A 111,637-nucleotide genomic window follows, 5' to 3' on the forward strand; every position below is an offset into this window, starting at 1 on the left:
TGGCGGTCGCCCTGATAAAATGACGGTTCCAAAAAGGGGGTCATGAAATGGTTCTTGAATTGATGCTTGGCAAAATCGGTTTTCTTGTTGTCTTTGCCAGACACCTATCCCAACGCGCAGGCGAGGCAACGCGATTGGACTTTTAACCTAACCGAATAGGGTTATTCCGATCGGCGCAAGCTTACGTTAGGAGCTTGCAAGCGCTTCAGACGACGTCCGCGAGCCATTTCAGCGTCGCGCTAAAGCCGAGGCTGCGATGGCCGGCGACCAGCACGGTGCCGTAGACCTCGGCCCCCTCCTCGGTGAATGTCCCGGAGAATCCACTGGTCGCTTGAGTGCCGGCGAACAGCGGCCTGACCAGCGGATCGGCAAACGGCGAATGCTGGTTGGTGGCAAGCTCGCCCTTCCAGGTGCCATCGCCCGATGAGTAGGACCCGCGCGACCAGAAGTAAGGTCCGCCACCAAGCAACGTCCCATCGCGCAAGATCAGCACGCCGCTGTCGCGGCCCTTCACGCCGTCGAGCATGCGGATGTGGATGGAATAGAGCCCGTTCTTCATGGATGCACCCGCCGTCCCCCGGCGACGATAGCGCGGCGCATCGGGAGCGTCGAGACGTCGGGAGGGGCGAGACATCGGAGAGGCGAACTATGGGCCCGCCGTCCGTCGTGGTGCGCTCACCCTCTTTGTTCCAGCTTCGCCCGCATTTCGTTCTCGGAGAACGCATCGGAATCGGCGAAATCGGCGCGGACCAGATCTTAACAAATCATTTGCATGCAAACGAGAAACCACCGCCGCAAACGGGCGTTCGCGTCATGTCGGCTGACATTGATGGCGGCGCCCCCACAGCGACGATGTGATGATGCAAGCCATCCCACCGACTCGTCTTGGCACAGGCCGCGCACTGGGGCGCGAGCACACACGACCTGTTCTGCATCCGAGTCCATTTCGTTCTCGAAGAACGAATCGGAGGTGAGTCAATCGCTGGGAAGCGTTTCCTAACGAGCGATGAAGCGATGCGTCGACGGGCATCGTCATCGCCTCAAGCGGGTAAGCGCGGGCCGTACGCGTTCAAGCCGCCAGGCGCCTCGTACCGCTCTTCTCCGAAAAGCATTCCAGGATCTGGATGCGGATTTCCTCCGCGGCGGGGCCCTCGACCTTCCTGAGCTGGTTCCAGAGCCGGATCACTTCGCGCTGCTTTTCAACGGTCATGAATCATCTCCTCGATCGGATGACTCACTAGAACAGAATAAGAACAAAAAGTCCAGCCCGCACGCAAAATTTCCTGTGCATGTCGCGTTGAACCTTTTCGGCGCGCCCAAGACCCATCGAAGCTGGGGATTTCAGCGCCCAGTCATATGGCAGCGCCGCGATGGACGATCATATTCCGTCACCGCGGCGCGGTTGCTTTTTGGATTTTCAACCTTAAGTTAGACAAACGGCTGGCGGCCAGGCGCTGAAATCCCAACGCCGTCAGCGAGAGAGCCCCGTGCGCAAGCGCGGGGTTTTTTCATTGCGCAGGAGCGAGGTGATGATCGACGAGGCGTCGGAACGAAATCCCCGCCCCCGCATTGTCAGACCGAAATCAGTGGTGCTGGCGGTTGCGCGACGCGACCGCCGGCTTGGAAGAACCCCGTAGCCCCCGCGCGGGGTTTTTCTTTGAGCGGGCGCAGAGCTTGCAAGCTTCCACGCTGAACTTTTTCGGCGCTGGCGCGTCTTACCAATGAAGCTTCCCCCAGGCTTCACCCCCACCCGAAAACCCCGCTTTCCCCCAGGCGGGGTTTTCCCCTTTTTGAAGACATTGCGTCTTTGAAGATCCCACGCGGCCCATCTGCGCACCGCCGCCGCGCAGACGCAACGGGAAGGATCAAACGGCGTCCTTGGCCACCTTCAGCGGCGAGGCCTTGACCGACTTGCTCGCCGGCTTGGCCGCAAACTGCATCGGCTCCTTGGTGAAGGGATTGACGCCCATGCGGGCTTCGGTCGCCGGCTTGTTGACGACCGACATCTTCACGAAACCGGGAATAACGAACTCACCGGACTCGTTGAGCTCCTTGTAGCCGACCGTCGCCATGAACTCGATGACCGACTTCACGTCGTTCTTCGCAAGCTGCGTGCCCTCGGCAATCGCATCGATCAATTGAGTCTTGGTCATCTTCGGCATGTCTGGAATTCCTCTGAATGGGGTGCGCGCGAGCTGCGATGTAGCTTTGCCCGGAAGCGGTAAAACTACGCGCGCCGCGTCTGTTCGCGCCTGGCGGCGACGAAGCAGCCGGGCTTAGAGCCCATTGAGGCTGAAAACGCAAGCAGCAGTTCGGCTCGAGTTCCGTCATCAGGCGGACCGCTTCGGCTTCCTCGGCAGCTTCAGAGAGGATGGCGTACTTGCGATGCGTTGGCGCGGTTGAAATCGCCGACAAGAGCCCCGCGCGTACATGACGCCGAGTTTTCCACGACCGGCCGTCACCTCAACGTGAAACTTGCATCTTGATGCGTGTTGTTCAGACTCTGGTAACCCAACGCATCCACTCTCAATCTAGTCTTGTTGCGTTGGAGTACCCGAAAAGTGCTGAATTTTGACGAACTGCGTGAACTCGCAGCCGATGTCCGCGTGTTTGTCGATGTCGCCGAAGACAAGGCCGAGGCGCTCAAGTCGGTGATCAGGGCCTACGACGTGGTGCTGGCGATCTTCCCGTCCGGAGACGGCATGGGCCTTCACGTCATCAAGGGCAAGGAGATCCTGGACGGCATAGCAAAGTCGCGCACGCATGCGAGCTACAGCCATACGGCGATCGCGGTGCCCGACCTCGAGCATGCCGAAGTGTTGAAGTACCTGACGGCGCCGACTGAGCAGCGGATTGCGGCCTAGGCGGCAAGCGCCGCCACAGCGAGCGATCGTCCGTGCAGCGGTCGCTACTCAGTGCCCCCACACAGCGATCGCAAAACCGATCGCGAGAATACCGATGCCGACGATCGCGCCCCCGACTTCGGCGGCATTGTCCGCGCCGAACAGTTTGGCGATGGCGGTCCCGACCAGGCTGAGGACCAGGTCGAAGACAAAGCCGAACAGAGCGTCAAGCATGGCGGCTCATCCGGCCTTGTCGTGGCGCACGTCGTGCACCACGTCACCGATGGTGCTGCCGACGACCAGATATCGTTTGAACCATGTCACGGCGATATGCCCTCGTTTCCAGGCATTCGTCGCCTCGAACAGCATCCCGGTTCATCAGGTCGGCAGTCCCGCTGTCTCGATGCTGCAGGCCTAGGGTTCGCCGATCCTGCCCGGCCAGGATCCATCGCCCGGGTCCTTGCGCGCGAAGTGGCATCCGGCTGCAACCAGGCCCAGCGACATGTTCACACCCAGCAGGATTTGCAGGACCAGCCTCATGTCCTCGCTGACATATCTGACGTCGTGACGGAGGACATAGCGGACGGGATGCGCGGCGTCGGGCTCGCCGGGAGAGATCGCCATGAGCGCCAGCAACGCGACCGTCCCGCAAAGCGCGGCAGCCCACGTAATCCGTTCAAGCCGTCGTAGCCAGCGCTTCATGCCAATCTCGCCGGGGCCGCCCCCGCTTCCACCGCCCACTGCGTTTTTAGTCGCGCCGGCTCAGCAAGGGTTCAGGAGGCGCGTTCAGGAGGCGCCTTCAGCGGACCCCTCGCCGCCTGAAGCCTGTCGACGCGCGCACCGGTCGGTGAGTGCTCGGTCGCGCAACAACCGCGTGCAATCTCACCGTGATTTCAAGCCTCTGCCGCCTTGTTCACCGAAGATCAAGCTTCTCACTCTATTCTAGACCGCCGCTTGGGGATCATCAGCGGGGGTGCTCGATGAGCGAGGGAGAACTACGCAAGGACAGGCGGGTCGCTTTCGAACGGCCCCTCGAAGCGCGCGTCATGGCGATCGACGGCACATGGCAGCGCGCCTGCAAGATCCACGACGTCTCCGAGATGGGGGCGAAGCTGGTGATCGACGGCGCGGTGACGGACATCGGCCAGAGGGAGTTTTTCCTGGTGCTGTCGCCCATCGGCCTCGCCTACCGGCATTGCGAGCTCGCCTGGATCAATGGCGAGTTCGTCGGCGTTCAGTTCATCAATCGCGGCAGGGCAGCAAAGCGCGCGCGTCGCGGCGAAACGCTGGTGAAGTAACCAGGCCGATTGCGCCGCTCCTCGGCGCGAGCGCCCGAGAAGCACACGCTCGGCCAGCTCGCAGGCTACGTGCTCCGGAAATCACGATGGCCGGGTGCTGTTACCGCACTGTCATTATCCAATGCTAGCGCTGCGCGTCGTTGCAAAAGGAACCTGCCGATGCGCCTTATGCTTCCCGCCGTCGCCGCCGCCGTGCTCGCGACCTCCGCCCCGGCTTTGGCCGTCGACCAGACCGTGCCTGGATCGGGCAACGCTGCTGCGGGCGAGCTCGCCGCCCGTTCGCCGCTGGTGAAATCGGCGCTGGCGCGCATCGAGCAGGTCATCGCCACCATCGGCAACGCCAAGCTGAAGGCCGCCACCCATGACGCCCTGTTCAACCCTGACACCTGCGTCACCCATCGCGCCAACCTCACCGCCGCGGACAAGGACAAGATCGTCGCCGAGCTCATCAAGCAAGGCCTGATCAACGAAGCCGACGGCAAGGCCTTCCCGGGCGGCGCGGTGACGGGCGTGTTTCCGCCGCTGCGCGACGACGGCACCGCCTGCCCGCATCTGCCGATGGCCTGGGGGGCCGCGCCCGGCAGCGCATTCACCGGCCACCACTCCTATCCCGGCGGGCTGCCGGTGCATGAATCCTTCAACCTGTCGAGCGCCATCAGCTTCAGCGAGAACTACCGCCTCAACGTCGGCCTGACGGGCGAGGATGGCCTGCCGCGGGTGGCGCCGCTACCGCCGAACGGTTCGCGCGAGGCGGTCGACCATTCCGATCTCGTCATCGACCACGACGCCATCGTCGCAGCCCCGATGTGGCACGACTGGGCCAAGCCGATCGTGTTCCAGTGGAATGCCGACGGCAGCGAGTTCGCCGAGTTCAACTTCGGCGGCAACGGCGAGACCGACGCTGACGGCGCCAAGGGCGACAGCCGCACCGGCGGCCATCACATTCTCGGCGTCGCCGAATCCATGGCGCGCGACCTGCCCGCGCCGTTCATCGTGATCCAGGCCTCGGCCCACAGCGCGCCGACGCTCGGCCACGAATACATGGTGGTGAACTGGCTGCGCGCCGCGGCCATCATCGCCCATGTCGACCCGATCGCGCGCGGCTATCTGGTGAAGGATGCGAGCGGCCATCTCCGCCTGCCGCCGGCGCGCACCACCGACACCTTCGACTTCCTCGCCGCCAAGCTCGGCAACCTCTCGGCCGAGACCGTGATCCACAATCTGTCGGATGCGGATTACATCTTCGCAGGCCCCGCGGTGACGGCGGCGGTGGCGATCCTGAGCAAGCTCGCGCCCGACTACGGCTTCGACCCCGCGGATGCGGCGAAGTTCAACAACGGCTTCCGCAACCCGGCGCTGTCCTATCTCAGCGCCGAGCGGATCCTGATCCGCTACAACCATGATGGCCTTGCCGGCGTGCGGCACGACCTCGATGCGCTGAAGAAGGCGAAGGCGATCTGAGGCAATTCGAAGGATGGGTTAAGCCCTCGCGAAACCCATCTCAGGCTTCAATTCGTCGTGGCCTTGCCGCCGCGCATGGACACGAGCTTGTCGTCACGAAATCGGAGAATGAGCCAGGCGGTCTCATCGAAACCGTGTGCGAGCTTTCCCGCGTGAGAATACACCATCTGGGCAGCGTCCGACGCCGACGGCGGTCCCAGCGCCGTGACGACCTCCTGACGCGACATGCCCAGATGCAGCTTGCCGTCGAAGACGACGGGCCAAAACTTTTCCGGGATGATCGCGCAATCGGCCGAGGCCCCGGCGTCTGTCTCGCTGAGCTCCTCAACGATCTCCGTCACGCGATGGTCGGCGCCGCCCATCTCGCTGGACACGACCCATAGTCGCTGCTGCCCGCGCCGATAGCACAGCCAATGGATGCTGCCTCCGGCGTCGCCCTGGTGCTGGATGGTCCCCTCGCCCAAGGCCTCTTGAACAGCGCCGAGCCGCGTCTCCTCGAAGCGGCCGGCGAATGCGCCCAGCGAAAAGCGCCTCGCCAATCTCTTCGCGACCGTCGGCGGCACGCGCTCGAGCGCCTGTTCGTCGAATGGCGGCGGCGGTGTCTGCGCGAAGCTGTCGTGCGCAGCGATCGCGAAAAGCAGAAGCAGCAGCAAGAGCGTCTTTGTCCGAGCCATGCAGCTTAGTCGCGTTGGCCCGACAAGGGTTCAGACGGCTTTCGCCGTTGCAGCGTCGTTCTGTAGCCGACGTCCGCGCGGCATCGGTGCTGCGCTCCCTCTCCCGCCTGCGGGAGAGGGTTGGGGAGAGGGTGTCTCCACGTCGGGACAGCCCCCAAGAGGAAAGAGCCCTCACCCGCCGCGCACGGGACGATGCTTCGCATCGCCCGGGGCGTGCAATAGCCGAGGCTACGCCTCGGCGTCTTTCGGAAGGACGGCCGCCGAAGGCGGCCTATGCTCTCCCGCAAGCGGGAGAGGCGGAGCAAGCCGCAAACAGTCCTCGTGCCCCGTCGACCAGCGCGACCGGCGAGAGCGACCAAAAGCCTGCGCCGCTGGACGGCACCTGCCGAATATCTCAAGATAGTTTTGGTATCGGTGCGCCAGATCGTCCGGGATCCAGCGCGAGTGACGTGCACCGCAAAAAAACGAGAAACGGCAGGGAAGAACGATGCAGCGAAAAGGACATGTGGCGCTAGACGGTGCCATGGCTTGCCTGGCTTTCGTCGCGGCCACCACGATCATTGCGATCTCGCCGGCAAGCGCCGATGATTCAGCCAACATCCCACCTGCGCTCAAATGCGCCGACTTGACCGGATGGACGGTGCCGGGATCGACGGCATCTGTCACCAAGGCCGAAGAGGTGCCGGAGGCGCCGCCGGGCACCGTGCAGCCATCGCCGCCGGCGCCGGCCACCGTCTCCGTGGCGCTGCCGCCGAACTGCCGCGTGGATGGCGTGATCGATCAACGCGTCGGCGTCGATGGCAAACCTTACGCGATCGGCTTTGCCGTCGCCCTGCCCGATCGCTGGAACGGCCGGTTCTTGTTTCAGGGCGGCGGCGGTTTGAACGGCACGATCCGGCCGCCGCTGGGTTACCAGGCCGCCGGCGAGGTGCCGGCGCTGGCGCGCGGCTTTGCTGTGGTCTCGACCGACAGCGGTCATCAGGGCGCGGTGTTCGATGCCTCGTTCCTGAGGGATCAGGAAGCCGCGCTCAACTTCGCCACTGCATCCGTCGGCAAGGTGACCATCGCGGCCAAGGCGATCGTCACGCATTACTATGGCCAGGGCGCAAAACATTCCTATTTCACGGGGTGCTCGACCGGGGGCCGCGAAGCCATGCTGGCCTCGGCGCGCTACCCGGATCAATTCGACGGCATCGTCGCCGGCGCGCCTGCGATGCGCACCGGCAACTCCAATATCGGTCTCGCCTGGGTCAACGCGGCCTTCAGCCGGATCGCGCCGAAAGATGCGTCCGGCAAGCCGGAGCCCGCCAAAGCTTTTTCCGCTGATGAGCGAAAGCTGATCACGAATGCGATCCTCGATGCCTGCGACGCCAAGGACGGCGTCAAGGATGGCCTGATCTTCGACCGCAAAGCCTGTCAATTCGACCCTGAGGTCCTCACCTGCAAGGGCGACATCAAGGATGGCAAGTCGGAGTCCTGCCTGGCGCCGCAGCAGGTCGATGCCCTCAGGAAAGCTTTTGCCGGACCGAAGAATTCACGCGGTACGCAGGTCTATCCGCCGTTCCCGTGGGACGGCGGCGTGGCCGCCGAAGGCGTTGCCATTCCAGGCATCCTGACCACGGGCGCGCGCAGTCCGGTCGGACCGCCTGTCTGGGAAAGCATCGACGTCGATCAACTCGAAGACCGGGTCAACGCGAGCGGGATGGATCGCCTCGCCAACACCGCCTACTGGACCAACCTGTCGAGCTTCTTCGGCCATGGCGGCAAGCTGCTGTTTTACCACGGCGTGAGCGATCCCTGGTTCTCGGCAAACGACACCGTGAACTACTACGAGCGCATGGCGGCGGAGTCCGGCGGCATGGAGACGGTGCGGGAAAAATCGAGCCGGGCCTTCCTGGTGCCCGGCATGGGTCACTGCTCGAGCGGCGCAACGCTCGATCGTTTCGACCTCCTCACCGCTATTGTGAACTGGGTAGAAGACGGCAAGGCGCCCGATGCGGTGGTCGCGACGGGACCAGCCTTCCTCGGCCGCAGCCGGCCGCTCTGCGCCTATCCGCAACATGCGCAGTACAAGGGCCAAGGCGATCCGGAGAGCGCGGCGAGTTTTGAATGCAGGTAGGGGGACGGTGCGCGGTCAGATGTGAGCCATAGCACGCGATGCCTAGCATTGGCGCACGTGGGGGCGGATCATCTGGAATCTAAATCTTAAGTTGTGATACAAAGCCCCTTTTGCGGAGGGCATAGTAGTGATCCCTGTCAACTATTGGTTTTCTGGGCCGGCCCTGTCTGCGGGTGTGGCCTTCATCACCAGCCTCATCACCTTAGGTTTGGCTTGGTACTCGGCCGCTTCGAACGCGCATGGCGTTGCTCTGAAGGCCGAGGCCGAGAAGCGAAACGCAGTTATCCAGCGCCTAGTCGGATATTACATCAGCAGCCATGATGGAATTTCGCCGGAAATCATGGCGGGTATCGCTTTGCCTCCAACCGATTGGCTGGACCAGCAACTTGCCAATCTTCATCAGAATTGGCGCATGAAAGACTACAACGCTAAGCCTTAAATGTTGAAGCAATTGAGTGCACTGTCACCGTAATTCAAGCCCTTCAACTCGCAGGCCGAGCGATGACCAACATTCTACTGACCGGCGCTGGCTTTTCCCGCAATTGGGGCGGAATGCTCGCGAAGGACGTTTTCTCCCACCTCCTGGGCGACCAGAGCCTCGACGACAACACCCGTGGCTTGCTTCTACGGTCCCACAGCTCAGGTGGTTCATTCGAAGATGTCCTTGCGGCCCTTCAAGGTGCGACAGACCCGGTTGGAAAGGCTCAATATACGGCACTTGTCGGTGCTCTCGTCGGGCTGTTCAACGGCATGGGCCAATCCTTCATTCAGCGAAATGAGCTTGAATTTAAGACACCTGCCGACACCCGTTATTGGCTAAGGGGCTTTCTCCAGCGCTTCCAGTACATCTTCACGACCAATCAGGACACCCTGCTGGAATCGCTCTACTTCCCGCTTGTCGGCCCGACGCCGTATGGGCGGGCCCACATTCCCGGAATGACGTTCAGCAACCCGTCGGCCTTCCAAGGCCATGTCTACGACCGCATTGCGCAGATGGAGCCTAACCCTTCGGATTTCACACTGAACGGCAATGTGCAGTTTTACATCAAGCTTCACGGCTCCTGTAACTGGGTGGAGAGTTCAAGCGGAGAACGCATCCTCATCATAGGCGGCCAGAAGACCGTGGCCATCGGCCGATTTCCCATCCTGACCTTTTACCACGACCAGTTCCGGCAGCTTGCGACCCGACCAGACGCAAAACTCATGGTGATCGGCTACAGCTTTGGCGACGAGCATATCAACGAGGTCATCCTCGACGCCGCGCTCAATCACAAGCTGGAGGTGTTTATCGTCGATCCCAGCGGGCTACAAATCCTAGACAAACGAGATCCACGAGCCTTGATTCCTCCCCCGCCCGGCCAGCTCGTGGATTTGATACCGAAGATAAGGGGCTATTCAGACCGGCCGCTCTCATCGACCTTCGGCGACGATGTATTTGAACAGTCGAAGCTGACGAAATTTCTAGGCTAAAACACCGATAGACTAGGCACGTCATATGTCGATCTTATCGAAGCTGCGCACACTCTCTCGTCAACAGGGCAGCATGGAGGATTTTGCCGAATTCAATAAGCAGATCCGAAGCGAGGAAAACGACAGGGGAGCGGCGCTGCTCGCAGTGACTAACGCCGATATGGCTCTTACCCAAGTCATTTACAACGTACTGAGGCCGGACGACGTAGCAAAGGACAGACTGGAGCAGGAAGGTGGTCCTCTACAGTCTTTCGGTCAAAGAATCACTATGGGCCGCGTACTTGGCATCTACGGCTCAGACACGCAGCACAATCTCGATTTGCTCCGCCATATCCGGAACGCTTTTGCTCACGCGCATATCCCGATAACCTTCCAAACAAAAGAAGTCGTAGACGCCATCAGCCTGTTTAAGAATCTTCCGCTGTTCCCGCCCTACATACTTGACTCTCAATTGAAGGAGGCCCCGGAAGACCCTCGCGCTCGTTTTCATCACCACTGCGAGTGGGCCACGCACAATCTAAATGTTTGGGGATTTCGCATGCAGCTAGAAATGAAAGACGACAAGCAGCTAGGATTTGTCACGTATCGCCAGTCAGTACCTATGCCCTAGCTAAAGTTCCATGCCGCCCGCGGCTGCATTGAGCAGAACGGCACGCAGCAACTGGCCGATTGCGACGTATTCCAGAGACAGTTAAGTCATGACTGATAAATGGCCACCTTACGAAGTCGCCGATCAGGCTGTGGTTCACGCTCTAGGCGTTATGAATATCAATTATGTCCGCTTCGAGCGGACGCATGTTTGGATGCTGGCGGCAACAGGAAATCTCTCCGAGCAACAAGCAATAGTCTTTTCGGCGCGCACAAATCCCTCTGAGCGTGCAAACTTTATCGACATGTTTTTTGCGCGACGCGAGTGGCCAGAGGCTGCCGGATTAGCCATCAGGCACTACATCGCGGCCATGCGGATCATCACAGGAAACCGCAATAGCCTCATTCACGGAAACATAGTGACCAGTTTTGGCAGCGAGCCTGCTATCTTCTCGCTCAACCGCCAGGGTACAATGACAATGTTCAGGTCGTCTCTCGCGGATATCAGACGGGTCGCTGATGATGCGGAGATTTATTTCCAGTTTGGCTTATCGCTAGCCAATTACATAGCCACGGAAATTCATGCCGCGGCCCGTCAGGCGGGAATGTTGGTCGTCAGCAATTGCCCGGCCCTGCCTGCACTTCCGCTGCCTATACGACCGACCAGCTAAAGGTTACGGTGACAGTGCACTGTACGCATACGACGAAGACCGCCTGATTGACGGATGCGCGCGGGCACGGCGGGGTCTATGATGGCGTTGGGTGAAGGTCAGGCGGCTTGCTGATCGGTTGGCTTATCGGCTTGGCGCAGGAGCTTCCATTCCCAGGGCAGCAGTTCGTGCAGCCGCGATGTGGGAAGATCGGCGATCCGGGCGAGGACGTCGGCGAGCCAGGCCTTGGGATCGACGTCATTGAGACGACAGGTCGTGATCATCGTCAGCATGATGGCGGCACGGTCGGCACCACGCTGGCTGCCGGCGAAGGTCCAGTTGCGCCTTCCCAATGCGATACCTCTCAATGCGCGCTCAGCACAATTGTTGGTCAGGCAGATCCTGCCATCGTCGAGGAAGCGGGCGAAGCCCTCCCAACGCCTGAGCATGTAGTTGATCGGCTTCAGGACCTCGGAAGAGTGCGAGAGGGTTTCGCGCTCGCGCAGCAACCAGGCATGCATGTCTTCAAGAAGCGGCTTGCTTCTCTCCTGGCGCACGGCACGCCGCTCGTCGGCATTTCGGCCGTTGATGGCGCGCTCGATCTCGAACAGGGCGTCGAGACGCTTGACCACCTCCAGCGCGATCGGAGAGACCGGTTTGCCCTTCTTGCCTTCCCGAGCATTCTTCTCGATGTCAGCCAACTCGAAGAAGCCCCGCCGCGCATGGGCCAGGCAAAATGCCGGCGCGATCGGTAGAACCTTCCTCTGCGGGTCGAACAGGGGCTCAAAGCCGCTGTAGCAGTCCGCCTGTAGGATACCGGTGAAGGTGGCCAGATGCTTCTGGGGGTGTGCGCCGCGACGGTCGCCCGAAGCGTAGTAAACCGCCGCCGGCGGCGCAGGCCCGGCGAACGGCCGGTCATCCCGCACATACGTCCAGATCCGGCCGGTCGTGCACTTGCCCTTCGCCAGGATGCGGATGGTGGTGTCGTCCCCATGAAGGCGCTCGGCCGCGAGCACATGGTGCTCGATCAGCTGGAACAGCGGCATGACGGCGAAGGTCCCGTGGCCGACCTGGTCGGCCAACGTCGACAGCGGTAAATCGATCCTCTCGGCCTTAAATCGCACGCTCTGGCGGTTGAGCGGGATATGCATGCCGAACTTGTCGAACAGGATCGTCGCCAGCAGTTGTGGGCCTATGAAGCCGCGCGGCGTGGCATGGAACGGCGCAGGCGGCTGGCTGATCTTCTCGCAATCGCGGCAGGTGAACTTTTCGCGCACCGTCTCGATGACCTTGAAGCGACGCGGGATCTCCTCCAGCGTCTTGGTCACATCCTCGCCGACCTTCGCCAGCCGCGATCCGCCGCAGCAGGCACAGGTCGTGGGAGCCTCAATGACGACGCGTTCGCATTCTATGTCGTCCGGCCATGGCTTGCGCACCGGCCGCTTGCGCGTGAAGGGGCGGACGTTCTGCGTCTTCGCCGCTGCGGCCTGCGCGGCAAGCTCATCCTCGCTCGCCGTGGTGGCGAGTTCTTCGAGCTCCAATTCCAACTGCTCGATCAGGCGCGCCGTGCGCTCGGAGCGCTGCCCGTGCAGTTCGCGTTTGAGCTTCTCGATCCGTAGCTCGAGATGCGCGATCAGCGCCGCGTTATCCGACAGCTCCGCCTGTGCGCTGGCAGCCATCGCTTCGGCTCGTAGCCGTGCCTCACGCTCGGCTTGCAGCGCGGCCAGCGCACTGACAAGGTCCGACGGGAGGTCGTCCGGCTTCGATATCATGGAGCCATTGAATCAGATCGAGCGGCAGATTCAAACCCAAAACCGTTATCCGACCCGCGTCGGACGCTGGGTTTCTTGCGGGGTGCGCCAATCGATTCCGGACAACAGATAGCTCAATTGCGCCGACGAGATCGTCACTGCTTCGCCTGCAACCGATGGCCAGATGAACCTTCCTCGCTCGAGTCTTTTGGTAAAAAGGCATGCTCCCTGGCCATCGTGCCAGATCAGCTTCACAAGATCGCTGCGGCGACCGCGGAAGACAAACAAATGACCGCTAAGCGGGTCCTTGCGCAGCACCTCCTGCACTTGGAGAGCCAACGACGGAAAGCCTCGGCGCATGTCCGTGTAGCCGGTCGCGAGCCACACTCGCGCGCCAGTCGGAACCGGGATCATCGGCGGACCAAAGCATCGAGAACGCGACGTAGCGCGTCTCCGTCCACATCGCCATCGACCCGGATGCGGTGCCCACTACCAAGGTCGATCTCGATGATGCCCTGGCTCTTCCGCCGACGCGCCGGCGCCAATGGCACTTCGGCAACCTCCCGCGGCGGCATAGACGGCCCGGTCTCGACAGGCACGAACGGCGCTACACTCGCTTCACCATGCTTGCAAAGCTCCTTACGCCACCTGAACAGCTGGCTCACATGAAGCCCGGCCACGCGAGCCACCTCGGAAACATTGGCACCGGTCTCGAGCGACGCTGCAACAAGCCGTTCCTTCTCATCCTGCGACCACCGGCGCCGCCGCTCGACCGATGTGATCACCTCCGCCCTCGAAATCGTCATAGCGCTTCTCCTAGGATTACCCCTAGGACCTGCAGCGTTCGCCTCCGTCAAACAAGGCGGCCTTCCTCGTAGGCGTACAGTGCACTCAGCTGTCACTGAAATTATCGTGTCCCACTTCAGGGGTGCAGTCCAGTGCACTAAACTCATGCTGGCTCACTGCTTCGATTCTGAGTTGTAATTTCGGCTCTTGAGGTATAGGCGCGCACACGGGATGTCGGACGCTTACTCAAATCAACAAACTCACAAGCACTACATGAACTTCAACAGACGTGACGCCCAGGGGGCTAATTCGCTCCCACCCCAGACCAGACCGAGGCTGACAATAACTGCCACCACCGGCCGCGCATAGATGGCGAAAGCCAAAGGCCTGCGGACGGCATTGATGGCCGGAATGCCCTCTGCGGTCACACTAGGCGGCCAGAATTTGACGGTCAGTTTGGGGGGTGGGCTCACGACATAGTCCTCCATTTAAATTCTTGGAGAACCGTCGAATCAGCAGAGGTATGGAGGCATAGATTCGGGATCGGCGCAACGCACTGCGCCCGACCTGTGCACGTCTGATGAGATCGGTGGATGATACAACCCATGACACAGCTCTCCATTTGAATTCTTGAGAGCCGCCGAAGGGGTAGAAACTTGTCGGATGTTTCGCGAATCAACGCAAGAGCAAAGTATCCCTGCTTAAATCATTGATGTTCCCTGTGATTTTCTCTCGAACCCAAGGCGGAATCTTCTTTAGCGATTTCAGACCCATAGGCGGGCGGTCAGAGGAAAATAGTCTACTTGGATAACTTTTGAGGAACCCTCCCCAGCCACTCCGCCCGTCTCGGCGCCATCCCTTCGAACATCCATAGCAATTACCAATTGCGGTGACAGCTCGTAGAATGGGTTGATGATACGGACTAGTGTCTGCTCCGCCCGGCTTCTTGCCGTGCTTGGCGAGGTACCTCGCGTCGATCCTGATCTCGTCGGCCATAAGCCGCGGATTACAGTGATAGTGCACCAAATTCATTCATGACGGCCGCCTATTACGGCTCCGGCCAGTGCTAGGCTGGAGCAACAATTTAGTGCACTTTCACTGCAATTCTTTGGCAGTTTCCGGTGAGGATTTGGTAGCAGCATCAGCTGCCACTGTGATTTTGGCTCTCTGACTGACCTGCAGGAGGTTCAGAATTGTACCCGCTTCGCGGGAGAACGCTTTGGCGAACGGATACGCCTCCGTTGCTGCTGCAATCGCCTCGTCCCATCGCTTCAGCGCGAACAACGCTTCGGCGCGAACGAGCTTCGCGTCTGCATTGCCGGGGCCACGTGCAAGCGCCGCATTGGCGTCGGAAAGAGCAGGCTCGAACTCTGCGCGATTGAAACTGGCCCGAGCCCTGACCGCAAGCGCCTCTGGGAAGTCCGGCGTTTGGCTCAAAATGCCGTCGGCAAAGCTTGCGGCGTCTACAGGGCGCCCGAGTATGTTCAGCGCGTCACCCTTCAGCTTTATGGCGAGCGGTTGCCGGGGATGTATAACGAGAACCTGATCGCACACGACTGGTAAACGGGCCCATCGGTGCATTTCGGCGAGAAGTTCCAGACGAACAATCTGCCCCGTGAGATCATGGGGAGCCTCGGCGAGACATTGGTCAGCTTCCTGTATGGCACCACTCGTATTACCTCGCCGCAAATATACATTCGCGAGAGCCGCTCGCGCCTTGTGGTGGTCAGGCTGGTACTTGAGCGCCGTTCTGAAATCTTCAGCGCTATCTGAAAATCCTCCCCAGTTGGCGCGGCCGCGCATGTACCATCCTTCCGCGTCGGTCGGATGGGCAGCGACATAACGGTCAATCACCTCGAGCGCCTTGAGGTTCTCTCCCTTGCGGAGCCGGCCCTCGCAAATAACTGGCAACGCGCGAGTGTCACCTGAGTCGTCCTTCAGCATTAGATTCGCTAGGGCGACCGCCTCGTCAATCCGACCAAGTTCGACGAGCGCTCGTGCCTTTGCCAGTTTCTGTTCCGAAGTGACCGCTTCGGCTCCAGCGGCTGCAAGCAACACTTTTCGAGTTCGCTCGATGTTGGTTCGGACCTCGGGGACAGAACCTCGCGAAACGAGCCGGGCCAAATCGTCCTCAAAATCGACGAAGCCTCCGATCGTTGGCGGCTCCATGTTGCGCATGTAAGATACGAATGCGTCATCGGGGTCTTCCGCATATCCTCCATTTTCGTCGAGTGCGTCCTTCTCACCGAGAAGGCTGAGCCGCATGGCCGCTCGGACCCGCGATAGGGCCGCGGGTATCTGATCGAGGGCTGGGCACGGCTCCCGCTTCTCCAGATCGAACGCAGGAACACACTGTTTGGCAAGGCTGACCACAGCGTTGCAAGCAGCGACGACCGGACCATCAAGGAAAAGCTCATTCGTAAAGACCGCCTCGGTCGCAATGCGCATGTCTCGTTCCGCACGCTCGCGCCGAAACCGCGGCGTCCTGCGGATTATTTCCATACGGACGACATCCGGGGCAATCTCCTGGAGTTGGACCAGTTCCTTGCGATCAAGGAGTGAAACGTCCAAGCCAGCAAGATATTCGTCCAGTCCGGTCGGGCTAAGCACATTCGTGTCGACATGCTCGTACGCCGCACGGATCGCCTTATTGAGACTTCGGTATGCCGCCCTGAGTTGGATGTAGACTTCCCTGTTTAGCTCGTGCTTCCTTTCGGCGAAAAGACCGAAATCCTTCATGAGCTGTTGCTTCTGGAGGTCAAGCAGCGCTTTTGTTCGCTCAAGCTCCCGATCAAATGTAGCCTTGATCCTGGCTTCGATGAAGAAGCGAAATAGGGCGTAGAACCCCGCAATGAGAAGGGTGCCAGCAAGGAGCACCTTGCTCACATCCAGCGGGCCCGCGGACTCTCTGATGAGAATGTCGATCAATTTGTCATCGGCCATCTGATCCCGCACTTTCCGGCAGAAGCTTCTGCCGTCTAGGATCGCTAGAAAAACTCAATTGAGCCTTGAGGCCGCAACACCGTCAAGTTGTTTTGATACAATCAAACACGAATTGCCTTTTTGCTCTTCCCTGAGTCTGACCATTCGGCACCGCCCCCTGCCCCTCCCCCCACTTTCCTGCTATCTCTCCCCCGCCGTTCCGGCCCAAAGCAAAACCCTCCGACCCAAAGGGAGCAACAACCATGCGTTATCTCCACACCATGCTGCGCGTGCGCAATCTCGATGTCGCGCTGAAGTTTTACCAGGATGCGCTGGGGCTGAAGGAGGTGCGGCGGATCGACAACGACAAGGGGCGGTTCACGCTGGTGTTCCTGTGCTCGTCGGACGATCTCGAGGCGCTGAAGCAGCAGCCGCAGACGCGCGGCGCGCCGCTGGTCGAGCTCACTTACAACTGGGACGAGGAGAAGTATGGCGAGGACCGCTTCTTCGGCCATCTCGCCTATGAGGTCGACGACATCTACGAAACCTGCGCGAAGCTGCAGAAGGCCGGCGTCACCATCAACCGGCCGCCGCGCGACGGCAACATGGCCTTCGTCCGCTCGCCCGATCTGCACTCGATCGAAATCCTGCAGAAGGGCGAGCCGAAGGCACCGGCCGAGCCGTGGGCCTCGATGCCGAATACCGGTCATTGGTAAGACCTGACAGCAGGAACCAGCGCCGCTTCGGAGCGTTCACTCCCAGGACAAATGCTGATGGAGGAGAACGCGATGGGACGCGGAATTTTGCTGTGGCTGCTGGGTGTGCCGATCCCGGTGATCATTCTGTTGTGGCTGTTCTTCGGCCGCTGATTCCTGAGCAAACGCATTTTGCGTTTGTCTCAAGCGCAAACGCGCTTAGCGTTTGTCGCTCCGGAGCAAACGCATCTTGCGTTTGTCTCCTGCGCAAACGCATCTCGCGTTTGTCGCGGATCGGCTATCCGGCAATGAAGCTCCGCTCCTCCGGGCGGAGCTTTTTGCATGAGAGGCGCGCGGCAAACAACGTCGCTGCGTGCGGCGAATTCGGCTATCACCCGCGATAAATAAACTCGCGGGAGAGGCCTCATGCCGGACACACAGCTGACGATCTGGGGCCGCGCCAATTCGGTCAACGTGCAGAAGGTGCTGTGGTGCCTGACGGAGCTCGCGCTGCCCTATCAGCGCATCGATGCCGGCATGGCCTATGGCAAGACCCGCGAGCCCGGCTATCTCGCCATGAACCCCAATGCGCGGGTGCCGACGCTGGTCGAGGGCGACTTCGCGCTGTGGGAGTCCAATTCGATCATGCGCTATCTCTGCATGGCGCATGGGCGCGGCACGCCAATCTATCCGGAGGCGCCGCGACAACGCGCCGGCGTCGACCGCTGGCTCGACTGGACGCTGTCGATGGTGCAGCCGGTCGACCGCCCGGTGTTCTGGGGCATCGTGCGCACGCCGCCCGCCGAGCGCGACATGGTCAAGGCGCAGAAGGATGCCGATGCCGCCGCCGAGGTCTGGGCGATCGCCGATCACCACCTCGCCTCGCGGCCGTTCATGGAGGGCGATGCGTTCACGCTCGCCGACATCGCGATCGGTTGTTATGCGCGGCGCTGGCTCGGGGTCGAGGGCATCACCCGCCCGGCGCAGCCGCACCTGACGCGCTGGCTCGCCGCGCTCGGCAAGCGGGCGGGATTTGCCGAGCATGTGGCCCCGCCGATGTCGTGAGCCGCCGGCGCGGCTTAAGGCACGGTGAGCGCAAGCCAAATTGCCGTCGGCGCGCAAAAATGCCCGCGCCGGGTTTCTACTGTGCATGGGGTTGTTTTCGCGTTTTGGCTCGAAGGGGGCCTGGTGCCAGCCCTCAGCGCCCGACCGCGGTGTCGACGCGGGCCGTCCCGCTGATCTTGACGCAGGTCCCCCCGACCATGGTGAAGCCCAGGCCATAGGCGGCGCAGGCATTGGCCTTGGCCGTCCCGCCGGCGCCCTTCAGCGGCAGGGTCTTGGCCGAGGGATCGGTGGGCGGCAGGCGCAGGGGCTCGGCCGCGGCGGCGGTAGTGATCGCGAGCGAGACGAGGATGAGAAGGGCACGCATGCGGCCCTTGTAGCGTGGCGGGCGACCGGGCGCCATCCGGGGCGGGTTTAGAGGAACCTGATGCCCGCCGACTTGCCGCGGCGCCAGACCACCTGGCAGCTCCGCCCGGTCCGCGCGTCCCGCGCAAAGGCCATCCGGATCACGCCCGGAAGCTGGCTCGCATCCTCGTCCAGCGTGATCCTGGCGCCCGAGGCCGAGATGTCCTGGACCAGGCAATGCCGCGCCGCGAATCCGCCGTCGAGCGTGATCCAGGCGTGCTGCGACAGCAGCTTGCGGGCTGCGCGCTTCTTGGGCTGAGGCATCGGCGAAAAGATCTCCCGCCCCAGCGCTAGCCCAGGGAACCCTAAAAAACCGTTGAAATCGCCGCCCGAACCAGCCCGGGGCCGGCTATCCACCGCCGGCCAAAGACCCTGCCGGAACGGCTTGCCCGGGAGCGCAAAGGCCACTATACGTTCGCCCGCTGCAAGCCGCCGGGCCCGACTCGGGCGGCCAGCGGGCCTGTCGCCAGGTGCGACGTGGCCTTGCGTTTGCTCCCTTCGTCTATCGGTTAGGACGCCACCCTTTCACGGTGGAGAGAGCGGTTCGATTCCGCTAGGGAGCGCCACAGCAAGCCGCAATCCCCCTCACCTTGCCGCCGCGAACGCGCCCTGCACCTTGGCGCAGGCGAGCCCGACCGCGTAGACGTGGATCCCCTCGATCACGCAATGGTCCGGCTTCAGGGCCAGCAGCCCGATCGCATTCTCGGTGTCGAGCTCCACCGCGGAACGGACGATGAGGCAGGGATAATCGGCCGCCAGCTTCTCGTAGCTATACGGACGAAAGTCGTTCTTCAGCACGTGCGTGTAGGTGTTGTGGTCCAGCAGCGGCACCGTGAAGGCCCTGGCATAGCCGGTGGAGAACCGCTCCCGCATCGGCTGGTCGCCCCACAGCTGCAGCGTCATGTCCCAGCCGTGGTTCATGTCGTCCTCCGGCGCGCGCGTGAACATGCCGGAGACGTTGGCGCAGGCGGGTCCAGCCATCACCACGGCCTTCGAGAGCCTGGCCCCGATCGCATTCAGGGCAGACGATTGCAGCGCCGCAGCGCGGGCGTCGATCAGCGTGCTCGCGCCCATGGCAACACACAGGCCGCCGGCCACGAGGCTCAGTGCGGCCGCCGGGATGGCCGGGACGAGACGCTTGATCTGCACCACGACCAGGACGAGCACGCCGCCGGTCAGGACCCAGGGCGCCATCATGTAATGCAGAGCAAAATGCTTCGAAGTCGCCACCAGATGGGCGGCAAAGATCAGCACGGCAGCGCTGAGCGACAGCTTGACCGGCTCCCGCCATGTCCGGTTTCTGATCCACGACGCCAGCGCCACCAATGCGGCCGCAACGTAGACGCCAAGCACGAGCGGCGCCGATACAGCGATCTCGCGCATGTTGGACCAGAAGGTCTTGAAGTCGATGAATCCGGGCTCGCCTTCGCCGTAATAGCCCTTGTGGGTGGCGATCTGCACGAGCCACCCGAAACCGCGCGTGATCGTTCCCGGATTGAAGATCAGGCTGAAGGCAACGAAACCGATCGCCCCGGTGAGCAGGGCGGCGGCGAACGCGCGCCGGTTCCTGAGCAGGCACACGGCGAACAGCGCCTGCGGCAGATAGAGATATTTGGTCGAGAACCCGAGCGCGAAGATCAATCCGGACGCAACACCGAGACCTGTCTCCGGCGCATGCTCGTCGAGCGTCGCCTTGACCACGATCGCCATGCCGAACAGGGCAATGGCGACCATGAGGCTCTCCGGCGCGAGCACCGTCTGGTAGTGGAACGCATCGGGATGGACGAACGCGCCGGCCTGGAACAGCATCGCGGCGATCGCGCTTCGCGTGGTGCGGCCGACGATGACACCGCCCGCCAGCAACGCGCCGGTGAGAGCCAGCGCTTCGCCCGTCCGCGCCGCATAGGTGATCGCATCGTAGTGCTTGAGCCCGAACGCGACGATATCGTCGGCGCGGGCGAGCAAGGCCCAGCCTCTGACGACCAGTTCGACGAGAAGCGTCGTGGTCGTTCCCGGATGATCGAACTTCAACGAGCCATATCCGGCGGCGGCCACGAGCCCGTTCATGGTGTACGCCGACTCCGGATCGACCTGGACACCCCACACCGCCTGCCAGGCCGAATAGAGCAACGTCGCCGCCAGATACAATGACGGGACGACGAGGATCAGAGGAGTTCTGATCCTCCCGCTCATGCGTGCATCGGGAAAGCTGCAATCCCCTGACATCGTCGCGGCCTAGATCGCCTTGATCTTGAGGAAGGCGAAAGCCACCATCTTCAGCAACATCCAGCCATGTCGAAACCTCGAGATCTGGGTCTCGCCATAGGTGCGTGCGGCGTAGCGGATCGGCAGATCGACCGATTTCAGATTGAGCTTCGATGCGCCAAAGATCAGGTCGAAATCGCCGAACGGATCGAAATCGCCGAAATAGGCCTTGCCGGCCTTCAGGCGCTGATAGTCGCTGCGGCGCAAAACCTTGGTGCCGCACAGCGTGTCGGTATAGCGCTGATTGAGCAGCCAGGAGAACAGATAGGAAAAGATCTTGTTGGCGATCAGATTGAGAAACCGCATCGCGCCGTCATCCATGGGATAGACCAGGCGCGATCCGTTGATGAACTCGCCCTTGCCCGACAGCAGCGCCTCGGCGAATTTCGGAATCTGCTCCGGCGGCATGGTCAGGTCGGCATCGAGGATCATCAGCACGTCGCCGCGCGCGGCGTCGAAGGCGGTGAAGACGGCGTCGGCCTTGCCCTTGCCGGGCTGACGCATCACCTTGATGTCCTTGGATGGATACGCCCGCTTCACCCGCTCCATCTCCTCGAAAGTGCCGTCCTGACTGTGGCCTTCGACGAAGATGATCTCGATATCGCTGCAAAAGTCGGGAATGCGTTGGACCGCAGGCTCGATGTTGCCACGCTCGTTGCGCGCCGGAACGACGACGGTAGCCGAGGCGAATTCTTCCCTCGCCTTGCGGCTGGAGCGCGCCACCATATAGTGCCGCAAGGCCAACTGGCGGATCCCCGGCAGCACGCTGACGAAACGATTGAGGAAGCGCCCAAGCCCGAATATCCGGACTGGCGAGAGCACCCGCTGCTCCGACTTCACCGGATCGAAATCCGCAAGCCTGGCAAGGTCGCGCAAATCGGGCGGCGACAGCACGTTCTGCTCGGGTTGCGGCATCCGCAGGCCGACGAACTCGGCGAATTTGAGCACCGGGTACCAGAGATGCGAGAAGTAACCGATCACCAGCCGCGTGTCCCGGGTGCAGAGCGGATGCAGCTGGGCGATGAATTTCTGGCAATCCTCCAGCGAGCCGATCGTGTCGAGGACGAGGATGTAGTCGAACGGGCCCTGCAGCGCATCGAGCGTCGCGGGGTCCTCGGCATCGCCTTCGACGAAGGTGAGATCAGGGTGGCGCTGCCGCGCGATTGCAATTTGCTTGCGGCAAAAATCCAGTCCAACCCCATGTGATGGCGCGAGGCTCGCGAGCGTATCGCCGACGCCGCAGCCGATGTCGAGGACGCGACTCCCTGCCGGAATCAGAAACCGAAGATAGCGCTCATCCTCCTGGTGGAAAAAGCTGTTCTTCTCGCGCCATGCGACGCGGTCGGTGGCAAGGCGGTCGGCTTGGTCGAGAATGCCAGCTTTCCGCGAAGACAGGCAGCCGGACGTCACGGTCATGTCCATGGCAAGACGTGGGCCTGCTTGAGCCCGCCCGAACTGAAACCAACTGCAAAACCAAACGCTGCTGCGAAACACGCAGCAATCACGAAAATAGCCATCAATATGGTCCCCCCAGACCTCTCGGTACACAAGCGCAACTGGGGGGCGAGATCAACAGGAAGATGCCCGTCGAGGGATGACGCGAGAGGCAGGTATCGGGCTCATAAGATCCGCCATCCGGGCATGAACCTTCCCGCCCCTTGCCTCCGACCAAGGTCTGGAGGGATTTTATCGCCCGCCGGGATGCCCCACGGATTGAAGGACCTGGTTAGGCCCATGGAACAGCGCAAATCGACCTTGGATGGCCAGCCCGGCGCCGGCACCCCGACGACCACGCCGCCGGCGTGGATGCATCCTTCGGCGTCCTATTCGCCGGACCGACGCGCCAAAATGCTGGAGCACATGGCGCGCGCCAGATCGGTGCCGCAACACCAGCCGACTGCCTCACCGGTGCCGCCGCGAAAGAGCGGCCTGGACATCCTCGGTGATCTCTTCGGCTACATCGTCCTGTTCGGCGCGATCGCCGTTCTGTGCATGTCGCGCATCCCTCTCTATCTCGGCGCGTTTCTGTTCCTGACCGACGACGAGCGCATCGAAAGCGCCTTCGCGGCGGTCGGCGTCCAGTTCAAGCCGAATGCGGTTGGACCCGAGCTCATCAAAGGCTTCGCGTCATGGTTCGGATGGATCGCCCTGCTCGCATCTTTGCGAGCTCCCGCCCCTGTCTGGCTCGCGCCGTTCCTGCCACCGTCGCAGTCTTGGGGCTTCATCGCCGGCATCGCGCTTGCGCTCGCCGCCGTCGAAGCGCTCGGATCGCTGGCGATGCGATGTGCAACGCTGTGGTTCGGATGGGATCTCCGGCTCGATAACCTGACCTTTACGACGATCAAATTCCTGATCGCGATCGGCGCGCTCGTACTGGTGATCTTGTTCGGTAGCGTCTGACGGCCACCTTAGTTCTGAACTGCCGAAGCAGTCGCAATGACGTGGTTGTGAACGTGTGCGCCTAATAATCGGGACGTTTTGCCGCCGCGCCCGGCACACAGCCGACCCGCCCGTTTACCGGAAATTTACCCCTGCTCCTGAGCTCTGGTATCATTTGCTTAGAATTTGATTGCTACCGTGGAATTACGGAAACAATCCGAAACATCATTTTGGCGCCCATGTCCGTCGCAGAGTTCCTCAGGCAGCGTGCAGTGGACGTAACGGTGAACGGCAGCTATTCGCTGCATCGCTGGTACGATTGCGAGGGCAAGCTGCGAAACTTCGCCTGCCGCACCAAGCGGGTATCGCCTTTCCGTATGATCGTGGACGTGCCGGTCGTCGGCAAGATCGGCGAGCGCGTGACCTCCTACTTCCAGGATTTCGGCGAATTCCAGTGCACCATCAGCGCAACGCTCAAGTCGGGCTTCCTGATGGAGCTCGAGATGACGCGGTCGCGTCGCGCCTGGATGTCGGAAAAGCTGACCTGGCTCGAGAAGAAGCAGAGGGACGAGAGCATCCAGGAGCTGCGGCGCGACGCGCGTTTCGTTCCGCAGGCCTCCCACACCGTTCTGACGCTCGCCGACGGCAGCAGCCATTCCTGCTTCATCATCGACGTCTCAACCGCCGGCGTCGCGATCTCCTGCGAATACGACCCGCCGATAGGCACTCCGCTTGCAGTCGGCGCCTGCGTCGGGCGCGTCATCCGCAAGTTCGACAATGGCTTTGCGGTGAAGTTCGCCGAGAAGCAGCAACGCGACGACCTCGTCCGTCTGCTGGTGCGCCAGAGCGTGCCGCAGCCAGCTTGACGTCGCCCGGCTCGGCCTCCTGCGGCTGCCCTATCCCGGCCCCAATGCAGGATCAGCCTTCGACGGTCCGGCGTGCTGGACGTCATTTTGCAGGCTTGCGATCGGGGGACCGGATGGCAGTCGACAAGATCACAGTTGACAAGATCACTTGGGACCGGGTCGGACGGGTGACCGCGCCCGGACGCTACATGTACACATTCGGCTGGTTGACGATTACGGCCGGTGATCTGGATATCTGGAAACAATACCCGCAAGCCGCGTTCACGCTGCTCGCACACGGCTCCGAGCCGGACGGGACCATCGCCGGGGAATTCCATCTCGGCGCCTTCGATGTTGCGCCCGACGCCTCATCGCCGATCACCACGCATTGAGCGTCGGAAACGACGGCCTGACCGCCTATGCGCCAAGCGCAGAGGAAAACGGGAACGCATGGCATGCGCATTGCTTAATGATTGTCATGATGCAGATCCCAGCCGTCGACCAGGCCTTCCTGCTGTTCCTTCTCGTCTCCTGCCTTGGCACGTGCCTCGTACGCGCCCTCTGGGAGTTGGAGCAGATCCGAGCTCGCCGAATTGCGTCACCGCCGCGCCAACGCGCAACCAAGCGGGACTAGGTACGCGCGTTGCCCGGGCGCGGCCGCGCGCCTCTGGACTCGCTGTCCGCGGACGTGCATCGTGAAGAAACTGACGCACCAACTTGATCTGACTTAGCAATTCCGGTCCAAGAACAAACGCGGGACTGTTACCATCGACAGCAGGACGGTCGTGTCATGCAATTGACCGCGCTGGTGTTCTACACGTAGCGGTCCTGATGAACGCCAGCTGTCGAGCTTGTTAAGCGACGGGACAGCCAGCGCATGACAGATGGTCGCACTGGTGCAAGTGGATCAGCCGGCCAAGGGAACCTATTTTCGACGCCGATGTACCTGATTGAATCGTTACCCACCGTCATCGGAACAGCCGCCATCGCACCGGCGCTGCTAATGCTGTGGCTTGTGATTGCCGCGGAGGAACGCCCTGGACCGCCGGCCCAGGTGTGGACGGCGTTCGTGCTCGGCGCAGCCAGTATTTCGCTTCTCGGCCTCGCCCGGGCCCCCTTCGCCAAGATGGTTGCCGCGCCCGACAATCCCTGGGCGGCGCTCGCCATGCATTCGGTCTTCGGCGTCGCGCTGCCCGAGGAGGCCGTAAAGGTGATCGCGATCGTGCTTGTCTCCTCGACCAAGCGGCGGACCTTCGCCAATCCCATGGATACCGTGGTCTATGGCGCCGCCGTCGGCCTTGGCTTCGCGGCCTACGAAAACCTCGCTTATCTGGTCCAGCACGCCGAGATGTGGCGATCGCTGGCGGCGCTGCGCAGCGTTCTCACCGTGCCGTTCCACGGCGCCCTCGGCATCATCGCCGGCGCTTATTTGACGATCGCGCGTGCCGGCACGGCGCTGGGCGCAAACCGCCATCACCGCGATTGGGCCCGCCTCTCCAGCCGCCTGCTGATCTTCGCCGGCCCGCTGGCACTGCATTCGGCCTTCGACTTCCCGCTGCTCACGCTTCAGCGCATGCCGGACCTCGATCCGACCTTGCGAATGTGGCTCGGCGGCGCGAGCCTGCTGATCGGCTTCAGCTCGATTGCCTTCGCGATGCGCCTCGTGCGCCGCGTCGCGCGCCATCACGCGCCCCGCACCGATATCGCGCGGGAACGCCTCAGTCAGCTGCGCCGGATGTGGGCGCTGTGGCTGGCCGGCGGCGGCGTTGGCTTCCTCGGCCTCGCCTTCGTGCTGACCTCGATCCACCACTGGCTCATCAACCCCGAGCGCAATTTGACGCTGGCGCTGATCCCGATCGGCTTCGTCTCGATCCTGCTGGGGCTTGCGCTGTTGGTCGTCACCACTGCGATTTACGTGCTCGGCCGCAACCGCATCCGCACGACCGGCGACGGTTTTTCGTCTGCGCACGGTGGTGGTTGATCCACCGCATGGCAAGCCTGGCGGGTGCGTACTAGATTGAGCACACATCTTTCGATCTGGAGCTTGCCGATGACATCGCCTGAGGAATTTTCACGGTTGCAATCCGCGATGAGCAAGGCGGTAAAGGCTCATTGGAAGGCCTTTCTGTTCGAAGGCATTTTGCTCGCCGTCCTCGGCATCGCTGCGCTGATCCTGCCGCCGCTCGCGAGCCTTGCCATCACGATCTTCCTCGGATGGATGTTCCTGATCAGCGGCATCGGCGGCTTGATCGTGACCTATTGGGCGCGCGCCATGCCGGGCTTCTGGTGGTCGTTGATCTCCGCAGCGCTCGCCGTACTCGCGGGCATGCTGCTGCTGGCGCGCCCGATGCAGGCCGTGCTGACGCTGACCATCGTGCTCGGCGCCTATTTCCTCGCCGAAGGCGTCACCACCATCATGTACGCGCTGGAGCACCGCCGCGAGCTGAGCGGGCGCTGGTCTTGGCTGCTGATCTCGGGCCCCGTCGACATCGCGATCGCATTCATGGTGATCACGGGATTGCCGAGCTCGGCGGAGTGGGCCATCGGCGTGCTCGTCGGCATCAATCTTTTGTTCGGCGGCTCCACCCTGATCGGCATGGCGTTGGCGGCGCGCAAAAGCAACAGTTGAGGGACGTCGCGCACGCGCGCGCCGATTGGGGGGTGACAACCCGCCGCTGGCGCGCTATATGACGGCCCATGATCACCGTCGCCACCAGCTATTTTTGGTACTTTAGCTACGACAGCTTGCTGGCGGCAGGAGGATCGCGCTCAATCTAAGATATTGAAGCAAAAGTCCGAACAGCCGCCAGACCTGGCGGCTTTTTTATTGGCCGGCAGGTTCTCGAAACAGACAGGAGCCCGCCGTGCTGAGCACGACCGACGATCTTCGTATCCGCGAACTGAAAGAGCTGAGCACGCCTGAAGACGTGATGCGGGAAGTCCCGCGCACGCTCACGGCGACCCGTGTGGTGATGGCTGCGCGCAACGCCATCCACGCCATCCTCAACGGCCAGGACGACCGGCTGCTGGTCGTCGTCGGCCCTTGCTCGGTGCATGATCCCAAGGCCGCGCTCGACTACGCCGAGCGCCTCGCGCGCTTGCGCGAAGACCTTGCCGACCAGCTCGAGATCGTGATGCGGGTCTATTTCGAGAAACCGCGGACGACAGTCGGTTGGAAAGGCCTGATCAACGACCCGGATCTCGACGGCAGCTTCGACATCAACAAGGGCCTGCGGCTTGCGCGCAACGTGCTGTCGGCCATCAACAATCTCGGCCTGCCCGCCGGCGCAGAATTCCTGGACATGACGACGCCGCAATACATCGCCGATCTCGTCTCCTGGGCTGCGATCGGCGCGCGCACGACCGAGAGCCAGATCCATCGCGAGCTGGCCTCCGGACTCTCCTGCCCCGTCGGCTTCAAGAACGGCACCGACGGCAACGTGCGGATCGCCGCGGACGCGGTGAAGTCGGCCTCGCATCCGCATCACTTCATGGCGGTGACGAAGCTCGGCCGTTCCGCGATCGCCTCGACCGCGGGCAACGAGGACTGCCACATCATCCTGCGCGGCGGAGCCAAGCCCAACTACGACGCGGCAAGCGTCGCGGCGGCCTGCAACGATCTGGCGAAGTCCGGTGTCGCGCCGCTGGTGATGGTGGATGCGAGCCACGCCAATTCGAACAAGAAGCCGGAGAACCAGCCCCTGGTGATGGCCGATATCGCCGGCCAGATCTCGGGCGGCGAGAAGCGCATCATGGGCGTGATGATCGAGAGCAATCTCGTCGCCGGCCGCCAGGACGTAGTGCCCGGCAAGCCGCTAACTTACGGCCAGAGCATCACTGACGGGTGCATTGATTGGGCCACCACAGCCACCGTGCTCGAGCAACTCGCTGATGCGGTCGAGATCCGCCGCAACACTGCGCGCGCCGGACTGCACGAGCGCTCCGCGTAATCAGGGCCAAGAGCGGGCGGGACGATGCTGTTCGCGCCCTGCCCGCTCTTGCTATTAGCAGCCGCGGCAGATGCTCTTGATCTTCTTGTCGAGCGCAAGGTTTTCCTTGCTCAGGGGATCGTTGGGATCGCTGCTGATATTCTTTTCGTTCGGAACGTCGCCGGCCCGGGGCTGGCGGTGGCCGACGGGTGCCTGCGGCAGCGATCCCGAGCTTGCTCCACCTGACGTCGCCCCCTTGGTGGCGGGTTGGGCAATCGCCGCACCGCCAAGCAAGACCACGAGCGATGCTGCCAGCATGATCTTCTTCATATCCGTTTCTCCATTCCTCGAACCGCCGTCCCCCCTGACTGCTCACGTCTCGGGCGGATAAAGATGAACATCGCCGCAATAGTCGACGATACGATAGCGCGTTTCCGTCACCGCATCACCCGCATCGCCTGCGGTATTTTGCGCAGCCAACACATAATTAGGTCCGACTGGCGACTTGCCGACGCCCCCGGGAATGTCGATGACGTAGTCCGGTTGGCACAGCCCTGACACCCGTCCGCGCAACTGCCGCATCAAGTCCTGCCCGATCGCGAGCGTCGTCCGCAGATGCGCGGTGCCCGGGGCTAGATCGCCGTGATGCAGGTAATAGGGCTTGATCCGGCATTCGACGAAAGCACGCATCAAATCCGACAAAGCGGCGATGTTGTCATTGACGCCGCGCAAAAGCACGGACTGGCTCACCATGGGAATCCCGGCATCGATCAGCCGCGCGCAGGCGGCGCGGGCCGTATCCGTCAGCTCGCGTGCATGGTTGGCATGCAGCGCGACCCAGGTGGTCGCGCCCTCGACCTTAAGCGCTGCGACCATCTCATCGCTGATACGCGCAGGGTCGGCCACCGGCACGCGGGTGTGAAGACGGATGATCTTGACGTGATCGATGCCGGCCAGATCGGCCATGATCTCGCTCATGCGGCGCGGCGACAACATCAAGGGATCGCCGCCGGTCAGGATGACTTCCCAGATCTCGCTATGCGTTCGGATGTAATCGATCGCAGCACGATAGGCGCTATCCGGAAGCGCGTTCTCCTTGCCGGGGCCCACCATCTCCCGGCGGAAGCAGAAGCGGCAATAGACGGCACAGACATGGACGAGCTTGAACAGCACGCGATCGGGATAACGATGCACGATGCCCGATACGGGCGAATGCGGGTGATCGCCGATCGGGTCGGCGTTCTCGCCCGGCTGCATCTGAAGCTCTGCGGCGGTCGGAACGAATTGCCGCGCGATCGGGTCATCGGCATCGGCGGGGTCGATCAGCTCGACCAGCGCCGGCGTGATCGCAACCGCATAACGCGCGGCGACGCGTTCGAGCGCGGGCAGCGCCGCGGCAGGCGCGAGGTCCGCAGCCACGAGCTCGGCCGGCTGGCGCAATGTCTGTGCAAGATTGGTCTTCGTCATCTCTCATCCGCAGGCGGTGTCCACACCACCTGATCAATCCGTGTTGCACCGCTTGCCAGCATCACCAGCCGGTCGAACCCGAGCGCGACACCGCTGGCTTCCGGCATTGCAGAGACCGCGGCCAGAAAATCCTCGTCAATCGGATAGGCCTCGCCGTACCGACGCTGCTTCTCTGCCATCGACGCCGTGAAGCGCTTGCGCTGCTCTTCAGCGTCGGTCAATTCGCCAAACCCGTTGGCGAGCTCGACACCGCAGGCGTAGACCTCGAATCGCTCTGCGACCCGTGGATCGTCCGTGTTCACCCGCGCCAGCGCCGCCTCTGGAGATGGGTATTCGAACAGAATGGTCAAACGCCCCTGCCCCAGCTGCGGCTCGACATGTTCGACCAGGACCTTGCTGAAGATGTCCGACCAGGTGTCGTCCTCGGCGACCCGGATCTTTCCAGCGGACGCCTCGGCGAGCGCGGACCGGTTACCCCCGTTACCCGAGATTGTCGACAGCAGGTCGATTCCAGCGAAGCGTTCGAACGCCCCCGCGACGGTCAGCAGCTCCGGCTCGGCGAAGGGGTCGGCGGTCCGCCCCCGGAAGGCGAAGGTCCCGATTCCGGTCGCCTGCGCGGCCGTGGCGATGACCACGACCGTATCGGCCATGATGGCATCATAGGGTGCCCCCGCCCGGTACCATTCCAGCATGGTGAATTCGGGCAGATGCAGGTCGCCGCGCTCGCGGTCGCGGAACACCCGGGCGAATTCGAAAATCCGCTCCTCACCGGCCGCCAGCAGCTTCTTGCAGGCAAATTCGGGTGAAGTCCGCAAATACCGGCTGGCCCGGCGGCCATCGGGCCGTATGATCTCGGTCCGGGGGGCATGCAGATGGGTCTCATTGCCCGGGGAGACCTGGAGGACGGAGGTTTCGACCTCCACAAAGCCCTGCTCGACGAAAAAGCTCCTGATCGCCCCGGTAATGGCCGCCCTGGCCTGAAGAAACGGCCGCCGGTCGAGGTGCCGAGAAGGGGTCCAGAACGGCGAAATCGGCTTGTCCCCAGCCATTAACCGACCGCCCTTCGAGCCAGCAAAATGCTGGCATTCAACGACAAAATGCGTATGTTGCGGCCCGAAACGGGCGCCGAGGTCTGATTTGAGGCCCCAAGTCCCCCATCGATTTGACCACGTCCTGGCCCGAGCCGGGCCAAGCAAGCAGGAAATATAGCTTTGAGAGTCATCGCCAGTTCTATTCGCAAGGGCAACGTCATCGAGCAAGACGGCAAGCTTTATGTCGTCGTGAGCGCCGAGAACATCCATCCCGGTAAGGGCACGCCGGTCAGCCAGATCGAAATGCGCCGAATCTCGGACGGGGTAAAGATCTCCGAGCGCTACAAGACCACCGACCAGGTCGAAAAGGCCACGATCGAAGAGCGCAACTACACCTTCCTGTACGAAGACGGCGACGGCTTCCACTTCATGAATCCGGAGACCTACGACCAAGTCCAGGTCTCAAAGGACGTCGTCGGCGACGCGGCCGCCTATCTCCAACCGGACATGACCGTCAAGCTGTCGACCCACGACGTCAACGTGGTCTCGCTCGCGCTGCCGCAGCGCGTGACGCTGGAAGTGGTTGAGACCGAGCCGGTGACCAAGGGCCAGACCGCCTCGTCGTCGTACAAGCCGGCGGTGCTGTCCAACGGCGTCCGCACCACCGTGCCGCCGCACATCTCGGTCGGCACCCGCATCGTGGTGATGACCGAAGACGGCTCCTATTCCGAACGCGCCAAGGACTAGGCCAAGGACTAAGCCAAGCGATCGAGGATCAGGGCAAGTGCCGCCGGGGGGCGAGACAGTGGTTGGGAAGAGTTTCCGCTTCGTCTCACACCTTCTGGCGTCGCTCGCACTCCTCACCGCCACGCCGGTCGCTGCGGATGAGATCCGCAGCCCGTCCCTCACAGCCCTGCACGTCGATTGGCGCGCAGCGCTGGACCAACTCCGCTCCGAGATCAACGGCCGCCCGCAGATCGCCGGTGATTTCATCTTCGTGCCGCGGCGCTTTGTGCCGCGCTTCGATCCGCGTGGAATGCCCGCGCTGGTGCAGCTCAACGCGGTCTCCTCGCAATTCTTCACCGGCATTGCCCGTAGCTCGGTTCCCGTGCTGCTGCCGTTCGATGCTGCGGCCTATCTCGAGGCGCAACGCAACGGGGCTCCGGCCACAACAGCGCTTTCGCGCTACCAGGCCGATTTCAATCCCGTCGACATGTTCGACGCTGGCCCCGCCGGCTACAGCGCAACATTCTCATTCGAGCCAGGCGCTGGCGACGGCATGCCGCCACGTGTCTTCACGAGGCCGGTCGAGATTCAGATCACAGGATCGGCGCTCGTCTACGACATCGCCGATCCTGCCGGTGGCAAGGGCGAGCCGGTCAAGCCGCTCGCGTCCATCTATCCGGATCTGCGCAAGTTCATCCGCGAAGGCTATGTGCGCTACGCCTTCACGCGGTTTGGCGTCGCCTATGTGGTGTCGATCCAGTGCCTGGACAGCGTCGCAAAACCACGGCGGCTCGCATGCAAGGAGGCCTATCCGGTCGCCGAGCGCTTCCTGAAGGCGCTGCGCGTCGCAGGCGGCCAGCGCATGCGGCCACTGATGGACGTTGCATCAAATGTGATGGATCGCCCCACTGCCCGTTCGGCGGATTTCGGCTACCGGCCCAGCGGCGACATCATTCCGAACACCGGCTATCGCAAACAGGGTGGCCATCCCGATGCGATGGCCTATGCGCAGATCCGCTTCCCGCTGGAGAAGGCGCCGGCCTTCGTGCATTCGCAGTCCTACGCCAAGCGCGACAAGGACGACGGCCCGACCGCCTATCCCTGGCGTGACAATTTCTGCGAGTCCCGCAGCTTCGAAGTCTGGCAGTGCGGCGGCGGCTTCGGCCACCAGGGCGAGGACATTCGCGCGGCCGACTGCCCCTCGCCTGGCGATGCCCGAGAGCCTTGCGATCCCAAGCAACGCGGCGTCGTTGCCGTCCGCGACGCCATGGTGATCCGGGGCTCCAAGGATCAGGCGGCGACGCTCGAAGTCAACAGCCGCACCGAGCACATCCGCTTTCGCTACATGCACATGAACCCGCAGGCGTTGAACGCCGACGGAGTGCTCAATGGCCGCATCGTCACCGAGGGCGAGAAGATCGGCGTGATCTCGAACTATCTCGATCATCCCGCAGGAACGTCGATGCACCTGCACTTTGACGTCCAGGTGTTCACCCGCGACGGCTGGATCTGGGTCAGCCCCTACGTCACGCTGGTCTCGGCCTATGAGCGCCTGATTCGTGCCCGCGGGCGCGAGATCGGCACGGAGATCGCCGGCACTCCGCAACCGGTCGCGCACGCGCTGCCCGACGATGTCATCAAGCCCGATCTGCGCGAGGGATCGGGCAGCGAAGAAAACTGAGCGGCCCGCTAATCCAGATACGTCGTGAGCTGCGCGCCTTCGTCCGCCACGAATACGGCGATGAGTTCGGCCGGCTCCGTGGTGCTGGCATTTGCGGAGACCAGATGCGTCGCGCCCGGCGGCTCGAAGAAGGACTGGCCAACACCGAACGTCTCGACCGGACCGCCGCCGAGCTGGGAGCGGATCTCGCCCTTGGTGATGTAGGCGGTCACTGACCCCGCATGCCGGTGCGGCCGCGAAAACCCGCCAGGGCCGTAGAAGACGCGCACGATGGTGACCCGCTTGCCCGGCACGTTCGGCAGCGCGTAGGAGCCGATCGGCTCGACCTTGTCGAGCGGCGAGCTCTCGGCAGCGGTAGCACAGAGCGGCGCGAGCGCGCCTGATACGGTGTCCATTGCGACCGGCAACCCCCTGCCGATCGCGAATGCGCATGCGAGCCCGCCGACGATGGCCAAAACCGTCGATCGCGATGGGCGCGGCGCGGTCGCCAAACTCAAAGCCGTCATGATCATCTCCCCTCGTTTCAATCAGGATGTCGCGGTGTTGGCAGCGACCTGCCGCTTCGGCGGCGTCCAGCGAAAGGCCGCGCCAAAGCGGTTCCAGACGTTGATCGAGGCAATGGCCGACGTCAGGTACATCAGGTCGGTCTCGGAGAATTCGCGCTGCACTTCGGCATAGACCTCGTCGCCGAAGCGGTCGGGCAGCAAGGTCAGCGCCTCGGCCCACGCCAGTGCCGCACGTTCGCGCGCCGAGTAGATTGGTGCCTCGCGCCAGACCGCAACGAGATGCAGCTTGTCGGCGGGCACCCCGAGCCGCTCCGAGAGAAGCACATGATGCTGTACGCAGAAGGCGCATCCATTGATCTGCGAGGCACGCAACTTGACCAGCTCGAGCAGTTGCTTGTCGAGCCCGGCCTTGGCCGCGACCTGGCCGAGCGCCAGCACCAGATCATACGCATCGGGCGCGATCCGCTTGAAATCCTCGTATTCGCTGCGCGCGTGTGACATTGCGGTTCACCTCGTGATATTGTAAGACTGCTTACATCTTATAAGAGCTCTTACATTATGCGCAAGCCGGCTAGCATCACGAAATCGAAACCGGAGCAGACCGCATCCCGGCGGGAGGCCGCAGTGCACGTGCCCGCCCCCGGCGAGGGCAAGCGCGGCGAGCAGGGCTATCTCGGCTACCTGTTGCGCCAGGCCCACGCCGCCGTCCGGCTGAAGATGGAACGCACCTTGGCCGATCTCGGTGTGACCTCGCCGCAATTCGCCGTGTTGACCATGCTGAACGCCTATCCGGGCCTGTCAGGAGCCGACGTCGCCCGCCTCACCTTCCTGACGCCACAGACCGTCGGCGTGATCATCCGCAACCTCGCGCGCGACGGTGCGATCATGATGACGCCGCATCCCGTTCACGGCCGTATCCAGCAATGGACGCTGACGTCGCGCGGAGCGACGCTGCTGAAGGCGTGCAGGGAACGCGTGATTGGATTGGAGAAGCGTCTGGCCAATGGCCTCGATGCCAAGGCGGAGGCAAGCATTCGCCGCTGGCTCGCCAATGTCGCGACCGAGCTGCAGGAGGACTAGGCTAGTCGCAGCCTCCTCCGTCGCCGCCACCATCGCACCCACCGGCATCGAAGAAGTCGCCGCCCGTCGCGCCGTCACCTTGAATGCCGCGGCCAAAATTCTCAGCGATGATCATCAGGATCACCACGAACAACCCCGCGCCAAAGGGCCAGGGATTGGCGTGGATGATGTCGAACAGCTCGCGCATGGACGCATTCTGCGCAGGCAGAAGCGAACCGAGCGTAAAGCGGCGTAGTCAAAAAATGGATATCCGGCCTCGCGCAGATCTGCGCCTATCCGCCCTTCAACACTTTCTTAACCTCGCCGTCCGGCCAGTCTTGGCCGGCGGCGATGACGCGGACGCGGCTCTGGTCGGCGCCATTGACAAGCACATGCGAACTCACGCGGTCGCCGCTGGGTGACAGGTGCAGCTCGGTTTCAGGTTTCCAGCTCAGCGTCGCCGCAAGATCGCCGGGAAAAATCTGCCAGCACGATCCGTCGTCGAGTTCGACGACATGGCTTTCCGCATGCGCGCGTATCTTCATTCCACCCCAAAATCCCGTTGAAAAGCGGGCCCCGGCGATTGGCCAGGGCCCTGCTCCGTCAATCATTGTCGTGATGAATCACGGTCTTGCTGCGATTGCCGAACGCGTCTTCCTTCTTGATCACAGTCGTGCGGTCAGCGGGCTCACGCTCCTTGATCACGGTGGTATGGTCGCGATCGCGATCGCGATACTCATGAGACTCACCAACCGTCACGCCGGCGCCGACCGGACCGACGTGAACGCCGACCTCATCCGCAAAAGCCGGAGCCGCAATAGCCGTGACCATGGCGGCCGCAAACAGATATTTCCGCATCTTGTCCTCCTCAGTGTTGTGCGAAGAGAATGCAGACGTGCGACACTTTGTTCCGCACCGAACATGCGGCATGCAAAGGCGCCCGTGTTCCGGGAACCATCCCCATGCCTGCGTGAATCCGGCTACAATGCTCCTATGAAACAAGCTGATTCCCCGGACAATCGCATCGCCCGCCGCGCCCTGCTTCAATTTTCGCTTGGCGCAGCTGTGCTGCTGACCTCACCGGCGCAAGTGCTTGCGTCGCCGCCTGGCTTCGATGAATGGCGCGAAGGTTTTCGTGTCCGCGCGATGGCCAAGGGCATTTCGGCGGGGACGTGGCAACGCGCGATGGCGCGGGTCGAACCCGACATGAGCGTGTTCAAGCAGATGCGCAGCCAGCCCGAATTCCACGAACAGGTCTGGCAATACATCAACCGGCGTGTCTCCGACTGGCGCATCATCAACGGCAAGATCGCGCTGAAGAACAATGAAGCGTTGTTCGCGCGCATCGAACGGGATTTCGGCGTCGAGCGCGGCACGCTGCTGGCGCTGTGGGGCGTGGAGTCCGCTTACGGCGATCCGCTGGTGCAGCAGAACCACATGACGCCGGTGTTTCCCTCGCTCGCCGCGCTTGCCTGGAACGAGCCGCGGCGAAAAGCCTATTGGGAGGCCGAGCTCATCAACGCCTTGCGCATCGTCGACAAGGGCTGGAGCACTCCCGAGGAGATGCGCGGCTCATGGGCCGGCGCGATGGGGAATTCGCAATGGATGCCCGAGGTCTGGCTCAATGTCGGCATCGACTATGACGGCGACGGCAAGGTCTCGCCGTTCGGCAAGCCCGACGATGCGCTCGGGTCGACGGCGAAATATCTCGTCAATCGCGGCAAGTGGCGCCGTGGCGAGCATTGGGGCTATGAGGTGCGCGCATCCGGCGAGATCAGCGGCAGCCGCACCTATGCGGCATGGCAGGCGGCCGGTGTCACCCGCGCCAATGGCCAGCCGTTCCCACAGCCAAATGCATCTGCGCAGATGTGGACGCCGGTTGCGGGCGGGCCGACGTTCCTGCTGGGACCAAACTTCTATGCGGTGAAGAGCTACAATCCGTCGATGAACTATGCGCTCGCAATCTGCCATCTCGGCGACCGTTGCCTCGGCGCGCCGCCCTTCATCCAACCCTTCCCCGGCTCCGAGCGCATCTTGACGCTCGCCGAGGTGCAGGAGATGCAGACGCGGCTGACCAAGGCCGGTTTCGATACCGGCGGCACCGACGGCCGCGTCGGCAACGACACGATGAAGGCCATCAAGGATTTTCAGCAACGCGCCGGCATCGCACCCGCCGATGGTTACGGCGGGCTGAAGGTGCTGGCAAAGTTGCGGCAGGGATCTTAAGCAGCCTCAGTGCCGATACTGCGGCTCTTCCGCATCGAGCTGACGCCGGATCGCGGCGAGGTGCAGTCGCGCGGATTCGGAATCGCCCTCGCGCATTTGCTTGTAGGTCGCGGCCGCGATCGCGGGATCGACGGGTAGCACCTTGCGCCCGGTCGACATCGCCAGCACCTGCACTTCGGCCGCGCGTTCGAGGTAGTAGAGATCGTCCCAAGCTTCTGCGATGGTCGGCGCCAGCACCATCACGCCGTGATGCTTCATGAAGACGATGTCGGCATCGCCGACCGCTGATGCGATACGCGCGCCTTCGCTGACATCGAGGGCGAGGCCGTTGTAGTCGCGGTCCACCGCCGTCCGGCCGTAGAACTTCAGCGCGGTCTGGCCGGCCCAGATCAGCGGATCGCCCTCGGTCATCGACAACGCCGTGGCATAGGGCATGTGGGTGTGGAAGGCGACCTTGGCCCGAGGCAGGCGCTTGTGCATCTCGGCGTGGATGTAGAATGCGGTCGCTTCGGGCTCGCCGTCACCGTCGAGCACATGGCCGTGGAAATCGCAGATCAGGAGCTTTGACGCGGTCAGCTCGCGAAAGGCGTAGCCGTAGGGGTTGACCAGGAAGAGATCGTCATGGCCGGGCACGACGGCCGAGAAGTGATTGCAGATGCCCTCCTCAAAACCATTGCGCGCGGCCATGCGAAAACAGGCGGCAAGATCCTCGCGCGCGCTACGGATCGCATCGGTGGCGAGGTCCGGCCGGTTCGAGCGAACGGCTGCAGGTGAGGAGGCGTGAAGGCTGTGCGCCATGGCGAAGTAGACCTCTTTCAGGCAGGAGACGGCAGCGTTTTACAGGGCCGACGCCCGTGCGTCAGCCCCTGCAGCCGCCACCCTGCCCTGCACGTCTCACGCCCGCCGCGGCACCGCGCCCGCGTTCATTCCGCCGTCAATCACAAGCTCGCTGCCGGTGACGTAGCGCGAGGCATCTGACGCCAGATACAGTACGCCAGAAGCAATCTCCGCGGCCTGGCCGGCGCGGCCGAGCGGTGTCGCCACCTTGGCGCGCTCCTCCGGATCGATCGGCGCGTTCTGGCCGGCACCAGTCGCCCCGGTCGGGATCTTCCCCCAGATCGGCGTGTCGATGATGCCGGGATGGACCGAGTTGACGCGAATGCCGTCGCCGGCGGCCGCGCACTCCATCGCAATCGATTTTGCAAACAGGCGCACGCCGCCCTTGGTCGCCGAATAGGCCGACAGGCCCGGCGCACCTCGCAGCCCCGCCAGCGAGGACATCATGATGATCGAGCCGCCGCCATGCCTGCGCATCAGCGGCAAGCAATGCTTCACCGAGAGAAACACGCCGTCGAGATTGATCGCGTTCTGCTTGCGCCAGTCGGCGAGAGTCATGTCGGTGATCGACGGCACGGCAATGCCGATGCCGGCGTTGGAGACCATGATATCGAGCCGGCCATAGCGCTTGGCGATCTCAGCTGCGATCTCGATCCAGCGATCCTCGCTGGTGACGTCCTGTTCCAAGAAGATCGCCTTGCCGCCGGCCCTTATCACTCGCGTGGCAAGTTCGGGGCCGCGCAACTCATCGATGTCGGTGATGACGACAGTCGCGCCTTCGCGCGCAAACAGCTCGACAATGGCCTCGCCAATACCTGAGGCGCCGCCCGTCACCAGCGCGACCTTACCCTCAACCTGCCCTGCCATGCTCACTCCCATTTTGTTGCTTGAACTTTTTTGTTCGAGGCCGTTACCTAATCACGGATGGTCCCTGGTCCGGAAGTGCGACGTCGATGACGCGGAATTGCACGCGCTCGGCACCCTGGTAGCGATCGACCGACAACGATCCTGCGACATGCAGTTGCTGGCCGCGATTGGCCAGAAGCGCATGACCCAGCTTTTGCCCGACCGAGCGGAACGCGATGCCGTTGACGATCGCGCCGTCGCCAGATTTGAAGCGCAGCCTCAAGTGCGCCTGCCCTACCTCCTCGGCAAAGACGAGCTGATGCGCCGGCAGCGCCAGCACAGGCTCTGGATTACCACTACCAAACGGTCCGGCCCGATTGAGCGTGGTGGCAAGCTCCGTTGTCACCGCGCGCGCCGAGACCGCCCCATCAACATAGAGCTCGTTGACGTGGCGCGCTTCGGCAATGTCCTGCGCCAGCGCGTTTTCGAGATAGGCGCGGAATTCGGCGAGCTTCTCTTTGCGGAGCGTCACGCCCGCGGCCATCGCGTGGCCGCCGCCTTTCAGCAGAATGCCGTCAGCCACGGCCTGCCGCACCACTTTGCCAAGATCGACGCCGGCAATCGAGCGGCCCGAGCCGGTGCCGATGCCGCCGGGCTCCAGCGCGATCGCAAAGGCGGGCCGCGAGAACTTCTCCTTTAGCCGCGAGGCAACGAGACCGACCACACCAGGATGCCAGCCTTCGGACGCCGTGACGATGACGCCGAGCTTGTCCTCCAGCCCGATCGAGGCCAGCGCCTCGGCCTCGGCCTGCGCTTCGGCGGCCTGCTCGATGACGCGGCGCTCGCTGTTGAGGCGGTCGAGTTCGGCCGCGATCCGCGCGGCCTCGACACTGTCGCCTTCGAGCAGCAACCGGACACCGAGATCTGCGCGGCCGATGCGGCCGCCGGCATTGATGCGCGGGCCCAGCATGAAGCCGAGATGCCAGGCTTCGGGCGGGCCGTTGAGTCGTGCCACATCCATCAACGCGGTATGGCCGACATGGTCGCGCCGGCGCATCGCGATCAGCCCTTTCGCGACGAAGGCGCGATTCAACCCGATCAACGGAGCGACGTCGGCGACGGTGCCGAGTGCAACGTGATGCAGCATGCCGAGCAAATCGGGCTCAGGCATCTCCGCCTTCCAGAAGCCGCGCTGGCGCAGCTCTCTGTTGACCGCAACCAGCGTGACGAGCACGAGACCGACGGCGGCGAGATGACCAAGGCCGGAGAGATCGTCGAGCCGGTTCGGATTGACCAGGGCATCGACCTCCGGCAGCTCCGTGCCGGTCTGATGATGGTCGATCACCACCACGGACATACCCAGCCGCTTCGCTTCAGCGAGCGGCTCGATGCTGGTCGTGCCGCAATCCACCGTGACGAGCAGCGTGGCGCCCTTGGCCGCGAGGCCTCGCACGGCTTCGACGTTGGGGCCGTAGCCCTCGAAGATGCGGTCGGGAATATGGATCAGAGGATCGAGCCCGCAATGGCGCAGGTGCCAGGCCAGCAGCGCTGCGGAGGTCGCGCCGTCGACGTCGTAATCGCCGAAGATCGCGACGGTCTCGCCCTTCGCGGCCGCGTCGGCGATGCGCTTCGCGGCCGTTTCCATCTCCGTCACCGTGAACGGATCCGGCATGAGTTTTCGAATGGTCGGATCGAGGAAATCAGGGACGGCATCGATCTCGACGCCGCGGCCGGCCAGCACCCGCGCCAGCAGTTCCGGCAGTTGGTGCTGCTGCACGATGGCAAGCGCCTTGGCCGCACCTCTTGCATCCAGCCGGTCGCGCCAAAGCTTGTCGGTGAGCGAGCGCGCCACACCCAGGAACGCCTGGGGCATCTCGACGGGCAAGGCGGTGGCGGGCGGCGTCATGATTCGTGGTTCAAATGGTCCGGGCACAAGCAGCGGCGCGTGGCCGCTTCCGATCGCTGGATTCATTGGGAATCCTGGCGAATTGCAATGTCAGCGGCCCACAAAGCGGTGGATTGCTGAAATGCTGAGCGAGTTGACTACCATTTGAGCAGTCGCGCGGACAGCAAATTAAGTGAGCGTTAGCAGGAATCTTCGAAAACGAGTCTTATTCGATCTGCAATTTTTTGTTCCGGGTCATTGCAGGTCAGACGTCATTGCCAAGGGAAGTCCCCCGATGTCTGCTGCGCTGGGTTTGAAATCCAAGCCTGTTACCACTGAGCCCGCCAACGACGATTCCGACATCTCCGCGCTGATCAACCGCCTGACCGCGGAGGTCAACCAGATCGCGGTCGACAAGACCAAGTCGATCCAGCAGATCACCAACCAGATGAAGATGCTGGCGCTGAACGCGCTGATCGAGAGCTCGCGGGCCGGCGCGCAAGGCGCGGGCTTTGCGGTGGTGGCGCAGGAGGTGCGCGGCGTCGGCCAGCAGGTCGAGACCATCGCACGCGAGCTCGAGACCCAGCTGACCAAGCGCACCGGCGATCTGGTCGCCTCGATCGAGCGCATGAGCCAGCGCTCGCGCGGCGAGCGCATGATGGATTTGTCCCTGAACGCGATCGAGCTGATCGACCGCAACCTCTATGAGCGCACCTGCGACGTACGCTGGTGGGCGACGGACTCGGCCGTGGTCGATTGCGCCGCCTCTCCCGCCCCGGCCGCGGTCGCCCATGCCTCGCAGCGGCTCGGCGTCATCCTCGGCGCCTACACCGTTTACCTCGACCTCTGGCTCTGCGACCTCGACGGCAACGTTATCGCCAATGGCCGCGCGGATCGTTTTCGGGTCGTCGGCCAGAACGTCGCCCACACCAAATGGTTTCGCGAGGCGAAGACCCTGCGCTCCGGTGACGATTATGTCGCCGGCGACGTCGAGAACCAGCCGCTGCTCGGCAACGCGCAGGTCGCAACCTACTGCGCCAGCGTCCGCGCCGGCGGGGAGGCCCACGGCGCGCCGATCGGCGTGCTCGCCATCCATTTCGACTGGGAACCGCAGGCCCGCGCGATCGTGCAGGGCGTGCGCGTCGGCGACACCGACAAGGCCCGCGTGCTGCTGGTCGACTCGCATTTCCGTGTGATCGCCGCCTCCGACGGCCAGGGCATTTTGAGCGAGCGCATACCGCTTTCGCTCGATGGCCAGCGCTCCGGCTTTTACAACGACCGGACAGGCGCGATGATCGCCTTCCATGCCACACCGGGCTACGAGACCTATCGCGGGCTCGGCTGGTACGGCGTGATCGTCTGCGGCGCGTAGGGCCGGAACCGGCCGGCCCGGCTCTTCACCCCAAACCGTGAAAACAACCCCATGCACAGTGGAAACCCCGCGATGTCTCGGGTTTCGGGAATGCAGAATATGTGTTGACCCGTCGGGCAAAACACCGGCAAGCTGTGATGGTCGCGAGGTCCGCGATCCGGCATCGTCGCGCGGCACGATGAACCCGATCGCGCTCCGGACAATTACGTAGGTCGCGGCGAGTTTGCGCCCGATCAAAGCCGGCACGGCCGTCTCTGCCAATTATTCCCGAAAATCGCGGGAGGTCGGCTCATGCTGGTCAGGGTCAATACGGCGCACCGCCATCCGATCGACGGCCATTTGGCTGCCGTTGCCGGGGATCGAGCGTTCTGCAGCGCATTCAGATATCGCAGAGGCACCGAGATTTTCGGCGAGGGCGAGGACGCGGAATACGTTTATCAGATCAATTCCGGCGCCGTGCGTACCTACAAGCTGCTCCCGGACGGAAGGCGCCAAATCAACGCGTTTCACTTGCCCGGCGACATGTTCGGTTTCGAGAACAACGAAACGCACCGCTTTACCGCTGAAGCCATCGTCGAGACCGATGTGCGCATCATGACGCGAAGCAACCTTCTGGGGGCGATGCCCAACCAGGCCACAGGGCCACAACACCTGATCGGCTTCGTCACCCAAAATCTTCAGCACGCCGAGAATCACATGTTGCTCCTGGGACGGAAGACATCCCTGGAGAAGGTGGCTGCATTCCTGCTCGAAATGGACGACCGGCTGGCACATCCGACGGTCATGGACCTGCCGATGACGCGCCGCGACATTGCGGATTACCTCGGACTCACCCTCGAAACCGTTTCACGCGCCCTGTCGATCTTGCGGGACGACCAGGTCTTGCGATTTGACGGAACGACGCAGCGGCGGCTCGAGGTGCTCGATCGAGACCGGCTTTCAAAGCTCGACGCCTGATTTTGCAGCGGAACTCGCCTTGGCTGGGACCGGGGCGAGAACGGCCTAGACCCCTGCGAGGCCAACGGGAGGAATGGTCATGCTCACTAAGACGCTCACATTGCACTCCCTTACCTATCTGGTGGGGATTACCAGCTCGGTCGCGGTCCACCAGAATGCCCTCTGGAGCCTGGGAACAGACCCGGCGGACGCCAGTCAGATTGTTGTTCGCGCAGCCAAGAGCGACAGACTGCCCGTCAAGCTGACGAGATCCCACGCGCGCGACACCGCGCCAGTGCGGGTGCCGACTAGAATCAAACCCGGGATCGGGGATGCCTGTCAGCAGCCGGTCGATGTCCGTGGGCGCTGCTTTGCTTCGGTCGCTTTGAGCAGCCAGGATGCGTAACCCCCTTGCCGCTCGCGATCCCAAGGGATTCGGAAAGTGTGAAGCGGTTTTCCCTTGCGACAAACGCGGACGCGTTTGCGAGGAGATCATGCTCAAACAAAGAGCTGAAGCGCGATGACGATTGAAGCCAATCTCATCTCGCTTCAGGCCCCGCCGATGCTCTCCTCGGCCGCGTGCCAAGTTACCCCTCCCAGCGTCTGCGACGGGCGCTCCCCGAACATCGCCAGGTAATATTGCGCGAACCGGCCGAGCTCATAAAAGCCCTGCCCCATCGCAACGGCTGCCACGGTGACCGAGCCGGGCGCGCTATCGCGCAGAATGGAATGAACCGCGCAGAGCCGCTTGTGGCGGAGGAAGCTGACCGGACCCAGGCCAAACACCTCCTGAAAGGCGCGATGCAGGGTACGCCGCGATACGCCGAGCGCCGCGCAGATCTCCGACACATGCACCGGACGATTGCCTGCTGCGTCGAGATGCTCTTCGACCCGACGGATGAGCCGCCTTGCCGACGGCAGCCAACCCTCGTCGTCGGGCGGCAGCGACGACATGACATTCGCCGCCATGCATTCGACGATCGATCGCTTCCAGAAATCGGCCGTGGACGGCGTCAGGCCTCCGTTGTGCGTGCGCAAATGCGACATGATCCGGACCAGGCGGCGCGATGCGATCGCGCCGGTCTCGAGATCCGCCCGGAAATGGCCGCGGCTGCGCCAGGTATCAGGATCGCTCAGCCGCGCTTCACCGCCGAACAGAGAGGCGACCTCATCGAGATCGAACCGCATGGCGGCATAAGCGGAGGCACCATGAAAAACCCCGTCATGCTCCAGCAGCGGCGGGATCACAAGCACGTCGTTGAGCTGCATGTCGAACGACCAATGGGCCACGCGATCCTCCGCCGACAGCAGCATTCCGATGATCAACTTGTCGTCGCTGGAGACACGCTGGGTGCGCATGCCGACGTTGAATGCGCCGATGCTGAGCGAGAAGTCGCCGATCCCGACATGGGACAACGTCCCGCGCAAGCGCCCGCGACCGAGCTGCATGACGTCGACATGAGAACCGTGAACGGCCTGATGAAGACCTTCGAAACCGTCCAGTCTCTTCGAATCAACCAGAAGGAATTGCCCCATAACCGTACCCTGTTACTGAAGCGCGACAATTCTGCGGCAATCAGCAGCGAAATACCACTACAACGCGAAGTGGGCGCAGCAACCCGACTTCGCGTTTTGAGGCAAACATTGTTGAAATCCGGCAGGCAAATTTTACTACAACGTGCTGTATTCTCGGGGATTTGGAGCGTGGGTCACTAAGTCTCACCGACGGCCCTACGGACTGGCACAAACTGCACATCACAGCCGTCCAATCTTCGGTTACCGTTTGCAACCTCAGCGATATCGAACGAAGGCGCTCTGTGGATAGCAGAGTGCACACGGCAGGCGTTTGCCGTGCCGGAATGCGTGCGCGCAAAGGAAAGAATTGTTGACGCAATGACGCGTCGTCGTCTGCCCGAGCGCCAAAAAGAGGGACCAGACAATGCGTCCGATCTGCCTGATAACGTGCCGTCGCCTGCCAATGTCTGCGCCTTAGCGTCGGGGGAATTCGCGTATCGGAGTCCCACCCATGCTACGGGCTGATCTGGATCACTGCGAGTGGTTGCCGGACGATACGAAGACCGGCGAGATGGTCTTCATTCCCGGCGGGACGTTTCGCATGGGGTCCGACCATCATTATCCCGAGGAGGCGCCGAGCCATCGCGTCTGCGTCGACGGCTTTTGGATCGACCGTACGCCTGTGACCGTCGAGCAGTTCAAGCAATTCGTCGACGCAACAGGCCATATCACTGAAGCGGAGATCGTTCCTGACGCGAAGGACTATCCCGGCGCGTTGAAGGAGATGCTCTACGCGGGATCGCTGGTGTTCTCGCCGCTACCTGATATCAGCGATCTCACCGACTGGAGCCAGTGGTGGTCGTTCATGCGCGGCGCCAATTGGCGCCATCCCTACGGCCCCGGCAGCAACCTCAAAGGCCTCGACGACCATCCCGTCGTCCACGTCTCCTATAGCGATGCGGCGGCCTATGCGCGCTGGGCCAGCAAGGACCTGCCGACCGAAGCCGAATGGGAGTTCGCTGCGCGCGGCGGCCTCGAGGGGGAAGAGTTTGCCTGGGGCGACGCGCTGATGCCCGGCGGCAAGCACATGGCCAACATCTGGCAGGGCAACTTCCCTGTCCAGAATCTCGGCGAGGATGGGTACGAGCGTACCTCGCCGGTCATGGCCTTCCCGCCGAACGGCTACGGTCTCTACGACATGATCGGCAATGTCTGGGAGTGGACTTCGGACTGGTGGTCTGACCGGCACTCACCCGATGCCGCGAAGCCCTGCTGCATTCCGCTAAATCCTCGCGGCGGCCGCGAAAATTCAAGCTACGACCCTCGCCTCCCCGACATCAGGATTCCCCGCAAGGTTCTGAAGGGCGGCTCGCATCTTTGCGCGCCGAACTATTGCCGCCGCTATCGCCCCGCCGCGCGCCACGCCGAACCGGTCGACACCTCGACCAGCCATGTCGGCTTCCGCTGTGTTGTACGCGTGCGTTTGCTCCGCACGCAGCAAGAACGCCCTGCTGAAACATAGGGAGTTCATCGTTCAAAAATACTGACGGAGGGGTCAGCGCAGCTCCGATGACCGGAGAAACGACAAAGCGGCAATTCAGCATCGGCTTCCAGACATCGATCATCACGGTGTTCGTGGGCGTGGTGCTGCTTGTGGGCCTGACACTCGTTTATCTCAGCTTCGCACGGGTGACGTCGATCACGCGGACGGCGGCCTCAAGCTTCATCGAAAAGGTGGCGCAACTGGGCGCCGACCATGTCGACGAGCAGTTCAAGAACGTGCGCGACAATCTTGAAATCCTCGCCGGCCTGCAGGCGATCCAGAAGCCCGACATCGCCGACAATGCGCGGCTCTATGGCCTGATGGCGGCGATGCTGCGCAACAACAAGCAGCTGTTCAATCTTTATGCCGGCTATGAGGACGGCTCCTTCATCGAGATGGACGTGATCGATCGCGCCAGGCCGGCGTTCAGGGCGGGCCTGAAGGTGGATCGGGACGCGGCGTTCCGGCTGGTCGTGATCTCGCGCACGGCGGGCGCCGCACCGGTCACGCAATATCTCTCCGAGACTCTCATCCCGATTGCGGAAGTTCCCGGCCCGACCGACTACGACCCCCGGCAGCGGCCCTGGTACGTCGAGGCGTTCAGAAACGACAAGACGCTGCTGACGGGGCCTTACGTTTTCTACGCCACGGGCGAGCCCGGCTACACACTGCGGACGCCGCTGACGGAGGGCCGCCGCGGCGTCGTCGCCGGCGACGTCCTGCTGAACCGGTTCGAGGAGATGCTGGGCCAGCAAAGGCTCGGCCAATCCGGCCAGGCCTTCCTGTTCAACAATGCCGAGCGCATTGTCGGCCATCCCGAGATGAGCCGCCTGATGGCGGAGCTCCCCGGGAGTCAGGACGAGCTGCCGAAAATCAGCACGCTGAAACTGCCGGCGCTGGTGCCGATCATCCGCTCCTGGCGCGAGGGCGGGCCGGCGCAGCAGTTCTTCGACGACGAGGCCGGCCGGACCTACATCGCGGCGGTCCACCGCCTCGACACGGCCGGGTCCGCCGATATCAGGCTCGCAATCGTTGCGCCGCTGGACGAATTCTACGCTAGAATCCTCAGGGAGCGGCGCACGCTGTTCGCCCTGGCGCTGGCGTTCGTCGGTGCCACGCTGCCGTTCGCGTTTTGGCTGGGATCGCGGATGGCCGAGCCGCTGCGCAAGCTGGTCGAGGAGACCGACGCGATCCAGCGCTTCGACATCGCCGAACGGCCGCGCATCCATTCCGCCATCGCCGAGATCGAGGAGCTCGGCCGCTCCGTGTTCACGATGCGCAGCGTGGTCAGCAGCTTTGCGAGCTTCATCCCGCGGCCGATCGTGCGACAGCTGATCGAGACCGGCGCCTCGCCGCACCTTGGCGGCTCCAGGCGCGAGGTCACGGTGCTGTTCACGGATGTTGCCGGCTTCACCGCCAAGACCGAGCGGGCCGATCCGTCGCAGGTGATGGTTTACACCTCGCGCTATTTCGCTGTTCTCTCGGACGAGATCATGCGGCACCGGGGCACGATCGACAAATATATCGGCGATGCCGTGATGGCGCTCTGGAACGCGCCGGCGGATGATCCCGACCACGTCGTCAACGCCTGCCGCGCCATTCTGGCGTGTCTGGCAGCAAACGAGGTCCTCAACACGGAGTTTCGGCACGAGGGCTGGCCGCCCTACGAGACACGTTACGGCCTGCATGTCGGAGACGCCGTGGTCGGCAATGTCGGCTCCAGCGACCGGATGAACTACACTGCGCTCGGCGCCACCGTGAACCTGGCGTCGCGGCTGGAGGGCCTCAACAAGAACTACGGCACGCGCGTGCTCGTGAGTGCCGCCGTGCGTGCGCCTGCGGGCCATGCCTTCCTGTTCCGCAGCGTCGACAGCATCACGCCCAAGGGCTTCGCGGAGCCGATCGAGGTCAGCGAGTTGCGCGGCGAGCTGGCGCTGGCGAGCGAAGCCGAGATCGCCATGTGCCAGCGCTGGGATGAGGTCTTTGCGGCAATCGCCCAGGACGGTGCGGCGGAGAGCACCCTCGTCCGGCTTTCCGGCTTCCTGCACGATTACCCCAGGGACAGCGTCGCGCAATTTCATGCGAGGCGGTTTCGCAACGCCGCCCAGGAGACGAGCGCGGAGGCGTGATCTGAGGGTCTACCTGGCAGCGGTCGAAGAGGTGCCGTCGGTAAACACCACGGGCGTGCCCTTGGCGACGCTGGCAGCGACCCGTTCGGCATCCCAATTGGTCAGGCGCACGCAGCCATGCGATTGGCCCTTGGAGATGTTTTGCGGCGACGGCGTGCCGTGGATGCCATAGCCGTCGGCGGACAGATTGATCCACACCGTGCCGACCGGATTGTTCGGCCCGGGCCTGATCTTGAAGGGCTTTCGGGAATGAACACCTCTAAAATGGTAGGCGGGATTGTAGCGATAGGTCGGGTTTGGATCGATCTCGGTGACCTTCAGCGTGCCCGACGGCGACGGCTTCTCCTCGCTGCCGACACTCGCCGGGTAGAAGCCGATCAGCGCGTTCGACGTGTCGAACAGCTTTACGGTTTGCCTGACCTTATCGATCTCGACCCTGTCGGCCTTGGCAGGCGCGGCGTCCCCGCTCGTGTCGACCACGGCGATGGTCTCGCCGGCGCGGTCGAAATGGCGCCCCGGATTGAGCGTCGCGAGCAGCTGCTCGCTCATGTGAAACTTCTCGGCCAGCTCTTCGCGCGGGCTGGTGTAGCCGAGCCTCGGAATATTTTTCATGTCTTCCATCCTGGACGGAAGCTTGTGCAGGAACGGGCCTGCGACGTCGTTCTCGGTGATGGTGTAGGCGGCGGTCAGCGGCCGGTCGTCTGCCATCAAGGCCTTCCAGACGTCATCCGTCACCTCATCCGTATCAGGCAATTGCCGCGCTTCGGCATAGGCGCGCAGCGCCTTCCTGGCGTTCTCTCCGAATTTGCCGTCGATCTCGCCGGGAGAGAAGTGCGCCCGGTCCAGCAGGACCTGAAGACGCACCCCGGCCGGGGTCGGCTTCTCGTTCGACAGGGTCTTCCTGGAAGGCTCGGCGGAAGCGATGGCGGCCGCGTCCATCCCCGCGGCCAGCACCGGTGTTGCCACCAGGGCGAAGAATGGAACGGCGAGAGCAATCTTCATTGCTGGCATGTTCCAGCTCCGACGTGGATAGGTTCGTCGGATTGGCAACGCGGCTCGACGGCGGAAGTTTCCGGTTTTTCCTGCCGGTCAGGCGTCGCGCCGTCCAGCCATCTCCGCCGCGAGCAGCACCGCGGCACGGCTGGCACCTGACGATGCGATGCCCTGCCCCGCAATGTCGTAGGCTGTGCCGTGCGCAGGCGTGCAGATCGGAAACGGAAAGCCGCCGAGCAGGGTGACGCCGCGATCGAAGCCCATCAGCTTCATCGCGATCTGGCCCTGGTCGTGATACATCGTCAGCACCGCGTCGAAGGCGCCGGCCTTGGCGCGCAGGAACACGGTGTCGGCGGGAAACGGGCCCTCCACGGCAATGCCGGCGCGCTTGCCGGCTTCCACCACCGGCGCGATGACATCGATCTCCTCACGGCCGAAATTGCCGCCGTCGCCGGCGTGCGGATTGAGGCCGGCCATCGCGATGCGCGGCCGCGTGAAGCCGGCATTGCGCATGCAGGCATCGGTCAGCCTCAAGGCGCGCTGGATGCGCTCGCCGGACAGTTTTGCGGCGACGTCCTTGAGCGGAATGTGCGAGGTGACACGCGCGTTCCAGAGCTCGCCCAGCACGTTGAATTCGCTGGCCGGCGTTCTCAGCCCGACCACTTCCGCGGAGAAGGCGATCTCGTCGTCATAGTCCGAGCGCGCCAATCGCATCGCCGCCTTGTTGAAGGGCGTGAAGCAGACGGCATCGACGCGGCCATCCCGGCCAAACTCCAGCGCCCGCTTGTAGTTCGCCAGCGCAAATTGCCCGCCGGCAAGGCTCGCTACGCCACGCTCGCCCCTGATCGGATCGAGGTGCCCGAGATCGAGGAACAGCGTAGCGCCTGGCAGCTCGTCGAAATCCGCGCCCTGCTCCACCGCCGTCAGTTCCGGCGCGACGCCCGCGACCTTCGCACCCTCATCGAAGACCCTGATGTCGCCGATGACCAGGAGCCGGCACCGTGCGCGGATATCATCCTGCACCACGAGCTTTGCCGTCAGCTCCGGGCTGATGCCGGCAGGATCTCCCATCGCCAGCGCAATCAGCGGCTTGCCGGTCATATGATCACCTCTTCCTGGCTCGTCGTTTCTTGGCTGGTGGGCTTGCGGACAATGCGCGCGAACAGCTGCAATGCCAGCGGCAGCAGCAGCAAGGCGATGCCGGCCAGCACCAGGCACGTCACCAGCTTGTTGGCGAAGAAGATCCCGAGCGATCCCTTCGACATCAGCATCGATTGCCGAAACGCATCCTCGGCCTTGTCGCCAATGACAATGGCGAGCACCAGCGGCGCCAGCGGATAGAACAGCTTCTTGAAGAGATAGCCGACGACGCCGAAGCCCAGCATCATGACGACGTCGAGATAGGAGTTCGAGACCGAATAGGCGCCGACGACGCAGATGATCACGATCAACGGCGCGATGACCACGAAGGGAATCCGCATCAGGGCGGCGAAAACAGGGACGGTCAGCAGCACCAGCGCGACCGCGACGATGTTGCCGACATACATCGAGGCGATCAGGCCCCAGACGAAGTCTTTCTGGTCCACGAACAGCATCGGGCCGGGATTGAGACCCCAGATCATCAGCCCGCCCATCATGACGGCCGCAGTCGCCGAGCCGGGAATGCCGAGCGAGAGCATCGGCAACAGCGCGCTGGTGCCGGCGGCGTGATCGGCCGTCTCCGGCGAAATGATGCCTTCGACCTCGCCGGTGCCGAAGTAGCGGCCGCGGCGCGAGAAGCGGCGTGCGATGCCGTAGCTCATGAAGGAGGCCGCGGTCGGGCCGCCCGGCGTGATCCCCATCCAGCAGCCGATCGCAGCGCTCCGCAACAGGGCTACACTGTGGCGCGGCAGGCGGCCGACCGCGCGGAACACCTCCAGCCAGTCGATCTTCGAGGACACGGCACGGGCATGAAATTCCTCCTCGACCGCGACCAGCAGCTCGCCGATGCCGAACAGGCCCATCACCGCGACGACGAAGTTGACGCCCTTGACCAGCTCGTCGATGCCCATGGTGAGACGGACACTGCCGGAGACGGTGTCGATGCCGATGGCGGCGATCGCAAAGCCGATCGCGAGCGCCACCACCGTCTTCATCGGCGCCGCGCCGCCCATGCCGACAAAGCTCGCAAAGGCCAGGAAATAGACGGCAAAATATTCCGGCGGACCAAACGCGAGCGCGACCTGCGCCACCCATGACGCCAGGAACGTGATCAGGATGACGCCAACGAGTGCTCCGAACGCCGCAGAGCCGAAGGCGGTCGCGAGCGCCGTGGTCGGCCGTCCGTCGCGCGCCATCGGATAGCCGTCGAAGGTCGTCGCAACCGAGGACGGCTCGCCGGGGATATTGAACAGGATCGAGGTCACCGAGCCCCCGAACAACGCGCCCCAATACATGCTGGAGAGCAGGATGATCGCCGAGACCGGCTGCATGCCGAAGGTCAGCGGCAGCAGCAGCGATACCCCGTTCGGCGCGCCGAGCCCCGGCAGCACACCGACGAGAATGCCGAGCAGCACGCCTATCGCCATCAAGGCCAGATGCGGCATGGTAACCGCGATGGTGAAACCGTGGAGGAGCTCCGAGAGATTGTCCATCGCTCTTCCCTCAGAACCCGAGCGCCGCGGCGAGTGCGCCATGCGGCAGCGATACCTGGAACATGCGCTCGAACACGACATAGAGCGCGAGCGCCGTGGCTGCCGCCGTCGCCGCCGAACGCAGAACGGATTGATGCCGCGGGATCGCGAGCACCGCGAAGACATAGGCTGCCGAGGCGATGTACATCCCGAGCAGCGGAATCGCCGCAACGTAGATCGCGGCCGGCACGAACAGGCCCGCCAACCGGCGCAGCTCAAGGGACGTGATGGCGATGGGAACACTGGCGATCGAGACGGTGGGGATGACTCCGCGCGCGAGATTGTAGAGGCTTCCGGCGACAATGATGATGCCGGTCAGGAACGGAAACGTGCCGGCATCGACACCCTCGCTCGACCAGCCGATGCCGTTGTCCAGGCTCTGGACCACCACCGCGACACCAAAACTGCCGGTGAGGATGGCGGTCGCAAGCTCGAGGGCGCGGCGAGAGATCATCGAAGGCTCCCGTCGAGCTGCGGATCCGACATTCGGTGTCGTCCCGGCCCCCCGTGCGCAACTTGCGCGCTAGGCCGGGACGACAACGGAATTTGAGCCGAACCCCACCTCACTTGACCAGCCAGCCCTGCTCGCTCGCCACCTGCTTCACGTGCTCGAGATCCTGCTTGATGAAGTTGTCGAACTCGGTGCCGGTCAGGAACGTGTCCACCTGGGAGGTCTTCTCGATGTAGTCCTTCCACTCGGGCGTCGCCTGCACCTTCTTCATGAGGTCGACATAATAGGCGGCCTGCTCCGGCGTGACCTTGCCCGGCAGCCAGACCGTGCGCGGCTGCTCGTATTGCTTGATGTCGAGGCCCTGCTCGACGCAGGTCGGCACGTCGCTCCAGCCTTCGGTGGCTGTGATCTTCGGGCCTGCAGGCAGGCGCTTCGGGCTGAAGACGCAGAGCGGACGCTGCGTGCCGCCACGCCACTGTCCCAGGCTCTCACTGGGATTGTTGACGTGGGAATCAAGGTGCCCGCCGGCAAGCTGCACCGCAGCCTCGGCGCCGCTCTTGAACGGGATGTAGGTCAGCTTCACGTGGCCGACCTTCTCGATCATGCGGGTCAGCACCTCGTCGGTGTCCTTGGACTGCGCGCCGCCCATCTTGAATTCGCCTGATGCAGCGGCTTTCAGATAGTCGCCCGCGGTCTTGTAGGGCGCGTCCTGCTTGACCCAGAGCAGGAACTCGTCCTGCGCCATCGCCGCGATGGGCGTGAGGTCGGTGTAGTTGAAGGCGACCTTGGAGACGAGCGGCTGCTGCCAGGCGTTCGAGGTGCCGAAGATCACCTTGTAGGGATCGCCGGCGGAGGCCTTGCCGTAGACATAGCCTTCCGCGCCGCTGCCGCCGCCCTTGTTGACGACGACGATCGGCTGCTCCGTCAGCTTGTACTTGGTGATGATGTTCTGCACCGCGCGGGCGAGATTGTCGGTGCCGCCGCCGGGGCCGGCGGTCGCCACAAACTCGATCGGCTTCTGCGGCTGCCAGGCCGCGAATGCGCTCGCGCTGCCTGCGAGCACGGCTGCACCGACGGACAACAAGAAGAGAGACGTCCTACGCATGATTTCCTCCAACTGATTTTTTCTGTTTTGTTAGATCAGCCGTCCAGGCGTCGCTCAGGCGACGCGTTCTTTGCGCTCCCCTGCGGCCGAGACGATGGCGCCTTGCTGCTCGAGCGCTTCGATTTGCTTTTCGTCGAACCCGTGCTCGGCCAGCACCTCGCGCGTATGCTCGCCATAAACAGGCGCGCCTGATGCGACGTTGCCCGGTGTCTCCGAGAATTTGACCGGCAGCCCGATGGTCTTGACCGGGCCGAGCGTGGAGTGCTCGACCTCGACGACCATCTGACGCGCCAGCGTCTGCGGATCGCTCAGCGCCTCCAGCATGTCATGTACGGGGCCGCAGGGCACGCCCTTCTCGTCGAGCGCCGCAAGCCAATGCGCGCGCGTCTGGGTACGGAAGCGCTCGCTCAGGACCGCTTCGAGCTCCTTCAGATTGGCCATGCGATCGGCGCCAGTGACGAAGCGCGGATCGGCGGCGAGCTCGCTTGCGCCGAGCGCTTCCAGCATCAGCAGCCAGTGCTTCTTGTTGGCACCGCCGACCACCAGCCAGCCGTCAGAGGCCTCGAACGCCTGATACGGCGCGTTGAGCGGATGGGCCGAGCCCATGGCACGCGGCGCCGTGCCTGCGGCAAGTGCAATGGTCGCTTGCCAATAGGTCTGCACCAGCGCCGCCTCGTAGAGCGAGGTCTCGACCCATTGCCCCTCCCCGGTCTTCAGCCGGTGCGTATAGGCCGCCAGGATCCCCATGCTCGCAAGCAGGCCGGCGGTGATGTCCGATAGTGGCGGGCCGCATTTCACCGGCGGGCCGTCCGGGCGTTCGCCGGTAAAGCTCATGATGCCGCTCATGGCCTGCGCGACGAGGTCAAATCCCCTGCGGTTCTTGTAGGGGCCGGTGCGGCCGAAACCCGACAGCGAGCAATAGATCAGTGCGGGGAACTTGTTGTGCAGTTCTTCATATCCAAAACCCAGGCGCTCCATCGCGCCCGGCGCAAAATTCTCGACCAGCACGTCGGCGTCGGCGATCAGCCGCCGCAGCACTTCCTTGCCGCCGTCGGTCTTCAGGTCCAGCACGATGCCGCGCTTGTTGCGGTTCATCATCAGGAACGAGGCAGCTTCGTCGCCGATCTTGGGCGGCACCGAGTGGCGGGTGTCATCGCCAGCAGGCCATTTCTCGATCTTGATGACGTCGGCGCCCATGTCGGCGAGCATCAGGGTGCAGGTCGGCCCCGCCATGACATGGGTGAGATCGATGACCTTGAGGCCGGCGAGCGGACCTGCACGGCGTGAGGCGGATTGCGATGGATCGCTTGGCATCGTGGCGTCCTATTGACCGCGCCACTGCGGGGCGCGCTTGCTGAGGAAAGCATCGAGCCCTTCGCGAAAATCCTGGCTCGTGTAGCACATCAGGATGAGGTCTTCGCCCTCGTCCCGCGTCAGCCGCTTTTGCAGGCGAGCGACCGCCTGCTTGGTCGCGTTCAGCGTCAGCGGCGCATGGCTGGCAACGAGGCGCGCGACCTCGTCGGCGCGTTTGTCGAGCGCGGCGAGATCGTCGACGACCTCGCCGAGCAGCCCGACCGCTGCAGCCTCCGCGGCATCGACGAGCCGCGCGGTAAAGATCAGATCCTTGACCCGCGCAGCGCCGATCAGCGCGGTGAGACGGCTGACATTGGACATGGAGAGGCAATTGCCGAGCGTCCGGGCAATGGGGAAGCCGATCCTGGTGCTGCGGGTGCCGATGCGCAGGTCGCAGGCCGCGGCGATGCCTGCCCCGCCGCCAGTGCAGAAGCCGTTGATCGCGGCGATGGTCGGCACCCGACATTGCTCGAGCATGGTGAGCACCCGGTCGATGCGGTTCTCGTAGTCGATCGAGTCCTGCGGCGTCTTGAACTCGCGGAACTGGTTGATGTCGGTGCCCGAGGCGAAGGCCTTGTCGCCGGCGCCGCGCAGCACCAGCACCTTGATGGAGCGGTCGTCATTGGCCTGCTCGCAAACCGCCGCGAGCCGCTCATACATGGCGAAGGTGAAGGCGTTGCGCGCCTGCGGTCGGTTGAAGGTGATGCGGCCGATGCCGTCCCTGCATTCAAAAACGAGGTCGTCCGCCGCCACGGCCTGGTCCATTTCCTCAGGTCCCTTCTGTTTTTTACATTTTTGAATGCAAAACTTGGAATTTTCAAGATATAAATACCTAACTTTCGTCTATCTGATCATTTTTGCATTCAAAAATAGAGATGTCCCATGCTGCATGAGGAGGTCGTCGGCCGCATCCGCGACATTCTGCTCGACGGCGAGATCCCGCCGGGCGCGCGGATTCCCGAGCGCGAGCTGTGCGAGCGGCTCGAGATCTCGCGCACGCCGCTGCGCGAAGCGCTCAAGGTGCTGGCCGCCGAAGGGCTGGTGCAGTTGCTGCCGCATCGCGGCTCGCGCGCGGCAAAGCTGACCGACAAGGACATGCGCGACCTCTTCGAAGTCTGCCAGGGGCTCGAGGCGCTGGCGGGCGAGCTCGCCTGCGAGCGCATCACCGACGCTGATATCGCGGAGATCGCCGCGGCCCATGCGGCGATGGTGCAGCATTATCGCGAGGGCGATCTGATCCAGTACTATCGCGGCAATCGCACCATCCACGAGGGCATCGTCTACGCCGCGGGCAATCCCGTGCTATCGGGGCTCTACGCATCCGTGACCGCGCGCATCCGCCGCGCCCGCTACGTCACGCCGATGACGCCGCAGCGCTGGGCCCTCGCCGTCAGCGAGCACGAAGCCATCCTGAACGCACTCCAGCGCCGCGACGGCGCCGGCCTGTCGCACATCCTGCGCGCGCATCTGCGCCACAAGCGCGAGGAGGTCCTGCAGGCGGGATTTGCGGAGACGGAAACGAGCGAGGTTGCGCTGAAGATCGCGTGAGGCTGCTTGCCTCGGCTGCTAGGCGGGGTTGCCGAACAGATCGCGTGTGATCGACCGCAGCCAGCGGTGAGAGGGATCGCGATGATAGCGCTCATGCCAATATTGCGCGATCTCGATCCGCGGTAGCGCAACCGGGGTCTTGAACACCGTCATCCCGAGCGGATCGGCGATGATGGCGGCAAGGTTGGCGGGCAAGGTCGCAACCCCGTCGGTTTGCGAAGCAACGATTGCCCCGGCGATGAAGCTCGGCACCTGCAACAGAATATTTGTCCGCGCGATGGCGCGCGCCAGCACGCGCTGCGTCTCGAGATGGGCCGCATGCCCGGTCTCGGACGCGGTGATCAGAATATGCTTCTCGTCGAGGAAGCCGCGGCGCGTACGCGCCGCTGACGGCCTTGGATGGCCGCGCCGGACGACGCTTGCATAGCCGTCCGAATAGAGCCGCTGGGAGCGAAGATGCCCGGCCGCGCGCGGCAGGGCGCCGAGTGCGAGGTCCGCCTCCCCCGACTCCAGCTTGAGCGCAAAGTGCCTGGAGTCGAGCGGTATCGCGCGCACCTGAGTACGCGGTGCGAGTTCAGCGAGGCGCGCGACCAGGGGCGGCAGGAACCGCACCATGCCGACGTCGGTCAAAAGCAGGCTGAACGTCTTCTCGGATTGACGCGGATCGAATGGGAGCCGCTCCTGCCACAGCGTCTCGGCCATGTCGAGCAGGGCCCGGACTTGCGAGGCCATCTCGACGGCCCGTGCCGTCGGCTGCACGCCACTGCCGCGCCGCACGAACAGCGGATCGTCGAAACGCAGCCGCAACCGCGCCAGCAACTTGCTGATCGCCGGCTGCGTCGTCTCGAGGCTCACAGCCGCGCGCGTGATGCTGCCCTCGCGGATCAGCGCATCGAGCACGCGCAGATCGCGAAAGTCGATCCCGGAAGATTCCATTTTTGGCATGCAAAACATTCCGTTGTAGCCATGGATCGAACTTCGCGCTTTGCTATCCTGTCGTCAATCGAACGGCCGAACGGCCACGCCGACACGGAGGACGCCATGACCAAATTCGTGATCGAGTCTCACTTCCGCCTGCAGGAATGGGTGGCCGAGGAGAAGGGCTATTTCCGCGACGAGGGGCTCGACTACGAGTTCCGCGAGCTGATCCGCTCGAGCGAGGGCCAGCACCACAACAAGGTCAACGAGGGCGCCTTCCAGAGCATCGAGAAGGGCCGCAAGGCGGACGTCAGCTGCGCCTGCCACTGGACCGTCAACGTCGCTGCCTCGAACGGTCACGCCAAGCTCTACGCCGACGTCTATTCGGTCGCACCATCGGGCATCTTCGTTCCCTGGGATTCGAAGATCCGCACACCCGCCGATCTCGCCGGCGTACCGATCTCGGTCGGCTTCCAGTCAGGCAGCCATTATTCGACGATCCAGGCGCTCGAGCCGTATCTGGCGCCCGGCCAGATCAACCTGACCTTCGAGGACGGCATGCTGTTTCGCCGGATGGAGCTGCTGTTCGACGGCAAGAGCGCGGCGGCCTCGCTGTTCAACGGCCCCTATTATTTCGCCGAGCAACTCGGCTATCGCAAGATCATCGACACGACCTTCATGATCGCATCCATGATCAACGGCGATCCGGCGCCCGAGGACGTCAAGCGCTATTTCCGCGCGCTGAGGAAGGCCCAGCGCGACATCGACCTGCGTCCCGAGCTGTTCACGCACTACTACAAGAACGAATTCCCGGACCGCTTTCATGCCGCCATGGACACCAGGCGTTGGGGACCGGGCGAGCGCATCGTGTTCGAACCCTATTCGCGCGAGGTCTACGAGCAATCGTTCGACTGGATCGAGAAGCACGGCATCTTCAAGAACGGTACGATGGGCGATGGCGCTTACGACAAGGCGACGGTGGCGTTCGGCAGGATTTGAGCCAGGGTCGAGGCATCCACTTCGCACAGCCCCAGGCCTCTCTCCGCGATTTCGGAGAGAGGCCGCAGGGTTTGCGGTGTCACATCGTCTTCACGGTCGCCCCGATCAACGGCAATCGTCGTCGTCGCGATCGCATGCACGGTCATGATCGTCTGCGTCACGACCAAGTCCGGTCTCCGGCGTGAACGACACGCCGCGGAGCGCTTCGGCGAAGCGTGCCGTGCGCACCGTGGTGAACGTCTCGTTCGCCGGGAGTGCCGTCGCGATAAGCTTGTCCTTGATCATGACAAGCTTGTTCGGATCAGCGCCCTGATCGCCGCCACCACTCACCGTGGAGGTGATCGCCCAGATCGATGCCGTGCCGTCAGGATTGACGCGTCCAATGATGTTACGCAGACCATCGGTTGCCGGCGACCATGGCAGGCCGGTTGCAGCATTGTTGCCGGTCGGGTAGTCCCGCACGGTATAGGGAACGCCGAGACCAAGCCCGGCCTGCAGCGTGTAGCTCAGCTTCCAGGTCTTCGCCGTGTCGTCGAACACCCATTTCTGCAAGCCGGCACCGGTCTGGGCTGCGGCGGCGGTGTAGCTGTTGGTCGCGGCGCTGTAAGTATTGGTGCCGTCGCCCTCGTCAGCCACATAAAGCGTCTTGGCATCAGCAAACCAGATTCCGAACGGGAACGACGTCGCGGTCTTGGCGAGGTTGGTCGGGAAGCCCTTGAGAACGCACATGTTGTATGGCGTAACACCGAGCGTCTGAAGCTTCGAGGCATCGTAGAAGATCGGCGTCGTCGGCAGCTTTGCGGATGCGCTCGGCAGGCCGACACCATTGGGGCACGCCAAAGGCTTGCCACTGGCGTCGAAGCCGGAGGTGTCGATGAAGTACACGGTGTTGATGCCGTTGCCGCCGCTGCCTTTGGTCACGTAGATCACGTCGTTGAACACGGTAAGGCCGCGGAAGTTGGTGTCCTTGCCGATCTTGTCGGCCTTCAGACCCAACTCGGTGAGATTGAAGCTGCCGACCGGCGTCGGCAGGCCGGGATCAGGCTGGTCGACGAGCGGCACCTTCGCAAGCGTCATGATCTGCGCGCCGGCACCGATGATCACGCCATTCGGCTGGGGATTGCTGCCGTTCCCGGCATTGCCGGTGGTATAAAATACGTTGGCGCCAGGCCGGTCGTTCAGAACAGCGGCGCGCCCGTTGTTGCCGCTATAGGCGTTGGTCTTGGTGAATCGAAAGCGGCCATGCTCGTCGACGGTCGCGATCACGCGCGAGAACACGGACTTTACCGGGTTAGACGGATCGACGACGGCTGGCGTGTTGGAGTTGGAGACATCGATTGCGTCGATCGGAGCGAGGTAGCCCATGAACGACACGCTGTGGCGATCGATCGAGAGGTTTAAGCCGATCTCGGACTTCGACGGAAAGCTCGTCACCATCTGGTCCCTGTTCGAGAAGACGCCGTGCTGACCGCTGTTCGGCACCTCGAGTGACTGGACGCGACGGCCGTTCAGACGCAGTTCGTCGAGCATGATCCTGGCCGTTATGCCGAAAGAGGCATCGACCAGATCGTTGCTGAACACCATCGGATAGGTGCCGTCCGTCGTCGCCGCGACGCAATTGGGCGCTACGCAGTTCGGCGGCAACTGGGTGACGCCGGCCGTGACGTTCGAAGCCTTGTTGTCATAGACCGCCCGGCTCAGGAGCAGGTGGCCCGGGCGGAAATGAAAATCATCCTGATCGGCGCGCGCAGGCACATTGGCCAGCGCAGTCGATGTGAGCAAGGCAGACACAAACACAGTCCGCGGGAGTCCCGCGAGCGCACGCAGTCCTTTGACAGCCATTGGCGTTTTCCCAATTTGTGATTTTCGCAAGACGGGCAGCCCGGCCACGTCGCGGCTCGGTGCGCGCGCAGTCTGCGAGCGGACTGTTACAGGAATGCGAATGGGATGCGACGCGCCTCAGCTTCCGCACAAGGCGTGCGAACGCTCAATGGATGACGAAGGGGACGTCGGTGAAACGCAGTGTCGGCCTAGCACCCGAGCTTGTCGGCGATCCCGCAAAAATCCTTGGCGACGATGTCCCAGACGCCAGTGGCCTCGAAATCGACCTTCTGGTGCGGCCCGTATTCGGTCGGCCGCGCGACGAACGCGGTCTTGAGGCCGTATTTCTGCGCAGCGGCGAGATCGCCATTGTGCGCGGCCACCATCATCACCTCTTCCGGCTTGAGGCAGAGCAGCTTAGCGGCGCCGAGATAGGTTTCGGGGTCGGGCTTATAGTGCTCGAACAACTCGGCCGACATGATGAGGTCCCAGGGCAGGCCAGCGAACTTCGCCATGTTGGTGAGCAGTGCGACGTTGCCGTTCGAGAGCGGCGCAATCACGAACTTGGTCTTCAGCCGCGTCAGGCCGGCAACACTGTCGGGCCAGGGATTGAGGCGGTGCCAGCCCTTGGTGAGATGATCGAGATCCGCATCGGTGAGACCCTTGATGGCGAACTTCTCGACCAGCTTTTCCAGCGAGCGCCGGTGCAGCTCGTCCAGCATGACATAGCCGCGCTCGGGATGCTCACGCACGTCCTGCATCGAGGCGACATACATGCCGCGCCAGCCGTCGACGAGCGCGGTCCAGTCGGCGCCGATGCCGCGCTGTTTGCTCCACCACATGAAGTCGGTGATCAGGCTGGTGCGCCAGTCGACGACCGTGCCGAACACGTCGAAGATCAGGGCTTTGACGGCGGAGAGATCGGACATGGGGCGCTTCCTCGTGTTTTTATTGTTGTCATTCCGGGGCTCGCGAAGCGAGAGCCCGGAATCCATTTCTCCTCGGCATTTGCTGTCCGATGGATTCCGGGTTCGCGCTACGCGCGCCCCGGAATGACATGTTAGTCCAGATGGAACTTCGCGAGCTCGCGGTGCTCGGCCTTGATGTAGCGCACGGTGCCGGTGACGGAGCGCATCACCACCGTCTCGGTCTCGATCACGCCGTCCTTGCGGAATTTGACGCCGGACAGCAGCGAGCCCGTGGTGACGCCGGTGGCGGCGAACAGGCAGTCGCCGCGCGCCATGTCCTCGATGCCGTAGATCATCTTGGGATCGTTGACGCCCATCTTGGCGGCGCGCTCGATCTTCTCACCGGAATCGAGGATCAAGCGACACTGCATCTGGCCGCCGATGCAGCGCAGCGCCACGGCGGCGAGGACGCCTTCGGGCGCACCGCCGGTGCCGAGATACATGTCGACGCCGGTGTTGTCAGGATCAGCGGTGTGGATCACGCCGGCGACGTCGCCGTCGGTGATGAGGCGGACGGCAGCGCCGGTCGAGCGCACGCTCTCGATGATGCTGGCATGGCGGGGACGGTCGAGCACCAGCACGGTGATGCCCTCGGGCTTGACGCCCTTGGCCTTGGCAAGTCGGCGGACATTTTCGGCCGGCGAAGCGTCGAGCTCGACGACACCCTTGTCGTAGCCGGGACCGATCGCGAGCTTCTGCATGTAAACGTCGGGGGCGTGCAGCAGCGTGCCGCCGTCGGCCATCGCCATGGTGGCGATCGAGCCCGGCATGTTCTTGGCGCACAGCGTGGTGCCTTCGAGCGGGTCGACCGCGATATCGACCTCGGGGCCGGCGTTCACGCCAACCTTCTCGCCGATGAAGAGCATCGGAGCTTCGTCGCGCTCGCCCTCGCCGATCACGATGGTGCCCTGGATCGGCAGCTTGTTGAGCTCGCGACGCATCGCGTCGACGGCGGCCTGGTCGGCGGCCTTCTCCTGCCCGTGCCCGCGCAGCCGCGCTGACGACACCGCCGCCCGCTCCGTCACACGCACGATCTCCAGCGTGAGAATGCGCTCGAGCAATGCTTGCGGCGGCACTGAAATATGGGTCGACATCGGCTAACTCCTTCGAAACCGTTTTGGACAGGACGCCCTGCCCGCATCAACTCGTAGCACCTACAGTTCGTTCGAACCGTCTTGTCGTTTGAGCATGGTCTTTCCGGAACACGGCTGCACACTTTGCACTGGCGCGGCCCTCCGGGTCCGGATCATGCCCTAGTTCTTCTCAATCCTGATGACCTGCGGCCGACCGCTGATCACCTTGTCCTTCTGCACGGCCGCGAGCGCGCGGCGCACGGCGTCTTCATGCGTGGCATAGGTGATCAGGATGACGGGCACCGGGACCGCCTTGCCGTTATCAGGCGCAGCACCGCCATTGGAATGGCGCTGCACGATCGACTCGATCGAGATCTTCTGCTCGGCGAGCCGGGTCGCGATCGCAGCCGCAGTGCCCGGAAAATCGCGCGCCAGCAGGCGGATGTAGTAGCCGCCTTCGTGCCGCTCCATCGGCGCCTTCCTGGTGTCGCGAAGCTGCGCGATCGGCCGTCCGAACGGATTGGCGCGAATGCCGCGCGCCACGTCGGCGATGTCGGCAACGACGGCGGATGCGGTTGCAGCACCGCCCGCGCCGGGGCCGACCAGCGTGATCGGCGGAATGCCCTCGCCATCGATCGTGACCGCATTGGTGACCCCCATCACCTGTGCGATCGAGGACGACTTCGGAACCATGGTCGGATGCACGCGCTGCTCGATGCCCTTGGCGGTGCGAACGGCAACGCCGAGCAGCTTGACGCGATAACCAAGATCGGCGGCCGCGCGCAGATCTTCCGGCGCGATGGAGGAGATGCCTTCGACATACACCGCGCTTTGAGCAACTTTCGTGCCGAAAGCGAGGCTGGCGAGGATCGCGAGCTTCTGCGCGGTGTCGTGACCGTCGACGTCGAAGGACGGGTTGGCCTCGGCATAGCCCAGCCGCTGCGCATCCTTCAGGCACTCGGCAAACGACAGGCCCTCCTGCTCCATCCGGGTCAGGATGTAATTGCAGGTGCCATTGAGGATGCCGTAGACGCGGTTGATGCCGGTTCCGGCAAGACCTTCGCGTAACGTCTTGATGACAGGGATGGCAGCGCCCACGGCTGCCTCGAAATTCAGCGCACCGCCATGCTTCTCGGCCGATTTGGCGAGCTTCAGGCCGTGCCTGGCGAGCAGTGCCTTGTTGGCGGTGACCACAGACTTGCCGGCGTTGAGCGCGGCTTCAACCGCCGAGAGCGCGGGATCGCCGGCGCCGCCCATCAGCTCGACGAAGCAGTCGACCTCGGGATGCGTTGCGAGCGCAAGCGGATCCTTGACCCACTCGACGCCGCGCAGGTCGATACCGCGCTTCTTGGCCTTCGATCGTGCCGTGACGGCGACGACACGGATGCCACGGCCGCTGCGGCCCGCGAGCACGCGCGCCTGCGTTTCAATCAAACGGACAACTTCGGCACCCACGGTGCCGAGCCCCGCTATGCCCACTTTCAGGGGTGCAACCATGATGCTTCAGTGAACCTGCAGAAGAGAATTAGCGCCTGTTAGCGAGCGGAACGACGTTGTGCAACGTTTCGAGGCCGCTTTCAAGGAAGCGGCGCACGCCGCGCGCGGCCTGCCTGATCCGTTGCTCGTTTTCCACCATGGCGATGCGGACATATCCTTCACCATGCTCGCCGAAGCCGACGCCGGGCGAGACCGCGACGCCTGACTTTTCCACCATCAAAGTCGCGAACTGCATGCTGCCGACGCTGCGGAACGCCTCCGGCAGCGGCACCCAGGCGAACATCGAGGCCTCCGGCGGCGGAATCTCCCACCCGGCGCGGCCGAACGATTCCACCAGAGCGTCGCGGCGCTTGCGATAGGTGTCGCGCATCTCCTTGATGCAATCGTCAGGGCCGTTCAGCGCCGCGGTCGCGGCGACCTGCACGGGCGTGAAGGCGCCGTAATCGAGGTAGGATTTGACGCGGGCAAGCGCCGCGATGACGCGGTCATTGCCGACCGCAAAGCCCATGCGCCAGCCGGCCATCGAATACGTCTTCGACATCGAGGTGAACTCGACGGTGACGTCGATCGCGCCGGGCACCTGCAGCACCGAGGGCGGCGGATTGCTCTCGTCGAAATAGACCTCGGCATAAGCAAGATCGGACAGGATCAGGATCTCGTGCTTCTTCGCAAACGCGACGAGGTCCTTGTAGAAATCGAGGCTCGCGACATAGGCGGTCGGGTTCGAGGGATAGCAGACCACGAGCGCGAGCGGCTTCGGAATCGAATGCACGATCGCGCGCTCCACCGCCTCGAAGAATTGCGGCGTCGGCTCCGAGGGCACCGAGCGGATCACGCCGCCCGCCATCAAAAAGCCGAAGGCGTGAATCGGATAGCTCGGGTTCGGGCAGAGGATGACGTCGCCGGGCGCGGTGATCGCCTGCGCCACGTTGGCAAAGCCTTCCTTGGAGCCCAGCGTCGCCACCACCTGGGTGTCGGGGTTGAGCTTCACGCCGAAGCGGCGCTCGTAATAGGCAGCCTGGGCCCGGCGCAGGCCGGGAATGCCGCGGGAGGCCGAATAGCGGTCGGTGCGCGGCTTGCCCAACGTCTCCTTGAGCTTCTCCAGCACATGCGGCGGGGCCGGCAGGTCCGGATTGCCCATGCCGAGATCGATGATATCGGCGCCGGCATTCCGCGCGGCCGCCTTGGCCCGGTTGACCTGCTCGAACACGTAAGGCGGTAGGCGGCGGATGCGGTAAAAATCTTCCATGGGTCCAGACATCGGCTCTTGGGGCTCCGGGCAACCGGTCAGGATAGAATCGAGGGGCCACGACCGCCCCTTCGAGGAGATATCGTCCGACCCACGAAAATCACTCAAAATCAAATACTTGGAGCAATTTTCGGCGACAAGGACTGAACTCCTTCGCCCTGACTCTCGGCTGAATTGCAGTCTTTTTAGCACGGAGTGACGGGGGCGCCAGCGATTACGCGGCCTTATTTGGCATCCTTGGCCGCAACGGCCTGGCGGTCGCGCGCGGCCGCAAGCTCGGCCTCGATCTTGGCGCGTTGATCCGGTGGAATGATTGCCTGATCGCGATCAGGCGGCAAATCGTGCACCGGCAAATAGCCGGCAGGGTCCTTCGGGTGAGCGGGCGTGTCGGCTGCCGACATATCCGCGAGCTGGCTCGAACAGCCGCCCAGCATGAAAGCTGCGATCAGCAGCGCACAGCACACGAGCCGCGACTTTTGCAGGTCCCACAACGCAGACACTTGGGAATTCCCCACCTTGTCCCAACGCAAGGCTGCCGGCAATCTAACCAACAACCTGCCCAAGCTCAAACCATTGCTGCCCACAAATGGTACGAGCGAGAAATCATCGAAGGCCCACAGCACAAGACGTGCCCTGCGATTGTGACAAAAGCAAGAAGCGTTGTCGCAGTGCAGCACATCTTCGCGCCTGTTTCGCGCGAAACCATCGAGCTTCGCGGTGACGAATACAGAATGAATCGTTACTGTCGCCCTTATGAGTATTGCCACGACCGATACGCCCAAGCCCGGCTCAACGTCAGGGACAAAGACTGACACGAAGTTCGATGCGGAAGCCTTCGCGATGAATGTCGCGCGGGCGATGGAGAGCGGCGGCAAGGCACTTGCCGCGTATCTCAAGCCGCGCGAAACCGGCGAGGTGCAGGACCGCCCGCCGGCCGAGCTCACCGAGGTCGTCAAGACCTTCACATCGGTCGCCGAATACTGGCTGTCGGACCAGTCGCGTGCATCCGACCTCCAGACCAAGCTCGCCAAGGACTACCTCGATCTCTGGGGCGCGGCGGCGCGGCGGATGGCCGGCCAGGAGGCGCAGCCCGCGATCGCGCCCTCGCCGCGCGACAAGCGCTTCGCAGATCCGGAATGGAAGTCGAACCAGTTCTTCGACTTCGTGATGCAGCTCTATCTGCTCACCAGCAAATGGGCGCAGGAGCTGGTGAACGACGCCGAGCTTGATCCGGCGACCCGCCGCAAGGCCGAGTTCTATGTCCAGCAGGTCACCAACGCGATCTCGCCGTCGAACTTCGTGCTGACCAATCCGGAGGTGCTGCGCGAGACGGTTGCGAGCAGCGGCGAGAACCTGGCGCGCGGCCTGACCATGCTGGCGGAGGACATCGCCGCCGGCAAGGGCATGCTGAAGATCCGCCAGTCCAACCCGGACAACCTCGTCGTCGGCGTCAACATGGCGACGACGCCGGGCAAGGTGATCTACCAGAACGAGATGATGCAGCTGATCCAGTATTCTCCGACCACGGAGAAGGTGCTGCGCACGCCCCTGCTGATCGTGCCGCCCTGGATCAACAAGTTCTACATCCTCGATCTCAAGCCGGAGAAATCCTACATCAAGTGGTGCGTCGATCAGGGCATCACCGTGTTCGTGATCTCGTGGGTCAATCCCGACAAGAAGCTCGGCGCCAAGAGCTGGGAAGACTACATGAAGGAAGGCCCGCTCACGGCCATGGACGTGATCGAGAAGGTCACCGGGGAGATGAAGGTGCATACGGCCGGCTATTGCGTCGGCGGCACCATGCTCGCGACCACGCTGGCCTGGCTTGCCGAGAAGCGGCGCCAGCGCGTGACCTCGGCGACGTTCTTCGCGGCCCAGGTCGACTTCACCCATGCCGGCGATCTGCTCGTGTTCGTGGACGAAGACCAGATCGCCGCGCTGGAGCAGGACATGAAGGCCTCGGGCGTGCTCGAAGGCTCCAAGATGGCGATGGCCTTCAACATGCTGCGCTCCAATGACCTGATCTGGTCCTACGTGGTCAGCAACTATCTGAAGGGCCAGCAGCCGAGCGCGTTCGACCTGTTGCACTGGAATTCCGACGCAACGCGGATGACGCAGGCCAACCATTCCTATTATCTGCGCAACTGCTATCTGGAGAACCGGTTGTCGACCGGCACCATGGTGCTCGACAACACCCTGCTCGATCTCTCCAAGGTCAAGGTGCCGGTCTACAACCTCGCCACGCGCGAGGACCACATCGCGCCGGCGGAATCGGTGCTGTACGGGTCGCAATTCTTCGGCGGGCCCGTGAAATACGTGCTGTCGGGCTCGGGCCACATCGCCGGCGTCGTCAATCCGCCCGCCTCCGGCAAGTATCAGTACTGGACCAACGACAACATCAAGAACGTCAGCGTCGCCGAATGGATGAAGGGCGCGGTGGAGCACAAGGGCTCGTGGTGGCCGGACTGGCGCGAATGGCTCGGCGGGCTCGATCCGGAGGAAGTTCCGGCGCGCAGCGTCGGAAGCGAAGCGCTGCCGCCGATCGAGGACGCGCCCGGCAGCTATGTCAGGGTTCGTGCGTAGCGCTAGCCTGCGCGTTTTCGTATAAGCTCATGGCATCCTAACTCATGGCATCGATTTTGGAGGGGACCGGGTTATGACGCGTGAATTGTTCTGGCTGACCTGTACGGTGATCCTGACCGGGATCCTCTGGATTCCCTACACCATCAACCGCTGCCAGGTTCGCGGGCTCAGCGGCGCCATGGCGAACCCCGCCCGCGGCGACAAGCCTCAGGCCGAATGGGCGAACCGTTTGATGTTCGCGCACGACAACGCGGTCGAGAACCTCGTGCTGTTCGCGCCGCTGGTGCTGATCCTGAACGCGATCGACTATTCCTCGAAATGGACGGTGCTCGCCTGCGTCGTCTATTTCTGGGCGCGGGTCGCGCATCTGATCGTCTACGCGCTCGGCATCCCGGTGTTCCGCACCCTCGCCTTCACCGTCGGCTTCCTGGCACAGGCCGTGCTGGCGCTGGCGATCTTCAAGGTTTTTTGATTTTCTTGTCCCGGCCGCGCCACGCGCGAGCCGGGACCCGGAAGGCCACGAAGCAGGAAGCATGGGCCCCGGCTCTGCAGCGCACCGCCAAGTGGCGCTGCGCTGCGTCCGGGGCACGACCGTGCCCTACTCCTCCGGCAAGCCCAGCATCAGCCGCATGTTCTGCACGGCCGCACCCGAGGCGCCCTTGCCGAGATTGTCCAGGCGGGCGACCAGCACCGCCTGGTGGTACTTGTCGCTGGCGAAGACGTAGAGCTCGAGCATGTTGGTCTCGTTGAGCGCCTCCGGCTCGAGCCGGCCGCCCTTGGTCGCCTCGTTCTGGAGCGGCATCGCCTTGACGTATTTCGAACCGGCATAGCGCTTGGCGAGCGCGGCCTGAAGGTCGGCACCGCCAGGCTTGCCCGGCAGCGTGTCGAGCTGCAGCGGGATCGAGACCAGCATGCCCTGCCGGTAATTGCCGACCGAGGGGATGAAGATCGGCCGCCGCGTCAGGTTCGAATAGAGCTGGAGCTCCGGCAGATGCTTGTGCTCGAAGCCGAGGCCGTAGAGCTCGAACGACGGCGCGCTGCCGTCCTCGAAACTCGCGATCATCGACTTGCCGCCGCCGGAATAACCGCTCACCGCGTTGACGCTGATGGGATAGTCTGATGGCAACAGGCCGGCATCGACGATCGGCCGCAGCAGCGCGATGCCGCCGGTCGGATAGCAGCCTGGATTGGAGACCTTCTTCGCGGCCTTGATCTTGCCGGCCTGCTCCGGCGCCAGCTCCGGAAAACCGTAAGCCCAATCCGGGGCGACCCGGTAGGCGGTCGAGGCGTCCAGCACCTTCGGCCCCGAGGCGCCCATGCTGTCGATCAGAGCCACCGTTTCCCTGGCGGCATCGTCAGGCAGGCAGAGGATGACGAGATCCACCTCCTCCATCAGCGCCTTCTTGGCGGCGGGATCCTTGCGCTTGTCGTCGGCGATCGTCTTGACCACCACATCGTTCTGGAGCTTCAGCCGCTCATTGATGCCGAGCCCGGTGGTGCCGGAGCCACCGTCGACGAAGACGGTGGCGGGCTTGTTCGCTGCGCCTGATGTCGGCGCTTTCGTTGTCTCCGTGAGGCTCATGGTGCGGTCCTTTCGAGCATTTTGGTTTCGTTCGCGAAAGCCTCGGGCCTTGCGTCCTGCATCAGTTGCGCGATCTCTCTCGCGTCGGCCTGGGCTTGCGCGCCGAGCGCATTGGCGATCGCCACAAAGTCGGCATCCGATTTGTGCTGGTTGAGCTTGAAGCTGCCTTCGACCTCCTCAACCGTCATGACCAGACCCACGATCCCCTTCTTCATGGCCTCGAGCCGACCTGCCGTCATCTTGCCCGACGTCCACGGCTTCTTCGGCAACAGCCAGTTCTCGAACTTTTCGCTGAGCGTATCGATTTGGACCGAGAGCTCACCATCCGACAGCAACCGCACTGGCCCGCTCAGATGCACCGACTGGTAGAGCCAGGTCGGCACCTGATCCGGCGAGACGTACCAGTCAGGGGAGACATAGGCATCCGGGCCGTTGATCGCGAGCAGCCACGACGTTGCGCCGTCCGCAAGGTTTACCAGCGGATTGTGACGGGCGACATGAAAGGCCGCCTGCGGCGTGCCGTCGGCCGCATAGGTCAGATAGAACGGCAGCGGCGAGGCGATCGGCTTGTGGCCATCGAAGGCGCACATCGTGCCGAAACCACGCTCGTCTGCGAATTTCAGGCTTGCGGCGCGATCCGGCTTGAAAAAGGGTGGCGTGTACATCGTGGTCTCCTGCTGGGCCTCCTTGGGGGCCGCCGGATCAGATCGCGCTGACAGGAGAGAGAATGCCGCGGATCGGGTCCAGCGGCAAAGACGATGATCTCAAACGCGATCGACCGCCCAAACCGCTAAGCTGCGGCGGCGGCGACGGGCGAACAGGATGGTCGCGGCGTTGATCATGGCGCGCGGCTATAAGGCGAGATGCAGTTCCCGTCAAGGTTCACGGCGTCAGATGAGGCGCCAGATCCATTCCAGGATCCTGGCGATGACGTCGCCGAACAGGAGCAGCGCCGCGGCCCAGACCAGCGCCGAGACGAAATTGGCCGCCTGGAAACTCCAGTACGGCATTTCGAAAATGCCGGCCGCGAGCGGCACGGAGGCGCGCAAGGGACCGAAGAAGCGGCCGATGAAGATGCTGGGAACGCCCCAGCTGCGCACGAAGGCCTCGCCCCTGGGCAGGATTTCCGGATAGCGCGAGAGCGGCCACATCTGCGCGACGTGCTCCTTGTAGCGGTAGCCGAACCAGTAGGAGACCCAGTCGCCGAGGGCAGCCCCAATCGCACCGGCGATCCAGATCGGATAGAAGCTGATGCCGCTCGCCCCGATCAGCGCGCCGATGGCGACCAGCGCGCCCCAGGCCGGGATCAGGAGGGAGATGAAAGCCAGCGATTCCCCGAATGCGAGCAGGAACACGATCGGGGCAGCCCAGGCCTGATGAAGGCGCACGAAATCGGCCAGTGCGTGCGCAAACTGCTCCATTCCAAATTAGCCTTCCCGCCCCGCCTCGAGGTCCTGCCAGATAGAAAAGACTGGTAAGCCAAGGGCTTGTGTGACATCAAGTCACAAAGCCAGGCTTGAAGCGACCGAGGCGTCAAATTGCCGGGACTTGGCTGGCTTGCGGCGTAAAATTGCCGGCATTAACTCCCACCCACAGCGCCCGGCCTGCCCTACGGTGACCTTTGGTAGCCAGAAGTGGCATAGTCAGGTCAACCGATTCGCCGCCTTGCGCGGCCCTCAAAACGCATCAAGATATATGTCCAAGCAGTTGAAAACGAAAGCCAAAGACGATTTGTTCGAGGGTCAGGAGCCGAAGGGGCGCGCAAGCGCCGCGAAGGCTGCTCCGCGCGCCAGCGGCGGCGAGGCCGATTACACGGCCGCCGACATCGAGGTGCTCGAGGGCCTGGAGCCGGTGCGGCGCCGGCCCGGCATGTATATCGGCGGCACCGATGAAAAGGCACTGCATCATTTGTTCGCCGAAGTGATCGACAACTCGATGGACGAGGCGCTGGCGGGACACGCGACCTTCATCGGCGTCGAACTCTCCGCAGACGGGTTCCTCACCGTCACCGATAACGGCCGCGGCATTCCTGTCGATCCGCATCCGAAGTTCCCGAAAAAGTCGGCGCTCGAAGTCATCATGTGCACGCTGCATTCGGGCGGCAAGTTCGACAGCAAGGTCTACGAGACCTCGGGCGGACTGCACGGCGTCGGCATCTCCGTGGTCAACGCCCTCTCCTCGCGTCTCGAGGTCGAGGTCGCGCGCAGCCAGAAGCTCTACCGTATGAGCTTCGAGCGCGGCCACCCCAAGGGCAAGCTCGAGGACCTCGGCAAGGTCAACAACCGCCGCGGCACGCGCGTTCGCTTCAAGCCGGACACCGACATCTTCGGCGCCAAGGCCGCATTCAAGCCGCAGCGCCTGTTCAAGATGACGCGCTCGAAGGCCTATCTGTTCGGCGGCGTCGAGATCCGCTGGAACTGCGCGCCCGAATTGCTCAAAGGCGTCGAGGACGTGCCGGCGGAGGCAACCTTCCATTTCCCCGGCGGGCTCAAGGATTATCTCGCCGCGGCGATCCACGCCGACACGCTGGTGCATCCCGACATCTTCTCCGGCAAGTCCGGACGCAACGGCGCGCATGGTGCCTGCGAATGGGCGGTGGCGTGGACCGCGGATGCCGACGGTTTCCTGTCGTCCTACACCAACACCGTGCCGACGCCCGATGGCGGCACGCATGAATCGGGCCTGCGCAGCGCGCTGCTGCGCGGCCTGAAGGATCACGCCGAGCGCGTCGGCCAGGGCAAGCGCGCCTCGTCCATCACCTCCGAAGACGTGATGGTGGGCGCCGCCGTGATGCTCTCGGTGTTCGTGCGCGAGCCTGAATTCCAGGGCCAGACCAAGGACCGGCTCGCCACGGCGGAGGCGCAACGCATCGTCGAGCAGGCGATGAAGGATCCGTTCGACCATTGGCTGTCGGGCAATCCGAACATGGCCAACCGGCTGCTCGATTTCGTCATCGACCGCGCCGAGGAGCGGCTGCGTCGCCGTCAGGAGAAAGAGACGGCGCGCAAGACGGCCGGCAAGAAGCTGCGCTTGCCGGGCAAGCTCGCCGACTGCACCGATGCCGGCACCGATGGCTCCGAGCTCTTCATCGTCGAGGGTGACTCGGCCGGCGGCAGCGCCAAGCAGGCGCGCGACCGCAAGACCCAGGCTGTGCTGCCGCTGCGCGGCAAGATCCTCAACGTGGCGTCCGCCGGCAAGGACAAGCTGACCGCGAACGCCCAGCTCACCGATCTCGTGCAGGCGATCGGCTGCGGCCAGCTCCTGCACTATCGCGAAGAGGATCTGCGCTATCAGCGCATCATCATCATGACCGACGCCGATGTCGACGGCGCGCACATCGCCTCGCTCCTGATCACCTTCTTCTACCGGCAGATGCCGAAGCTGATCGACGAAGGCCACCTCTTCCTCGCGGTGCCGCCGCTCTACAAGCTGACCCACGGCACCAAGTCGGTCTACGCGCGCGACGACAAGCACAAGGACGAATTGATCAAGAGCACGTTTAACGCCAACGCCAAGGTCGAGGTGAACCGCTTCAAAGGCCTCGGCGAGATGATGCCGGCGCAGCTCAAGGAAACCACCATGGACCCGAGCAAACGGACGCTGCTCAAGGTTGTCCTGCTGCCCGACGACCGCGACACCACGGCAGATTCGGTCGAGCGGCTGATGGGCACCAAGGCCGAAGCGCGCTTTGCCTTCATCTCAGACAAGGCCGAGTTCGCCAGCGACGAGCTGCTGGACGTCTGACCCTGCCATTCCCGCCAAAAAGCCCGGGCCGAGCCCGGGCTTTTTTCATGTCGCGGCCACGGCGCAGCATCTGCCGAGGCAATTCATCCTCAGTGAGCCACCCGAAAGTGCGACTCGGCCAACGACTCACGGGGTCCGATCGGCGCCGCGGCCGAGGCAGGATCGCATCCCTTCCGGACAAAGGCGAATTCCTAACGAAAACTTACCGCGGACCACGATTCCAAAACACGTCTCAAGCATCTGAAATTGCTCATGTTTTATCAATTCCGATGACAGCATCATGGAACCCGGACGGCGGGCGTTTTCCCGCGACTGTGCCTGCCCTGCAACAGCATTTCGGCGAGAACCGTCTATAGTCCGGTCATCAGATCACGGACTTCAGTGCGCTCGCGCCTGCTACGAACCTAAGGTTGGGGATTTCATCATGAAGAAGATTGCACTCGCTCTGACCGCGGTTGCGGCAATGACCGGTTCGGCCTCTGCCGCCGACCTGGCTGCCCGTCCCTACGTGAAGGCCCCGATGGCTGCTCCGGTTGCCAACTGGACCGGCTTCTACGTCTTCGGCGGCGGCGGCGGTGGCCTCTCGAACTCCGACCAGAGCATCGTCTCGACGACGACCGGCACCCCGCTCACCATCACCCAGCGTCAGGGTGGTTCGGGCTGGTTCGGCACCGTCGGTGCCGGTTACGACTGGCAGTTTAACAGCACCTGGGTCGCCGGCGTGTTCGCTGACGGTCAGTTCGGCAGCATCCGCGCCACCGTGCAGGATCCGCTGCTGCAGATCACCGGCAGCCAGAAGCTCGAAGACTCCTGGGCCGCCGGCGTGCGCCTCGGCTGGCTGGTCGCTCCGAACGTTCTGTCCTATGTCAACGGCGGTTACTCGGGCGCCCACTTCGGCAGCACCAATTTCTCGACCTTGGCCGGTGGCGCGACCACCGTTCGCCTCAACGGCTACAACCGCAACGGCTGGTTCGTCGGCGGCGGCGTCGAGAACAGCCTGAACATCTTCGGCATCTCCTCGCCCGGCTGGTTCATGAAGACCGAGTACCGTTCGGCCTTCTACGATGCCAAGACCCAGGACGAGATTTCGACGATCACCAACCTGCCGACCGGCGTGAACAGCGTCCGCGCCAACAGCTGGAACCAGACGATCTCGACCTCGCTGGTCTATCGTTTCAACTGGACCGGCCCGGTCGTCGCCAAGTACTGAGCTGACGAAAAGGTTAGACGTCAAAGCCCCGGCTTCGCCGGGGCTTTTTCGTTATGAGGCCTTGCTAGCGCACAACGCCCGCCTTCAGCGACCGGTAGGCGCCGGCAAGCAGCGTTTCGATGGCGGCCCAGTCGGCCTCGGTGATCCCCTCGCCGCGTGCGTCGCGATAGGCCATCGCTTCCGCCCGCGCGATTCCGAACTGCCTGATCCCGGCATCCTCTGCGCGCTTGCCATAGGTCAGCGCCGCCACGCGCGCGATGGTGATGCCGTAGTCCTGCGGGCCGACGGCCTCGCGGCGCGCCTGCCACCAGTCGAGCTCCAGACGGGCTGCCTCCTCGACATCGAACCCCGCGGGAGCAGCCGCTGCGAAATCGCGGTAGTACGCCAGAAGAGCTGGCAGCGCGGCATTGGCCTCCTGCCGTGAGTGCGTCGGCTGGAACGACTTGGCCGCCTCGGCCGCACTGAACGCGATATGCAGGCTCCTGAACGGGGAGAAGCCGAACTGCGTCCGCGTCGAGGCGTAGAGATGATAGAACAGAGCGGCGTAGCGCTTATCGTAATAGTCGCGCCACATGGCAGTCTCCAGCCGTGCCATTTCGGCCGGATCGAATGCCCGCAGATCCGCCTGGCGCGGAATACCGGCATAAGCCGCGACAAGTGCGGCTAAGGCCGTACCGACGATCAGCTTGCGCACGGACATTCCTCCCGCGGCTTGGGTCCGCAGCCATTGTATCCGAACTGAAGCTACGGATAGTCTGCCAGGAAGTTTTCGCGACCCGTGGCGATCGTTCCTGCCGCGGGTCACGACAGAATCAGACCGATGGGGAGGAATGCATGCGCAGATTTCTGCTTCTAGCAGGCTTGTTTGCCCTCGCTGTCGGGCTGCTCTGGATCGGACAGGGCACGGGCACCCTCGCCTGGCCGCGATCGAGCTTCATGATCAACCAGCTGCAATGGGCGGGCTATGGCGCTGCCATGGCCGGCTTCGGGCTGGTCCTGATCTGGCAGAGCAACCAATAGAAGAAACCAGGAAATAAAGCATGACATCCAACCGGTTCGATCTCCGCGGCAAGGTCGCGATCGTCACAGGAGGCAATGGCGGCATCGGGCTCGGCCTTGCGCACGGGCTCGCCGACGCCGGCGCCGATATCGCGGTGATCGGACGCAACGAAGCCAAATCGTCTGCGGCCGTCGCCGATCTCAAGGCGCGCGGCGTCAAGGCGATATCGGTCACCACCGATGTCACCGACAAGGATGCGGTCGCGGCGATGATCGAGCGCGTCGTCAGGGATCTCGGCCGTGTCGACATTCTGATCAACAATGCCGGCATGAGCATCCGCAAGCCACCGCACGAGCTCGAGCTCGACGAGTGGAACAAGGTGATCGACACCAACCTCACCAGCGCCTTCGTCTGCTCGAAGCTGGCCTATCCGGCGCTGAAGGCATCGGGCAACGGCAAGGTGATCAACATCGGCTCGATGATGTCGATCTTCGGCGCCAGCTTTGCGACGGCCTATGCGGCGAGCAAGGGCGGCATCGTGCAGTACACGCGTGCCTGCGCCAACGCGTGGGCGCCTGACAACATCCAGGTCAATGCGATCCTGCCGGGCTGGATCGACACCGATCTCACCCGCGGCGCACGGAAGCAGGTCTCGGGGCTGCACGAGCGCGTCCTGGCACGCACACCTGCGGGGCGCTGGGGTGACATCGACGACTTCGCCGGCATCGCCGTGTTCCTCGCCTCAGCCGCATCGAACTTCGTCACGGGCACCGCGATCCCCGTCGATGGCGGATTTTCGGTGATGGCGTGAGGCGCCGTCGCGCTGCACGCAAAAAAGAAGCCCCGGTCGAAGCCGGGGCTTTTAAATTGGTCGTGATCTTTTCTTTGATTGGTCGTTTGTTGCTCAGTAGCGCGCGATCACAGGCGCGTCGAACTTGTAGCTGGCGCGGACGACGGCCCACTGGATGTCGCGCGGCTTGGCGTCGAAGGTGTAGTTTCCGGACAGGCCGCCGAGCTGATAGGTCTGGCTGCCGAAGGCCGCGTAATTGTACTCGAGGCCGACGATCCAGTTGCGGGTGATGCCGTATTCCCAGCCGGCGCCGACAGTCCAGCCATTGGCCCAGTGGGTCTGACCGCCCGAGCCTTGCGCCACACCGACGGTGTCGCTGACGTTGAGACGGTTGTTCACGCCGGCATAGCCGCCCTTGACGTAGAACAGGTTGTTCTGAACGGCGAAGCCGGCGCGGCCGACGACGGTCGCGAGAACGTTCGTACGCCAGTTGAAGACGTCATCGCCCGCACCGAACGCGTTGTTCACGACGGTGCCCTTGTTGTCGAGGCCGGAGATCGTGCCCTCCATGCCGAACACGTAGTTGTTGGCCTGCCAGTTGTAGCCGATCTGGGCGCCGCCCATGATGCCGGCACCGCGCTGGCGATAGCCCTGGCCCGGGACGAGGTCGCCGAACGGCGCGCCGGTCCCGTTGTTGATGAACTGCTCGTTGGTCCAGGCGCCACCGATGTGGCCACCGACATAGAATCCGGTCCAGTTGAACAGCGGCTCGATGTAAGCGGGTGCCTTGGTGTAAGGACGCGCGGCGAGATCCGCGGCGGAAGCAGCGCCGGTCGAAACCAGAGCGGTCGTGCAGGCGAAGGCAGCAATCAATTTGTTACGCATGGTACACCCCGTGTCCTTTGATGGGCGCACGCTCACACGCAGTTCTTACTCAAATTTGAATCAACAAAGTTAAGGCGCCGGATTGGCAGTTGGCGGTCTTTGAATCCCCGGATGCTGTTGCACGCGCGCAACGCGAACGCCGCAATTTAACGCAGCGTTATCCCTACCAAATCGCTGCTTCGCGACGCGGGCGAATGCACGTGCTCGGGCCGCACACCGATGGCGATGAAGCGCGCGGGAATTCCCTGGAGCCACGGCCAAGCGGAGATCAGGCGCAGGATCAACGGCACCTTGAACGGTCGGCTATCGCCTTTCAGCGCGCTGCTGACGATGTTGTTCTGCACGACCACCTGCATTGCCTGGGTCATCTTCACCGGAAACTCGCGGCGGCGCCTGACGGAATCGAGCTCATCCTCGGAGGGACAGCCGCGCATCAGCTTCCCCGCGAGCAGATTCGCGGTCGCGACCGCATCCTGCACGGCCAGATTGACGCCGACGCCGCCGATCGGCGACATCGCATGCGCGGCGTCACCGATGCAAAGCAGCCCGGGTCGCGTCCAGCGGCTCAGCCGGTTGATCGCGACCGTCAGCAACTTCACGTCGTCGAAGCTCTTGACCTCAGCGATGCCGTGCTTGAGCACCGGCGCCATGCGCACGACATCATCGAGCAGCGCCTGTAGTCCCCTCGCCTTCACCGCATCATATTGCCCCTTGGCGATGACATAGGCGCATTGCCAGTAATCGCCGCGATCGAAGGTGACCATCATCCTGCCGGGCTCGATGCGCGCAAACAGGTTCTCGGTCTCATCAGGCCTGCGGCCCGCGCGGAACCAGAGCACGTCCATCGGCGCGCCGATCTCCTCGACGGAAAGGCCTGCGCGCTCGCGCACCGTCGAGTGGCGACCGTCGCAGGCGATGGTGAGATCGGCCTCGATGTCGATGGCGCCGTCCGCCGTCCTCGCGCGTACGCCGGCGATCGTGTCGCCGCGGCGGATCAGGTCGACCGCCTCCGTGCTCATCAGCACCTTGAGCGAGGAGAAGCGCTTGCCGGCCTCGCGCAGGAAGTTGAGAAAATCCCATTGCGGCATGAAAGCGATGAAAGGGTATTTCGTGTTTAGCCGGCTGAGATCGGCGATCCGCACCTTGGTGCCGCCGAACAGGCCGTCCATCTGCTGCAAGCGCTGATGCGGCAGCTCGAGAAAGCCGTCGATGAGGCCGAGCTCGTCCATCACCTGAAGCGTCGAGGGATGCACCGTGTCGCCGCGAAAATCGCGGAAGAAATCAGCATGCTTCTCCAGGACCACGACATCGATGCCGGCACGTCCCAGGAGATAGCCGAGCATCATGCCGGCGGGACCGCCGCCGACGACGCAGCAGCGGACCTTCATGGCGCGAGAAGGGGATTGTCGAGGCGTGCTTGCGTCCATCATGCGGGCTCCTGGCGCTGCGATCCACAATGGGATTGTAACGCCCGGCCGCGCGAAAGGCTCAATTTGATCGCAGGAAGCAGGTCAATTGTTGCTGCGGTTCGCCGTCCGGAAAGTCTTGATCTCCGACACGCTGCCGTCACGATAGGTCAATTCGACCGACATGAACTGCGTTGCTGGCGGCAGCTTCTCATAGAGCAGCATGCCGGCCGTGATCGCGGAGGGATCGCGGAGATCGCAAGCCGGCAGTTTCAGCACCTTATCCGGCACCGCCGTGTCGATGCCGATGCGCGCCTCGCGGATCGCGCAGCGATACGACACCAGATGGGAATAATAGACCAGCAGCCCGTTGAACTGGCGGAATGACAGCCAGCTTGTGGCGGTCATGTCGAGGATCTTGCGCTGATCGCGGATCAGGGCTGCTTCCGGATCGAACTTGATCGGGAACGGGCCCTGCATGTCGCCGGAGGCATCGACATAGCGGACCTCGATGGTGCCGGCCTGCGCGTCCGCCGGCAGCTCGATCGAGGGATTCGGCAACCGCTTGCGGGTGCGCGGATCGAGCGTGTCGATGAAGCCGGTCTCACGGAAATCGCCATTGCCGGCCATGCGCCAAGAAATTCCGATGGTGGGATCTGCGAAGGAGAAGGTCACGCTCCAGCCGCCATTGTGGCGCGAGAAGCTCGCGATCGGCGCATTGGTGCTTTCCTCCTTCGGCACCCGCGGGACCGACACCGGCGGCAGCGCGGCGAGCTTTTGCGGCGGCGGATCGGCCGGCCGCGCCGAGGCGGCCGCCGCATCCTTCGCGACACCGCTGAGGAAGACGTCGTCGACCATCTGGTCGAAATAAACCGGCACCTGCTTGTGCTTGACGGTGTCGGCCATCTCGCTGACCAGGCGGCGCGTGTGCTGTGCGACCTGCACGAGGTTCTCGCCGGGCTGGAGCAGCTCCTTGGCGAAGGTGCGCGTGAACACCGAATTCGGATTGGCATCGTCGTTCGAGAGACGATCGAGCGCGGTCTGGCGCGGGCCCGCCGAGAACACCGAGAACACGCCTTCGGGCAGCTGGGTCATCGGCGCGAGCCCGCCGCCGCCGGCGACTGCGCGCGTGCCTGATCGTTCGAACGGGTTGTTGCGGCAGGCGTCGAACACCAAAATCGAGGTGCGCGCCTTCTTGTTCTGGAGGCGCTCGACGACGCGGTCGGCAAGAATCGAGGCGTCGCGCACCAGCTCTTCCTGGCCTTCGGTCGCGGCCGGCACGTCGGTCGGCAGCAGATAGTTCTGGCCCGCGATCTCGAAGCCATGGCCGGCGTAGAAGAAGAACGCGGTGTCGCCGGGCTCGATCACGCGGTCGAAGGCGAGCAGCGTCTCCGTGAATTGCTGACGGTTCTGGTTTTCAGCGACCATCACCTGGAAACCGAGCTGCTTCAGCGTGTCGCCCATGGTGCGCGCGTCGTTGACGGCCTTCACCAGCTTCGGAACGTTCTTGTAGTCGTTGTTGCCGATAACGAGCGCGACGCGCTTCTCGGCATGCGCAACGCTTGCGATGCCGCTGAGGCTCGCCGCCACGCCAAGGGCTGCCACAACTCTGAGAAGCCGACGCGTCATTGTAACATTCCCCTTGCAGCATGGCTCCCGGTGGCTCCATGCGGGCCCCCGCGCCTTTGCTGTGATAGTCGGTCCAGCCGCAGCCACGGTTCAACTGGTCCGTCCCACGGTTCCATCATCTGGCCTATGGCAGATTCGGCTGGAATCTGCTTTTTCTAGGGCAATTGCGCGCAAGCGAGGGGCTGCCGTGTTCCGCTGGTGTACCGACGAAGTCGAACCTCATGACCGCTTCGACTATTGGCGCGAGGTCCGCGCGAAGGGGCTGTTCGGGGTCACCGCTGAGCTCGAGCGCGGACAGCGGACAGGGTTTTACGGGGAATTCTCGTTGAGTCAGCTCGGCCCCGGGGCGCTCGTCGAGCTGAAGGCCTCGCCCTATGGGGTCGAACGCAGCCCATCCGACATCGGCAACGCGCCGGGTGACAGCATCTGCGTCTACCAGCAGCTTGGCGGCGGCGGCTGGTTCGGCGGCATGCGCTCGAGCGAGTTCGCCATTGGCAATGGCAGTTTTGCCACCAGCCATACCGACCTGCCCTACCGCACCAGGCCGCTGGGCGAGGCCGGCTTTCATCTGCGGATCCTGAAGATTCCCGTCAGCGGCCTTGCGACGCAGGACAAGCGCATGCGCGAGCTTGCGCCCAAGACGTTCAACGATGCCATCCTGGCGCCCTTGCTCGATGCCTGTTTTGCCGATCTGGGCGAGGCGGCCGCGGTTGAGGGGTCGCCGGGCGCCGCCCCGCTGGTGCAGGCGCTGGGCCATCTAGCCCTGATCGAGCGCGGCATCGTCAGGCCGGGCAGCCGGCGCGGACAGGCCGCGCTGCGGGCCGCCCGACTGTCACTGGCGCGGCGTCTGATCGCGCGCCATTTGCAGGACCCGGATCTGGCGCCGGCGCAGGTGGCCGACCGGCTCGGCGTCTCCGTGCGTCATCTGCACATGCTGTTCGAGGTCGCCGAGCGCAGCTTCTCGCAGACCGTGACGGAGGAGCGGCTGAAGAGAAGCCGCCGCCTGATGCGCGAAGCGCCGGACCGGCTGATCGCCGACATCGCCACCGCCTGCGGTTTCGAGAGCCTTGCGACCTATTACCGGGTCTTCAACGCCGCCTATGGCATGGCGCCCGGCGATTTCCGCGCTCAGGCCGCAGGGGGGCGTTAACCACCGCCCATGGCCGCTGCAGCTGAAAACCCAGCCTCGCCCGTGATTTGGGCAAAAACCTAAGGGTTTTTAGGGCCTTCCCGCGCCTGCTCCATTGACTTTGGCCGATTCCGCCCTATGTTCCGTGGCGACGCGGCTCAGATCGAAAAGCGATTCCTGAGCCTGGCGCTTTGTTCGCGTGAGTCAGCACCCCCAGCTTCTTTGAGAGCGCGCCGTTTCGGGGTGGAACGCGACAGCCTTTTTACCCTCGATTCCGAACGGCGGTTTCGACCAGAGGCTCAATGTCCTTTTCCAATCTCGGACTGTCCGAAAAAGTCCTCGCCGCAGTCGCGGCCACCGGTTACACCACCCCCACCCCGATTCAGGAACAGGCGATCCCTCACGTCCTCGCACGCAAGGACGTACTCGGCATCGCCCAGACCGGCACCGGCAAGACCGCGGCCTTCGTGCTGCCGATGCTCACCATCCTCGAAAAGGGCCGCGCCCGGGCGCGTATGCCGCGCACGTTGATCCTGGAGCCGACCCGCGAGCTCGCGGCGCAGGTGAAGGAAAACTTCGACCGCTACGGCGCCGGCCAGAAACTCAACGTCGCCCTCCTGATCGGCGGCGTCTCGTTCGGCGATCAGGATGCCAAGCTGACGCGCGGCGTCGACGTGCTGATCGCCACCCCGGGCCGGCTGCTTGACCATACCGAGCGCGGCGGCCTGCTGCTCACCGGCGTCGAACTGCTCGTCATCGACGAAGCCGACCGCATGCTGGACATGGGCTTCATTCCCGACATCGAGCGCATCTGCAAGCTCGTCCCCTTCACGCGGCAGACCCTGTTCTTCACCGCGACCATGCCGCCGGAAATCCGGCGCATCACCGAGGCCTTCCTGCACAATCCGCAGAAGGTCGAGGTCTCCAAGCCCGCCACCACCGCCGTCACGGTCACGCAGTCACAGGTTCCGGCCGGCCGCGAGGCACATGAAAAACGCGAGTTGCTTCGCCGCCTGCTCCGCGAGGCCAAGGACCTCAAGAACGCGATCATCTTCTGCAATCGCAAGCGTGAGGTCGCGATCGTTCACAAGTCACTGCAGAAGCACGGCTTCAGTGTCGGCGCGCTTCACGGCGACATGGACCAGCCGGCCCGCATGGCCGCGCTAGAGCAGTTCCGCAAGGGCGAGCTGCCCCTCCTCGTCGCTTCCGACGTCGCCGCCCGCGGCCTCGACATTCCCGAGGTCAGCCACGTCTTCAATTTCGACGTCCCTCACCATCCCGACGACTATGTCCATCGTGTCGGCCGCACCGGTCGCGCAGGGCGCACCGGCACCGCGATCTCGATCGTCACGCCGCTCGACCAGAAGTCGATGGTCGCGATCGAAAAACTGATCGGCCAGAGCATTCCGCGCGCGGAAGGCGATTACGAGGTGCATGCTGGCAGCGGTGAGCAGAGCGATCGCCCGCGCGAGGAGCGCGGACGCGAGCGGTCTCGCGGCGGACGCGGCAAGCCGCAGCGCGAGCGCGGCCAGCGCGGACACGATCGTGAGCGCAACCACGAACCGCGTGGCGAAGCCAGACATTCGGCCGAAGCACGGCCCGCCGGCGAGCGGCCCGCGCGCGAGGCAAGGCCGCAGCGCGAAGCGCGGCCATCGTCCGAGGCGCGCCACGGCTCGCGCCAACAGGCCAGTACGTCCCACGTGCCATCGATCGGGCGGCCCGAGCCGCGTCGGCAGCGGGAAGCCGACACCGAGCCCGGCGATCATTCGCATCTCCCGGCATTTTTGTTGCGGCCGGTTCGTTCCCCCGCCGGCGCGTGAGGCCACGTTGCACGCCTGAGTTGAACGGTCGGACGTTTACCGACCGTTCATGATCGTCCGTTAGCCTACGAACATAATTTAAGCATTGCTGCGGTCGGTGGGCGCACCGAGCGCTTTGGGGTATGTTCCGTGGTCAAAGTGCTCGACGAACACGAACGCACGATGGCGTTCGCCGAGGTGGCGCTCGGTCAGATCCGATCGCTGAAGCAGACTGCAATTCCCCGCAATTACGAGATTTGGTACGTCTACGCGACCGGCTATAACGCGCCGCTCAACAAGATCATCAACGAGACGCTGGCCCGCAACGGCAAGCTGTCCGAAATCGATCTCGAGCAGATCTACGACACTTATCTCTCCCACATCAAAACGACCGACCGCATCGACAAGGTCGGTGCGCGCGTCATCGGCGAGATCGACGACGTGATGACGGTGCTGAGCGACGCGCTCGGCATGACCGGCTCGTATGACGCCAGCCTGTCGGGCGCGACGGCGCAGCTGTCCTCGGCCAAGAGCCGCGAGCAGATCAAGACGATTGTCGAAGCGCTGCTACGCTCGACCGGTGAAATGCGCGAGACCAACAAGGTGCTGGAAGACCGGCTGACGCTCTCCAAGAACGAGATCAGCAATCTCCAGCAGAGCCTGGAAGCGATCCGTGCCGAGAGCCTCACCGATCCGCTGACGGGTCTGGGCAACCGCAAATATTTCGACCGCATGATCGGCATGGCGGTGCAGAGCGCGCTTGCGAGCGGCGAGCCGCTGTCGCTGCTGCTGTTCGACATCGACCATTTCAAGTCGTTCAACGATTCCTATGGCCACCTCACCGGGGACCAGGTGCTCCGGTTGGTCGGCTTGTCGCTGAAACAGACCATCAAGGGCCAGGACATCACCGCGCGCTACGGCGGCGAGGAATTCGCCGTGGTGCTGCCCAATACGGCGATGCGCCAGGCGCTCACCGTCGCCGACCATATCCGCCGCGCCGTGATGGCGAAGGAATTGAAGAAGAAGTCCACCGGCGAGATCCTCGGCCGGGTCACCATCTCCGTCGGCGTCTCCATGCTGAAACAGGGCGACGATACCGACGCACTGATCGAGCGCGCGGACGCCTGCCTGTACGCGGCCAAACGCAACGGCCGCAATCGCGTGATCTGCGAAGTCGATCCGGAATTCGCGGTCGAGACGCACAACCGGGTGGCGTGAGGCGGACCGCGAGATCCGGCTCCGCTTGACATTCCAACCCGGCGAACGACATCTTCCTCGCCGCCTCACCGCAGAAGACCGCGAGGACTTGTCGCTTGCCCAATCCTCATGATTTTCATACCCCGCAGCCGTCCTACACCAGGGACGAGCTGCTGAGATCGAGCGAAGGCGGCTATTTCGGCCCGGGCAATGCGCAATTGCCGGCCCCGCCGATGCTGATGATGGACCGCATCACCGAAATCAGCCTGGATGGGGGCGACTACGGCAAGGGCCATATCGTCGGCGAGCTCGACATCACACCAGATCGCTGGTTCTTCGATTGCCATTATCACGCCGATGCGGTGATGCCGCCCACTCTCGGGCTCGATGCCATGTGGCAGATGATCGGCTACTGGCTCGGCTGGTCGGGCTCCCCTGGCAAGGGTCGCGCCATCGGCGTCGGAGGTCGAGTGTACCGGCGAAATCAGGCCCACCGCGCAAGGCGTGCGCTACGAGGTTTCCATGCGCATGGTCCGACGCGGCAAGCTGGTGCTCGGAATCGCGGATGGGCGCGTGATTGCCGACGGCATCTGCGTGTTCGTCGCGAAGGATATGAGGGTTGGTCTGACCAAGGCCGTGGATTGATCAAGCCGTCCGCTTGGCGCGCTTTCGCGCCGACGCCTTTTTGGTCGACGTCTTCCTTGCTCTTGCGGGCTTGGTGACTTTCTTCGCCGGCTTGTTCGCAACCTTCTTCCCCTTCGGCCGCTTCTTCACCTTGGCGCGCCGGGCGGCCGCAAGCGCCGCCCTCGCCCATCGGGCCAGCTCCTCGGAATCGTCGAACAGCCGCGCCGGCAGCTCCCAGTAGGAGTTCACCAGCACGGTCTTGGCGCGGGTCGAATACTGAAACGGCTTGGAGCCCTCGGCTTCAAAGTCCGGGATCGTCACCTCGTCGGCGCGGAAGAACAGGCCGGCGCGCAAGGCCAGTGCGAAGTTGACGCCCTCGACGGAGATGCCGTGGCCGGAGAACATCTTTCGGATGGTGACGGGGCCGAAATCGGCAAACAGGTCGATCAGGAATTCGCGGTCCATGGCCAAGCTGCCTCCCCATCCTCGTCCTGGCGAACGCCAGGACCCACTACCCCAGGGAGGAGTTTAGCGAAGATGAGAAGTTACGCCACGCGGTACCGACACCTCCCATGATCGAGAGATCACGCGGTATGGGTCCTGGCGTTCGCCAGGACGACGGCGGAGCAAGACGACAGAACCGGGCTTACCCGTCGATCTTGGCCGGGCGCAGCTCGACCGATTCGCCGCAGCCGCAGGCCGAGATCTGGTTGGGGTTGTTGAAGACGAACTGGGCCTGCATCTTGTCGGCCTTGTAGTCCATCTCGGTGCCGAGCAGGAACAGCACGGCCTTGGGATCGACCAGGATCTTGACGCCCTTGTCCTCGACGACCTCGTCGGTCGGGCGGATCTCGTGGGCGTATTCGACCGTGTAGGACTGGCCGGCGCAGCCGCCGTTCTTCACGCCGACGCGCAGACCCACGATCTCGGAATCGGCGCGCTGGGTCAGCTCGGTGATGCGCTGGGCGGCAGCGTCCGTCAGCCGCATCACCTGTGGGCGCGGACGCCGCGGCTTCGGAGTGGAGGCTGGTGTGACCTGTGTCATGTCAGAGATGTGGTCCCTTGCAGAGCAATTTCAATGTCGAGAGCAGCGTCACCACATGTTGAGCACGAGGCGGGCCTCGTCGCTCATGCGTTCCGGCGTCCAGGCCGGTTCCCAGACAACCTTGACGTCGACCACGCCGACACCGGGAACGCTGGCGACCGCGTTCTCCACCATGGTCGGCAGCTCGCCTGCGGCCGGGCAGTTCGGCGTCGTCAGAGTCATCTGCACATCGACGGAACGGTCGTCCTTGATCTCGACCTTGTAGATCAGGCCGAGTTCATAGATGTCGGCCGGAATTTCCGGGTCGAATACGGTCTTGAGCCCGGCGATGATCTCGCGGGTAAGACGCTCGGTCTCCTCCGGCGGCAGCGCCGAATGGGTCTGCATCGGATTGGCTTTGATTTCGGCCGTGTCACTCATGCGAACAAATCCCGCGCCTTGAGCAGCGCCTGTGCCAGATGATCGACTTCTTCTCGCGTATTATACATGCCGAACGAGGCCCGGCAGGTCGCCGTCACGTTGAACCGCTCTAAAAGCGGCATGACGCAATGGGTGCCGGCACGCACCGCGATGCCCTGGCGGTCGATCACGGTCGCGACGTCGTGGGCATGCGCGCCCTTGAACTCGAAGGAGATCACCGGGCCCTTGCCCCGCGCCGTGCCGATCAGCCGCAGCGAGTTGATTTCGCGCAAGCGTTCCTGGGCGTAGGCGGTGAGGTCGGCCTCGTGCGCGGCGATGCGCTCCTTGCCGATCGAATTGACGTAGTCGATCGCCGCCCCAAGGCCGACGGCCTCGACGATCGCGGGCGTTCCCGCTTCGAACTTGTGCGGGGGATCGCCATAGGTGACGATCTCACGCGAGACCTCGCGGATCATCTCGCCGCCACCGTTGTAGGGGCGCATCGCGACGAGGTGGTCGTACTTGGCCCAGAGCACGCCGATGCCTGTCGGGCCATACACCTTGTGGCCGGTGAACACGTAGAAGTCGCAGCCGATGTCCTGGACGTCGACGGGGAGATGCACCGCGCCCTGGCTGCCGTCGACCAGCACGGGAATGCCGCGCGCGTGCGCGATCTTCACCACGTCCTTGACCGGCACGATGGTGCCGAGCGCATTCGACATCTGCGTGATCGCGACCAGCTTGGTCTTGGGCGTCAGCAGCTTCTCGAACTCGTCGATGAGGAAATTGCCCTCGTCATCAACAGGCGCCCATTTGATCACCGCGCCCTGGCGTTCCCGCAGGAAGTGCCACGGCACGATGTTGGAGTGGTGCTCCATGATCGAGAGGACGATCTCGTCGCCTTCTCCGATGTTCGGCCCGCCCCAGGACGAGGCGACCAGATTGATCGCCTCGGTGGCGTTGCGGGTGAAGATCACTTCTTCCGTTCGCGGCGCGTTGATGAACTGCGCCACCTTGGTGCGACCGCCCTCGTAAGCCTCCGTCGCCGCATTGGCGAGGTAATGCAGGCCGCGATGCACGTTGGCGTATTCGGTCTGATAGGCTCGCGTCATGCGGTCGAGCACGGCGCTGGGCTTCTGCGCCGAGGCGGCGTTGTCGAGATAGACCAGATTCTTGCCGTAGACCTGCATGGCGAGCGCCGGAAAATCCTGGCGCACGCGCGCGACGTCGTAGGCGCCGTTCCTGACTGCGGGATGCGTGCTCATGACCGCCGCTCCAGCCAGCGCTCGGCAATGCCGATCACGTGCTCGCGCAAGACATCGTCGGCGATCTGCTCGATCGCCTCGCCGACGAACGCCTGGATCAGCAGCGCCTGGGCCTGCTTCTCGGGCAGGCCGCGGGCCTTCAGATAGAATAACAGGCTGTCGTCCAGCGCTCCGGCGGTGGCGCCGTGGCCGCAGGAGACGTCGTCGGCAAAGATCTCGAGCTCGGGCTTGTTGTCGGCCTCGGCCTCATCCGAGAGCAGCAGCGCCCGCGTCATCATCTTGCCGTCGGTTTTCTGCGCGTCGGGACGGACGATGATGCGACCCTGGAACACCGAATGGGCGCGATCGTCGATCACGGCGCGGAAGACTTCGCGGCTGACGCAGTTCGGCACGGCATGGTCGACCACCAGCGTGGTGTCGCCATGCTCGGTCTTCTGCAACAAATTGACGCCGTTGGCCGAGAGCTCACTGCCCTCGCCTGCCAGCATGATGAAACCCTGCAGGCGGCTCACGGCGGCGCCGGTGGTCATGTTGAAGAAGTTGAATTTCACGGCGGCACCGACGGTGACGAAGTGCGAGGAGACGTTTACCGCGTCGGGCGCGTCATCCATCAGGCGGATATGCGCGACGTCGGCATCGTCGCCGATCGTGACGAGCACGGCGTCGTTGACCTGATAGGCCTTGGCGCCCGCCGAAATGAAGCTCTCGACGATGGTTGCGCGCGCGCCCTTCCCGATCGCGACCTGCGAACGGGTGAAGCTCGATGCGGCCGCGGCGGTCGCGATGTGGAGGATCTGGATCGGAGCGGAGAGCTGTGCGCCGTCCGCGATATCGAGCACCACGCCGTCCGTCGCCATCGCAGCGTTCAGCGCGATCACGGCGTCGGTCGACACGGTCTTCAGGGGACCCGCGTCCTTCGCCAGCGCCTCGCGGAGCGTCCTGAAGCCCGCCTCGGCGGCGAGCGCCTTGACGTCGGACAGGTCGGCCGCGAACACGCCGTCGACCAGCACCAGCTTGCGGGCGCCGGCGATCGCATGGGACTTCACGGCCTCCGCGGCGCGCTTCAACGCGGCCGCATCGGGAGCGGCTGCCAGCGGCAGCACCTCGCCGACCAGCGCGCGCAGGTCGGTGTATTTCCATTCCTCGATCCGGCGATGCGGCAGGCCGAGACGCTCATAGGTCTCGAACGCCTCGCGGCGCACCGCGATCACATCAGGCGAACCCGGCAGGCGGCCTTCGGCGCTGGCGAAGAGATCGCTCACCGCGCGGCCGCTCCCGGTCTTTGCCACAGCAACGTTCATCGCAACATTCCTTACGCGGCGTCCTCGAACTGGGCGTAGCCGGACGCTTCCAGCTCCAGCGCCAGATCCTTGCCGCCGCTCTTCACGACACGGCCCCTCGACATCACGTGCACCACGTCGGGCACGATGTAGTTGAGCAGCCGCTGATAGTGGGTGATCACGACCATCGCGCGCTTCGGCGAGCGCAGCGCGTTGACGCCGTCGGCTGCGATGCGCAGCGCATCGATGTCGAGGCCCGAATCCATCTCGTCGAGGATGCACAGGCTCGGCTCGAACAGCGCCATCTGCAGCACCTCGTTGCGCTTCTTCTCGCCGCCGGAGAAGCCGACATTGACGCCGCGCTTGAGCATGTCCTGCGGGATGTTCAGCGACTTCGAGACTTCGCGGACTTTCTTCAGGAAGTCCGGCGTCGAATATTCGCTCTCGCCGCGGGCCTTGCGCTGTGCGTTCAGCGCGGTGCGCAGGAAGGTCATGGTGGCAACGCCGGGGATCTCGACCGGATACTGGAACGCCAGGAACACGCCCTTGGCGGCGCGCTCGTCCGGCGACATCTCCAGCAGGTCCTCGCCCTTGAACAGGATCTGCCCGTCGGTGACCTCGTAGCCGGGCTTGCCGGCGATGACGTGCGAGAGCGTCGACTTGCCGGAGCCGTTCGGCCCCATGATCGCGTGCACCTCGCCCTCGTTCACGGTCAGCGTCAGCCCGTGGAGGATCTCACGCTCCTCGACACGAACCTTGAGGTCTTTCACTTCAAGCAAAGCCATCTTGGTATCCAGTCTATTCAGATGATGTTGGAGCGCGCAAAGCGCGCTGCGAGGGTCGGTGTTAACCGACCGACCCTTCAAGCGAGATCGAGATCAGCTTCTGCGCTTCCACCGCGAATTCCATCGGCAGCTGCTGCAGCACGTCCTTGACGAAGCCGTTGACGACGAGGCCGACCGCCTCTTCCTGCGAGAGGCCGCGCTGGATGCAGTAGAACAGCACGTCCTCGGAGATCTTCGAGGTCGTCGCCTCATGCTCGAACGTGGCCGAGGAGTTCTTTGCTTCGATGTACGGCACGGTGTGTGCGCCGCATTTATCGCCGATCAGGAGCGAATCGCACGCGGTGAAGTTGCGCGCGCCGGTGGCTTTCCGGTGAGCGGTGACGAGACCGCGATAAGTGTTCTGCGACTTGCCGGCGGCGATGCCCTTGGAGATGATGCGGCTCGACGTGTTCTTGCCGAGATGAATCATCTTGGTGCCGGAATCGACCTGCTGGAAGCCGTTCGAGATCGCGATCGAATAGAACTCGCCGCGCGAATTATCACCGCGCAGGATGCAGCTCGGATACTTCCATGTGATGGCGGAGCCGGTTTCGACCTGGGTCCAGGAGATCTTGGAGTTGGCGCCGCGGCAGTCGCCACGCTTGGTGACGAAATTGTAGATGCCGCCCTTGCCTTCCGAATTGCCGGGGTACCAGTTCTGCACCGTCGAGTACTTGATCTCGGCATCGTCATGCGCGACCAGCTCGACCACGGCGGCGTGCAGCTGGTTCTCGTCGCGCTGCGGCGCGGTGCAGCCTTCGAGATAGGAGACGTAGGAACCCTTATCGGCGATGATCAGCGTGCGCTCGAACTGGCCGGTGTTGCGCTCGTTGATGCGGAAATAGGTCGACAGCTCCATCGGGCAGCGCACGCCCGGCGGCACGTAGACGAACGAGCCGTCGGAGAACACCGCCGAGTTCAGCGTGGCGTAGAAATTGTCCGAGGTCGGGACCACCGAGCCGAGATACTTCTGCACCAGTTCCGGGTGCTCGCGGATCGCTTCTGAAATCGGCATGAAGATCACGCCGGCCTTCTTCAGCTCCGCTTTGAAGGTGGTCGCAACCGAGACCGAATCGAAGACAGCATCGACCGCGATCTTGCGGCGCGCAGGGTCTTCCTCGCCCACCTTCGGCTCGACGCCCTCGAGCATGGCGACTTCCCGCAAGGGAATGCCGAGCTTCTCGTAGGTCTTCAGGATCTCCGGATCGATCTCGTCGAGCGAGGTCACCGTCTTCTTCGGCTTCGGCGCCGCGTAGTAATAGAGGTCCTGGAAGTCGATCTTGGGATAGTCGACGCGCGCCCAGGTCGGCTCCTGCATGGTCAGCCAACGCCTAAAAGCCTCCAGCCGCCACTGGAGCATCCAGGCGGGTTCATTCTTCTTCTGGGAGATGAATTTGACGATCTCTACCGAAAGCCCCTTGGGCGCCTTCTCGGAGTCGATCAGGGTCTCAAACCCATAACGATACTGGTCGACGTCGATGCGCTTGACGCGCTCGACCGTCTCTTGAACGGCTGGCATTCCATCCTCCGCTCGTGGTTTCAAGGACCACGGTGGATCAAACTCGAACGACTATTACGATGTTTCTATGCGGAAAGCACGGGCTTAGAACGGTTCAAGCCGTGTTTCGTCGCTTAGGCTCTAAGTAGGGTATTACCGAGCTTTCGCCAAGCCTCCAACGCCCGATTGATGTCCTCAGGTGCCGTGGACCAGCCCAGACTGAGGCGCACCGCTCCTTGGGCAACGGTGGCATCGTACCCCATTGCCGAAAGCACGTGGGACGGCTGGACCTTGCCCGAGGAACAGGCCGAGCCGGAAGAAACGGCGATTCCTTCGAGGTCAAATCCGATCACCGCAGTCTCGGCCTTCAGGCCGGGCGCGGTAAACAAAACGGTATTTGGCAACCTTTTCACATCTTCAGCGAAGACAATCGCTCCCGCAATTCCGCGAAGACCAATTCCCAAGTGGTCTCTAAGGCTTGCCATCCGCTTCGCATCCTCAGGGAGAGCCTGAAGGGCGGCTTTCACCGCGGCGCCAAAGCCAGCGATCCCCGCGACATTCTCGGTTCCCGCCCGCCGGCCGAGTTCCTGCCCGCCGCCGCGGAGCACCGGTTCCAATCCGGCAAGTCCCTCGGCCACGATAAGCGCACCGACACCCTTAGGGCCGCCGATCTTGTGCGCAGAAAACGTCGCAAGGTCCGCGCCTACCGCGTTAAGATTGAACGCAATTTTCCCGAGCGCCTGGATCGCATCGACATGCACGAGGCCGCCGGCCTCGTGAATGAGCCCTGCCGCCTCAGCCACGGGCTGGAGCGCCCCGGTCTCATTGTTGGCCGCCATGATGGAGACCAAGGCCGGCGGACCATCGGCGAGCAGCCCGCGGAGGTGGTCGAGATCGACCACGCCGGAGCGGGTGACCCGGATCTGGCCGATACTTTCAGCAGGGAACCGGCCGCCCGCCAGCACCGAGGCATGCTCGACCGCGGAGACCAGAAGCCGCCGCACCTGCCCACCCGACGAGCCGCGAAGGCCGGGCGATAGCGCCAGCGCATTGGCCTCGGTTCCGGAGGACGTAAAGACCACGTTCCGCGGCAGCGCGCCCACGGCCGCCGCCAGCGCGGCGCGGGCCTCCTCGACCAGCCGCCGCGCCTCCCGCCCTTCGGCATGGACCGAGGACGGATTGCCGATCAGTTCGTACGCAGCCAGCATCGCGGCGCGCGCTTCGGCACGCAGCGGCGTGGTCGCATTCCAGTCGAGATAGACACGGCTTGGCATGGCGCCCTCTTAGCACCTTTTGGCATCGCGCCAATCGGGCGCCGCCGCACATCAGGACGGCTGTTGCTGCGCGATCCCGGCGACGGAACGCGGCTCCATCCGCAGCCCAAACAACGGCCGCAACCAGCCGCTCCGCCGCACGATCTCATAGGTCGCCACACAGGTCAGCGCGGTGGCGGAAATCACGAGTGCAGCCTCGCCTCCCGCAGAGAGGCCGCTGCCGCGCAGCGCGTACGCGACCACAATGATCGCGGTCTGATGCACGATGTAGAAGGGAAAGATCGCGTCGGTCAGATAGCGGCGGACCGGGCCGTCGGCCGTCAGATAGCGCCGCGCAAAGCCGAGCACCGCGACCATCGCCAGCCATTGGTAACAGCCATAGGCCGAGTTGGCGAACCATCGCAGCATTGGCGAGCGCTGGAACGCGCCGACATAGACGAGTACAAAAGAGGTAAAGCAAGCGGCGGCAAGGATCAGAGTCACCCAGCGTTGCCGCTCGATGTCATGCCAGATGCGGCCCTCGCGTGCGAGCAGGAAGCCGATCAGGAACGCGGTCGCATAGTCGGCATGGTTGTACCAGTCGCCGAACAGAGCATACGTCGATGGGAAGATCGGCGCGAGAGATAGTCGCCAGGCTGCAAACAGCAGGCACGGCAGCACCAGCAGCCATGGCCCTGCGAGCACGGCCGGGAGCCTCTGGCCGATCCGGTTCGCAGCCGCCGGCCACAGCGCCAGCACGACGGCCAGGGCCATGGTGTAGACCCAGAGATAGACCACGAACCAAAGATGATTCCAGGTCGGCTGCACGATGCAGGGGGTCGGACAGAACTGCGCGCCGAACGCCAGATAGTGATTGAAGTAGAAGTCGGCGAAACCGGCGGGATAGCCGAGGGCCTCGACGATCTGCAGATACGATTGCGGCGGCACGATCACGAGCATACCGAAGACCAGCGGAATCAGCAGCCGCACCGATCGCGCCCGAACGAACGCCGCGAGCTGGACCTTATCCAGCATGAAGCGACTGGCGACCCCGGAGACCAGGAACAAGAGCGACAGCCGCCAGGGATTGAGCACCAGCATCACCGGTTCGAGAAAGGTCAGCCGGTGCTCGCTCTTGATGTGAAATCCCCAGGACACATAGAGCATGCCAACATGGTAGAAGATCAGCAGCCCAAAGGCTAAAATCCGCACCCAGTCCAGATCGATGCGTCGTTCCGAACCTGATGCTTGCTGTAGTGTTGACATGAATCTCTGCTCCCTAATCTCTCGATATCAGCGGTTTTGGGGCCATGGCTGACGGCCAAAATGCGCCCGAAACAGAGCGCGTCGAGGCGGTTTGGGATCAGAACCGAACGCGAGGGGACGAGGCGTCGTCCCCAGGGACGAGCGGTTGGCGCCGCGGGATCAGTGGCGACTGGACGACGTTCGCTGCGATCGCCGCCATCGCCTTCACCATCGGCGTCGTCAACGCCCTCTCCGGCGCACAGGATGCTGCCTGGCGCGGCGACAGCGCCGATATCGGCCGGCGCCTGTTCTGGGAGATGTCGAGCATCATCGTCATTCTGGCGCTGGTGCCGATCCTGATGCTCTCCGTCCAGCGCATGCGGGGAACTGCATCTCTCGCGACCCGGATCGGAATCGCTGTAGTCGCCCTGCTCGCCTTCTCGGCCCTCCACATCGCCGGCATGGTCAGCCTACGAAAGCTCATGCTCTGGCTCGCGGGCAGCACTTACGATTTCCATTTCTCGCTGGCATCGATCCTCTACGAGTTCCGCAAGGACGCCGTGACCGCATTGCTGATCGGGGCGACGCTCTGGCTGCTCGACAGCCGCCGCGAGTTGCGCAAGGCCGCGCAGGAAGCCCAATCCAATCCGGCCGCTTCGCTGGAGCAAGCGTCCCCGAATCTGATCTGGCTCCGGGACGGCACCAGCCGGATTCGCGTCGCGCCGCGCGACATCCTGTGGGTCGCCTCCGCCGGCAATTACATCGAATACAGCCTTGCCAACGGCACGCAGCACCTGATCAGGGGCACGCTTGCCGCGACCGAGAGCGAGCTCGCCCGTTTCGCCATCGTGCGCGTTCACCGCACCCGGCTGGCCAATCTCGACCGCGTCAGCGGCGTAGACTTCAAGCCGTCAGGCGACTTCGAGCTCACCTTCGACAACGGCAAGACGCTTGGCGGCAGCCGCCGCTACCGGCCCGCCGTCGCCTCGCTCGGAGGCCGCGGCGCGCCCGAGTGAATCGCCCATTGGATCGCCCAACAAACGATAAACGATCGTGATTCCAATCGGTTGCCGCCTCAACACCCGCCTCGGCGGTCACGCTGCGCGATCCAGCCATGCCCGCCGCCACACTGCCATGGCCGGCTAAGGTCTTGAGCCGATTGGCAGATGTCGAAGATGCTTGCTTTTTGCCCCGCTGCCTATGTTAGAACCCGCACCGTCAAGTCACCGTGCGCCGTCTGCGCATCACCGCGAGGCGCCCGCCTTCTCATCCTTCCATTCGTGCTTTCGTCGGCATCCCGCCGATGAGGCCACAATCGGTTGATTGCCAAGGGTCACCTCTCCCGCAAATCAATCCAGAGATCATCGATGCCTGAAGTCATTTTTGCCGGCCCTGCTGGCCGTCTCGAAGGCCGTTATCATCCGGCCAAGCAGAAGAACGCGCCGATCGCGATGATCCTGCATCCGCACCCGCAGTTTCACGGCACGATGAACCATCAGATCGTGTACCAGTGCTACTACGCCTTTGCGCATCGCGGCTTCTCCGTGCTGCGCTTCAACTTCCGCGGCGTCGGCCGCAGCCAGGGCTCGTTCGATCATGGCACCGGCGAATTGTCGGATGCGGCGGCAGCGCTGGACTGGGCGCAGACCATCAATCCTGAGGCCCGCGCGTGCTGGGTCGCCGGCTTCTCCTTCGGTGCCTGGATCGGCATGCAGCTCTTGATGCGCCGTCCCGAGGTCGAGGGTTTCATCTCGATCGCGCCGCCCGCCAATCTCTACGATTTCTCGTTCCTCGCGCCCTGCCCGTCCTCTGGGCTGATCGTGCATGGCGAGAAGGACGCGGTGGTGCCGCCCAAGGACGTCAACACGCTGGTCGAGAAGCTGAAGACGCAGAAGGGAATCGTGATCGACCAGCAGGTCATCCCTGGCGCCAACCACTTCTTCGACGCCAAGCTCGAGCCGCTGATGGAAACCATCACGGCCTATCTCGACATGCGTCTCGCCAACGTGCGGTAAGGGTAAGAATGACATGACGGCGTTCGTAGCCCCGCTGCGCGCGGTCAATGTCGGCGGCACCGGCAAGCTGCCGATGACCGAGCTCAAGGCGATGTGCGAAGAGCTCGGTTTTGGCGCCGTGCGCACCTACATCGCCAGCGGCAATGTGGTCTTCACCAGCCGCAAATCGGAATCCGCCGTCAAGGCTGCGCTGGAAAAACGCTTGCACGCCTATGCCGGCGCGCCGATCGGTGTGCTCGTGCGCAGCGCGCCTGAAATGGCGGAGGTTCTGGCCGCCAATCCGTTTGCCAAAATGGCGCCCAACCGCACGGTCGCGATCTTCCTCGACAAGGCGCCGCCCGCGGACACGCTCGCCGGAATTCGCGGTCAGAAGGACGAAGAGGTCAAGCTCGGCCGCCGCGAGATCTACGCGCATTACGGCGACGGCATGGGAACGTCGAAGCTCGCGATCCCCGCCGCCAAGGCCGGCACCGCGCGCAACATGAACACCATCGCGACGCTGGCAAAGATGGCCGCGGAGCTCTGAGGCCGACGCTCAGGCGGCGAGCTTGAGCAGATGCGCATCGTGGCGAACGAGGAAGGCGCGCAGCAATTGCTGATAATCCGCGCCGACCGCAGCTCGCACGCTCGGACGCTGCGCAAGCTCGGTCCGCCACGCCCTCACCTTCGGCACGTCGCGAAAGATGCCGTGTTCGGTCAGTTCGTCGAACAGGTCGAAATAGCGGAAGACCGGCGCGAACACCGCGTCGACCAGGCTGAACGCGTTGCCCGCGAAGAACGGCCCGGCTCCGAGCGCGACCTCGACACGCGCGAATTTTGCGGCGAGCGCCTGGCGCTTGCTTTCGAAAATCGTGGGATCTGTCGTCGTCTCCAGGCCCCAGAGATCGCCGAGGATCGCAGAGCCGAACTCCATCCAGGCGCGGTGCCCGGCGCGCCTCAACGCATCCGTCGGATGCAGCTTCGCGCCGCCTTGCGTCTCCTCGATATACTCGCAGATCACGTTGCTCTCGAACAGCGCGACCTCGCCGTTGTCGGTCGTCACCACCAGCACCGGCACCTTGCCAAGCGGCGATATCTTCAGAAACCAATCGGGCTTGTTGGCGAGATCGATATCGATCCGCTCGAACGGCACGCCCTTCTCCTTCAGCGCGATTACCGCGCGCTGCACATAGGGGCAAAGCTTGTGGCTGATCAGTTTCAGTGAAGCGGTCATGGGGCAATCCCGACGGTTAGATGCAACTGCATCCAATATAGATGCAGTTGCATTAACATGTCAAGATCAATGCACTTGCATCAACCATCCGCGACGTGGCGCCGCGGCGATCAGGGCCGCGCGATTACCCCGCCCGTCATCGGCATCGGCACACCCGTGGTGGCTGGATAAGACAACGGCAGGCCCTTCAGGCCGCGCGCGGCGAGGAAGCCGAAGGCCTGCGCCTCGATGGCGTCGGAGGCCCAGCCCAGCGTCTCGGCGGCCTCGACGGTGGCCGTTCCGACCCGCTCCCTGAGCATGCGCAGCATGGTGAGGTTGCGCGCGCCGCCGCCGCAGACGATCCAGCTTTGCGGCCGCCGCGGCAGCAGCGAAATGACGCGCGCGATCGCGGCCGCGGTGAAGGCGGTGAGTGTCGCGGCACCATCGGCAGGCAGCACATCGCCGAGCTTCAACGCGGCGAAATCGTTGCGGTCGAGCGATTTCGGCGGCGGGCTTGCAAAGAACGGCAGCTCCAGAGCTCGCGCGATCCAGGCTTCATCTGCCGTGCCGAGCGCTGCGAATTTGCCTTCCGCATCGAACGCCTGGTTCATGGTGCGATACATGAAATCGTCGAGCAGCGCATTGCCGGGCCCGGTGTCGCAGGCGATCAGCGTGTCGTTGCCATCGATATAGGTGATGTTGGAGACGCCGCCGATATTGACCACGACGATCGGCCCCTCGCGGTCCAGCGATTGCGCCAGCGCCCGGTGGTAGACGGGGACAAGCGGCGCCCCCTGCCCGCCGGCCTCGACATCGGCGGCACGGAAGTCGTGCATCACGGGGATATGGATGGCCTTGGCCAGCGCCGGCGCATCGCCGATCTGCACCGTCAGCCGTCGCTCGGGGCGGTGCAGCACGGTCTGGCCGTGGAAGCCGACGATGTCGATGTCCTCAGGCCTCATCCGGTTCTGGGCGACGAAGGCGGCGACCGCCTCGGCATGGGCGCGAGTCACCACCCGCTCGGCCTGGGGCAGAATGCCCGGCCGGGCATCGCGTTGCGGGAGGTTCGCCGCCTCGCTCAGCGCCTGGCGCAGCAGATTGCGCTCGGCCGGGCTGTAGGGCCGATAGCCGGACGGTCCGAACGCCCTCACCTGCCGTCCATCGGTTTCGATCAGCGCGACGTCCACCCCGTCAAGCGAGGTGCCGCTCATCAAACCGAGTGCCGTCAACATCATGGGATCAGCGTCCTCAAACATCCCCTCCGGCATGCCGATCTTGTGCCAGAGGGACACATCTTATAATGCCACAGCGCCAAGTGGCGGGCAGCAATCGAGTTCCCAGGCAAGACCCTTAAATTGCTCCCAAAACAGTAAACCAAGAATTGTCAGGCACGCCGACAGATGACCGCATTTAAATCGGATTTCCTCAACACGCTTCAGGAACGTGGATTCATCCACCAGTGCTCCGATTTCGAGGGGCTGGACGCGCTCGCCGCCAAGGGCGAAGCGACCGCCTATGTCGGCTACGATTGCACCGCCCGTTCGCTGCACATCGGCAACTACCTGACCATGATGATGCTGCACTGGCTGCAGCAGTCCGGCAACAAGCCGATCACGCTGATGGGCGGCGGGACCACCATGGTCGGCGATCCCTCCGGCAAGGACGAGACGCGCGCGATCCGCACCATTGCCGAGATCGAGGCCAACAAGGAATCGATCCGCGGCGTGTTCGCAAAGGTGCTCAAATACGGCGACGGCAAGAGCGACGCCATCATGCTCGACAATGCGGAGTGGCTGACCAAGCTGAACTGGATCGAGATGCTGCGCGACGTCGGCCGCCACTTCTCGGTCAACCGCATGCTGACCATGGACTCCGTGCGCCTGCGCCTCGAGCGCGAGCACGAGATGAGCTTCATCGAGTTCAACTACATGGTCTGCCAGGCCTATGATTTCGTCGAGCTCGCCAAGCGCACCGGTTGTCATCTGCAGATGGGCGGCTCGGACCAGTGGGGCAACATCATCATGGGCGTCGATCTCGGCCGCCGCATGGGCACGCATCAGCTGTACGCTCTGACGACGCCGCTGCTGACCACCGCATCGGGCGCCAAGATGGGCAAGACCGCGCAGGGCGCCGTGTGGCTCAACGCCGACCAGTTCTCGCCGTATGATTTCTGGCAGTACTGGCGCAACACCGAGGATGCCGACGTCGGCAAGTTCCTGAAGCTGTTCACGACGCTGCCGATCGCCGAGATCAAAAAGCTCGAGGCGCTCGGCGGCTCCGAGATCAACGAGGCCAAGAAGGTGCTCGCAACGGAAGCGACCGCGCTGCTGCACGGCCGCGACGCCGCCGATGAGGCGGCTGAAACTGCGCGCCGCACGTTCGAGGAAGGCGCACTCGCGCAATCGCTCCCCACGGCACACGTTCCTCTCGCAACACTCGAAGGCGGTGTGAGCGTGTTAGAGGCCTATATCTTGGCCGGCTTGGTAGCCTCAAAGGGTGAGGCTCGCCGGCAGGTCAAGGGCGGGGGTCTCCGTGTGAATGATGCCGTTGTCACCGACGAAAACATGGTCCTTACGCCCGCCAGCCTGACGCCTGAAGGCGTGATCAAGCTGTCCTTCGGCAAGAAGAAGCACATCCTCATCAAGCCTGCATAGGCGTATGAGCTTTTGATGCTTGTCAGGGCGCGCGGATGCGCGCTCCCTGACAGGCAATGGATCAGAAGACCCCCGAGGAAGCGACCAGGGAACACGAAAGCACGCGGCAAGGCGCGGTGCGCACCGCGCTCGTCGTGCTCGCGCTGTGCTTCACGCTCGCCGTGCTTGGCCGCGGCCTGAGCGAGAGTTTCACCGTCTTCCTCAAGCCGATCTCCGAAAATTTCGGCTGGGACCGCGGGCAAGTGGTCTCGATCTACTCGCTGACCTGGCTGATCAGCGGACTGACCGCGCCACTGGTCGGCCGCCTGTTCGATCACTCCGGACCGCGCATCGTCTACGCGCTCGGCCTGTTGCTGCTCGGCTCGGCCTTCCTGATCGCAGGCCACGCGCAATCGCTCTGGCAATTCCAGCTTTCGATCGGGCTCTGCGTCGGCATTGGCGTCGCCTTCATCGGCAATGTGCCGAACTCGATCCTGCTCGGCCGCTGGTTCGGGCCGCGCCTGCCGACCGCGATGGCGGTGGTCTATTCCGCGATGGGCGGGGGCGTGCTGGCGCTGCTGCCCGCCTCGCAACTCCTGATCGATCATCTCGGCTGGCGCGAGACCTACCGGATCTACGGCTTCGCCGCGCTCGCCCTGCTGATTCCGCTGATGCTGCTGCCCTGGCGCGCATTCGCGGCCGGCTCGCCTTACGTCACCAAGAGGACCGATCCCGATTTCATCGACAACGGCTGGACGCTTGTCAGCGCGATGCGTCATCACGCGTTCTGGGCGCTGTTCTCGACCTTCTTCTTCACCGCGGTCGGCATGTACAGCATCGCCGCGCAGATCGTGGCTTATCTGATCGACGCCGGCTTCCCGCCGTTGCAGGCCGCGACCGCCTGGGGCTTTTCGGGTGTCGTGCTGGTGTTCGGCATGATCGGCGTCTCCGCGCTCGACGGGCTGATCGGACGGCGGCCGTCGGTATTGCTCAGCTACGCGATCTCGATCCTCGGTATCGTCCTGCTCTGGCTGCTTCAATATCATCCCGATGTCATCCTGCTCACCGGCTTCGTGGTCTGCTTCGGCAGCATGATGGGCTCGCGCGGCCCCTTGATCACGGCAACCGCGATGAAGATTTTCCGGGGTAAGCGGGTCGGCACCATCTACGGCACGATCTCGATCGGCAGCGGGCTCGGTTCGGCCTTCGGCTCCTGGAGCGGCGGTCTGATCCACGATGCCACCCACGGCTACAACGCGCTGCTGGCGTTCGCACTTGCGAGCGTCGTGCTCGGCATGATTCCATTTCTGGTTGTTCCGGCCTTGCGGCGCTAGGTCTCCCAGAGGTAACCTGACATCATTCGCGTTACCGGGGAACTACGGGCGGACACGGCGCGTAGACGTTAAAAAAATGCTGACAACGTGTGGCTGAAATTACAGCCTGCGGTGTTTTGTCCGACATGACAAAAATGTCAGCGCGAATTGACCTGGCGCAGCTTGCAGGGTGGAACCGAATGCGGTCCTAGTCGCAGCATGGATGGAGGGCACAAGCCAATGAACTTTCCCTATCTCTCTCGCTATCAACCCGTTCTCTTGAGCGTGTTTCGCTTCGTCACCGGGCTGCTGCTGTTTCAGTACGGCATGACCAAGCTGTTCCACATTCCGCAGGTGGCCGTGTTCGCAAATCCGCCGCCACTGATCTGGACGGCCGGTCTGATCGAGCTCGTGCTCGGCGCGACGCTGATGATCGGACTGTTCACCCGCCTCTCGGCCTTTATCCTCTCCGGCGAAATGGCCTTCGCCTATTTCCTCGGTCACGTCTTCCACATCTCGAAGGAAGGCCCGGCGGTGTTCCTGCCGCTGCTCAACGGCGGTACTGCGGCGATCCTGTTCTGCTTCGCTTGCCTCTACCTCGCGGCCGCCGGCGGCGGTGCGATCAGCGTCGATGCGCTGATGGGCAAGGAGAGCGAGGCGACCGGCGGCGCCTTCGCGCGGCGCTGACGCGAGCGCAATCGACCGGCAAGACCGGCGCTGGCGTTGGCTCGGTGCCGGCTCAGCGTGAGCCCAGCACGTTCCAGATCAGAACGAGCGCCGCCACGAGCAGCACGGACATGATCATGCGATGAACGAATCGGTTCATCGCTCGTCCAACCCAGCTCGATCGCCACCAAGGCTTGAGATCGTCTTGCTCCCGGAAAAATGGGCCGCCCGGCGCTCCCGATCGCTGGACGCCGCAAGCCCTCCCGCCAACACAAGCCTTCCGCTAACGCCGGGCGCTGCAGCCGCCCGGCAGCGGCCTTGCCGTTCCCGTCGGGCTGTCGGATTGCGACGAGGGTAGCTCGTCGATACCAGCGCTTTGTTGCTTGCCGGTGTTGAACTCGAAGATCTTGCGGAACATGCCGGGCATCATCGCCGAAATGGGGTTGACGCGCATCGACGGCTTGTCTGGCGTACCGACGACCTCATAGGTGACCCCGATCAGTCCTTCATTGCTGCCACCGCCGAGGATGAGACCAAAGAACGGAATCTGCGCCGGGATGTTGTTGAGCCCATAGGCGGGCACGAACGTGCCGCTCATGCAGACCTGATTGCCGGGATAGTCGATCGAGCCTTCGATCGTGGCACCGATCATCGGACCCTTGACGACACCATCGCGGATGGTGAGCACGCCGTTCTGGCGGGTGAACTCGGCACGCAAGGCGCTGAACGAGACGCCAGTGCCGCCCGGCGTGCCGTTCGGCGCGCCAGCGGCCACGCGCTCGAGCTGCGCCTCGCCCTTCACCGTGAAATCGCGCACGTTGACGAGACCTTCCCTGGGCGCCGACGCATCGGCGGCGGGCGGCTCCATCGCCACCACCAGCTGGCCGCCAACCGCCTTGGTATAGGTGTCGGTGAACTTCAGCAGCGATCCCGCATCATTGGTCTGGAGATAGATCACCTCGCGGCTGCCTTGCGCGCGCCCGCCGCGCAGATCGGCTGCCACCGGGGTGTTTTGGCCGATCCTGCCACTCAGCGTAAACGCCTTGATCACCCCGGCGCGCTTCGACATCTTGGCGTCGACGCTGCGCATCGTCTCGCCGTTGAATCCGGCGACCGTGCCAAGCTTCACGTCGATGTCGAAATCGACGTTCTTGAGCTTGCTCTTGCTGTCGTCCTTCGAATTGCCTGAGATCGCCGACTTCAGGAAGCCGCGGCCGTCGAACACGTCGCCGCGCATCGTGCCCCTGACCACGCCGTCCTGACCGCGCTCGACCTTCAACGACGTCTTGTCACCATCCGACGGCGAGTAGACCGGGAAGTTCGCGTTCATCAGGTCGCCGTTCGGGTCGACTTCCAGCGAACCCTTGATGGAGGCGCCGCCGCCTTCGATGACGATGTCCTCGAGCCGCGTCGATTGCGCCGTCGGGACCACTTTGAACGTGGCCTTGCTCGCCTTGCCGGGCAGCTTGACCCAGCCGGGAAGGATGTTGTCGAGCTTGACCGAGGTGAGGTCAGCCTCGATGCCGAGCTTGGTCGTCTGGTCGGGGCCGCCGGCAATCTTGCCGGACACCTTGATCGGCACCGAGCCGCTGACGGCGGGACTGAGGTCGAAGCCGAGGCGGGCGCGGCCGGCGTCATCCAGCGTCGTCTGCAGCTTGACGTCGGCGTCGCCATCGCTCGCCTTGCGATAGTCGAGCGAGGCCGCCTGCCCGTTGATCTTGACGTCGCCCTTGACCTGGTAGCCCTGGTTGTTGGCGACGATCTTGAGATTGTTGGCCTCGAGCTTCTGGTTCATCACCAGCTTTTCGGCACTGAAACCGTTGAGATCGGCGGTGACCGCGTAGACGGTGTCCGCCTTGGTCAGCTCGCCCTTGACCGGCAGGCCGAGCTGGATGTTCGCCGTGAAGGTGCCCTTGCTGGTGTTGGGATCGACGACGGTCGACGACAGATCACTGAGCCGATCATTGGACAGCATTTCGGCGGCGGCCGGCACCGGACCATCGACGCGGAAGCGCGTGCGCGAGGGCGACGGCTTTGGCGCCATGTCCGGCACCTCGAAGGTGAAGTCGGAGATCGTGATCTTGCGGCCCGCCGGCGTGTCGGCAATGCCCTGGGCGATGTTCACGGTGGCCGTGCGCCCCGTCACATGGGCCTTGAGGTCGGCGTCGTGCACCACAGGCATGCCGTCCACAGGGCGTACCGCGACGCCGCTCGCCACAATGTTGACCGACAGGCCGTCATCGGGAATTGGCGGGCCCTTGCGCGGAAGGTTGCGGGTCGGCGAGTTGACGCCGACCTCGATGCGCTGAAGCGTGCCGCGCTCGATCCGCTCGATCACCCACTGGCGCAACTCCGGCACCACCAGCGTTGGCCACATCCGCTTCAGGGCGGAGGCCGACATCGGCGTTCCCGCAAAGCCAAGCGTCAGGCGCGGCTCGCCGGAATAGTCGATCGCACCGGTGCCGGCGACGCCGATCTCGCCGTTGCTGATATCGGCCTGCGTCAGCAGCATGCGCTTGTGGTCGGTGTCGAAACGGAAGCCGATCGCGATGCGGTTGAAGACGAGCGGCGGCTCGTTGTCGATGCCGCCGAGCAGGATCGAACCTCCGCTGAAGCCGAGCTGCCAGTCGTTCACGGTGCCGTTGGGCGGCTCGAGATGGGCCAGCAGCGTCAGACGGTTGGCGCCCGAAATGATCTTGAACGGCGCGACCAGCACCCGCCGATTGGCATCCCATTCGATGTTGATCTCGGCCGAGTCGATCGCCATCGGATAGTCGGGCGTGTCGGTGTCGATGATGTTGCCCGCGCCGATCGTAACCTTGCCGCGGAAGAACGTCGGCACGCCGTCGCGACCGAGCTCGCCTTTCAGCTCGCCGGTAAGCGGCAGGTCGGCCGTATAGGTCAGGTCCTTGACGCGAAGCGCGAGCAGGATGTTCGAGGTCGAGAGCTTGTCGGCGCGGATATCGACCGAACGTACCCCATTCTCGCTCGGTCCGATCGTGGCGCGCAGCGACCACGGGTGCGCGCCCTCCTCGCCGAGACTGAGCGCGACGCCGCCCTGGCTTGGCCGGCGCAGGCTGAGCGTGATGTTCTCAAACGTCCATTTGCTGCCGCGCTGCTGGTCGTCGACGATCAGATTGCCGTTCTTGAGACCGATCTCGTTGAGGTTCTGGCCGTCGAGGCCGGTCATGCTCAGGCTGTCGAGCCAGTCGAGCCCCTGAAGAATGCCGCTCTGCGCGGCCGGTTGAGGCGCAGTCTGGGATGCGTCCGGCGTTGCGGGCGCCATCCCGAAAGGCGGCGGCGGCACGCCGTTACGCGGGAATGTCGGCGGCAGCCCCGCCTCCTTCTTGGAGGCGACGCCGGTTGCGAGCGGCTTCGCCGTGTCGCCGGCGGAGACGGTGACGGTGCCGTCGGGCGCGATCCGGATGGCCAGTTCGGCATCGACGAGGTTGAGGCTTTCGGCGCGCAGGCGACCGGTGAGAAGAGCCGCCCCCGACAGTCTCACCTCGGCCTTCGGCGCACTGGCGACGATGGCATGGTCATGGTCACGAACGATGATGTCTCGGATACGCACCGCGATCCTGATGCGTCCCGCGCGCTCGATCTGGGTGCCGCCGACCTCCACGGTGTTGCCGTGACCGATATTGTCCTCGATGGCGGCGGCGAGCCAGGGCGTCGCCATGTCGAGATTGATCGGACCTGCGCCAAGGCGCCACCATAGCGCGCCAAAGCAACCGACGAAGATGACGATCAAGGTGCCGACGACAAAGGCCATCCGCCGCAGCCAGCGACCGCTCGGCAGCGCGCGCCGAACGACTGAGAAGCCAACACCGACGCGGAAGCGCGAGGTGGAACGCGACAAAAGGCGGCGTGCGCGGTGGCCCGCCTCCTCTTCCTGGTCCTGATCCCAGTCGGCCCCGTCCCATTCCGGCTCGTGATGGCCGGCATGTCGATCGAAGTCCCGATTGTGATCCTGGATGTGATCTTGGGGCGACGTATTCCTTGCCATTGCCTCTCGATACAGGCGCCCGTCGTAAGTCTGAGCGCCGCCGGGACCGCAGCCATCGACGGGTATAGACGCTCCCCGCCCCGGCATTGCCGCCATACCTCTGATGTTCCTGCTGTTCGTCATTTCGCCCCGGGAGCGCGTTCAACGAGCAGTGGGGTGGTGCGTGGAATTCCTTGTAACCATACTCCGTCGCCGCCAAAATTGCCCAGCCGAGGGCGCGAATCCGGCACACCGGAAGAGAGCTGCAATACCGCTTTGGTTGACCCGCCGAAAGCGACGAAAGGAAGGCGTATGTCCAAGAAATCCCGAAAGAAATCGTCCAAAGCGCCCTCCGGTAGTCTGACCGCTAAAAAGAAGCCCGGGAAAACGCGGGCAACGACTCAAACACGCAGCGCGAAAACACAGCCGGCATCGGCAGGCAAATCAACCAAGACGGGCGCAAAACCAACATCGCATAAGGCCGCATCGAAACGGTTAAAATCTTCTGAAAAGGCCACCAAGCCCGCTCTCGCGGCGGCCGGCGCCAAAACTGCTTTGGCCGCGGGCCAGAACGCGCCCGCGTTCCGCCTGCCCCGCGACGGCGGCGATACCGTTACCCTGTCGGACTATGCCGGCCGGAAGCTGGTCCTGTTCTTCTATCCCCGCGCCGACACGCCGGGCTGCACCCGCGAGGCGATCGACTTCACGCGGCTCAGGGGCGACTTCACAGCCGCTGGCACCGCCGTGCTGGGCATTTCGGCCGATCCGTTAAAGGCCCAGGAGAAGTTTCGCGACAAGCATGGCCTTGGCGTTCCCCTGGTCTCCGATGAACACCATGAGATGCTTCAGGCCTATGGCGCGTGGGGTGAAAAATCCATGTATGGCAAGACCTTCCTCGGCATTCTTCGCACTACGGTGCTGATCGGAAGCGACGGCAAGATCGCCAGGATCTGGCGCAATGTCCGCGTCGACGGCCATGCCGACGAGGTGCTGGCAGCGGCAAGGAGTCTTTAACCAGCCCGTTAAAATCGAGCGTTCCCGTTTCCGGAAAATTAACCATGACCGGCCCAGATTGCTGCGGCAATTAAGCCGCAAGGAACCGTTCCGACCGGCGCGGGAGTGCCGATGTCGAAAAGTTCTGCCCAATATTCGCAGTACCCCCAGCATCACCCCCACGACCGCGGACGGCCATTCCTTCGCCGTCCCGCCGCTGCAGCGGCAGCAGCCGCTATTCCCCTCCCCGATACCGACGACGCCTACACCATCGTGCATCATGGCAAGCAGGTCCGGCTCGGGCCCGTGGTGTTCTGGATCGTGGTCGGCACCATCGTTCTGCTCGGGCTCTGGTCGGCAGCGACCGCGACCTATTTCGCCTTTCGCGACGACGTCCTGACCCGGCTGATCGCCCGCCAAGCCGAGATGCAATACGCCTACGAGGACCGCATCGCCGAGCTGCGCGCCAAGGTCGACCGCACCACCAGCAGGCAGTTGCTCGACCAGGAACAGTTCGACCAGAAGCTCGACCAGATCATGAAGCGCCAGACGGCGCTGGAGTCCCGGGCCACGGCGCTCGGCGCCATGCCCGACGTGACCGGATCGATCCCGCGCGCGGCGCCGCAGCGTGGCGAGGCGAACCAGACGACCCAGGGCACGCCAAAACCGTCGCCGATCAGCGACACCGTAATCTTCGTGGCGCCGCCCGACCGTGAGGCACGGCTCGAATCCCGCGCCCCGGCCGTGATCGCTCCGCCAGTCAATCAATTCGCCAAGAACCAGGGCTTTGACAATGTCCTGGCCCGGCTCACGAACTCGCTCGACCAGGTCGAGCGCCGCCAGGTCGCCGCGCTGAGCGCCGTCGAGGAAGGCATGGATTCGCGGATGCGGCGGATGCGTGGCGTCGTCAGCGACCTCGGCCTGAACCTCGCCAGCCTCGAGGCCGCGGCGCCACGCGCCCCCATGGGCGGCCCGTTCGTGCCGGTGAAGCTCACGGCCAATGCAGGCCCGTTCGAAAAGCAGCTCTATCGCATCAACGTCACGCGCGCCGAAATGGACCGGCTCAACCGCACGCTGGCGCAGGTGCCCTATCGCAAGCCCGTCGTCGGCGAAGTCGAGTTCACCTCCGGCTTCGGCGTGCGCAGCGATCCCTTCCTCGGCCGGCCGGCGATGCACACCGGTCTCGACTTCCGTGCCGCGACCGGCGATCCCGCACGCGTCACCGCCAACGGCAGGGTGGTCTCGGCCGGCTGGTCCGGTGGTTACGGCCGCATGGTCGAGGTCGATCACGGCAACGGGCTGTCGACTCGCTACGGCCATCTCTCCGAGATCAACGTCAAGGTCGGCGAGATCGTGAAGATCGGCCAGGTCATCGGCCTCGTCGGCTCGACCGGACGTTCGACCGGTCCGCATCTGCACTACGAGACCCGCATCGACGGAGAAGCCGTCGACCCGCAGAAGTTTTTGCGCGCCGGCGTGCGGCTCAGCGCAGGCTAGGCGCCGCGCTGAGCGGCGTCCGCCGCCGCCCCTGACTACTGGCCATGCTCGTGCCCGACCTCGCCGGTGATGACGTCGCCGAACAGCTCCCAGACCTGCCCGTTGAAACGCATCAGCTGCATCTGCTCGATCGGAAAGTAGTCGTCCGGTGACGTGTTGACCATGATGCCAGGCAGCATCAGGTCGGTGTGAAAATTCTTCAGGTTCGCCGCCTGCTTCATGACGTTCTCGCGCGTGAGATTGTCGCCGCACTGCTTCAGGACCTGCGCCATCGCCTCGGCTTGCACGTAGCCATAGAGGTTGTTGGCGTTGGTCTTGTCACCGTCGGGATAATACTTGTCCATGAACGCCCGCCACGCGATGACCGCCGGATCCTTGTCCCATGTCGGATCGGTCGGATCCTTCAGATAGGCGGTCGAGATGATGTCCTTGGAATATGCGAGCCCGGCGGGCTTGAGCACCGAGGCGATTGAGGTTGCGGTATTGGCAAGGAAGAATTTTGGCTTCCAGCCGAGCTCACCCACCTTGCGGATCGCCTGCGCCGAGCCCTTCGGCGCGGCCCATGAGAAGAAGATGTCGGCGCCGGAATCGTGCAAGGCGACGATCTGCGAGTCGATCGAGGGATCGCTGACCTCGTAGGATTTGTCGGCGATGATCATGCCAGCCTTGTCGCCAAGGCCGTCCTTCAAGCCCTTGAACTGATCCTTGCCGGCATCGTCGTTCTGCCAGAACACCGCAATCTTGCCATTAGGGAATTTGTCGAGGATGTATTTCGCGTAGATGCGCCCTTCGCTCTGGTAGTTGGGCTGGAAACCCATCGTCCATGGAAAGTTCTTGGGGTCGCCGAACTTGGTGCCACCGGAGGCGACGAAGAGCTGCGGCACGCGCTTGGCGTTCATGTACTTCATGATCGCCGAGTTCGAGGGCGTGCCGAGCGCCTGGAAGATCAGCAGCACCTCGTCGCTCTCGACCAGCTTGCGCGCCTGCTCGATCGCCTTCGGCGGCGAATAGGCGTCGTCATAACTGATGAAGTTGATCTTGCGTCCGTTGATGCCGCCTTGATCGTTGATCATCCTGAAGAACGCCGCCTCGGTCCTGCCGATCACGCCATAGGACGACGCCGGCCCGCTATAGGGCATGATGTTGCCGATCTTGATTTCGGTGTCACTGGCGCCGGGATCGTATCTCTTCTGCGCCGAGGCCGGTGTCGTGACGAGCAGGCCGGCAGCAAGCATGGCGAGGGCAGCAAGGCTTTTGCGACGACCCGGCATTGGTCTCTCCCCAATTTGTAGTCTTGTTTTGTGGAGAGTGTCGCAAGGCGGCCTGCAACTGGCAAGCGGCAGGATTTTCCGTGGAGCGAAACGGTCGCCGCGGAACTCAGCCGTTGAATTCCGATTAAGACGGCTTCTTCGGCCGCGACACCAGCTCGATCATCCTGCCTTCGTCGTCGTCGGGCATCGCGGCCTTGGCCTGCGCGTAAGCCTCGACGGCGGCGCGCGCAACCAGCGGCTTGTCCGCGAGCAGGCTCTCCGCCAGCTTGACCGCATAGGCGGCATCCTTGTGCCGCAGCGCCGCCGTAAACGTCGCGCCGCTGAAATCGCGGGCGACCATGCGCTTGGAGTGACGCTGCACCTGCGGGCTCGCGGCAACGCCTGACAGGATCGATTCCAGCACCAGCTTCATGTCGAGCCCGGCCTGCTCGGCGATTGCGAGCCCTTCCGCAAGCCCGGCGATCTGGATCGCGCCCATGAGATTGTTGATGAGCTTGTAGACAGTGCCGGAGCCGACTGCGCCGAAATGCCTGATGGTCGAGCCGATCGGTTCGAGGAAAGGCTGCGCGCGCTCCAGGTCGGCCGCGTCGGCGCCAACCAGCAGCGTCAGCTTTCCGGCCGCTGCCGCGTCCGGCAATCCCGTCACGGGACAATCGATATAGATGAGCCCGCGTGCATTGAACTCGCGGCCCATCTCGCGCGCATGGTCGTAGGAGACGGTGGAGCACTCGATCGCGATGGTGCCCGCCTTCGCGGTCTTGGCGGCGCCGTTGGGGCCGAGCCAGACTGTGCGCGAGGCTTCGTCGTCGGCGACCATGGTCACCACGGCGTCCGCGTCGATCGCGGCATCCTCAGGCGAGGTCGCCCACTTTGCGCCGCGTGCGATCAGGTCTTCCGCTTTGGCCTTGCTGCGATTCCACAACGTCACCGTGAAGCCGGCATCGAGATAGCGGCCGGCCATACCGTGGCCCATCCGTCCAAGCCCGATGAAGGCGACGCGGGCCATGGTCAGTCCACGTCCTCGACATCGCCGGCGGTGGTGCCGAAGGCGCGCTGCGCCAAGGTCGCCGCCATGAAGTCGTCGAGCTCGCCGTCGAGCACCCCCGATGTGTCGGAGGTCTGCACGCCGGTGCGGAGATCCTTCACCATCTGGTAGGGTTGCAGCACATAGGAGCGGATCTGGTGGCCCCAGCCGATGTCCGTCTTGGCGGCCTGGTCGGCGGCGGCCTTCTCCTCGCGCTTCTTCAGCTCGATCTCGTAGAGGCGCGCGCGCAGCATGTCCCAGGCCTGCGCCCGGTTCTTGTGCTGGGAGCGGCCGGCCTGGCAGACCACTGCGACGCCGGTCGGAATGTGCGTCAGGCGCACCGCGGATTCGGTCTTGTTGACGTGCTGACCACCGGCGCCGCCCGAGCGCATCGTGTCGGTGCGCACGTCGGATTCCTTGATGTCGATCTTGATGCTGTCGTCGATGACAGGAAACACCTGGACGCTCGAGAACGAGGTGTGCCGCCGGGCGTTGGAATCGAATGGCGAGATGCGCACCAGCCGATGGACGCCGGCTTCCGTCTTCAGCCAGCCATAGGCATTGTGGCCGGAGACCTGGATGGTCGCGGACTTGATGCCGGCCTCTTCGCCCTCGGACTCTTCGAGGTATTCGACCTTGAAGCCATGCGTTTCGGCCCAGCGCGTGTACATGCGCAAGAGCATCTGCGCCCAGTCCTGGCTCTCGGTGCCGCCGGCGCCGGCATGGACTTCGAGATAGGAATCGAAGCGGTCGGCCTCGCCCGAGAGCAGCGCCTCGAGCTCGCGCCGCGCGACGTCCTTCTTGAGGTTCTTCAGAGCGGCTTCAGCTTCCGCTACGACACCCGCATCGCCCTCGGCCTCGCCGAGCTCGATCATGCCGATATCGTCTTCGAGCTCCTGCTCGACCTTGCCGATGCCCGAGAGCGAGTCCTCCAGCGAGGTTCGCTCCTGCATCAGCTTCTGGGCTTTCTGGGGATCGTTCCAGAGGTTGGGATCTTCTGCGAGCTTGTTCAGCTCCGCGAGGCGCGCCGTCGATTTCTCGACGTCAAAGATGCCTCCTCAGCAGCCCGACTGACTGCTTGATCTCTTCTACCAACCGTTCGATTTCGGCGCGCATGTCGTTCTCTGGTCTCGCGGAATGTTCCGCGTCTGATGGCAACGGGGATGTAGCGGCGGCTGCGCCAAAGCGCAACCGCCTGCCGCGCCTGTCTCGGGCGTTATCCGCTAGTACAGGCCGCCTGTGCCCGGTCGCATGAAGAAGCCGGAATCCGGCGCCTGCTGCGGCGGCGGCGCGCCACCGCGCCCGTCGGCGTCGGCAACGCCGATCACCGAGTAATTGTCCGGCGGTGCGGTGCCCGGCTTGAAGGCTTCGAGGATGGTGCCGCCGGTCTCGCCGGGACCGGCGCGCATGCCGGTCTTGGAGACCACGCGGATCAGCTTGATGCCGGCCGGCACCTTGAACGGAACCGCAGGCTTGTCAGCCAGCGCGAGCTTCAGGAAGTCGCGCGCGATCGGCGCGGCCAGATGTCCGCCGGTCGCTGCATTGCCTCTGCCGAGCGGACGCGGCTTGTCGTAGCCCATGTAGATGGCGACCGCGACGTCAGGCGAGAAGCCGACGAACCAGGCGTCCTTGGCCTCGTTCGTCGTACCGGTCTTGCCGGCGATCGGCTTGCCGACCTCCCTCACGACGGTTGCGGTACCGGCCTGCACCACGCCTTCCATCAGCTCGGTGATCTGATAGGCGGTCATGGAGTCCAGCACCTGCTCGCGGCGGTCGATCAGCTGCGGCTCGGGCTGGTTCTTCCAGCCGCCCGGCGCGTCGCAGCCGCGGCACTCGCGCTGGTCGTGCTTGAAGATGGTGTGGCCGTAGCGGTCCTGGATGCGGTCGATCAGGGTGGGCTTCACGCGGCGCCCGCCATTGGCGATCATCGAATAGGCCGTGACCATGCGCATCGCCGTAGTCTCGCCGGCGCCGAGCGCGTAGGAGAGATAATTCGGCAGCTCGTCATAGACGCCGAAGCGGCGGGCATACTCGCCGATCAAGGGCATGCCGATGTCCTGCGCAAGGCGCACGGTCACCGTGTTGAGCGACTGCCGCAGCGCGTTGCGCA

At 63.7% G+C, this 111,637-nt stretch carries 111 protein-coding genes, 1 tRNA gene and 2 pseudogenes (2 of these 114 only partly in view); 47 read left to right on the forward strand and 67 right to left on the reverse strand.

Annotation, left to right across the window (positions count from 1 at the left end; all coding sequences use genetic code 11):
• The 4 genes from XH91_RS18790 to XH91_RS18800 form a co-directional block, all read right to left on the reverse strand.
• Nucleotides 1-44, reverse strand: the 5' end (the start) of a protein-coding gene (locus XH91_RS18790; protein WP_128951942.1) for a hypothetical protein. Its footprint begins 154 nt before the window's first position; the window shows 44 of its 198 coding nt (coding positions 1-44); its start codon is at nt 42-44; the stop codon falls past the left edge of the window.
• Nucleotides 45-205: 161 nt separating this feature from the next.
• Entirely contained in the window at nt 206-559 is a 354-nt protein-coding gene (locus tag XH91_RS18795) for a GrlR family regulatory protein (protein ID WP_128951943.1), read from the reverse strand.
• A gap of 510 nt (nt 560-1,069) precedes the next feature.
• On the reverse strand, nt 1,070-1,210 hold the full coding sequence (locus XH91_RS38925) for a hypothetical protein (protein WP_164933807.1): 141 nt from the start codon (nt 1,208-1,210) through the stop codon (nt 1,070-1,072).
• A 655-nt stretch (nt 1,211-1,865) separates the two neighbouring features.
• Entirely contained in the window at nt 1,866-2,162 is a 297-nt protein-coding gene (locus tag XH91_RS18800; protein WP_128951944.1) for an HU family DNA-binding protein, read from the reverse strand.
• A gap of 399 nt (nt 2,163-2,561) precedes the next feature.
• Here XH91_RS18800 and XH91_RS18805 point away from each other — a divergent pair, with 399 nt between their 5' ends.
• Nucleotides 2,562-2,864, forward strand: coding sequence for a hypothetical protein (locus tag XH91_RS18805; RefSeq protein WP_128951945.1), 303 nt, complete (start codon nt 2,562-2,564; stop codon nt 2,862-2,864).
• A gap of 48 nt (nt 2,865-2,912) precedes the next feature.
• On the opposite strand, the gene XH91_RS38930 is transcribed toward XH91_RS18805, so the two are convergent.
• The 3 genes from XH91_RS38930 to XH91_RS18810 are packed head-to-tail and all read right to left on the reverse strand — an operon-like array spanning nt 2,913 to nt 3,545.
• Nucleotides 2,913-3,077, reverse strand: coding sequence for a hypothetical protein (locus XH91_RS38930; RefSeq protein WP_164933806.1), 165 nt, complete (start codon nt 3,075-3,077; stop codon nt 2,913-2,915).
• 6 nt (nt 3,078-3,083) lie between these two features.
• Nucleotides 3,084-3,212 carry a hypothetical protein gene (locus tag XH91_RS39905; protein ID WP_283813037.1) on the reverse strand — a complete coding sequence of 43 codons (129 nt, stop codon included), beginning with the start codon at nt 3,210-3,212 and terminating at the stop codon, nt 3,084-3,086.
• Nucleotides 3,213-3,257: 45 nt separating this feature from the next.
• Nucleotides 3,258-3,545, reverse strand: a complete 288-nt coding sequence (locus tag XH91_RS18810; protein WP_128951946.1) for a hypothetical protein — start codon at nt 3,543-3,545, stop codon at nt 3,258-3,260.
• Nucleotides 3,546-3,823: 278 nt separating this feature from the next.
• Here XH91_RS18810 and XH91_RS18815 point away from each other — a divergent pair, with 278 nt between their 5' ends.
• Together XH91_RS18815 and XH91_RS18820 are read left to right on the forward strand one after the other, a co-directional pair.
• Nucleotides 3,824-4,141, forward strand: coding sequence for a PilZ domain-containing protein (locus XH91_RS18815; protein ID WP_128951947.1), 318 nt, complete (start codon nt 3,824-3,826; stop codon nt 4,139-4,141).
• 159 nt (nt 4,142-4,300) lie between these two features.
• Nucleotides 4,301-5,602, forward strand: a complete 1,302-nt coding sequence (locus tag XH91_RS18820) for a hypothetical protein (protein ID WP_128951948.1) — start codon at nt 4,301-4,303, stop codon at nt 5,600-5,602.
• A gap of 47 nt (nt 5,603-5,649) precedes the next feature.
• Here XH91_RS18820 and XH91_RS18825 read toward each other — a convergent pair whose 3' ends face one another.
• Nucleotides 5,650-6,255: a hypothetical protein gene (locus XH91_RS18825; protein WP_128951949.1), complete on the reverse strand. Its 606-nt coding sequence runs from the start codon at nt 6,253-6,255 to the stop codon at nt 5,650-5,652.
• Nucleotides 6,256-6,799: 544 nt separating this feature from the next.
• On the opposite strand from XH91_RS18825, the pseudogene XH91_RS40110 reads away from it, so the two are divergent.
• The 6 genes and pseudogenes from XH91_RS40110 to XH91_RS18855 form a co-directional block, all read left to right on the forward strand.
• Nucleotides 6,800-7,801 (forward strand): annotated as a pseudogene (locus XH91_RS40110) (tannase/feruloyl esterase family alpha/beta hydrolase); the annotation flags it as partial.
• A 177-nt stretch (nt 7,802-7,978) separates the two neighbouring features.
• Nucleotides 7,979-8,395, forward strand: coding sequence for a tannase/feruloyl esterase family alpha/beta hydrolase (locus XH91_RS40115; protein ID WP_430648559.1), 417 nt, complete (start codon nt 7,979-7,981; stop codon nt 8,393-8,395).
• 127 nt (nt 8,396-8,522) lie between these two features.
• Entirely contained in the window at nt 8,523-8,834 is a 312-nt protein-coding gene (locus tag XH91_RS18840) for a hypothetical protein (protein WP_128951952.1), read from the forward strand.
• 62 nt (nt 8,835-8,896) lie between these two features.
• A complete protein-coding gene (locus XH91_RS18845; protein ID WP_128951953.1) occupies nt 8,897-9,865 on the forward strand; it encodes an SIR2 family protein in 969 nt (322 codons plus the stop codon).
• A gap of 25 nt (nt 9,866-9,890) precedes the next feature.
• Complete coding sequence (locus XH91_RS18850) at nt 9,891-10,475, forward strand: DUF4145 domain-containing protein (RefSeq protein ID WP_128951954.1); 585 nt, start codon at nt 9,891-9,893, stop codon at nt 10,473-10,475.
• An 88-nt stretch (nt 10,476-10,563) separates the two neighbouring features.
• A complete protein-coding gene (locus XH91_RS18855) occupies nt 10,564-11,124 on the forward strand; it encodes a hypothetical protein (protein WP_128951955.1) in 561 nt (186 codons plus the stop codon).
• Between the two features lie 98 nt (nt 11,125-11,222).
• Here the strand turns inward: XH91_RS18855 and tnpC are convergent, their stop codons facing one another.
• The 5 genes from tnpC to XH91_RS18880 all read right to left on the reverse strand — a co-directional run bounded on the left by tnpC (nt 11,223) and on the right by XH91_RS18880 (nt 16,583).
• Nucleotides 11,223-12,875, reverse strand: a complete 1,653-nt coding sequence (gene tnpC / locus XH91_RS18860; protein WP_128950307.1) for an IS66 family transposase — start codon at nt 12,873-12,875, stop codon at nt 11,223-11,225.
• 45 nt (nt 12,876-12,920) lie between these two features.
• Nucleotides 12,921-13,241 carry an IS66 family insertion sequence element accessory protein TnpB gene (gene tnpB / locus XH91_RS18865; RefSeq protein ID WP_430644539.1) on the reverse strand — a complete coding sequence of 107 codons (321 nt, stop codon included), beginning with the start codon at nt 13,239-13,241 and terminating at the stop codon, nt 12,921-12,923.
• A gap of 23 nt (nt 13,242-13,264) precedes the next feature.
• A complete protein-coding gene (tnpA, locus tag XH91_RS18870; RefSeq protein ID WP_128957938.1) occupies nt 13,265-13,660 on the reverse strand; it encodes an IS66-like element accessory protein TnpA in 396 nt (131 codons plus the stop codon).
• Between the two features lie 249 nt (nt 13,661-13,909).
• Nucleotides 13,910-14,128, reverse strand: coding sequence for a hypothetical protein (locus XH91_RS18875; protein ID WP_128951957.1), 219 nt, complete (start codon nt 14,126-14,128; stop codon nt 13,910-13,912).
• A 607-nt stretch (nt 14,129-14,735) separates the two neighbouring features.
• Nucleotides 14,736-16,583 (reverse strand): tetratricopeptide repeat protein, encoded by a 1,848-nt coding sequence (locus XH91_RS18880; RefSeq protein ID WP_128951958.1) that lies wholly within the window; start codon nt 16,581-16,583, stop codon nt 14,736-14,738.
• A gap of 242 nt (nt 16,584-16,825) precedes the next feature.
• On the opposite strand from XH91_RS18880, the gene XH91_RS18885 reads away from it, so the two are divergent.
• Entirely contained in the window at nt 16,826-17,278 is a 453-nt protein-coding gene (locus tag XH91_RS18885; protein WP_128951959.1) for a VOC family protein, read from the forward strand.
• Nucleotides 17,279-17,683: 405 nt separating this feature from the next.
• Nucleotides 17,684-18,322, forward strand: coding sequence for a glutathione S-transferase family protein (locus XH91_RS18890; RefSeq protein ID WP_128951960.1), 639 nt, complete (start codon nt 17,684-17,686; stop codon nt 18,320-18,322).
• Between the two features lie 133 nt (nt 18,323-18,455).
• On the opposite strand, the gene XH91_RS18895 is transcribed toward XH91_RS18890, so the two are convergent.
• Both XH91_RS18895 and XH91_RS18900 read right to left on the reverse strand, forming a co-directional pair.
• On the reverse strand, nt 18,456-18,686 hold the full coding sequence (locus XH91_RS18895) for a porin (protein ID WP_128951961.1): 231 nt from the start codon (nt 18,684-18,686) through the stop codon (nt 18,456-18,458).
• 47 nt (nt 18,687-18,733) lie between these two features.
• The gene (locus XH91_RS18900; protein WP_128951962.1) at nt 18,734-18,988 is read right to left on the reverse strand and encodes a PilZ domain-containing protein; all 255 of its coding nucleotides are present in this window, start codon (nt 18,986-18,988) and stop codon (nt 18,734-18,736) included.
• A gap of 227 nt (nt 18,989-19,215) precedes the next feature.
• Between XH91_RS18900 and XH91_RS18905 the strand changes: the two genes are divergently transcribed.
• A tRNA-Glu gene (locus XH91_RS18905) sits at nt 19,216-19,290 on the forward strand.
• Between the two features lie 19 nt (nt 19,291-19,309).
• On the opposite strand, the gene XH91_RS18910 is transcribed toward XH91_RS18905, so the two are convergent.
• Both XH91_RS18910 and XH91_RS18915 read right to left on the reverse strand, forming a co-directional pair.
• Nucleotides 19,310-20,917, reverse strand: a complete 1,608-nt coding sequence (locus tag XH91_RS18910; RefSeq protein ID WP_128951963.1) for a hypothetical protein — start codon at nt 20,915-20,917, stop codon at nt 19,310-19,312.
• A gap of 42 nt (nt 20,918-20,959) precedes the next feature.
• Nucleotides 20,960-22,405: a glycosyltransferase gene (locus XH91_RS18915; protein ID WP_164933805.1), complete on the reverse strand. Its 1,446-nt coding sequence runs from the start codon at nt 22,403-22,405 to the stop codon at nt 20,960-20,962.
• 318 nt (nt 22,406-22,723) lie between these two features.
• Between XH91_RS18915 and XH91_RS18920 the strand changes: the two genes are divergently transcribed.
• From XH91_RS18920 to XH91_RS18950, 6 genes are all read left to right on the forward strand, one after another.
• Complete coding sequence (locus tag XH91_RS18920) at nt 22,724-23,389, forward strand: hypothetical protein (protein ID WP_128951965.1); 666 nt, start codon at nt 22,724-22,726, stop codon at nt 23,387-23,389.
• A 218-nt stretch (nt 23,390-23,607) separates the two neighbouring features.
• Nucleotides 23,608-24,234 carry a PilZ domain-containing protein gene (locus XH91_RS18925; protein ID WP_128951966.1) on the forward strand — a complete coding sequence of 209 codons (627 nt, stop codon included), beginning with the start codon at nt 23,608-23,610 and terminating at the stop codon, nt 24,232-24,234.
• Nucleotides 24,235-24,347: 113 nt separating this feature from the next.
• Nucleotides 24,348-24,605, forward strand: coding sequence for a hypothetical protein (locus tag XH91_RS18930; RefSeq protein WP_128951967.1), 258 nt, complete (start codon nt 24,348-24,350; stop codon nt 24,603-24,605).
• Between the two features lie 548 nt (nt 24,606-25,153).
• Nucleotides 25,154-26,194, forward strand: coding sequence for a PrsW family glutamic-type intramembrane protease (locus tag XH91_RS18940; RefSeq protein ID WP_128951969.1), 1,041 nt, complete (start codon nt 25,154-25,156; stop codon nt 26,192-26,194).
• A 69-nt stretch (nt 26,195-26,263) separates the two neighbouring features.
• On the forward strand, nt 26,264-26,842 hold the full coding sequence (locus tag XH91_RS18945; protein WP_128951970.1) for an HdeD family acid-resistance protein: 579 nt from the start codon (nt 26,264-26,266) through the stop codon (nt 26,840-26,842).
• A 235-nt stretch (nt 26,843-27,077) separates the two neighbouring features.
• Entirely contained in the window at nt 27,078-28,163 is a 1,086-nt protein-coding gene (locus XH91_RS18950; protein ID WP_128951971.1) for a 3-deoxy-7-phosphoheptulonate synthase, read from the forward strand.
• A gap of 54 nt (nt 28,164-28,217) precedes the next feature.
• Here the strand turns inward: XH91_RS18950 and XH91_RS18955 are convergent, their stop codons facing one another.
• From XH91_RS18955 to epmA, 3 genes are read right to left on the reverse strand one after another with little or no spacing between them, the layout of a single operon-like run.
• Nucleotides 28,218-28,472 carry a hypothetical protein gene (locus XH91_RS18955; protein WP_128951972.1) on the reverse strand — a complete coding sequence of 85 codons (255 nt, stop codon included), beginning with the start codon at nt 28,470-28,472 and terminating at the stop codon, nt 28,218-28,220.
• A gap of 42 nt (nt 28,473-28,514) precedes the next feature.
• The gene (locus XH91_RS18960; RefSeq protein WP_128951973.1) at nt 28,515-29,609 is read right to left on the reverse strand and encodes a lysine-2,3-aminomutase-like protein; all 1,095 of its coding nucleotides are present in this window, start codon (nt 29,607-29,609) and stop codon (nt 28,515-28,517) included.
• Nucleotides 29,606-30,658: an EF-P lysine aminoacylase EpmA gene (gene epmA / locus XH91_RS18965; RefSeq protein WP_128951974.1), complete on the reverse strand. Its 1,053-nt coding sequence runs from the start codon at nt 30,656-30,658 to the stop codon at nt 29,606-29,608. Before epmA ends, XH91_RS18960 begins: the two co-directional genes overlap by 4 nt.
• A gap of 162 nt (nt 30,659-30,820) precedes the next feature.
• Between epmA and efp the strand changes: the two genes are divergently transcribed.
• Complete coding sequence (gene efp / locus XH91_RS18970; RefSeq protein ID WP_027557928.1) at nt 30,821-31,387, forward strand: elongation factor P; 567 nt, start codon at nt 30,821-30,823, stop codon at nt 31,385-31,387.
• A 37-nt stretch (nt 31,388-31,424) separates the two neighbouring features.
• Nucleotides 31,425-33,047, forward strand: coding sequence for a M23 family peptidase (locus XH91_RS18975; RefSeq protein WP_128951975.1), 1,623 nt, complete (start codon nt 31,425-31,427; stop codon nt 33,045-33,047).
• Between the two features lie 8 nt (nt 33,048-33,055).
• Here XH91_RS18975 and XH91_RS18980 read toward each other — a convergent pair whose 3' ends face one another.
• Together XH91_RS18980 and XH91_RS18985 are read right to left on the reverse strand one after the other, a co-directional pair.
• Nucleotides 33,056-33,553, reverse strand: coding sequence for a cupin domain-containing protein (locus XH91_RS18980; RefSeq protein ID WP_128951976.1), 498 nt, complete (start codon nt 33,551-33,553; stop codon nt 33,056-33,058).
• A gap of 21 nt (nt 33,554-33,574) precedes the next feature.
• The gene (locus tag XH91_RS18985) at nt 33,575-34,054 is read right to left on the reverse strand and encodes a carboxymuconolactone decarboxylase family protein (protein WP_128951977.1); all 480 of its coding nucleotides are present in this window, start codon (nt 34,052-34,054) and stop codon (nt 33,575-33,577) included.
• A gap of 57 nt (nt 34,055-34,111) precedes the next feature.
• On the opposite strand from XH91_RS18985, the gene XH91_RS18990 reads away from it, so the two are divergent.
• A complete protein-coding gene (locus XH91_RS18990; RefSeq protein ID WP_430648522.1) occupies nt 34,112-34,633 on the forward strand; it encodes a MarR family winged helix-turn-helix transcriptional regulator in 522 nt (173 codons plus the stop codon).
• Nucleotide 34,634: 1 nt separating this feature from the next.
• Here the strand turns inward: XH91_RS18990 and XH91_RS18995 are convergent, their stop codons facing one another.
• The 3 genes from XH91_RS18995 to XH91_RS19005 form a co-directional block, all read right to left on the reverse strand.
• Nucleotides 34,635-34,820: a hypothetical protein gene (locus XH91_RS18995; protein ID WP_128951979.1), complete on the reverse strand. Its 186-nt coding sequence runs from the start codon at nt 34,818-34,820 to the stop codon at nt 34,635-34,637.
• Nucleotides 34,821-34,905: 85 nt separating this feature from the next.
• Nucleotides 34,906-35,157 carry a hypothetical protein gene (locus XH91_RS19000; protein ID WP_128951980.1) on the reverse strand — a complete coding sequence of 84 codons (252 nt, stop codon included), beginning with the start codon at nt 35,155-35,157 and terminating at the stop codon, nt 34,906-34,908.
• A gap of 58 nt (nt 35,158-35,215) precedes the next feature.
• On the reverse strand, nt 35,216-35,470 hold the full coding sequence (locus XH91_RS19005; protein ID WP_128951981.1) for a hypothetical protein: 255 nt from the start codon (nt 35,468-35,470) through the stop codon (nt 35,216-35,218).
• Nucleotides 35,471-35,605: 135 nt separating this feature from the next.
• Here XH91_RS19005 and XH91_RS19010 point away from each other — a divergent pair, with 135 nt between their 5' ends.
• Nucleotides 35,606-36,838 carry a lytic murein transglycosylase gene (locus XH91_RS19010; protein ID WP_128951982.1) on the forward strand — a complete coding sequence of 411 codons (1,233 nt, stop codon included), beginning with the start codon at nt 35,606-35,608 and terminating at the stop codon, nt 36,836-36,838.
• A gap of 6 nt (nt 36,839-36,844) precedes the next feature.
• Here the strand turns inward: XH91_RS19010 and XH91_RS19015 are convergent, their stop codons facing one another.
• From XH91_RS19015 to recJ, 3 genes are all read right to left on the reverse strand, one after another.
• A complete protein-coding gene (locus tag XH91_RS19015) occupies nt 36,845-37,636 on the reverse strand; it encodes an aldolase (RefSeq protein WP_128951983.1) in 792 nt (263 codons plus the stop codon).
• A 96-nt stretch (nt 37,637-37,732) separates the two neighbouring features.
• A complete protein-coding gene (locus XH91_RS19020) occupies nt 37,733-38,542 on the reverse strand; it encodes an SDR family NAD(P)-dependent oxidoreductase (protein ID WP_164933804.1) in 810 nt (269 codons plus the stop codon).
• A 43-nt stretch (nt 38,543-38,585) separates the two neighbouring features.
• Complete coding sequence (gene recJ / locus XH91_RS19025; protein ID WP_128951985.1) at nt 38,586-40,427, reverse strand: single-stranded-DNA-specific exonuclease RecJ; 1,842 nt, start codon at nt 40,425-40,427, stop codon at nt 38,586-38,588.
• Nucleotides 40,428-40,701: 274 nt separating this feature from the next.
• Here recJ and XH91_RS19030 point away from each other — a divergent pair, with 274 nt between their 5' ends.
• The 3 genes from XH91_RS19030 (at nt 40,702) to XH91_RS19040 (ending at nt 43,120) form a co-directional block, all read left to right on the forward strand.
• Entirely contained in the window at nt 40,702-41,778 is a 1,077-nt protein-coding gene (locus XH91_RS19030; protein ID WP_128951986.1) for a methyl-accepting chemotaxis protein, read from the forward strand.
• A 291-nt stretch (nt 41,779-42,069) separates the two neighbouring features.
• Nucleotides 42,070-42,735, forward strand: coding sequence for a helix-turn-helix domain-containing protein (locus XH91_RS19035; RefSeq protein ID WP_128951987.1), 666 nt, complete (start codon nt 42,070-42,072; stop codon nt 42,733-42,735).
• Nucleotides 42,736-42,814: 79 nt separating this feature from the next.
• A complete protein-coding gene (locus XH91_RS19040) occupies nt 42,815-43,120 on the forward strand; it encodes a hypothetical protein (RefSeq protein ID WP_128951988.1) in 306 nt (101 codons plus the stop codon).
• 143 nt (nt 43,121-43,263) lie between these two features.
• Here the strand turns inward: XH91_RS19040 and XH91_RS19045 are convergent, their stop codons facing one another.
• Nucleotides 43,264-44,250, reverse strand: a complete 987-nt coding sequence (locus XH91_RS19045; protein WP_128951989.1) for a helix-turn-helix domain-containing protein — start codon at nt 44,248-44,250, stop codon at nt 43,264-43,266.
• Nucleotides 44,251-44,740: 490 nt separating this feature from the next.
• Here XH91_RS19045 and XH91_RS19050 point away from each other — a divergent pair, with 490 nt between their 5' ends.
• Together XH91_RS19050 and XH91_RS19055 are read left to right on the forward strand one after the other, a co-directional pair.
• Nucleotides 44,741-45,751 (forward strand): formylglycine-generating enzyme family protein, encoded by a 1,011-nt coding sequence (locus XH91_RS19050; RefSeq protein ID WP_128951990.1) that lies wholly within the window; start codon nt 44,741-44,743, stop codon nt 45,749-45,751.
• A 47-nt stretch (nt 45,752-45,798) separates the two neighbouring features.
• The gene (locus tag XH91_RS19055) at nt 45,799-47,901 is read left to right on the forward strand and encodes an adenylate/guanylate cyclase domain-containing protein (RefSeq protein ID WP_128951991.1); all 2,103 of its coding nucleotides are present in this window, start codon (nt 45,799-45,801) and stop codon (nt 47,899-47,901) included.
• 9 nt (nt 47,902-47,910) lie between these two features.
• Here the strand turns inward: XH91_RS19055 and XH91_RS19060 are convergent, their stop codons facing one another.
• From XH91_RS19060 to XH91_RS19090, 7 genes are all read right to left on the reverse strand, one after another.
• Nucleotides 47,911-48,912, reverse strand: coding sequence for a L,D-transpeptidase family protein (locus XH91_RS19060; RefSeq protein WP_128951992.1), 1,002 nt, complete (start codon nt 48,910-48,912; stop codon nt 47,911-47,913).
• Between the two features lie 78 nt (nt 48,913-48,990).
• Nucleotides 48,991-49,995 carry a 4-hydroxythreonine-4-phosphate dehydrogenase PdxA gene (locus tag XH91_RS19065; RefSeq protein ID WP_128951993.1) on the reverse strand — a complete coding sequence of 335 codons (1,005 nt, stop codon included), beginning with the start codon at nt 49,993-49,995 and terminating at the stop codon, nt 48,991-48,993.
• Complete coding sequence (locus tag XH91_RS19070) at nt 49,992-51,527, reverse strand: tripartite tricarboxylate transporter permease (protein WP_128951994.1); 1,536 nt, start codon at nt 51,525-51,527, stop codon at nt 49,992-49,994. Before XH91_RS19070 ends, XH91_RS19065 begins: the two co-directional genes overlap by 4 nt.
• Before the next feature lie 10 nt (nt 51,528-51,537).
• Entirely contained in the window at nt 51,538-52,020 is a 483-nt protein-coding gene (locus tag XH91_RS19075) for a tripartite tricarboxylate transporter TctB family protein (protein ID WP_128951995.1), read from the reverse strand.
• A 109-nt stretch (nt 52,021-52,129) separates the two neighbouring features.
• Complete coding sequence (locus XH91_RS19080) at nt 52,130-53,122, reverse strand: Bug family tripartite tricarboxylate transporter substrate binding protein (RefSeq protein WP_128951996.1); 993 nt, start codon at nt 53,120-53,122, stop codon at nt 52,130-52,132.
• A 54-nt stretch (nt 53,123-53,176) separates the two neighbouring features.
• The gene (locus XH91_RS19085; RefSeq protein ID WP_128951997.1) at nt 53,177-54,436 is read right to left on the reverse strand and encodes a CaiB/BaiF CoA transferase family protein; all 1,260 of its coding nucleotides are present in this window, start codon (nt 54,434-54,436) and stop codon (nt 53,177-53,179) included.
• A 9-nt stretch (nt 54,437-54,445) separates the two neighbouring features.
• On the reverse strand, nt 54,446-55,240 hold the full coding sequence (locus tag XH91_RS19090; protein WP_128951998.1) for an enoyl-CoA hydratase/isomerase family protein: 795 nt from the start codon (nt 55,238-55,240) through the stop codon (nt 54,446-54,448).
• Nucleotides 55,241-55,357: 117 nt separating this feature from the next.
• On the opposite strand from XH91_RS19090, the gene XH91_RS19095 reads away from it, so the two are divergent.
• On the forward strand, nt 55,358-56,023 hold the full coding sequence (locus XH91_RS19095; protein ID WP_128951999.1) for a GntR family transcriptional regulator: 666 nt from the start codon (nt 55,358-55,360) through the stop codon (nt 56,021-56,023).
• Nucleotides 56,024-56,041: 18 nt separating this feature from the next.
• Here the strand turns inward: XH91_RS19095 and XH91_RS19100 are convergent, their stop codons facing one another.
• Nucleotides 56,042-56,959, reverse strand: a complete 918-nt coding sequence (locus tag XH91_RS19100; RefSeq protein ID WP_164933803.1) for a LysR family transcriptional regulator — start codon at nt 56,957-56,959, stop codon at nt 56,042-56,044.
• Nucleotides 56,960-57,064: 105 nt separating this feature from the next.
• On the opposite strand from XH91_RS19100, the gene XH91_RS19105 reads away from it, so the two are divergent.
• Nucleotides 57,065-57,940: an ABC transporter substrate-binding protein gene (locus XH91_RS19105; protein WP_128952001.1), complete on the forward strand. Its 876-nt coding sequence runs from the start codon at nt 57,065-57,067 to the stop codon at nt 57,938-57,940.
• Here the strand turns inward: XH91_RS19105 and XH91_RS19110 are convergent.
• The 7 genes from XH91_RS19110 to XH91_RS19140 all read right to left on the reverse strand — a co-directional run bounded on the left by XH91_RS19110 (nt 57,904) and on the right by XH91_RS19140 (nt 65,048).
• The gene (locus XH91_RS19110; protein ID WP_128952002.1) at nt 57,904-58,101 is read right to left on the reverse strand and encodes a hypothetical protein; all 198 of its coding nucleotides are present in this window, start codon (nt 58,099-58,101) and stop codon (nt 57,904-57,906) included. The two genes, XH91_RS19105 and XH91_RS19110, sit on opposite strands and share 37 nt — an antisense overlap.
• Complete coding sequence (locus XH91_RS19115; protein ID WP_206733504.1) at nt 58,046-59,782, reverse strand: hypothetical protein; 1,737 nt, start codon at nt 59,780-59,782, stop codon at nt 58,046-58,048. The genes XH91_RS19110 and XH91_RS19115 overlap by 56 nt, the downstream gene beginning before the upstream one ends.
• Nucleotides 59,783-59,970: 188 nt before the next feature.
• Entirely contained in the window at nt 59,971-60,690 is a 720-nt protein-coding gene (locus tag XH91_RS19120; RefSeq protein ID WP_128952003.1) for a haloacid dehalogenase type II, read from the reverse strand.
• Between the two features lie 131 nt (nt 60,691-60,821).
• Nucleotides 60,822-61,823 carry a class II fructose-bisphosphatase gene (gene glpX, locus XH91_RS19125; RefSeq protein WP_128952004.1) on the reverse strand — a complete coding sequence of 334 codons (1,002 nt, stop codon included), beginning with the start codon at nt 61,821-61,823 and terminating at the stop codon, nt 60,822-60,824.
• A 159-nt stretch (nt 61,824-61,982) separates the two neighbouring features.
• Nucleotides 61,983-63,299: a homoserine dehydrogenase gene (locus XH91_RS19130; protein ID WP_128952005.1), complete on the reverse strand. Its 1,317-nt coding sequence runs from the start codon at nt 63,297-63,299 to the stop codon at nt 61,983-61,985.
• A gap of 28 nt (nt 63,300-63,327) precedes the next feature.
• The gene (locus XH91_RS19135) at nt 63,328-64,548 is read right to left on the reverse strand and encodes an LL-diaminopimelate aminotransferase (protein WP_128952006.1); all 1,221 of its coding nucleotides are present in this window, start codon (nt 64,546-64,548) and stop codon (nt 63,328-63,330) included.
• 224 nt (nt 64,549-64,772) lie between these two features.
• Complete coding sequence (locus XH91_RS19140) at nt 64,773-65,048, reverse strand: hypothetical protein (protein WP_128954908.1); 276 nt, start codon at nt 65,046-65,048, stop codon at nt 64,773-64,775.
• A 253-nt stretch (nt 65,049-65,301) separates the two neighbouring features.
• Here XH91_RS19140 and XH91_RS19145 point away from each other — a divergent pair, with 253 nt between their 5' ends.
• Both XH91_RS19145 and XH91_RS19150 read left to right on the forward strand, forming a co-directional pair.
• A complete protein-coding gene (locus XH91_RS19145; RefSeq protein ID WP_164933802.1) occupies nt 65,302-67,131 on the forward strand; it encodes a PHA/PHB synthase family protein in 1,830 nt (609 codons plus the stop codon).
• Nucleotides 67,132-67,204: 73 nt separating this feature from the next.
• Nucleotides 67,205-67,603: an MAPEG family protein gene (locus tag XH91_RS19150; RefSeq protein WP_128952007.1), complete on the forward strand. Its 399-nt coding sequence runs from the start codon at nt 67,205-67,207 to the stop codon at nt 67,601-67,603.
• Nucleotides 67,604-67,729: 126 nt separating this feature from the next.
• Here the strand turns inward: XH91_RS19150 and argC are convergent, their stop codons facing one another.
• The 3 genes from argC to XH91_RS19165 form a co-directional block, all read right to left on the reverse strand.
• A complete protein-coding gene (gene argC, locus XH91_RS19155) occupies nt 67,730-68,713 on the reverse strand; it encodes an N-acetyl-gamma-glutamyl-phosphate reductase (RefSeq protein WP_128952008.1) in 984 nt (327 codons plus the stop codon).
• Nucleotides 68,710-69,378, reverse strand: a complete 669-nt coding sequence (locus XH91_RS19160) for an FMN-binding negative transcriptional regulator (protein ID WP_128952009.1) — start codon at nt 69,376-69,378, stop codon at nt 68,710-68,712. Before XH91_RS19160 ends, argC begins: the two co-directional genes overlap by 4 nt.
• Nucleotides 69,379-69,603: 225 nt before the next feature.
• A complete protein-coding gene (locus XH91_RS19165; RefSeq protein ID WP_128952010.1) occupies nt 69,604-70,134 on the reverse strand; it encodes a DedA family protein in 531 nt (176 codons plus the stop codon).
• A 274-nt stretch (nt 70,135-70,408) separates the two neighbouring features.
• On the opposite strand from XH91_RS19165, the gene parE reads away from it, so the two are divergent.
• Together parE and XH91_RS19175 are read left to right on the forward strand one after the other, a co-directional pair.
• Complete coding sequence (gene parE / locus XH91_RS19170; RefSeq protein WP_128952011.1) at nt 70,409-72,457, forward strand: DNA topoisomerase IV subunit B; 2,049 nt, start codon at nt 70,409-70,411, stop codon at nt 72,455-72,457.
• A gap of 424 nt (nt 72,458-72,881) precedes the next feature.
• Entirely contained in the window at nt 72,882-73,667 is a 786-nt protein-coding gene (locus XH91_RS19175; protein ID WP_128952012.1) for an outer membrane protein, read from the forward strand.
• A 64-nt stretch (nt 73,668-73,731) separates the two neighbouring features.
• Here XH91_RS19175 and XH91_RS19180 read toward each other — a convergent pair whose 3' ends face one another.
• The gene (locus tag XH91_RS19180) at nt 73,732-74,361 is read right to left on the reverse strand and encodes a hypothetical protein (protein WP_128952013.1); all 630 of its coding nucleotides are present in this window, start codon (nt 74,359-74,361) and stop codon (nt 73,732-73,734) included.
• A gap of 140 nt (nt 74,362-74,501) precedes the next feature.
• Here XH91_RS19180 and XH91_RS19185 point away from each other — a divergent pair, with 140 nt between their 5' ends.
• Together XH91_RS19185 and XH91_RS19190 are read left to right on the forward strand one after the other, a co-directional pair.
• Nucleotides 74,502-74,687 carry a hypothetical protein gene (locus XH91_RS19185; RefSeq protein WP_128952014.1) on the forward strand — a complete coding sequence of 62 codons (186 nt, stop codon included), beginning with the start codon at nt 74,502-74,504 and terminating at the stop codon, nt 74,685-74,687.
• Between the two features lie 20 nt (nt 74,688-74,707).
• Complete coding sequence (locus XH91_RS19190) at nt 74,708-75,478, forward strand: SDR family NAD(P)-dependent oxidoreductase (RefSeq protein ID WP_128952015.1); 771 nt, start codon at nt 74,708-74,710, stop codon at nt 75,476-75,478.
• Between the two features lie 93 nt (nt 75,479-75,571).
• On the opposite strand, the gene XH91_RS19195 is transcribed toward XH91_RS19190, so the two are convergent.
• The 3 genes from XH91_RS19195 to XH91_RS19205 all read right to left on the reverse strand — a co-directional run bounded on the left by XH91_RS19195 (nt 75,572) and on the right by XH91_RS19205 (nt 79,377).
• On the reverse strand, nt 75,572-76,342 hold the full coding sequence (locus XH91_RS19195; RefSeq protein WP_128952016.1) for an outer membrane protein: 771 nt from the start codon (nt 76,340-76,342) through the stop codon (nt 75,572-75,574).
• Nucleotides 76,343-76,488: 146 nt separating this feature from the next.
• On the reverse strand, nt 76,489-77,769 hold the full coding sequence (locus XH91_RS19200) for an FAD-dependent oxidoreductase (RefSeq protein ID WP_164933824.1): 1,281 nt from the start codon (nt 77,767-77,769) through the stop codon (nt 76,489-76,491).
• Between the two features lie 84 nt (nt 77,770-77,853).
• Entirely contained in the window at nt 77,854-79,377 is a 1,524-nt protein-coding gene (locus tag XH91_RS19205) for a caspase family protein (protein ID WP_128952017.1), read from the reverse strand.
• Nucleotides 79,378-79,564: 187 nt separating this feature from the next.
• Here XH91_RS19205 and XH91_RS19210 point away from each other — a divergent pair, with 187 nt between their 5' ends.
• The 4 genes and pseudogenes from XH91_RS19210 to fabA all read left to right on the forward strand — a co-directional run bounded on the left by XH91_RS19210 (nt 79,565) and on the right by fabA (nt 84,147).
• Nucleotides 79,565-80,527 carry a helix-turn-helix transcriptional regulator gene (locus tag XH91_RS19210; protein WP_128952018.1) on the forward strand — a complete coding sequence of 321 codons (963 nt, stop codon included), beginning with the start codon at nt 79,565-79,567 and terminating at the stop codon, nt 80,525-80,527.
• 281 nt (nt 80,528-80,808) lie between these two features.
• Nucleotides 80,809-82,326, forward strand: a complete 1,518-nt coding sequence (locus XH91_RS19215; RefSeq protein ID WP_128952019.1) for a DEAD/DEAH box helicase — start codon at nt 80,809-80,811, stop codon at nt 82,324-82,326.
• A gap of 129 nt (nt 82,327-82,455) precedes the next feature.
• Nucleotides 82,456-83,523, forward strand: coding sequence for a GGDEF domain-containing protein (locus XH91_RS19220; protein WP_128952020.1), 1,068 nt, complete (start codon nt 82,456-82,458; stop codon nt 83,521-83,523).
• A 95-nt stretch (nt 83,524-83,618) separates the two neighbouring features.
• Nucleotides 83,619-84,147 (forward strand): annotated as a pseudogene (fabA, locus tag XH91_RS19225) (bifunctional 3-hydroxydecanoyl-ACP dehydratase/trans-2-decenoyl-ACP isomerase).
• Here fabA and XH91_RS19230 read toward each other — a convergent pair.
• From XH91_RS19230 to XH91_RS19270, 9 genes are all read right to left on the reverse strand, one after another.
• A complete protein-coding gene (locus tag XH91_RS19230) occupies nt 84,148-84,591 on the reverse strand; it encodes a TfoX/Sxy family protein (RefSeq protein ID WP_128952021.1) in 444 nt (147 codons plus the stop codon). It lies immediately after the preceding pseudogene.
• A gap of 181 nt (nt 84,592-84,772) precedes the next feature.
• The gene (locus XH91_RS19235; RefSeq protein WP_128952022.1) at nt 84,773-85,171 is read right to left on the reverse strand and encodes a HesB/IscA family protein; all 399 of its coding nucleotides are present in this window, start codon (nt 85,169-85,171) and stop codon (nt 84,773-84,775) included.
• Between the two features lie 48 nt (nt 85,172-85,219).
• Entirely contained in the window at nt 85,220-85,591 is a 372-nt protein-coding gene (locus XH91_RS19240; protein WP_128952023.1) for an SUF system Fe-S cluster assembly protein, read from the reverse strand.
• On the reverse strand, nt 85,588-86,835 hold the full coding sequence (locus XH91_RS19245; RefSeq protein WP_128952024.1) for a cysteine desulfurase: 1,248 nt from the start codon (nt 86,833-86,835) through the stop codon (nt 85,588-85,590). Before XH91_RS19245 ends, XH91_RS19240 begins: the two co-directional genes overlap by 4 nt.
• A complete protein-coding gene (gene sufD / locus XH91_RS19250) occupies nt 86,832-88,136 on the reverse strand; it encodes a Fe-S cluster assembly protein SufD (RefSeq protein WP_128952025.1) in 1,305 nt (434 codons plus the stop codon). Before sufD ends, XH91_RS19245 begins: the two co-directional genes overlap by 4 nt.
• An 11-nt stretch (nt 88,137-88,147) precedes the next feature.
• Complete coding sequence (gene sufC / locus XH91_RS19255; protein ID WP_128952026.1) at nt 88,148-88,900, reverse strand: Fe-S cluster assembly ATPase SufC; 753 nt, start codon at nt 88,898-88,900, stop codon at nt 88,148-88,150.
• Between the two features lie 61 nt (nt 88,901-88,961).
• Nucleotides 88,962-90,458 (reverse strand): Fe-S cluster assembly protein SufB, encoded by a 1,497-nt coding sequence (gene sufB, locus XH91_RS19260; protein WP_128952027.1) that lies wholly within the window; start codon nt 90,456-90,458, stop codon nt 88,962-88,964.
• Between the two features lie 113 nt (nt 90,459-90,571).
• A complete protein-coding gene (locus XH91_RS19265; RefSeq protein ID WP_128952028.1) occupies nt 90,572-91,711 on the reverse strand; it encodes a cysteine desulfurase family protein in 1,140 nt (379 codons plus the stop codon).
• Nucleotides 91,712-91,762: 51 nt separating this feature from the next.
• Nucleotides 91,763-92,956, reverse strand: coding sequence for an acyltransferase family protein (locus tag XH91_RS19270; protein WP_164933801.1), 1,194 nt, complete (start codon nt 92,954-92,956; stop codon nt 91,763-91,765).
• Nucleotides 92,957-93,000: 44 nt separating this feature from the next.
• On the opposite strand from XH91_RS19270, the gene XH91_RS19275 reads away from it, so the two are divergent.
• The 3 genes from XH91_RS19275 (at nt 93,001) to XH91_RS19285 (ending at nt 95,476) form a co-directional block, all read left to right on the forward strand.
• Nucleotides 93,001-93,951 carry a LytTR family DNA-binding domain-containing protein gene (locus XH91_RS19275; RefSeq protein WP_128952030.1) on the forward strand — a complete coding sequence of 317 codons (951 nt, stop codon included), beginning with the start codon at nt 93,001-93,003 and terminating at the stop codon, nt 93,949-93,951.
• 351 nt (nt 93,952-94,302) lie between these two features.
• A complete protein-coding gene (locus XH91_RS19280) occupies nt 94,303-94,950 on the forward strand; it encodes an alpha/beta hydrolase (protein ID WP_008143006.1) in 648 nt (215 codons plus the stop codon).
• A 13-nt stretch (nt 94,951-94,963) separates the two neighbouring features.
• Nucleotides 94,964-95,476, forward strand: coding sequence for a DUF1697 domain-containing protein (locus XH91_RS19285; RefSeq protein WP_128952031.1), 513 nt, complete (start codon nt 94,964-94,966; stop codon nt 95,474-95,476).
• A gap of 9 nt (nt 95,477-95,485) precedes the next feature.
• Here XH91_RS19285 and XH91_RS19290 read toward each other — a convergent pair whose 3' ends face one another.
• Both XH91_RS19290 and XH91_RS19295 read right to left on the reverse strand, forming a co-directional pair.
• Nucleotides 95,486-96,163, reverse strand: coding sequence for a glutathione S-transferase family protein (locus XH91_RS19290; protein WP_128952032.1), 678 nt, complete (start codon nt 96,161-96,163; stop codon nt 95,486-95,488).
• A 110-nt stretch (nt 96,164-96,273) separates the two neighbouring features.
• Nucleotides 96,274-97,377, reverse strand: coding sequence for an anhydro-N-acetylmuramic acid kinase (locus XH91_RS19295; RefSeq protein ID WP_128952033.1), 1,104 nt, complete (start codon nt 97,375-97,377; stop codon nt 96,274-96,276).
• Nucleotides 97,378-97,542: 165 nt separating this feature from the next.
• Between XH91_RS19295 and tyrS the strand changes: the two genes are divergently transcribed.
• From tyrS to XH91_RS19310, 3 genes are all read left to right on the forward strand, one after another.
• Nucleotides 97,543-98,796 (forward strand): tyrosine--tRNA ligase, encoded by a 1,254-nt coding sequence (tyrS, locus tag XH91_RS19300; RefSeq protein WP_128952034.1) that lies wholly within the window; start codon nt 97,543-97,545, stop codon nt 98,794-98,796.
• A 56-nt stretch (nt 98,797-98,852) separates the two neighbouring features.
• Nucleotides 98,853-100,109: an MFS transporter gene (locus tag XH91_RS19305; protein WP_128952035.1), complete on the forward strand. Its 1,257-nt coding sequence runs from the start codon at nt 98,853-98,855 to the stop codon at nt 100,107-100,109.
• Between the two features lie 219 nt (nt 100,110-100,328).
• Nucleotides 100,329-100,775, forward strand: coding sequence for a DoxX family protein (locus tag XH91_RS19310; protein WP_128952036.1), 447 nt, complete (start codon nt 100,329-100,331; stop codon nt 100,773-100,775).
• 262 nt (nt 100,776-101,037) lie between these two features.
• Here the strand turns inward: XH91_RS19310 and XH91_RS19315 are convergent, their stop codons facing one another.
• A complete protein-coding gene (locus tag XH91_RS19315) occupies nt 101,038-104,850 on the reverse strand; it encodes a YhdP family protein (protein WP_164933823.1) in 3,813 nt (1,270 codons plus the stop codon).
• Nucleotides 104,851-105,054: 204 nt separating this feature from the next.
• Between XH91_RS19315 and XH91_RS19320 the strand changes: the two genes are divergently transcribed.
• Both XH91_RS19320 and XH91_RS19325 read left to right on the forward strand, forming a co-directional pair.
• Entirely contained in the window at nt 105,055-105,756 is a 702-nt protein-coding gene (locus tag XH91_RS19320; RefSeq protein ID WP_128952038.1) for a redoxin domain-containing protein, read from the forward strand.
• 111 nt (nt 105,757-105,867) lie between these two features.
• A complete protein-coding gene (locus tag XH91_RS19325; protein WP_206733503.1) occupies nt 105,868-107,232 on the forward strand; it encodes a M23 family metallopeptidase in 1,365 nt (454 codons plus the stop codon).
• A 35-nt stretch (nt 107,233-107,267) separates the two neighbouring features.
• Here the strand turns inward: XH91_RS19325 and XH91_RS19330 are convergent, their stop codons facing one another.
• The 4 genes from XH91_RS19330 to XH91_RS19345 form a co-directional block, all read right to left on the reverse strand.
• On the reverse strand, nt 107,268-108,503 hold the full coding sequence (locus XH91_RS19330) for an ABC transporter substrate-binding protein (protein WP_128952040.1): 1,236 nt from the start codon (nt 108,501-108,503) through the stop codon (nt 107,268-107,270).
• Nucleotides 108,504-108,627: 124 nt separating this feature from the next.
• Nucleotides 108,628-109,509: an NAD(P)-dependent oxidoreductase gene (locus tag XH91_RS19335; protein ID WP_128952041.1), complete on the reverse strand. Its 882-nt coding sequence runs from the start codon at nt 109,507-109,509 to the stop codon at nt 108,628-108,630.
• A gap of 2 nt (nt 109,510-109,511) precedes the next feature.
• Nucleotides 109,512-110,643, reverse strand: a protein-coding gene (prfB, locus tag XH91_RS19340; protein ID WP_128952042.1) for a peptide chain release factor 2 whose coding sequence is annotated in 2 segments (ribosomal slippage) — nt 109,512-110,573 and nt 110,575-110,643 — 1,131 coding nt in all. Because the reading frame shifts where the segments join, the coding sequence is not laid out codon by codon here.
• Between the two features lie 107 nt (nt 110,644-110,750).
• On the reverse strand, nt 110,751-111,637 hold the final stretch of the coding sequence (locus XH91_RS19345; RefSeq protein ID WP_128952043.1) for a penicillin-binding protein 1A. Its footprint extends 1,621 nt past the window's final position; only the last 887 of its 2,508 coding nucleotides appear in the window; its start codon lies off the right edge, out of view; the stop codon is at nt 110,751-110,753.

It is taken from the genome of Bradyrhizobium guangzhouense, from assembly GCF_004114955.1.
GTDB classification, from domain to species: Bacteria; Pseudomonadota; Alphaproteobacteria; order Rhizobiales; family Xanthobacteraceae; genus Bradyrhizobium; species Bradyrhizobium guangzhouense.

Bases quoted from the DNA above. Each gene is read 5' to 3' on its own strand.
- XH91_RS18795 (WP_128951943.1), bottom strand. From the start codon at position 559: ATGAAGAACGGGCTCTATTCCATCCACATCCGCATGCTCGACGGCGTG.
- XH91_RS38925 (WP_164933807.1), bottom strand. From the start codon at position 1,210: ATGACCGTTGAAAAGCAGCGCGAAGTGATCCGGCTCTGGAACCAGCTC.
- XH91_RS18800 (WP_128951944.1), bottom strand. From the start codon at position 2,162: ATGCCGAAGATGACCAAGACTCAATTGATCGATGCGATTGCCGAGGGC.
- XH91_RS38930 (WP_164933806.1), bottom strand. From the start codon at position 3,077: ATGCTTGACGCTCTGTTCGGCTTTGTCTTCGACCTGGTCCTCAGCCTG.
- XH91_RS39905 (WP_283813037.1), bottom strand. From the start codon at position 3,212: ATGCTGTTCGAGGCGACGAATGCCTGGAAACGAGGGCATATCGCCGTG.
- XH91_RS18810 (WP_128951946.1), bottom strand. From the start codon at position 3,545: ATGAAGCGCTGGCTACGACGGCTTGAACGGATTACGTGGGCTGCCGCG.
- XH91_RS18815 (WP_128951947.1), top strand. From the start codon at position 3,824: ATGAGCGAGGGAGAACTACGCAAGGACAGGCGGGTCGCTTTCGAACGG.
- XH91_RS18820 (WP_128951948.1), top strand. From the start codon at position 4,301: ATGCGCCTTATGCTTCCCGCCGTCGCCGCCGCCGTGCTCGCGACCTCC.
- XH91_RS40115 (WP_430648559.1), top strand. From the start codon at position 7,979: ATGGATCGCCTCGCCAACACCGCCTACTGGACCAACCTGTCGAGCTTC.
- XH91_RS18845 (WP_128951953.1), top strand. From the start codon at position 8,897: ATGACCAACATTCTACTGACCGGCGCTGGCTTTTCCCGCAATTGGGGC.
- XH91_RS18850 (WP_128951954.1), top strand. From the start codon at position 9,891: ATGTCGATCTTATCGAAGCTGCGCACACTCTCTCGTCAACAGGGCAGC.
- XH91_RS18855 (WP_128951955.1), top strand. From the start codon at position 10,564: ATGACTGATAAATGGCCACCTTACGAAGTCGCCGATCAGGCTGTGGTT.
- tnpC (WP_128950307.1), bottom strand. From the start codon at position 12,875: ATGATATCGAAGCCGGACGACCTCCCGTCGGACCTTGTCAGTGCGCTG.
- tnpA (WP_128957938.1), bottom strand. From the start codon at position 13,660: ATGACGATTTCGAGGGCGGAGGTGATCACATCGGTCGAGCGGCGGCGC.
- XH91_RS18875 (WP_128951957.1), bottom strand. From the start codon at position 14,128: ATGGAGGACTATGTCGTGAGCCCACCCCCCAAACTGACCGTCAAATTC.
- XH91_RS18880 (WP_128951958.1), bottom strand. From the start codon at position 16,583: ATGGCCGATGACAAATTGATCGACATTCTCATCAGAGAGTCCGCGGGC.
- XH91_RS18885 (WP_128951959.1), top strand. From the start codon at position 16,826: ATGCGTTATCTCCACACCATGCTGCGCGTGCGCAATCTCGATGTCGCG.
- XH91_RS18890 (WP_128951960.1), top strand. From the start codon at position 17,684: ATGCCGGACACACAGCTGACGATCTGGGGCCGCGCCAATTCGGTCAAC.
- XH91_RS18895 (WP_128951961.1), bottom strand. From the start codon at position 18,686: ATGCGTGCCCTTCTCATCCTCGTCTCGCTCGCGATCACTACCGCCGCC.
- XH91_RS18900 (WP_128951962.1), bottom strand. From the start codon at position 18,988: ATGCCTCAGCCCAAGAAGCGCGCAGCCCGCAAGCTGCTGTCGCAGCAC.
- XH91_RS18910 (WP_128951963.1), bottom strand. From the start codon at position 20,917: ATGAGCGGGAGGATCAGAACTCCTCTGATCCTCGTCGTCCCGTCATTG.
- XH91_RS18915 (WP_164933805.1), bottom strand. From the start codon at position 22,405: ATGACCGTGACGTCCGGCTGCCTGTCTTCGCGGAAAGCTGGCATTCTC.
- XH91_RS18920 (WP_128951965.1), top strand. From the start codon at position 22,724: ATGGAACAGCGCAAATCGACCTTGGATGGCCAGCCCGGCGCCGGCACC.
- XH91_RS18925 (WP_128951966.1), top strand. From the start codon at position 23,608: ATGTCCGTCGCAGAGTTCCTCAGGCAGCGTGCAGTGGACGTAACGGTG.
- XH91_RS18930 (WP_128951967.1), top strand. From the start codon at position 24,348: ATGGCAGTCGACAAGATCACAGTTGACAAGATCACTTGGGACCGGGTC.
- XH91_RS18940 (WP_128951969.1), top strand. From the start codon at position 25,154: ATGTACCTGATTGAATCGTTACCCACCGTCATCGGAACAGCCGCCATC.
- XH91_RS18945 (WP_128951970.1), top strand. From the start codon at position 26,264: ATGACATCGCCTGAGGAATTTTCACGGTTGCAATCCGCGATGAGCAAG.
- XH91_RS18955 (WP_128951972.1), bottom strand. From the start codon at position 28,472: ATGAAGAAGATCATGCTGGCAGCATCGCTCGTGGTCTTGCTTGGCGGT.
- XH91_RS18960 (WP_128951973.1), bottom strand. From the start codon at position 29,609: ATGACGAAGACCAATCTTGCACAGACATTGCGCCAGCCGGCCGAGCTC.
- epmA (WP_128951974.1), bottom strand. From the start codon at position 30,658: ATGGCTGGGGACAAGCCGATTTCGCCGTTCTGGACCCCTTCTCGGCAC.
- XH91_RS18980 (WP_128951976.1), bottom strand. From the start codon at position 33,553: ATGACGGCTTTGAGTTTGGCGACCGCGCCGCGCCCATCGCGATCGACG.
- XH91_RS18985 (WP_128951977.1), bottom strand. From the start codon at position 34,054: ATGTCACACGCGCGCAGCGAATACGAGGATTTCAAGCGGATCGCGCCC.
- XH91_RS18990 (WP_430648522.1), top strand. From the start codon at position 34,112: ATGCGCAAGCCGGCTAGCATCACGAAATCGAAACCGGAGCAGACCGCA.
- XH91_RS18995 (WP_128951979.1), bottom strand. From the start codon at position 34,820: ATGCGCGAGCTGTTCGACATCATCCACGCCAATCCCTGGCCCTTTGGC.
- XH91_RS19000 (WP_128951980.1), bottom strand. From the start codon at position 35,157: ATGAAGATACGCGCGCATGCGGAAAGCCATGTCGTCGAACTCGACGAC.
- XH91_RS19005 (WP_128951981.1), bottom strand. From the start codon at position 35,470: ATGCGGAAATATCTGTTTGCGGCCGCCATGGTCACGGCTATTGCGGCT.
- XH91_RS19010 (WP_128951982.1), top strand. From the start codon at position 35,606: ATGAAACAAGCTGATTCCCCGGACAATCGCATCGCCCGCCGCGCCCTG.
- XH91_RS19015 (WP_128951983.1), bottom strand. From the start codon at position 37,636: ATGGCGCACAGCCTTCACGCCTCCTCACCTGCAGCCGTTCGCTCGAAC.
- XH91_RS19020 (WP_164933804.1), bottom strand. From the start codon at position 38,542: ATGGCAGGGCAGGTTGAGGGTAAGGTCGCGCTGGTGACGGGCGGCGCC.
- recJ (WP_128951985.1), bottom strand. From the start codon at position 40,427: ATGACGCCGCCCGCCACCGCCTTGCCCGTCGAGATGCCCCAGGCGTTC.
- XH91_RS19030 (WP_128951986.1), top strand. From the start codon at position 40,702: ATGTCTGCTGCGCTGGGTTTGAAATCCAAGCCTGTTACCACTGAGCCC.
- XH91_RS19035 (WP_128951987.1), top strand. From the start codon at position 42,070: ATGCTGGTCAGGGTCAATACGGCGCACCGCCATCCGATCGACGGCCAT.
- XH91_RS19040 (WP_128951988.1), top strand. From the start codon at position 42,815: ATGCTCACTAAGACGCTCACATTGCACTCCCTTACCTATCTGGTGGGG.
- XH91_RS19045 (WP_128951989.1), bottom strand. From the start codon at position 44,250: ATGGGGCAATTCCTTCTGGTTGATTCGAAGAGACTGGACGGTTTCGAA.
- XH91_RS19050 (WP_128951990.1), top strand. From the start codon at position 44,741: ATGCTACGGGCTGATCTGGATCACTGCGAGTGGTTGCCGGACGATACG.
- XH91_RS19055 (WP_128951991.1), top strand. From the start codon at position 45,799: ATGACCGGAGAAACGACAAAGCGGCAATTCAGCATCGGCTTCCAGACA.
- XH91_RS19060 (WP_128951992.1), bottom strand. From the start codon at position 48,912: ATGCCAGCAATGAAGATTGCTCTCGCCGTTCCATTCTTCGCCCTGGTG.
- XH91_RS19065 (WP_128951993.1), bottom strand. From the start codon at position 49,995: ATGACCGGCAAGCCGCTGATTGCGCTGGCGATGGGAGATCCTGCCGGC.
- XH91_RS19070 (WP_128951994.1), bottom strand. From the start codon at position 51,527: ATGGACAATCTCTCGGAGCTCCTCCACGGTTTCACCATCGCGGTTACC.
- XH91_RS19075 (WP_128951995.1), bottom strand. From the start codon at position 52,020: ATGATCTCTCGCCGCGCCCTCGAGCTTGCGACCGCCATCCTCACCGGC.
- XH91_RS19080 (WP_128951996.1), bottom strand. From the start codon at position 53,122: ATGCGTAGGACGTCTCTCTTCTTGTTGTCCGTCGGTGCAGCCGTGCTC.
- XH91_RS19085 (WP_128951997.1), bottom strand. From the start codon at position 54,436: ATGCCAAGCGATCCATCGCAATCCGCCTCACGCCGTGCAGGTCCGCTC.
- XH91_RS19090 (WP_128951998.1), bottom strand. From the start codon at position 55,240: ATGGACCAGGCCGTGGCGGCGGACGACCTCGTTTTTGAATGCAGGGAC.
- XH91_RS19095 (WP_128951999.1), top strand. From the start codon at position 55,358: ATGCTGCATGAGGAGGTCGTCGGCCGCATCCGCGACATTCTGCTCGAC.
- XH91_RS19100 (WP_164933803.1), bottom strand. From the start codon at position 56,959: ATGGAATCTTCCGGGATCGACTTTCGCGATCTGCGCGTGCTCGATGCG.
- XH91_RS19105 (WP_128952001.1), top strand. From the start codon at position 57,065: ATGACCAAATTCGTGATCGAGTCTCACTTCCGCCTGCAGGAATGGGTG.
- XH91_RS19115 (WP_206733504.1), bottom strand. From the start codon at position 59,782: ATGGCTGTCAAAGGACTGCGTGCGCTCGCGGGACTCCCGCGGACTGTG.
- XH91_RS19120 (WP_128952003.1), bottom strand. From the start codon at position 60,690: ATGTCCGATCTCTCCGCCGTCAAAGCCCTGATCTTCGACGTGTTCGGC.
- glpX (WP_128952004.1), bottom strand. From the start codon at position 61,823: ATGTCGACCCATATTTCAGTGCCGCCGCAAGCATTGCTCGAGCGCATT.
- XH91_RS19130 (WP_128952005.1), bottom strand. From the start codon at position 63,299: ATGGTTGCACCCCTGAAAGTGGGCATAGCGGGGCTCGGCACCGTGGGT.
- XH91_RS19135 (WP_128952006.1), bottom strand. From the start codon at position 64,548: ATGGAAGATTTTTACCGCATCCGCCGCCTACCGCCTTACGTGTTCGAG.
- XH91_RS19145 (WP_164933802.1), top strand. From the start codon at position 65,302: ATGAGTATTGCCACGACCGATACGCCCAAGCCCGGCTCAACGTCAGGG.
- XH91_RS19150 (WP_128952007.1), top strand. From the start codon at position 67,205: ATGACGCGTGAATTGTTCTGGCTGACCTGTACGGTGATCCTGACCGGG.
- argC (WP_128952008.1), bottom strand. From the start codon at position 68,713: ATGAGCCTCACGGAGACAACGAAAGCGCCGACATCAGGCGCAGCGAAC.
- XH91_RS19160 (WP_128952009.1), bottom strand. From the start codon at position 69,378: ATGTACACGCCACCCTTTTTCAAGCCGGATCGCGCCGCAAGCCTGAAA.
- XH91_RS19165 (WP_128952010.1), bottom strand. From the start codon at position 70,134: ATGGAGCAGTTTGCGCACGCACTGGCCGATTTCGTGCGCCTTCATCAG.
- parE (WP_128952011.1), top strand. From the start codon at position 70,409: ATGTCCAAGCAGTTGAAAACGAAAGCCAAAGACGATTTGTTCGAGGGT.
- XH91_RS19175 (WP_128952012.1), top strand. From the start codon at position 72,882: ATGAAGAAGATTGCACTCGCTCTGACCGCGGTTGCGGCAATGACCGGT.
- XH91_RS19185 (WP_128952014.1), top strand. From the start codon at position 74,502: ATGCGCAGATTTCTGCTTCTAGCAGGCTTGTTTGCCCTCGCTGTCGGG.
- XH91_RS19190 (WP_128952015.1), top strand. From the start codon at position 74,708: ATGACATCCAACCGGTTCGATCTCCGCGGCAAGGTCGCGATCGTCACA.
- XH91_RS19195 (WP_128952016.1), bottom strand. From the start codon at position 76,342: ATGCGTAACAAATTGATTGCTGCCTTCGCCTGCACGACCGCTCTGGTT.
- XH91_RS19200 (WP_164933824.1), bottom strand. From the start codon at position 77,769: ATGGACGCAAGCACGCCTCGACAATCCCCTTCTCGCGCCATGAAGGTC.
- XH91_RS19205 (WP_128952017.1), bottom strand. From the start codon at position 79,377: ATGACGCGTCGGCTTCTCAGAGTTGTGGCAGCCCTTGGCGTGGCGGCG.
- XH91_RS19215 (WP_128952019.1), top strand. From the start codon at position 80,809: ATGTCCTTTTCCAATCTCGGACTGTCCGAAAAAGTCCTCGCCGCAGTC.
- XH91_RS19230 (WP_128952021.1), bottom strand. From the start codon at position 84,591: ATGGACCGCGAATTCCTGATCGACCTGTTTGCCGATTTCGGCCCCGTC.
- XH91_RS19235 (WP_128952022.1), bottom strand. From the start codon at position 85,171: ATGACACAGGTCACACCAGCCTCCACTCCGAAGCCGCGGCGTCCGCGC.
- XH91_RS19240 (WP_128952023.1), bottom strand. From the start codon at position 85,591: ATGAGTGACACGGCCGAAATCAAAGCCAATCCGATGCAGACCCATTCG.
- XH91_RS19245 (WP_128952024.1), bottom strand. From the start codon at position 86,835: ATGAGCACGCATCCCGCAGTCAGGAACGGCGCCTACGACGTCGCGCGC.
- sufD (WP_128952025.1), bottom strand. From the start codon at position 88,136: ATGAACGTTGCTGTGGCAAAGACCGGGAGCGGCCGCGCGGTGAGCGAT.
- sufC (WP_128952026.1), bottom strand. From the start codon at position 88,900: ATGGCTTTGCTTGAAGTGAAAGACCTCAAGGTTCGTGTCGAGGAGCGT.
- sufB (WP_128952027.1), bottom strand. From the start codon at position 90,458: ATGCCAGCCGTTCAAGAGACGGTCGAGCGCGTCAAGCGCATCGACGTC.
- XH91_RS19265 (WP_128952028.1), bottom strand. From the start codon at position 91,711: ATGCCAAGCCGTGTCTATCTCGACTGGAATGCGACCACGCCGCTGCGT.
- XH91_RS19270 (WP_164933801.1), bottom strand. From the start codon at position 92,956: ATGTCAACACTACAGCAAGCATCAGGTTCGGAACGACGCATCGATCTG.
- XH91_RS19275 (WP_128952030.1), top strand. From the start codon at position 93,001: ATGGCTGACGGCCAAAATGCGCCCGAAACAGAGCGCGTCGAGGCGGTT.
- XH91_RS19280 (WP_008143006.1), top strand. From the start codon at position 94,303: ATGCCTGAAGTCATTTTTGCCGGCCCTGCTGGCCGTCTCGAAGGCCGT.
- XH91_RS19285 (WP_128952031.1), top strand. From the start codon at position 94,964: ATGACGGCGTTCGTAGCCCCGCTGCGCGCGGTCAATGTCGGCGGCACC.
- XH91_RS19290 (WP_128952032.1), bottom strand. From the start codon at position 96,163: ATGACCGCTTCACTGAAACTGATCAGCCACAAGCTTTGCCCCTATGTG.
- XH91_RS19295 (WP_128952033.1), bottom strand. From the start codon at position 97,377: ATGATGTTGACGGCACTCGGTTTGATGAGCGGCACCTCGCTTGACGGG.
- tyrS (WP_128952034.1), top strand. From the start codon at position 97,543: ATGACCGCATTTAAATCGGATTTCCTCAACACGCTTCAGGAACGTGGA.
- XH91_RS19305 (WP_128952035.1), top strand. From the start codon at position 98,853: ATGGATCAGAAGACCCCCGAGGAAGCGACCAGGGAACACGAAAGCACG.
- XH91_RS19310 (WP_128952036.1), top strand. From the start codon at position 100,329: ATGAACTTTCCCTATCTCTCTCGCTATCAACCCGTTCTCTTGAGCGTG.
- XH91_RS19315 (WP_164933823.1), bottom strand. From the start codon at position 104,850: ATGCCGGGGCGGGGAGCGTCTATACCCGTCGATGGCTGCGGTCCCGGC.
- XH91_RS19320 (WP_128952038.1), top strand. From the start codon at position 105,055: ATGTCCAAGAAATCCCGAAAGAAATCGTCCAAAGCGCCCTCCGGTAGT.
- XH91_RS19325 (WP_206733503.1), top strand. From the start codon at position 105,868: ATGTCGAAAAGTTCTGCCCAATATTCGCAGTACCCCCAGCATCACCCC.
- XH91_RS19330 (WP_128952040.1), bottom strand. From the start codon at position 108,503: ATGCCGGGTCGTCGCAAAAGCCTTGCTGCCCTCGCCATGCTTGCTGCC.
- XH91_RS19335 (WP_128952041.1), bottom strand. From the start codon at position 109,509: ATGGCCCGCGTCGCCTTCATCGGGCTTGGACGGATGGGCCACGGTATG.